The 114,495-nt window shown below is 63.6% G+C and carries 103 protein-coding genes, 1 tRNA gene and 2 pseudogenes (1 of these 106 only partly in view); 62 read left to right on the top strand and 44 right to left on the bottom strand.

Going from position 1 to position 114,495, the window contains the following annotated elements:
- Both KBX17_RS05970 and KBX17_RS05975 read left to right on the top strand, forming a co-directional pair.
- Window positions 1-482: pseudogene (locus KBX17_RS05970) on the top strand (hypothetical protein); the annotation flags it as partial.
- A gap of 296 nt (window positions 483-778) precedes the next feature.
- Complete coding sequence (locus KBX17_RS05975) at window positions 779-2,062, top strand: hypothetical protein (RefSeq protein ID WP_256018917.1); 1,284 nt, start codon at window positions 779-781, stop codon at window positions 2,060-2,062.
- Between the two features lie 196 nt (window positions 2,063-2,258).
- Here KBX17_RS05975 and KBX17_RS05980 read toward each other — a convergent pair whose 3' ends face one another.
- The 4 genes and pseudogenes from KBX17_RS05980 to KBX17_RS05995 form a co-directional block, all read right to left on the bottom strand.
- Window positions 2,259-3,005, bottom strand: coding sequence for a DUF3800 domain-containing protein (locus tag KBX17_RS05980; protein WP_256018918.1), 747 nt, complete (start codon window positions 3,003-3,005; stop codon window positions 2,259-2,261).
- Window positions 3,006-3,124: 119 nt separating this feature from the next.
- A pseudogene (locus KBX17_RS05985) lies at window positions 3,125-3,496 on the bottom strand (pyridine nucleotide-disulfide oxidoreductase); the annotation flags it as partial.
- Window positions 3,497-3,902: 406 nt separating this feature from the next.
- Window positions 3,903-4,229, bottom strand: a complete 327-nt coding sequence (locus KBX17_RS05990; protein ID WP_256018919.1) for a hypothetical protein — start codon at window positions 4,227-4,229, stop codon at window positions 3,903-3,905.
- 109 nt (window positions 4,230-4,338) lie between these two features.
- Window positions 4,339-5,730, bottom strand: a complete 1,392-nt coding sequence (locus KBX17_RS05995) for an FAD-dependent oxidoreductase (RefSeq protein ID WP_256018920.1) — start codon at window positions 5,728-5,730, stop codon at window positions 4,339-4,341.
- 338 nt (window positions 5,731-6,068) lie between these two features.
- Here KBX17_RS05995 and pta point away from each other — a divergent pair, with 338 nt between their 5' ends.
- A complete protein-coding gene (gene pta / locus KBX17_RS06000; RefSeq protein WP_005288366.1) occupies window positions 6,069-7,430 on the top strand; it encodes a phosphate acetyltransferase in 1,362 nt (453 codons plus the stop codon).
- 3 nt (window positions 7,431-7,433) lie between these two features.
- Window positions 7,434-8,633 carry an acetate kinase gene (locus tag KBX17_RS06005; protein ID WP_005288369.1) on the top strand — a complete coding sequence of 400 codons (1,200 nt, stop codon included), beginning with the start codon at window positions 7,434-7,436 and terminating at the stop codon, window positions 8,631-8,633.
- A 271-nt stretch (window positions 8,634-8,904) separates the two neighbouring features.
- Here KBX17_RS06005 and KBX17_RS06010 read toward each other — a convergent pair whose 3' ends face one another.
- Window positions 8,905-9,282 (bottom strand): hypothetical protein, encoded by a 378-nt coding sequence (locus tag KBX17_RS06010; RefSeq protein WP_005288372.1) that lies wholly within the window; start codon window positions 9,280-9,282, stop codon window positions 8,905-8,907.
- Between the two features lie 298 nt (window positions 9,283-9,580).
- On the opposite strand from KBX17_RS06010, the gene KBX17_RS06015 reads away from it, so the two are divergent.
- Together KBX17_RS06015 and KBX17_RS06020 are read left to right on the top strand one after the other, a co-directional pair.
- A complete protein-coding gene (locus KBX17_RS06015) occupies window positions 9,581-10,189 on the top strand; it encodes a hypothetical protein (protein ID WP_156774804.1) in 609 nt (202 codons plus the stop codon).
- Complete coding sequence (locus KBX17_RS06020; protein WP_005288378.1) at window positions 10,186-10,863, top strand: roadblock/LC7 domain-containing protein; 678 nt, start codon at window positions 10,186-10,188, stop codon at window positions 10,861-10,863. Before KBX17_RS06015 ends, KBX17_RS06020 begins: the two co-directional genes overlap by 4 nt.
- A gap of 6 nt (window positions 10,864-10,869) precedes the next feature.
- On the opposite strand, the gene KBX17_RS06025 is transcribed toward KBX17_RS06020, so the two are convergent.
- The 3 genes from KBX17_RS06025 to KBX17_RS06035 are packed head-to-tail and all read right to left on the bottom strand — an operon-like array spanning window position 10,870 to window position 15,999.
- The gene (locus tag KBX17_RS06025) at window positions 10,870-13,473 is read right to left on the bottom strand and encodes a serine/threonine protein kinase (RefSeq protein WP_256018921.1); all 2,604 of its coding nucleotides are present in this window, start codon (window positions 13,471-13,473) and stop codon (window positions 10,870-10,872) included.
- Complete coding sequence (locus KBX17_RS06030; RefSeq protein WP_256004356.1) at window positions 13,466-14,488, bottom strand: glutamate ABC transporter substrate-binding protein; 1,023 nt, start codon at window positions 14,486-14,488, stop codon at window positions 13,466-13,468. The genes KBX17_RS06025 and KBX17_RS06030 overlap by 8 nt, the downstream gene beginning before the upstream one ends.
- On the bottom strand, window positions 14,488-15,999 hold the full coding sequence (locus tag KBX17_RS06035; RefSeq protein WP_256004354.1) for a hypothetical protein: 1,512 nt from the start codon (window positions 15,997-15,999) through the stop codon (window positions 14,488-14,490). The genes KBX17_RS06030 and KBX17_RS06035 overlap by 1 nt, the downstream gene beginning before the upstream one ends.
- Before the next feature lie 72 nt (window positions 16,000-16,071).
- On the opposite strand from KBX17_RS06035, the gene KBX17_RS06040 reads away from it, so the two are divergent.
- The 4 genes from KBX17_RS06040 (at window position 16,072) to KBX17_RS06055 (ending at window position 19,639) form a co-directional block, all read left to right on the top strand.
- Window positions 16,072-16,536 carry an NUDIX domain-containing protein gene (locus KBX17_RS06040; RefSeq protein ID WP_255995634.1) on the top strand — a complete coding sequence of 155 codons (465 nt, stop codon included), beginning with the start codon at window positions 16,072-16,074 and terminating at the stop codon, window positions 16,534-16,536.
- Window positions 16,529-17,563 (top strand): ABC transporter ATP-binding protein, encoded by a 1,035-nt coding sequence (locus KBX17_RS06045; RefSeq protein WP_256018923.1) that lies wholly within the window; start codon window positions 16,529-16,531, stop codon window positions 17,561-17,563. The genes KBX17_RS06040 and KBX17_RS06045 overlap by 8 nt, the downstream gene beginning before the upstream one ends.
- Window positions 17,556-18,314, top strand: coding sequence for an ABC transporter permease (locus tag KBX17_RS06050; protein WP_005288394.1), 759 nt, complete (start codon window positions 17,556-17,558; stop codon window positions 18,312-18,314). Before KBX17_RS06045 ends, KBX17_RS06050 begins: the two co-directional genes overlap by 8 nt.
- 434 nt (window positions 18,315-18,748) lie before the next feature.
- Window positions 18,749-19,639 carry an endonuclease domain-containing protein gene (locus KBX17_RS06055; protein ID WP_256018924.1) on the top strand — a complete coding sequence of 297 codons (891 nt, stop codon included), beginning with the start codon at window positions 18,749-18,751 and terminating at the stop codon, window positions 19,637-19,639.
- Between the two features lie 4 nt (window positions 19,640-19,643).
- On the opposite strand, the gene KBX17_RS06060 is transcribed toward KBX17_RS06055, so the two are convergent.
- The 4 genes from KBX17_RS06060 to KBX17_RS06075 are packed head-to-tail and all read right to left on the bottom strand — an operon-like array spanning window position 19,644 to window position 23,692.
- Window positions 19,644-21,323, bottom strand: coding sequence for a phospholipase D-like domain-containing protein (locus KBX17_RS06060; RefSeq protein WP_256018931.1), 1,680 nt, complete (start codon window positions 21,321-21,323; stop codon window positions 19,644-19,646).
- Window positions 21,320-22,102, bottom strand: coding sequence for an exodeoxyribonuclease III (locus tag KBX17_RS06065; protein ID WP_256018932.1), 783 nt, complete (start codon window positions 22,100-22,102; stop codon window positions 21,320-21,322). Before KBX17_RS06065 ends, KBX17_RS06060 begins: the two co-directional genes overlap by 4 nt.
- A gap of 5 nt (window positions 22,103-22,107) precedes the next feature.
- Complete coding sequence (locus KBX17_RS06070) at window positions 22,108-23,112, bottom strand: GNAT family N-acetyltransferase (RefSeq protein ID WP_256018934.1); 1,005 nt, start codon at window positions 23,110-23,112, stop codon at window positions 22,108-22,110.
- A gap of 10 nt (window positions 23,113-23,122) precedes the next feature.
- Window positions 23,123-23,692 carry a peptide deformylase gene (locus KBX17_RS06075; protein ID WP_256018935.1) on the bottom strand — a complete coding sequence of 190 codons (570 nt, stop codon included), beginning with the start codon at window positions 23,690-23,692 and terminating at the stop codon, window positions 23,123-23,125.
- Window positions 23,693-23,714: 22 nt separating this feature from the next.
- On the opposite strand from KBX17_RS06075, the gene KBX17_RS06080 reads away from it, so the two are divergent.
- The 3 genes from KBX17_RS06080 (at window position 23,715) to KBX17_RS06090 (ending at window position 26,909) form a co-directional block, all read left to right on the top strand.
- Window positions 23,715-23,942, top strand: coding sequence for a DUF3263 domain-containing protein (locus KBX17_RS06080; protein ID WP_005288412.1), 228 nt, complete (start codon window positions 23,715-23,717; stop codon window positions 23,940-23,942).
- A gap of 427 nt (window positions 23,943-24,369) precedes the next feature.
- Window positions 24,370-25,539, top strand: a complete 1,170-nt coding sequence (locus KBX17_RS11545; protein ID WP_256018937.1) for a LytR C-terminal domain-containing protein — start codon at window positions 24,370-24,372, stop codon at window positions 25,537-25,539.
- 248 nt (window positions 25,540-25,787) lie between these two features.
- Window positions 25,788-26,909, top strand: a complete 1,122-nt coding sequence (locus tag KBX17_RS06090) for a glutamate--cysteine ligase (protein ID WP_256019038.1) — start codon at window positions 25,788-25,790, stop codon at window positions 26,907-26,909.
- On the opposite strand, the gene KBX17_RS06095 is transcribed toward KBX17_RS06090, so the two are convergent.
- The 9 genes from KBX17_RS06095 to KBX17_RS06135 all read right to left on the bottom strand — a co-directional run bounded on the left by KBX17_RS06095 (window position 26,906) and on the right by KBX17_RS06135 (window position 37,764).
- On the bottom strand, window positions 26,906-27,271 hold the full coding sequence (locus tag KBX17_RS06095; protein ID WP_005288420.1) for a monovalent cation/H(+) antiporter subunit G: 366 nt from the start codon (window positions 27,269-27,271) through the stop codon (window positions 26,906-26,908). The two genes, KBX17_RS06090 and KBX17_RS06095, sit on opposite strands and share 4 nt — an antisense overlap.
- Window positions 27,271-27,549, bottom strand: a complete 279-nt coding sequence (locus KBX17_RS06100) for a monovalent cation/H+ antiporter complex subunit F (RefSeq protein ID WP_005288422.1) — start codon at window positions 27,547-27,549, stop codon at window positions 27,271-27,273. The genes KBX17_RS06095 and KBX17_RS06100 overlap by 1 nt, the downstream gene beginning before the upstream one ends.
- Window positions 27,550-27,555: 6 nt before the next feature.
- Window positions 27,556-28,074: a Na+/H+ antiporter subunit E gene (locus KBX17_RS06105; protein WP_005288425.1), complete on the bottom strand. Its 519-nt coding sequence runs from the start codon at window positions 28,072-28,074 to the stop codon at window positions 27,556-27,558.
- Entirely contained in the window at window positions 28,071-29,948 is a 1,878-nt protein-coding gene (locus tag KBX17_RS06110; RefSeq protein WP_256018938.1) for a Na+/H+ antiporter subunit D, read from the bottom strand. The genes KBX17_RS06105 and KBX17_RS06110 overlap by 4 nt, the downstream gene beginning before the upstream one ends.
- On the bottom strand, window positions 29,938-30,432 hold the full coding sequence (locus tag KBX17_RS06115) for a Na(+)/H(+) antiporter subunit C (protein ID WP_256018939.1): 495 nt from the start codon (window positions 30,430-30,432) through the stop codon (window positions 29,938-29,940). Before KBX17_RS06115 ends, KBX17_RS06110 begins: the two co-directional genes overlap by 11 nt.
- A complete protein-coding gene (locus KBX17_RS06120) occupies window positions 30,433-33,483 on the bottom strand; it encodes a Na+/H+ antiporter subunit A (RefSeq protein WP_256019039.1) in 3,051 nt (1,016 codons plus the stop codon).
- Between the two features lie 194 nt (window positions 33,484-33,677).
- Window positions 33,678-34,199, bottom strand: a complete 522-nt coding sequence (locus tag KBX17_RS06125; RefSeq protein ID WP_255995620.1) for an acetyl-CoA acetyltransferase — start codon at window positions 34,197-34,199, stop codon at window positions 33,678-33,680.
- 363 nt (window positions 34,200-34,562) lie between these two features.
- Window positions 34,563-35,936 (bottom strand): M20/M25/M40 family metallo-hydrolase, encoded by a 1,374-nt coding sequence (locus KBX17_RS06130; RefSeq protein ID WP_256018940.1) that lies wholly within the window; start codon window positions 35,934-35,936, stop codon window positions 34,563-34,565.
- 160 nt (window positions 35,937-36,096) lie between these two features.
- Window positions 36,097-37,764, bottom strand: coding sequence for an HNH endonuclease (locus tag KBX17_RS06135; RefSeq protein ID WP_256018941.1), 1,668 nt, complete (start codon window positions 37,762-37,764; stop codon window positions 36,097-36,099).
- Window positions 37,765-38,211: 447 nt separating this feature from the next.
- Between KBX17_RS06135 and groL the strand changes: the two genes are divergently transcribed.
- The 5 genes from groL to KBX17_RS06160 all read left to right on the top strand — a co-directional run bounded on the left by groL (window position 38,212) and on the right by KBX17_RS06160 (window position 42,740).
- On the top strand, window positions 38,212-39,846 hold the full coding sequence (gene groL, locus KBX17_RS06140) for a chaperonin GroEL (RefSeq protein ID WP_005288447.1): 1,635 nt from the start codon (window positions 38,212-38,214) through the stop codon (window positions 39,844-39,846).
- Window positions 39,847-40,374: 528 nt separating this feature from the next.
- On the top strand, window positions 40,375-40,569 hold the full coding sequence (locus KBX17_RS06145; protein ID WP_005288449.1) for a hypothetical protein: 195 nt from the start codon (window positions 40,375-40,377) through the stop codon (window positions 40,567-40,569).
- A 39-nt stretch (window positions 40,570-40,608) separates the two neighbouring features.
- The gene (locus KBX17_RS06150) at window positions 40,609-40,740 is read left to right on the top strand and encodes a hypothetical protein (RefSeq protein ID WP_256004291.1); all 132 of its coding nucleotides are present in this window, start codon (window positions 40,609-40,611) and stop codon (window positions 40,738-40,740) included.
- A gap of 284 nt (window positions 40,741-41,024) precedes the next feature.
- A complete protein-coding gene (ppk2, locus tag KBX17_RS06155; RefSeq protein ID WP_040424180.1) occupies window positions 41,025-41,918 on the top strand; it encodes a polyphosphate kinase 2 in 894 nt (297 codons plus the stop codon).
- Between the two features lie 42 nt (window positions 41,919-41,960).
- A complete protein-coding gene (locus KBX17_RS06160; protein ID WP_255998455.1) occupies window positions 41,961-42,740 on the top strand; it encodes an enoyl-CoA hydratase-related protein in 780 nt (259 codons plus the stop codon).
- Between the two features lie 19 nt (window positions 42,741-42,759).
- Here KBX17_RS06160 and KBX17_RS06165 read toward each other — a convergent pair whose 3' ends face one another.
- Together KBX17_RS06165 and KBX17_RS06170 are read right to left on the bottom strand one after the other, a co-directional pair.
- Complete coding sequence (locus KBX17_RS06165) at window positions 42,760-43,236, bottom strand: MarR family winged helix-turn-helix transcriptional regulator (RefSeq protein WP_255998453.1); 477 nt, start codon at window positions 43,234-43,236, stop codon at window positions 42,760-42,762.
- Window positions 43,237-43,406: 170 nt separating this feature from the next.
- Entirely contained in the window at window positions 43,407-43,697 is a 291-nt protein-coding gene (locus tag KBX17_RS06170; RefSeq protein WP_005288488.1) for a rhodanese-like domain-containing protein, read from the bottom strand.
- Between the two features lie 29 nt (window positions 43,698-43,726).
- Here KBX17_RS06170 and KBX17_RS06175 point away from each other — a divergent pair, with 29 nt between their 5' ends.
- Window positions 43,727-44,506: a hypothetical protein gene (locus KBX17_RS06175; protein ID WP_256018943.1), complete on the top strand. Its 780-nt coding sequence runs from the start codon at window positions 43,727-43,729 to the stop codon at window positions 44,504-44,506.
- 63 nt (window positions 44,507-44,569) lie between these two features.
- On the top strand, window positions 44,570-45,100 hold the full coding sequence (locus KBX17_RS06180; RefSeq protein ID WP_256018944.1) for a hypothetical protein: 531 nt from the start codon (window positions 44,570-44,572) through the stop codon (window positions 45,098-45,100).
- A 65-nt stretch (window positions 45,101-45,165) separates the two neighbouring features.
- Here the strand turns inward: KBX17_RS06180 and KBX17_RS06185 are convergent, their stop codons facing one another.
- The gene (locus tag KBX17_RS06185; protein ID WP_040423486.1) at window positions 45,166-45,639 is read right to left on the bottom strand and encodes an inorganic diphosphatase; all 474 of its coding nucleotides are present in this window, start codon (window positions 45,637-45,639) and stop codon (window positions 45,166-45,168) included.
- A 407-nt stretch (window positions 45,640-46,046) separates the two neighbouring features.
- Here KBX17_RS06185 and KBX17_RS06190 point away from each other — a divergent pair, with 407 nt between their 5' ends.
- From KBX17_RS06190 to KBX17_RS06300, 23 genes are all read left to right on the top strand, one after another.
- On the top strand, window positions 46,047-47,675 hold the full coding sequence (locus KBX17_RS06190; RefSeq protein ID WP_255998446.1) for a SpaH/EbpB family LPXTG-anchored major pilin: 1,629 nt from the start codon (window positions 46,047-46,049) through the stop codon (window positions 47,673-47,675).
- Window positions 47,676-47,825: 150 nt separating this feature from the next.
- Entirely contained in the window at window positions 47,826-48,752 is a 927-nt protein-coding gene (locus KBX17_RS06195; RefSeq protein ID WP_005288498.1) for a class C sortase, read from the top strand.
- Window positions 48,742-49,548, top strand: coding sequence for an LPXTG cell wall anchor domain-containing protein (locus KBX17_RS06200; RefSeq protein ID WP_256018946.1), 807 nt, complete (start codon window positions 48,742-48,744; stop codon window positions 49,546-49,548). The genes KBX17_RS06195 and KBX17_RS06200 overlap by 11 nt, the downstream gene beginning before the upstream one ends.
- 23 nt (window positions 49,549-49,571) lie before the next feature.
- A complete protein-coding gene (locus KBX17_RS06205) occupies window positions 49,572-52,733 on the top strand; it encodes a VWA domain-containing protein (protein ID WP_256018947.1) in 3,162 nt (1,053 codons plus the stop codon).
- Between the two features lie 266 nt (window positions 52,734-52,999).
- Complete coding sequence (locus tag KBX17_RS06210) at window positions 53,000-54,031, top strand: hypothetical protein (protein ID WP_256018949.1); 1,032 nt, start codon at window positions 53,000-53,002, stop codon at window positions 54,029-54,031.
- A gap of 34 nt (window positions 54,032-54,065) precedes the next feature.
- The gene (dacB, locus tag KBX17_RS06215; RefSeq protein ID WP_256018950.1) at window positions 54,066-55,331 is read left to right on the top strand and encodes a D-alanyl-D-alanine carboxypeptidase/D-alanyl-D-alanine-endopeptidase; all 1,266 of its coding nucleotides are present in this window, start codon (window positions 54,066-54,068) and stop codon (window positions 55,329-55,331) included.
- Between the two features lie 309 nt (window positions 55,332-55,640).
- Window positions 55,641-56,510 carry a tRNA lysidine(34) synthetase TilS gene (gene tilS, locus KBX17_RS06220; RefSeq protein ID WP_256018952.1) on the top strand — a complete coding sequence of 290 codons (870 nt, stop codon included), beginning with the start codon at window positions 55,641-55,643 and terminating at the stop codon, window positions 56,508-56,510.
- Window positions 56,511-56,573: 63 nt separating this feature from the next.
- Window positions 56,574-57,221 carry a hypoxanthine phosphoribosyltransferase gene (gene hpt / locus KBX17_RS06225; RefSeq protein ID WP_005288515.1) on the top strand — a complete coding sequence of 216 codons (648 nt, stop codon included), beginning with the start codon at window positions 56,574-56,576 and terminating at the stop codon, window positions 57,219-57,221.
- A gap of 120 nt (window positions 57,222-57,341) precedes the next feature.
- Window positions 57,342-59,939, top strand: coding sequence for an ATP-dependent zinc metalloprotease FtsH (gene ftsH / locus KBX17_RS06230; RefSeq protein WP_256018953.1), 2,598 nt, complete (start codon window positions 57,342-57,344; stop codon window positions 59,937-59,939).
- Between the two features lie 86 nt (window positions 59,940-60,025).
- On the top strand, window positions 60,026-60,628 hold the full coding sequence (folE, locus tag KBX17_RS06235; RefSeq protein ID WP_050748861.1) for a GTP cyclohydrolase I FolE: 603 nt from the start codon (window positions 60,026-60,028) through the stop codon (window positions 60,626-60,628).
- Between the two features lie 5 nt (window positions 60,629-60,633).
- The gene (gene folP, locus KBX17_RS06240; protein WP_256018955.1) at window positions 60,634-61,530 is read left to right on the top strand and encodes a dihydropteroate synthase; all 897 of its coding nucleotides are present in this window, start codon (window positions 60,634-60,636) and stop codon (window positions 61,528-61,530) included.
- Complete coding sequence (folB, locus tag KBX17_RS06245) at window positions 61,523-61,954, top strand: dihydroneopterin aldolase (RefSeq protein ID WP_256018956.1); 432 nt, start codon at window positions 61,523-61,525, stop codon at window positions 61,952-61,954. Before folP ends, folB begins: the two co-directional genes overlap by 8 nt.
- Before the next feature lie 5 nt (window positions 61,955-61,959).
- On the top strand, window positions 61,960-62,427 hold the full coding sequence (gene folK, locus KBX17_RS06250; RefSeq protein WP_256019040.1) for a 2-amino-4-hydroxy-6-hydroxymethyldihydropteridine diphosphokinase: 468 nt from the start codon (window positions 61,960-61,962) through the stop codon (window positions 62,425-62,427).
- The gene (locus KBX17_RS06255) at window positions 62,424-62,891 is read left to right on the top strand and encodes a DUF3180 domain-containing protein (protein ID WP_005288526.1); all 468 of its coding nucleotides are present in this window, start codon (window positions 62,424-62,426) and stop codon (window positions 62,889-62,891) included. The genes folK and KBX17_RS06255 overlap by 4 nt, the downstream gene beginning before the upstream one ends.
- Before the next feature lie 10 nt (window positions 62,892-62,901).
- Window positions 62,902-64,113, top strand: coding sequence for a DUF6779 domain-containing protein (locus KBX17_RS06260; RefSeq protein WP_256018958.1), 1,212 nt, complete (start codon window positions 62,902-62,904; stop codon window positions 64,111-64,113).
- The gene (locus KBX17_RS06265; protein WP_256018959.1) at window positions 64,113-64,805 is read left to right on the top strand and encodes a hypothetical protein; all 693 of its coding nucleotides are present in this window, start codon (window positions 64,113-64,115) and stop codon (window positions 64,803-64,805) included. The genes KBX17_RS06260 and KBX17_RS06265 overlap by 1 nt, the downstream gene beginning before the upstream one ends.
- Window positions 64,806-64,839: 34 nt before the next feature.
- Entirely contained in the window at window positions 64,840-65,631 is a 792-nt protein-coding gene (locus tag KBX17_RS06270) for a pantoate--beta-alanine ligase (RefSeq protein ID WP_256018961.1), read from the top strand.
- 22 nt (window positions 65,632-65,653) lie between these two features.
- Window positions 65,654-66,673 carry a hypothetical protein gene (locus KBX17_RS06275; RefSeq protein ID WP_256018962.1) on the top strand — a complete coding sequence of 340 codons (1,020 nt, stop codon included), beginning with the start codon at window positions 65,654-65,656 and terminating at the stop codon, window positions 66,671-66,673.
- A gap of 67 nt (window positions 66,674-66,740) precedes the next feature.
- Window positions 66,741-68,267: a lysine--tRNA ligase gene (gene lysS / locus KBX17_RS06280; RefSeq protein WP_256018964.1), complete on the top strand. Its 1,527-nt coding sequence runs from the start codon at window positions 66,741-66,743 to the stop codon at window positions 68,265-68,267.
- Window positions 68,268-68,330: 63 nt separating this feature from the next.
- On the top strand, window positions 68,331-69,224 hold the full coding sequence (locus KBX17_RS06285; RefSeq protein ID WP_256018965.1) for a hypothetical protein: 894 nt from the start codon (window positions 68,331-68,333) through the stop codon (window positions 69,222-69,224).
- Window positions 69,225-69,309: 85 nt separating this feature from the next.
- Window positions 69,310-69,786 carry a TM2 domain-containing protein gene (locus tag KBX17_RS06290; protein WP_256018967.1) on the top strand — a complete coding sequence of 159 codons (477 nt, stop codon included), beginning with the start codon at window positions 69,310-69,312 and terminating at the stop codon, window positions 69,784-69,786.
- Between the two features lie 127 nt (window positions 69,787-69,913).
- Window positions 69,914-70,867 (top strand): hypothetical protein, encoded by a 954-nt coding sequence (locus KBX17_RS06295; protein WP_256018968.1) that lies wholly within the window; start codon window positions 69,914-69,916, stop codon window positions 70,865-70,867.
- Between the two features lie 23 nt (window positions 70,868-70,890).
- The gene (locus KBX17_RS06300) at window positions 70,891-72,279 is read left to right on the top strand and encodes a hypothetical protein (RefSeq protein ID WP_256018970.1); all 1,389 of its coding nucleotides are present in this window, start codon (window positions 70,891-70,893) and stop codon (window positions 72,277-72,279) included.
- Window positions 72,280-72,294: 15 nt separating this feature from the next.
- Here the strand turns inward: KBX17_RS06300 and KBX17_RS06305 are convergent, their stop codons facing one another.
- The 3 genes from KBX17_RS06305 to KBX17_RS06315 all read right to left on the bottom strand — a co-directional run bounded on the left by KBX17_RS06305 (window position 72,295) and on the right by KBX17_RS06315 (window position 75,733).
- Complete coding sequence (locus KBX17_RS06305) at window positions 72,295-73,695, bottom strand: serine/threonine-protein kinase (RefSeq protein WP_256018971.1); 1,401 nt, start codon at window positions 73,693-73,695, stop codon at window positions 72,295-72,297.
- On the bottom strand, window positions 73,692-74,417 hold the full coding sequence (locus KBX17_RS06310) for a hypothetical protein (protein WP_256018973.1): 726 nt from the start codon (window positions 74,415-74,417) through the stop codon (window positions 73,692-73,694). Before KBX17_RS06310 ends, KBX17_RS06305 begins: the two co-directional genes overlap by 4 nt.
- Before the next feature lie 110 nt (window positions 74,418-74,527).
- Window positions 74,528-75,733, bottom strand: a complete 1,206-nt coding sequence (locus KBX17_RS06315; RefSeq protein WP_256018974.1) for a hypothetical protein — start codon at window positions 75,731-75,733, stop codon at window positions 74,528-74,530.
- Between the two features lie 135 nt (window positions 75,734-75,868).
- Here KBX17_RS06315 and KBX17_RS06320 point away from each other — a divergent pair, with 135 nt between their 5' ends.
- Together KBX17_RS06320 and KBX17_RS06325 are read left to right on the top strand one after the other, a co-directional pair.
- Complete coding sequence (locus KBX17_RS06320; RefSeq protein WP_256018976.1) at window positions 75,869-76,552, top strand: hypothetical protein; 684 nt, start codon at window positions 75,869-75,871, stop codon at window positions 76,550-76,552.
- Window positions 76,553-76,714: 162 nt separating this feature from the next.
- Window positions 76,715-79,618, top strand: a complete 2,904-nt coding sequence (locus KBX17_RS06325; protein ID WP_256018977.1) for an ATP-dependent Clp protease ATP-binding subunit — start codon at window positions 76,715-76,717, stop codon at window positions 79,616-79,618.
- 243 nt (window positions 79,619-79,861) lie between these two features.
- On the opposite strand, the gene KBX17_RS06330 is transcribed toward KBX17_RS06325, so the two are convergent.
- Window positions 79,862-81,220 carry a lipase family protein gene (locus tag KBX17_RS06330; protein ID WP_256018979.1) on the bottom strand — a complete coding sequence of 453 codons (1,359 nt, stop codon included), beginning with the start codon at window positions 81,218-81,220 and terminating at the stop codon, window positions 79,862-79,864.
- 103 nt (window positions 81,221-81,323) lie between these two features.
- Here KBX17_RS06330 and KBX17_RS06335 point away from each other — a divergent pair, with 103 nt between their 5' ends.
- Entirely contained in the window at window positions 81,324-81,497 is a 174-nt protein-coding gene (locus KBX17_RS06335; RefSeq protein ID WP_005288553.1) for a DUF4236 domain-containing protein, read from the top strand.
- Window positions 81,498-81,504: 7 nt separating this feature from the next.
- On the opposite strand, the gene KBX17_RS06340 is transcribed toward KBX17_RS06335, so the two are convergent.
- Complete coding sequence (locus KBX17_RS06340; protein ID WP_256018980.1) at window positions 81,505-84,057, bottom strand: hypothetical protein; 2,553 nt, start codon at window positions 84,055-84,057, stop codon at window positions 81,505-81,507.
- Between the two features lie 49 nt (window positions 84,058-84,106).
- Complete coding sequence (locus tag KBX17_RS06345; RefSeq protein ID WP_256018982.1) at window positions 84,107-84,967, bottom strand: A/G-specific adenine glycosylase; 861 nt, start codon at window positions 84,965-84,967, stop codon at window positions 84,107-84,109.
- An 18-nt stretch (window positions 84,968-84,985) separates the two neighbouring features.
- On the opposite strand from KBX17_RS06345, the gene KBX17_RS06350 reads away from it, so the two are divergent.
- Both KBX17_RS06350 and KBX17_RS06355 read left to right on the top strand, forming a co-directional pair.
- Window positions 84,986-85,600: a carbonic anhydrase gene (locus tag KBX17_RS06350; RefSeq protein ID WP_040423496.1), complete on the top strand. Its 615-nt coding sequence runs from the start codon at window positions 84,986-84,988 to the stop codon at window positions 85,598-85,600.
- A gap of 11 nt (window positions 85,601-85,611) precedes the next feature.
- Window positions 85,612-86,436, top strand: coding sequence for a hypothetical protein (locus tag KBX17_RS06355; protein ID WP_256018983.1), 825 nt, complete (start codon window positions 85,612-85,614; stop codon window positions 86,434-86,436).
- 25 nt (window positions 86,437-86,461) lie between these two features.
- Here KBX17_RS06355 and disA read toward each other — a convergent pair whose 3' ends face one another.
- From disA to KBX17_RS06370, 3 genes are read right to left on the bottom strand one after another with little or no spacing between them, the layout of a single operon-like run.
- On the bottom strand, window positions 86,462-87,502 hold the full coding sequence (disA, locus tag KBX17_RS06360) for a DNA integrity scanning diadenylate cyclase DisA (RefSeq protein ID WP_256018985.1): 1,041 nt from the start codon (window positions 87,500-87,502) through the stop codon (window positions 86,462-86,464).
- A gap of 2 nt (window positions 87,503-87,504) precedes the next feature.
- Entirely contained in the window at window positions 87,505-88,914 is a 1,410-nt protein-coding gene (gene radA, locus KBX17_RS06365; RefSeq protein ID WP_256018986.1) for a DNA repair protein RadA, read from the bottom strand.
- Window positions 88,915-88,921: 7 nt separating this feature from the next.
- Window positions 88,922-89,524, bottom strand: coding sequence for a hypothetical protein (locus KBX17_RS06370; RefSeq protein ID WP_256018988.1), 603 nt, complete (start codon window positions 89,522-89,524; stop codon window positions 88,922-88,924).
- A gap of 283 nt (window positions 89,525-89,807) precedes the next feature.
- On the opposite strand from KBX17_RS06370, the gene KBX17_RS06375 reads away from it, so the two are divergent.
- From KBX17_RS06375 to rlmB, 5 genes are read left to right on the top strand one after another with little or no spacing between them, the layout of a single operon-like run.
- Entirely contained in the window at window positions 89,808-90,401 is a 594-nt protein-coding gene (locus KBX17_RS06375; protein WP_255995472.1) for a CarD family transcriptional regulator, read from the top strand.
- Complete coding sequence (ispD, locus tag KBX17_RS06380; protein WP_256018989.1) at window positions 90,388-91,137, top strand: 2-C-methyl-D-erythritol 4-phosphate cytidylyltransferase; 750 nt, start codon at window positions 90,388-90,390, stop codon at window positions 91,135-91,137. Before KBX17_RS06375 ends, ispD begins: the two co-directional genes overlap by 14 nt.
- A 28-nt stretch (window positions 91,138-91,165) precedes the next feature.
- The gene (ispF, locus tag KBX17_RS06385) at window positions 91,166-91,645 is read left to right on the top strand and encodes a 2-C-methyl-D-erythritol 2,4-cyclodiphosphate synthase (protein ID WP_005288579.1); all 480 of its coding nucleotides are present in this window, start codon (window positions 91,166-91,168) and stop codon (window positions 91,643-91,645) included.
- 55 nt (window positions 91,646-91,700) lie between these two features.
- Window positions 91,701-93,122, top strand: coding sequence for a cysteine--tRNA ligase (cysS, locus tag KBX17_RS06390; RefSeq protein ID WP_255998403.1), 1,422 nt, complete (start codon window positions 91,701-91,703; stop codon window positions 93,120-93,122).
- Window positions 93,115-94,053 carry a 23S rRNA (guanosine(2251)-2'-O)-methyltransferase RlmB gene (gene rlmB, locus KBX17_RS06395; protein ID WP_005288584.1) on the top strand — a complete coding sequence of 313 codons (939 nt, stop codon included), beginning with the start codon at window positions 93,115-93,117 and terminating at the stop codon, window positions 94,051-94,053. Before cysS ends, rlmB begins: the two co-directional genes overlap by 8 nt.
- A 12-nt stretch (window positions 94,054-94,065) precedes the next feature.
- Here rlmB and KBX17_RS06400 read toward each other — a convergent pair whose 3' ends face one another.
- Entirely contained in the window at window positions 94,066-94,938 is an 873-nt protein-coding gene (locus KBX17_RS06400; RefSeq protein WP_256018991.1) for a PHB depolymerase family esterase, read from the bottom strand.
- Window positions 94,939-94,956: 18 nt separating this feature from the next.
- Between KBX17_RS06400 and KBX17_RS06405 the strand changes: the two genes are divergently transcribed.
- A complete protein-coding gene (locus KBX17_RS06405; RefSeq protein ID WP_256004215.1) occupies window positions 94,957-96,066 on the top strand; it encodes a LacI family DNA-binding transcriptional regulator in 1,110 nt (369 codons plus the stop codon).
- Here KBX17_RS06405 and otsB read toward each other — a convergent pair.
- The 6 genes from otsB to KBX17_RS06435 form a co-directional block, all read right to left on the bottom strand.
- The gene (otsB, locus tag KBX17_RS06410) at window positions 96,029-96,856 is read right to left on the bottom strand and encodes a trehalose-phosphatase (protein ID WP_256018993.1); all 828 of its coding nucleotides are present in this window, start codon (window positions 96,854-96,856) and stop codon (window positions 96,029-96,031) included. The genes KBX17_RS06405 and otsB overlap by 38 nt on opposite strands.
- The gene (locus tag KBX17_RS06415) at window positions 96,853-97,305 is read right to left on the bottom strand and encodes a hypothetical protein (protein ID WP_256018994.1); all 453 of its coding nucleotides are present in this window, start codon (window positions 97,303-97,305) and stop codon (window positions 96,853-96,855) included. The genes otsB and KBX17_RS06415 overlap by 4 nt, the downstream gene beginning before the upstream one ends.
- The gene (locus KBX17_RS06420; RefSeq protein WP_256018996.1) at window positions 97,302-98,630 is read right to left on the bottom strand and encodes a trehalose-6-phosphate synthase; all 1,329 of its coding nucleotides are present in this window, start codon (window positions 98,628-98,630) and stop codon (window positions 97,302-97,304) included. The genes KBX17_RS06415 and KBX17_RS06420 overlap by 4 nt, the downstream gene beginning before the upstream one ends.
- A 15-nt stretch (window positions 98,631-98,645) precedes the next feature.
- Window positions 98,646-99,113, bottom strand: coding sequence for a histone (locus KBX17_RS06425; RefSeq protein WP_256018997.1), 468 nt, complete (start codon window positions 99,111-99,113; stop codon window positions 98,646-98,648).
- A 254-nt stretch (window positions 99,114-99,367) separates the two neighbouring features.
- Window positions 99,368-100,596, bottom strand: a protein-coding gene (locus KBX17_RS06430; RefSeq protein ID WP_256018999.1) for an IS3 family transposase whose coding sequence is annotated in 2 segments (ribosomal slippage) — window positions 99,368-100,320 and window positions 100,320-100,596 — 1,230 coding nt in all. Because the reading frame shifts where the segments join, the coding sequence is not laid out codon by codon here.
- A gap of 45 nt (window positions 100,597-100,641) precedes the next feature.
- Window positions 100,642-102,213: a threonine/serine exporter family protein gene (locus tag KBX17_RS06435; RefSeq protein WP_256019041.1), complete on the bottom strand. Its 1,572-nt coding sequence runs from the start codon at window positions 102,211-102,213 to the stop codon at window positions 100,642-100,644.
- 127 nt (window positions 102,214-102,340) lie between these two features.
- Between KBX17_RS06435 and KBX17_RS06440 the strand changes: the two genes are divergently transcribed.
- Window positions 102,341-102,413, top strand: a tRNA-Thr gene (locus KBX17_RS06440).
- Window positions 102,414-102,433: 20 nt separating this feature from the next.
- Here the strand turns inward: KBX17_RS06440 and KBX17_RS06445 are convergent.
- Entirely contained in the window at window positions 102,434-103,552 is a 1,119-nt protein-coding gene (locus KBX17_RS06445) for an HNH endonuclease signature motif containing protein (RefSeq protein WP_256019000.1), read from the bottom strand.
- 396 nt (window positions 103,553-103,948) lie between these two features.
- On the opposite strand from KBX17_RS06445, the gene KBX17_RS06450 reads away from it, so the two are divergent.
- Together KBX17_RS06450 and KBX17_RS06455 are read left to right on the top strand one after the other, a co-directional pair.
- Window positions 103,949-104,668, top strand: a complete 720-nt coding sequence (locus KBX17_RS06450) for a response regulator transcription factor (protein ID WP_005288616.1) — start codon at window positions 103,949-103,951, stop codon at window positions 104,666-104,668.
- 38 nt (window positions 104,669-104,706) lie between these two features.
- On the top strand, window positions 104,707-106,146 hold the full coding sequence (locus KBX17_RS06455; protein ID WP_255998921.1) for a cell wall metabolism sensor histidine kinase WalK: 1,440 nt from the start codon (window positions 104,707-104,709) through the stop codon (window positions 106,144-106,146).
- 6 nt (window positions 106,147-106,152) lie between these two features.
- On the opposite strand, the gene KBX17_RS06460 is transcribed toward KBX17_RS06455, so the two are convergent.
- Entirely contained in the window at window positions 106,153-106,578 is a 426-nt protein-coding gene (locus KBX17_RS06460; protein ID WP_255995487.1) for an HIT family protein, read from the bottom strand.
- A 31-nt stretch (window positions 106,579-106,609) separates the two neighbouring features.
- Between KBX17_RS06460 and purD the strand changes: the two genes are divergently transcribed.
- Complete coding sequence (purD, locus tag KBX17_RS06465; protein ID WP_256019002.1) at window positions 106,610-107,881, top strand: phosphoribosylamine--glycine ligase; 1,272 nt, start codon at window positions 106,610-106,612, stop codon at window positions 107,879-107,881.
- A gap of 59 nt (window positions 107,882-107,940) precedes the next feature.
- A complete protein-coding gene (gene purB / locus KBX17_RS06470; protein ID WP_005288628.1) occupies window positions 107,941-109,380 on the top strand; it encodes an adenylosuccinate lyase in 1,440 nt (479 codons plus the stop codon).
- Window positions 109,381-109,433: 53 nt separating this feature from the next.
- On the opposite strand, the gene KBX17_RS06475 is transcribed toward purB, so the two are convergent.
- Window positions 109,434-110,207: a hypothetical protein gene (locus KBX17_RS06475; RefSeq protein ID WP_005288632.1), complete on the bottom strand. Its 774-nt coding sequence runs from the start codon at window positions 110,205-110,207 to the stop codon at window positions 109,434-109,436.
- 166 nt (window positions 110,208-110,373) lie between these two features.
- On the opposite strand from KBX17_RS06475, the gene KBX17_RS06480 reads away from it, so the two are divergent.
- The 3 genes from KBX17_RS06480 to KBX17_RS06490 are packed head-to-tail and all read left to right on the top strand — an operon-like array spanning window position 110,374 to window position 114,195.
- Window positions 110,374-111,246: a phosphoribosylaminoimidazolesuccinocarboxamide synthase gene (locus KBX17_RS06480; protein ID WP_255995489.1), complete on the top strand. Its 873-nt coding sequence runs from the start codon at window positions 110,374-110,376 to the stop codon at window positions 111,244-111,246.
- A complete protein-coding gene (locus KBX17_RS06485; RefSeq protein WP_256019003.1) occupies window positions 111,247-113,496 on the top strand; it encodes a S9 family peptidase in 2,250 nt (749 codons plus the stop codon).
- A 9-nt stretch (window positions 113,497-113,505) separates the two neighbouring features.
- Window positions 113,506-114,195, top strand: coding sequence for a DUF2334 domain-containing protein (locus KBX17_RS06490; RefSeq protein WP_256004555.1), 690 nt, complete (start codon window positions 113,506-113,508; stop codon window positions 114,193-114,195).
- On the opposite strand, the gene KBX17_RS06495 is transcribed toward KBX17_RS06490, so the two are convergent.
- On the bottom strand, window positions 114,185-114,495 hold the 3' end of the coding sequence (locus tag KBX17_RS06495; protein ID WP_256004556.1) for a metal ABC transporter permease. It continues 523 nt past the right edge of the window; only the last 311 of its 834 coding nucleotides appear in the window; its start codon lies off the right edge, out of view — the gene reads right to left on this strand; its stop codon occupies window positions 114,185-114,187. The two genes, KBX17_RS06490 and KBX17_RS06495, sit on opposite strands and share 11 nt — an antisense overlap.

The following is a 114,495-nucleotide window of genomic DNA, read 5'->3' on the forward strand; positions in this document are numbered from 1 at the left end:
AGCCGACCGAGCCGACCGAGCCGACCGAGCCGACCGAGCCGACCGAGCCGACCGAGCCGACCGAGCCGACCGAGCCGACCGAGCCGGAGACGCCAGGGGAGGACAAGCCTGAAAAGCCGGGTAGCTCCGATGGCGAGAACAAGCTGTGGTGGCTGCTGCTCCTGGTTCCGGTAGTCCCTGCTCTGATCTGGCTGTTCGATAAGACCCCGGGCTCGTCGAACCCGACCCCGCCGGTTCCGGGTCAGCCGGGCGACAAGCCTGAGCCGAACCAGCCCGGTGAGCCGGGCCAGCCGGGTGACAACCCTAAGCCGGGCCAGCCCGGTACACCGGGACAGCCGGGTGACAAGCCTGAGCCGAACCAGCCTGGTTCCCCCGAGCAGCCGGTCAAGCCGGGTGCGCCGGGTGAGGGCCGCCAGCCGATCCAGTCTGTGCCGTCTGGTGCGACTGAGAAGGGCGACGATGTCGCTGACTTCATCGGCTAAGAGCTGAACGCTCATAAACTAAGAGCGGGTTGATGCGATCAAGCATCAGCCCGCTTTTTCATGCGCCGACTTCGGTTTCTAGCCAGACGGCAAAACGTCACGGAAGATCAAGACGCTACGTTCTACCTGTAGGAACAAGATATTATGCAAGGTCAAACTACTTAGTGGACCTAACAGCGAAGAACATATACCATTCCTGAGAGGGATTAAGGTTTCATCCCGAAGGTGGTCACTGCAGGGGGACAGTTCAACCAGTTCTCCTGGGTGCGAAGGTACGACGTGTGAAGAAAGAGAACATGAAAAAGCAGGTAGTTTCCCTGACCGTGGCGGCGGCGCTGATCACGCCGCTGACCGTAACTCCCGCCCAGGCACAGGCGGACGTGCCGCAGCACATTCAGCGCACTGGTGAGCGTTTCAGCACCGACTATGATTTCCCCACGTTTGACTGGAGCGGTTGCGAGTGGGCCGTTCGCCAGACGGAGGGCAAGCTCAACTTCGGTGGCCCGCAGGCGGCGGACCCCTCTGACAACCGTGCGAAGTGGGTCAATGGTGCAACGCCTTTGCCGAACGGCGACCTGAAGATTCGTAATGAGGGCATCCGTGGCGGTGTGGAGATCAACGCTGTGGACTCCACCGGCTACGGCACCTACACGTTTGAGTACTCCGCTGATTTCAACGAGATGGATCCGCACAACGTGCTGGGCATCTTCCCGTATGACATGGCGGAGCTCGAGCTGAACAAGTACGACGAGGTGCACAAGAACTCCCACGGCTCCACTGAGATCGACTTCATCGAGATCAGCCGCTGGGGCGTGGTCAACCGCCCGCTTCCGCACGGTGGCGTGACGTACTACCCGGACACGGCTCAACGCCCGGACCGCATCAAACCTGCTGAGTTCGACATTCCGGCTGGTCACCAGACCCTGCAGACCATTGCTGAGTGGGAGAAGGACTACCTGCGCGTGATCACGAAGACGAAGCAAGGCCAAGTGCTTTCCGACGTCACTTCCACCCACCGCGTCCCCCGCGACACCGGTACCCAGCAGCTGCGCATCAACTTGTGGACCAGCGGCGCCAACAGGAGCGAGCACAAGAACGCGGGTGCCGACGAGATCATCTTCCACGACTACAACTACTCCCCGCACATCGGTGCAGCCGCTCAGCAGCCCACCGACACCGACAAGGGCGCTGTCCCGCCGGCTCCCGAGGCAGACGCACCCGAGGTCGAGGCTGGCACAGTGCCGCCGGCACCGGCCGAAAATGCCCCTGAGGTAGAGGGCGGAGTAGTTCCTCCCGCACCGGAAGCTGATGCCCCCGAGGTGGAGGATGGTGCGGTCCGGCCGGCACCTGCACCGGAGGAAGCGCCGTCGAACGCCCCGGAGGCAGCTCCGTTGGAAAACGGTGCTCCTGAGGTTCAGCCCGAGTCCGAGCTCTTCGACCCTGAGCAGCAGGAGAAGCAGTCCAAGGAGGACAAGGCCGCTGAGAAGAGCAAGAACCGCAGCTCCGAGAGCAGCAGTAGCAGCAGCGAAGGTGCCCTCGCTCGCCTGTGGCGCGGGATCCGCGGCTTCTTCGGGTTCTAGTCTGACACGGGTTCTATGGCACACCGTCGGCTACCACTGGTTGAAGCGCCGGCGGCGTGTCAGTCTTGACTAAAGGCGTCGTCATGTGTAACGTCGCGAGCATGCAGGAGTCGTCCCTGAAAGGGGACGGCTCCGGCCCATTTCGGGGGTATTATTCAAGGTCCTGCAGGCCATAAGCCTTGGACTCGGGCTTTCACTACTGCTTGGGCCACACATATTCATATTCCAGAAGACTGTCCACTTCTGAGCAGATGTGTTCGACTTGAGATCTTGCCCAAGCATTGTTCATGGGGGCAGAGAACCGTCCCTTTTGGTAAAAATATGTACATATGTCGACCGCTTGCAATAGGCGGCTGTGGTCGGATGGGCCAAAATAGGCGGTATCAAAGATGTGGTCCAGGGCGACACTAATTTTACCCTTGAGTGCTTTTCCTCTCGCAGCTCGTAGGTTCGCACGAGAGTCATTAGCTGAGTGGTGCTCGTCTGCGAAAATGAGAGCGCGTTCATCGGAGTAGTTTTTGCGCATCTGTTTCTCTACTTCTTCGAGAATGTAACCCATGGTCTGCTGATGAAGAGGGAATGCCCTAGTTCCATACCGTGCTCCGTAGAGATTCTCGTCAATCGTGCGGGTGACAAAGATAGGCTTCTGCCTTTTGATGACCTGAACAATCTCGGAGAAGAGATCGAAACGATCGGCCATGGCGATTTGTCGCCAATGGCCTTTGCCGTGAAAAATCTCTACTGCGTGAAATTCTGATTGACTTGGAAGAACGGTTGAATAACGGCTGTGCAATTGGTCGCCGAGCTCATTGATCTCTTCCTCAACGTTCACGGCTTGCGCCGGACTGCACATCAGCGCGCCGAAAGTGTAGAAAGAGTCATCTGTAGTCTCTGATTCGTCCAAATAGCACAACCGGACCGAACGGTCTGCGTTTTTCCCCATAGTGCAATGCCACTGGCGAACTGGTTGGCTTTCCTGGTCGTGTCGGACAGAAAAGTCTACTGAAAAAAGGTCCCGGCGAGTTGCCGGGACCTTGCTTTAGATCCTAGTGCACTAGGGACTTAGATCTCGTATTCCGGGTGCGAGGCGGCGACCATGTCGTTCCACTCGACGACCTTCTTGCGCTCGCGGCCTTCGGCTTCGCCGAGGGCGCGCTCGTGGGCGTCGAGGTTGTGCCAGCCTTCCCAGGTGGTCGCGTTGACGTTCTTGGAGGCGAGCAGGTCCAGGATGTCCTGGGGGTCGCGCTTGTCGGTCAGTTCCAGGGAGCCGTTGCGGAAGTCGTCGATAAGCATTGTGGTGGTGTCCTTGGCGTCGGACTTGGTGTTGCCGATCAGCCCGATAGGGCCGCGCTTGATCCAGCCGGTGGCGTAGAGGCCGGGGACGATGTCGCCGCCGGGCTCGGTGAGCACGTGGCCTTCGTCGTTGGGGATGACGGGCTACGAATCCAACGCACTTGGCCCCAGTCGCCGCGGACGGATAGCGTGACTTCACCGCCCGGCCCTGCATCAGTTGGTTTTGTTGCTTGCGTGATCCCGCGTAAGAATCGTTTTTGGCGCAGCTGGCTAGAGACAACCTCTGAGTAGGAACGGTCGAAGCATGCGGTTGGCAGAAAACCACTAACCACTAACTCAGCGTTGATCAACAGCACACCCGGCGCTGATCAAAGGTACTCACCGTGCACGAGACCGATTTGCGAACAAGCGCGAGAAGCGCTTGCGAACCGGTTTCGGATCAGGATTTTGCAATCCCGTACGCTCGTAAAAATCGCTGGGAAGAGGCTCGCCGGTTTGCTGACTCGCCTTAACCGCGAGCTTCGCCCACTCTCGCTGCCGATCAACCTTAGTCATTTTCGAAGTCATCATCGGCCTCCTTGTCGGTGCCCCCATTATCGTTCTTTGACCCGGCAATGGCTAGATCCTGGATGATCTTCTTCTCCGTGCGCGTCGTCAGCGGACTCTCGACCAAGATGTTCAGATGGAACATGCCTAACTGGAACGATTGGTCATCTTTCTCGCGAATCAGATCGGTTGCCCACGTGTAGCGTTTCCACCATTCGGCGCGAGCGTCGCTCACCGTCTTTTGGTGAATTGTCAGAATTAGCCCTAAGAAGCCCAGGAAAGCTACGAGCAGCTGTCCTGCCCGCAGCCAGATATCTATTTGGTCCACGTTTTACCCCCTGTCTCCACTGACTTTAGCTGAGATAGGGTGGGCACTGGACAGACGGAAACGAGGCCACGCTACCGTGACCTCACGTAGAGAGTTTCGGCGCAGACCCCTAAATCTCGTACTCCGGGTGCGACGCGGTGACCATGTCGTTCCATTCGACGACCTTCTTGCGTTCGCGTCCTTCGGCCTCGCCGAGGGCGCGTTCGTGGGCGTCGAGGTTGTGCCAGCCTTCCCAGGTGGTCGCGTTGACGTTCTTGGAGGCGAGGAGGTCCAGGATGTCTTGGGGGTCGCGCTTGTCGGTCAGCTCAAGGGAGCCGTTGCGGAAGTCGTCGATAAGCATCGTGGTGGTGTCCTTGGCGTCGGATTTGGTGTTGCCGATCAGCCCGACGGGGCCGCGCTTGATCCAGCCGGTGGCGTACAGGCCCGGGACGATGTCGCCGCCGGGCTCGGTAAGCACGTGGCCTTCGTCGTTGGGGATGACGGCCTTGTAGTCGTCGAAGGGAACACCGTTGACAGCGTCGGAACGATAGCCGACCGCGCGGTAGACCGCCTGGACATCCCAGGTGGTGGTCTCGCCGGTGGTGGTCACGCCACCGTTGCCGTCAAGCTCCGTACGCTCGGTGATAAAACCGGTGACCTTTCCGTCCTCACCGGTGATCTCCACCGGGGACTCGAAGAAGTGGATGAACAGCTTGTGCGGGGCACCCTTCGGGTCGCGCATCGCGTAACCCTCAAGGGTCTGGCAGATCAGGTCAACGGACTTGGAGTCGCGGCGGGCCTGCTCGGACGCTTCGTCGTAGTCGATGTCCTCCGGGTCCACAATCACCTCAATGGTGGGGGAGTGGTCCAGCTCCTTGAGCTCCAGCGGGCTGAACTTCGCCTGCGCCGGGCCGCGGCGGCCGAAGATGTGAATCTCCTTCGCGGCGGAGCGGCCCAGGTTCTCATAAACATTGTCCGGGATCTCGGTGACGTGCAGCTCATCTGCAGTCTTGGCCAGCACGCGCGCAATATCCAGGGCCACGTTGCCTACGCCGACAATCGCGATCTTCTCAGCCGTCAGGTCCCAGTCGCGGGTGAAGTCCGGGTTACCGTCGTAGAAGCCGACGAACTCGGCGGCGCCGTGGTGGCCGTCAAGCTCCGCGCCCGGGATGTTCAGGTCGCGGTCGGCGACAGCGCCGGTAGCGAAGATGACGGCGTCGTAGTACTCCTGCAGCTCCTCAACAGTGATGTCGGTGCCCACGTCGACGTTGCCCAGCAGGCGGATCTCCGGCTTGTCCATCACGTTGTGCAGGGACTTGACAATGCCCTTGATACGCGGGTGGTCCGGCGCCACACCGTAGCGGATCAGGCCAAAGGGCGCGGGCATGCGCTCGAAGATGTCTACCTTCACGTCTACGCCGGACTGGGCGAGGTCAGACTTGATCAGCAGGTCGGAGGCGTAGATGCCGGCCGGGCCGGAGCCGACGACGGCGACGCGGAGGGAATCCTGGGGAGTGCTCATAGAAACTGCTGTGTCCTTCTCGGGGGTGATAGTGATGGATAGTTATTAGTACCTGCCATTGTAGCGGTTTGGCTAATAATACCTAGACCGCTCGTTCTATTACATTCGTACTGAGTGGTGCGGGGGATGGGACGTCGAAAAGCAACGAGCGGGGGCTCGCGGCGTGCGCACGTGAATTGCTGCTGCGCGATAAGTGTGAATCACGTTTCACCTGCGGACTTTTTCAGGCACGCGCCCATGGCCGTGGCTACACTGGTGACCAATGTCGCGCGCGGCGACGACTGCGCGACGGCTCACAACGCACGTCAAATGTGCACAACCCACGCGAAAGGATCCCCATGGCTAACAGGTCCGTTTTGATCACCACGGTAGGCCGCACCCTCGACGGCATCGACGTAGATGCGCTGGCTCAGGAATCCAACCTGACCGCCGTGCGTCTCAGCGAGCACGAGGCTGATGTTTCCGCCGTCGTGTCCGCAGACCTGCTGTCCGCAGGCGACTCCCTGATCGTCGGTACCGGCGACTACAACTACGACGCTGACGCCGCATCCGCGCTGGGCGTTCCCGTGCTCGTCGTCGCTGCCGCCGAGGAAGTCGCAGAACTGGCGAAGAAACGCATCGATGAGCTCGGTGCCACCGTCGCCGCCGTGGTGGCCGATGTTGACGCTGCTGCCATCAACACCGCACTGACCACCGAGACCGAGCAGGTCATGTCCGCAGCCGTGTTTGAGAACTGGCTGCTCAATCGTGCCAAAGAGAAGCGCTCCCACATCGTCCTGCCGGAGGGCGAGGATGACCGCATTCTCGAGGCCGCTGACCAACTCCTCGCGCAGGACGTTGCCGACATCACCATCCTGGGTGACAGCGACGATATCGCCCGCCGCGCTGACAGCAAGGGCCTGAACCTATCCAAGGCGAACATCATTGACCACCTCAACTCCGAGCTGCTGGAAGAGTTCGCCGCAGACTTCGCCGAGCTGCGCAAGAAGAAGGGCATCTCCATCGAGGAGGCCCGCGAGACCATGAAGGACATCTCCTACTTCGCCACCATGATGGTCCACAAGGGGCTGGCAGACGGCATGGTATCCGGTGCCGCGCACACCACCGCGCACACTATTAAGCCGTCCTTCCAGATCATCAAGACCGCTCCAGGCGCGACCGTGGTGTCCTCGATCTTCCTCATGGTCATGCGCGGCCGCCTCTGGGCCTTCGGCGACTGCGCCGTGAACCCGAACCCGACCGCGGAGCAGATCGGCGAGATCGCTGCCGTCTCCGCGCAGACCGCCGCCCAGTTCGGCATCGACCCGAAGGTCGCCGTGCTGTCCTACTCCACCGGCACCTCCGGCTCCGGCCCGGACGTTGACCGCGCTGTTGAGGCCACCGCGAAGGCGAAGGAGCTCGCTCCGGACGTGGCCATCGACGGCCCGCTGCAGTTCGACGCCGCATGCGACCCGGGCGTGGGCAAGAAGAAGGCGCCGGATTCCCCGGTCGCCGGTGAAGCCAACGTGTTCATCTTCCCGGACCTCGAGGCAGGCAACGCCGGCTACAAGATAGCTCAGCGCACCGCCGGCGCGCTCGCTGTCGGCCCGATTCTGCAGGGCCTGAACAAGCCGGTCAACGACCTGTCCCGTGGCGCGACCGTCCCGGACATTGTCAACACCGTCGCAATCACCGCTATCCAGGCACAAGGAGCACACTAACTCATGGCATACGTACTCGTTCTCAACTCCGGGTCCTCCTCGATCAAATTCCAGATCGTCGACCCGACCGCCTCCGCCGCAGACACCCCGTTCGTCTCCGGCTTGGTTGAGCAGATCGGTGAACCCAGCGGCCACATCAAGATCAAGATCGAGGGTCGTGCGGTAGAGTCCTCCATGCCGATCCGCGACCACCGCGGCGGCTTGCAGCTGGCCATCGCCATGCTGGATGCCAACGGCGCTGGCCCGACCCAGGTGGAGATCATCGCCGTGGGTCACCGCATCGTGCACGGTGGTCAGACCTTCAGCGAGCCAGTGCTTATCGACGACACTGTGGTCGAGCAGATCCGCGACCTCATTCCACTGGCCCCGCTGCACAACCCCGCCAACATTGACGGCATCGAGGTGGCACGCGCACTGCTGCCGAACATTCCGCACATCGGTGTGTTCGACACCGGCTTCTTCAACCACCTGCCGGCCAACGCCGCCACCTACGCCATTGACGCGGAGGTGGCCAAGGAGCAGAAGATCCGCCGCTACGGCTTCCACGGCACCTCCCACGAGTTCATCGCGTCCCAGGTCCCGGACCTGATTGGCAAGCCCCTCGAGGAGACTAACCAGATCGTGCTGCACCTGGGCAACGGTGCGTCCGTCTCCGCTGTGCGTGGCGGCCAGCCGATCGACACCACCATGGGCCTCACCCCGCTCGAAGGCCTGGTCATGGGTACCCGCTCCGGCGACATCGACCCGGGTGTCATCTTCCACCTCTACCGCCAGGCCGGCATGAGCATTGACGAGATCGATAACCTGCTCAACCGCGGCTCCGGCGTGAAGGGCATCGCCGGTGTCAACGACTTCCGCGAGCTGCACACCATGATCGAGGAAGGCTCCGCCGAGGCGAAACTGGCTTACGACGTCTACATTCACCGTCTGCGCCGCTACATCGGTGCCTACATGATCGCCCTGGGCCGTGTTGACGCCATCACCTTCACCGCCGGTGTCGGCGAGAACGACTCTCAGGCTCGTGCCGACGCGCTGGCAAATCTCGAGGGCTTCGGCGTGAAGCTAGATGAGGCGAAGAATGCCGAGCGCGGCGACGCCCGTATCATCTCCACCGACGACTCCGCTACCAAGGTCCTCGTGGTTCCGACGAACGAGGAGCTGGCCATCGCCCAGAAGTCCGCGCAGATCGCGCAAGGGGCTTAAGCGGCTGGGGCGCTTACGCCCCCGGGCAAGACAAAACCCACGGCGGGCAGTTCATGCGAACGGTTCCCAGCCGTGGGTTTTGTGGTGTTCTTCAGGTGTGCGGATCAGTCCCCGCGTCAGCTGCACTGACGGCGAAGAGGAGGTCGCCCTCCACAGGCATGGGCTGGATGGCGCGCAGTTGCGCGAAGTCCATGGATGGGGGCTGAGACGCGATCACGGACCACAAAGGCTGGCCTGCGGACGAGTCTCCTCCGCTATCAGTGCGAGCTCTTCAGGAGAGGCCGTGCTTGTTCAAGCCGGACTTGACCACGTTGCGCATCAGCGCGAGGTTGGTCTGGTCCGAGAACGCAGCCACGTACACGAAGAGGTTGTTGTCCAGCATCTTGATCAGGTGGAACTGGTCGTTCAGGGTAAGCAGCATGTCCTGCAGGTTAGTGCGAGAGATGCTCAAAGCGTCCATTGCCTTGAACTTGGACTTGACCATCTCAGAGTTGTAGGCCGCTGCGACGTCAAGGTCGAAGTTCGGGTAACGGGAGTTGGTGGCCAGGGACATGCCGGTGTCCAGGTCGACGATCGATGCGCCGATGAAGCCGCCGAGGTCGCTGGCGATCTCATTGAGGTAGTTGTTCAGAGTTTCTTGGTGGGACATGTTCTTCCTATCTGTTTGTACTTGCGGGAAATCCAATCGAGAAAGTTAGCACTCAACTTGGAGGAAACCCAATACTGAAAGTAACTCCTGGTTTTCCACATCAAGCAGAAAAGTCACTTTACTTCTCTGTAGGTTACATTATTATCGGCAATCTAGGGAGTGTCGCACAGCGATTTGGAAGAAATAGGGTAAAGCGGCTACCCCTATGATGACGCGACAACAAATGTTAGGTTGAGAAAGCAAGGAGATAAATGCCGTGGAAGAGTACGCAGGCGTTCACCGGCGTCAAACTGGTGACGTGAACCGACCGCGCCGCGCTACCAAAGTAGAGCAGCCGTGGGAGAAGGAAGCCCTGGTCGGATCTTATGTCGACCGTGAGGTCGTTTTCTTAGGGCCCGTGGGAGTAGGAAAGACGACCGCGATCTCTACTCTGTCGACGCTTGCGCCCGTTCAAACGGAGGTGTACGCAGCAGCATCGGATGACTTCTACGTGCACACTAAAACGACGACCACCGTGGGCATCGATTTCGGAATGTGGCACCGTCCCGACGGCCGCACCATCGGCCTCTACGGAACCCCTGGGCAGGAACGCTTCCAGGCCGCCCGCGGGCCGGCGATGAACCCGGAGGCCGGGTTGGTTCTCTGGCTGTTCGGCTACGAGCACCTGCTTGAAGACCAGGTTAGTGAGTGGATCATGGCTATCCACGACATGAAGGCGACGAACCGCGTCGTCGTCGCGGTGAACTTCAAAGAGCCGGGCCAGCCTGATCCGGTGACCGAGTTGCGCCACCTCATCCCGGCATTCGGTTTCCCCGATGTGCCGATCATGTCCGCTGATCCCCGCAAGGCGGGCGACGTAGCGGCTGTTGTGGACGCAGCCTTGAACCGAGTGGGAGCCACAGCATGACGTTCACCCAGCACTACGCACCTTATCCCTTGACCTCCGATGCGAATTCCATGAGCGAACCGAACCCTTACTTGAATAACCGCCGCTTTCCCGGCGACAATAACGTTGTGAACCCCGACGCGAATTTCTACCGAAACGTGGACGCTAATGCCCGAATAGCGGACGCGGACATAGTAGATGCCGAAATCGCAGACGACGATACGGCTGGCGTCGACGAGTGGTCCACCCAGATTGGACGCCACCGTCGCGTGCGCGGCACAGATTTTTCCACCAGCGACTTGGCAAAGGCGTGCTTGCCGATCATGTCGAATCTGCGCAACGAGGTGCCCGGTGTGCACTCGGTGGTCCTCGGCACCGGTGACGGCCTGCATGTGTGCTCCATCGGCTTGAAAGACGGCATCGACGCATCGCGTATCACGGCGCTCAACTCGTCGATGTTCGGTGTGGCCGCCGCCCACGCAAAGGTCATTGACCCGGTCTTGGGTGATGAGCACAGCACCAGCGTCATCGTTGAGCTCCCCGGTGACAACCTCATGGCACTGGTGAGGATCGAGCACGAGCCGATCGGCCACCTGGTCATGGGCATTTTCGCCACCGACACCCAGCTGGGCATGCTGACCCACCACGCGCGCAGCTTCGGTAAGCGGCTCGGTGAGTGGCTGAGGGAGATTTAACCCCGGCTAAAACCAGGTTGCCGGCCGCACCTGGTTCGCCGTGTCCACCAGTGCATACCGGTGGCGGGCAAACGGTGCGCGCCGGGCTTGCTCTCGCAGGGTGATGGCAAGGCCGCGGCGGAGGCCGTGGATGGTGAAGTCATACTCGAACAATTGGTTGCGCGATGCCGCCTCGAGGACGTCCTGCTCAATCAGGTAAGTCAGGCCGGCGCGCAGTACAGCGATCTTGATCTGCAACAGCCGCGGTTCGTTGGTCGGGATCTCCTCCAAGCGCCGGGCCGCGCGGCGAATGCGCGACTCGGTCAGGTCCCCGCTGACCAGGTACAAAATGGTGGTCAATTTGGCCATGCGGTGGTGGCGCGAGGACATCGGCACCTTATCCAGGGCTGCCACGGCCATCTCTACCTCACCCTCGAAGATGAGCTGGCGTGCCAGCCCGAACGCGGACGACACAGTGGTCTGGTTCGCCGCCCACACCAGGGCGTACAGGCGCATTGCATTGAGTCGCAGCGTCTCCGGTTTTTGCGAGATGTGCGACCAGTTCGGCGTGATGTCGCCATCCTTCTCCAGCCGGACAAAGTAGGAGTTCGGCAACTCGCCTAAGTCGGATCGGATGGAGGCGAGGTGGCGGGACAAGGTGGCGTCGATAAGCTGCTGCTGTTGCAGGCCAGCTTCCTGCAATAACAGCTCATCGACGGCTGCGAGCGCGAGTTTGGGCGCGGCCTCGCCCGGCACGATGTCGAGGACTTGCGCGAAATCGCGCTGCGCTGCCACGAAGTCGCCGTGGACGAGTTCAGTGACGCCGCTGTACCAGTGGAAACGCCAGTCTTCGCGGAGCCGCTCGTTGAGTTGGGAGAGCCAGTGGCGCGCTTGCGTGGTCAGGCCCAAGTCGAGCATCGCGCGGACGACACCGAAGGGAATCTCGGCGGAGTGCTCGTACTCCGGGGTCTGCATTGCTTGGCGCAGCGTCTCCAGGGTTTCCTGCGGCTCGGCGTAGGAGGAACCGGTGAGCATGCCCGCACCGACATCGCTGCGGTCAATCAGGGGCGTGGGCAGCGCGGATACGACTTCGGACGGGGTGATTTCGGCGGTGCGGTCGATGCCGTCGATAAGCTGATCGGTCCGGAAGACCAGGTGCTTGGTGCCGAATGTCGTACGTTGCGGCGAGAACAGCGAATGCTGCTGCGGGAAGTAGAGACCGTCGCGCACGGCGAGCACCTCGCGCAACACCCCGAGGAGCTGGACTTGAAGCTCACCCACGCTGGAGAAACGTTGCGCCGGGTCGGGGTCGCAGCAGCGCACGAGCAGTCGGTAGAGCGAAATGTGGCGGCGCAGCGTCGGCGATTGCGTGGGCGTGGGCAGCTCCATCGTGAGCACGCCGTTTTCCTTCGGCAGGTCCAAAATGAGTGCGGTGAGCGTGCGGCCAATGGTGTAAATATCGCTGGTGATGCTCGGGCCCTGGCTCGCGACCTCCGGCGCCTGGTAGCCCTTCGTTCCGTAGATGTAGCCGTACGCGCCGATGCCGCTGACCGCGCCCAGATCGATCAGTTTCACCTGGTCCTCGGCCACAATGATGTTGTCCGGCTTCAGGTCGTTGTACACCACCCCGCGCGCGTGCAGGTACCCCAGCGCGGGGAGCACCTCCAGGATGTACGCGATTGCCAGGTCGATGGGGAGGAGGTGATTGCGCTGCTCATTGCGCCTTTCGCGTAACGACGGCCCACCCACAAACTCCATCACAATGAACCCGCCGGAAACACGCGGATCGTCGATGAAGTTGAAAATCTTCACAATCCCCGGGTGCGTGATGTCCGCCAGGAACTCGCGCTCCGCCGCAGCCGCAGCCGTCTCGTCGACGCTCTTTTCCGCCTGCATGCCCTTGAGCACCACCACGCGGCCGGCGACGTGGTGGTCCTGCGCCAAGTAAATCCAGCCCATGCCGCCGTGGGCGATCACACCCTGGATCTCGTACTGGCCGGCCACGACATCGCCGGGGTGCAGCTGCGGTTCCGGGATGCCCTTGTTCACCACGGCGTTCGTCGGATCCTTGATCGCATCCTTCGGGTCCGTCGGCGGGATCCACGGCAGCTCCACCATGCCGTCGGCCACTGTGCGGCCCTTGCGCTTTGTCGCGCGGCGCTCCATGAACGTCTCCAGCGCTTGCCTGCGCGACCTTTCCGAGGTGCTCTTCTGCAGCTCCTGCAGCTGCGCATCCGTGAGACCGGCCGGGCCGGTGCTGGATGAACCGGTGAAACTCGGACCGGAGGCGGCAGCCGTAGCTGCTGCGGTGGCCGGATCCGTGCCGGGGCCGGTGTTCGGACCCGTCGCCCCGCTGTCGCCGCTGCGCAGCTTGTCCAAGTCCTTGAGAATGCCCTCGAACTCGCCGGTGCCGGAGTAGGGGTCGAAGTCCTCTCCCCACTCGTCATCATCAGCATCGTCGTCGGCGAAGGGGTCGAAGGCGACGGCGCTGGTGCTTTCGGCGTCATCCGGATCGCGGTCTTCTGTGCCCAAGCCGTCAGCGGACGGGTCGAATTTCACCGCGTGGGTTTTGGCGGGGGAAAGCGGCTCGGGGTGCTCGGCGCGCTCGGTCGGCTCGGGTGCGTCAGTCATTCTCAACCTCCGTGTCAGCCGGTGCGTCCGGCTCGGTGGGTTCGTCCGGGCGGTATTGCAGACCGGGGGCGGACCGGCTGGCAATGTGGGGGCCGAGCCAGTCGTCGAAGATGCGGTTCCAGGTACCGTCGTCACGCACGCGCTCTAACGTGGAATTGACCTGGCGGGTCAGCCCGTCGTAGCCCTTGGGGATGCCGATGGCGTACTGCTGCTCCGCCACAGCCTCACCGGTGACCGTGGTCAGCGGGTCTTGGGCGGCGGCGCCGGCGAGGATGGTTTCGTCGCCAAGAATGAACCCGGCCTGGAACTGCTGCATCGCCATGAGGCAGTCGGTCCACGTGCGGGTACGCAGAACCTCCTGTTCGGGAAAGGTGCTGCGCGCCATGTCGACCACGTTGGAACCGTCGGCAACGCACACGCGCTCATCGCCGACATCCTCCACGGACTCGATCCCGGAGGCCGCGGGCACGAGCATGCGTACCGACGAATCCAGGTACGGCACCGAAAAATCCACCTTCTCCGCCCGCTCGCGCGTGATCGACATCGTGCGGATCACCACATCCACCTGCCCGCTTTGCAGAGCTTCGGTACGCATGGTGGATTCCACGAAACGGAAGTCGACCTTGTCCGGGTCACCGAAGATGTCGCGGGCGATCTCGCGGGCCAGGTCGACCTCGAAGCCGCGCAGTTCACCGGTGGCATTGTCGCGGAAACTGAGCAGGTACTGCGACTGGTCCACACCCACGATGAGGCGGCCACGCTTGACGATGTCCGGCACACGCTCCTCCGGTTGCTGGTCATCCGGACGCAGCGAGCCCTCCCACTCGAAGGTCGCCGTCGCCGACTCCGGCTCAAGGCCAGGGATGTCGAGGTCCGCGCCGGGCGGCAGCGGAACGTCATCATGAACCGCGTCGGGCTCCGGCAGCGGCGGCGGCGGTGGAGGGGCAGGGGTGCACGCAGTGAGCGCGCCCAGCGCGGCGAGCACCGAGACACTGAAGACCTTCCGCGCGCCCATCACATGTACTCCTGCATCCGTGGACGGATTCCGAACCACATCGCGATCACAGCCGCGAACACGAGCAGCATCACACCCGGCGCCACGGCGCGCGAGGCAGACAGGCCGTCATTGATGTCCGCGCGGAGATCTTCGCGGGAGGAGGAGATGAGGTCGGTCAGGGAGTCGTCGAGAAGCGAAAAAGCGCTCGCGGCACTGTCCTCATCGCTTGTCGACGCCGCAATGTCCACCGCCCGCTCATAATCACCCGACTGCAGCGCGTTCATCATGCGGGTGTGGGCCCGGCGCCACTCGCTCAGCGCGGTGCGGGCTGTGTCGACCTCGCCGGCGTTGTCCTCATTCTCGATCGCGTCGAGCGCGTCGCGGACCTCTTCGACGGTCGCCGCCATGGGCGAACCCTCCGATGAGCGGCGGGTCAGTAGCGTCAATGTCTCGTTCGTGCGCGTCTCCTGGGCGGAGATGCGTGCGCCGGTGAGTTGCTCGAACGGGCCAGCTGCGGCTTCGAACTCGCGTGTGCCGGCGTGCCACGCGGCGATGTTGGACACGCCCACCCACACGACTGCAATCAGCAGGAATGCCGTGGCGACGAGGAAACCGCGGTTGAGGCGGCGGCGGAACATCCGCCACAGCGCCCACTGCGCAGCCAGCAGGGCCAGCACGGCGATGAGGAGGCCGGACAGCGGGCCGAACTGCAGCGTGGACAAGCGCTTCATCTCGCCGCCGAGCTGCGCGCGGGTGAGCTGCAGAATCTCCTCGGCGCTGACCAGCATCTCCTCGCGCATCATCGTGCTGGCCTGCGTCATGTACGCCACGCCGAGCGGGTTGCCGGTGCGCTGGTTCGCCTGGGCGCGCTCCATCAGGCCGGTGTACTGGGGCAGGAGGCGCTGGATTTCGCGGACGTGGTTTTGGACGTCGGTGCTGTCGTCCACACGCGTTTCCACACTGCCGCGCAGCACGTCGTCCGCCGCGATGACTGCCTCATCGATCGCCGCCATGTATTCGCGGTGCGATTCCGCGTCCTGCAGACCGGGCTGCACGAACGACGTGGTGGCCAGCGTGTCCGCCTGGCTCAGGCTCGTGTACAGGATGTGCGCCGAGTTGCTCATCGGCTCCGTGGCGGTGAGCATCCCGTCCAAGGCGGATTCGCGGTTCGCGCTGGACTGGCTCATCAGATAACCGGTGCCCAGCAGCAGGAGAGTCAGCGCCACCATCATCGCGATCAGCCGGCCCAGCGTGGTGAGTAGGAACCCCCACGCTTCCACGACCCAGCGGCCGGTGCCCCCGAACGAGTCGTAGATCTTGTCCCGGAAGCCGCTGAAACCGGTGCGTGGCGGGGCCTCCTCGAGCGAGTCCAGCCAGGCGTCCTCGTTCTGCTCCGGCAGTACCGGGGCTTTGCGGCTCTTGCGGGGAGTGAAGCGGGGAAGGCGGCGCTTTTCAGCTTTTTCTTGCAGCGCGACGTCAGCGTCGGCAGCGAACTCCGCTGCCTCCTCTGAACGCTCCCGTACCGCCATTGCCCCAGAATAGCGCCCCGCACGCCCCCACGGCGGCAACCACACTGGTGGCATCTGGTTACACTGGCCCACATGGAAGGCGACGGAAACGGATGGGTTGACGGCCCCGGCGGTAAGCCGGTGTGGGGCAAGCACGGCGCGGCGGGCCTGTTCCTCCGCGCCGGGGACGCGGTGCTGCTGCAACACCGTGCGCACTGGGTTGCCGACGGCGGTACGTGGGCCCTGCCCGGCGGCGCCCGCGACTCCCACGAGACCGTCGAAGAGGCAGCGCTGCGCGAAACGGTGGAGGAGTGCGGCGTGGACACCTCGCTCATCGAGGTCGAGCAAGCCATCGTCACCGCCGGCGAAGACCCCGGCTGGACTTACACGACCGTGCTGGCCCACACGACCACCGGCGGACCGATTCCCCTCGAGCCCAACGCGGAATCTATGGAGTTGCGTTGGGTTCCGCTGAATGAAATCCGTCAGTTTCCGCTTCATGCGGGGTTCGAGTCGTCGTTAAGCGTGCTTCTATGGCACGCTAAAGCGCATGATTGAAGTCTCTCACCTGACTAAAGAGTACGGTCAGGTCCGTGCGGTCGACGACCTCACATTCGCAGTCGAACCGGGGGTGGTCACCGGCTTCCTCGGGCCGAACGGAGCAGGTAAATCCACCACAATGCGGATGATCCTCGGCCTGGATGAGCCGACGTCAGGCACCGCGGTTATCGACGGCTCCCCCTACCGCTCCCTCCGCGACCCCCTGCGCAAGGTCGGCGCGTTGCTGGATGCGAAAGCGATCCACCCGAACCGCTCGGCGCGCAACTCGCTGCTGTGGCAGGCGCAGGCGTCCGGGATTCCGGCCTCGCGTGTCGACGAAGTGCTTGATCTTGTCGGTCTGACCAGCGTCGCCGGAAAGAAAGCCGGCGGGTTCTCGCTGGGTATGGGGCAGCGCCTCGGCATCGCGGCGGCGATGCTCGGCGACCCCGAGTACCTCATTCTTGACGAGCCAGTCAACGGCCTCGACCCCGAAGGCATCCGCTGGGTGCGCGAACTGCTGCGCCGCTTCGCCGCCGAAGGACGCACCGTGCTCGTGTCCTCGCACCTGCTGGCCGAGATGGCGCAGACCGCTGACCGGCTCGTGGTGATCGGCAAGGGGCGGCTGGTCGCCTCCGGCTCCGTGAACGACTTCATCAAGGAGAACTCCGCCGTCACCACCGTCATCCGCTCCCCGCACCTGGCCGAGTTCTCCGCCGCCCTAAGCAGCGAGGGCGTCGAGTTCCACCAGGCAGCCGACCCTGATGGCCGCCCCGTGCTGGAGATCCCCGGCCGGTCGTCGGAGGAGATGGGCCAGCTGGCTTTCTCCGTCGGCGTGATGGTCACCGAGCTCACCGAGCGCCGCGCTTCCCTCGAGGACGCCTACATCCGCCGCACCGAAGGAGCAGTGGAGTACCAGGCGGCGCCCGGGGCGGTCGCGCCGCAGGGTGCTGGCGCTGGTGCTGGTGCTGCGCCTGCGCGGCCCTCGCAGCCTGCGCCGGGTGAGCCGCAGGACCGTACCCGTAGAGGAGGTAGCCACCGTGCTTAAGACCATGCTTTCGGAGTGGACAAAGCTCCGCACCACCGCTTCTTTCTGGTGGACCTCTGGTTTGGCGCTGTTGTTCTCGATTGCTTGGGCTGTGCTCATGGCCAGCCTGGACAACCCCGACAGCCCGACATATGGCGGCGCTTCTGCCATCATGGGATTCAATTCCTTCGGCCTGATGACGCTGTTGATCCAGGCCATCATGGTGGTCACCACCGAGTACCGGTTCAAGGTGAACTCGACGAACTACACACTGACGCCGCAGCGGTGGCAGGTCGGCCTGGCGAAGCTACTCGTGTACGGCATTTTCGCAGCGATCTTCTCCGTGGTAACGATCATGCTGTGCTTCATTGTCGGTGACCTCATCGCCGCCAACCCGATTGAGTGGTGGGACAACCCCTTCGTCCGCCGGTCGCTGTGGGTCATCCCGCTCACCACGTTCATGGCGGTCATGCTCGTCCAGGGCATTGGCTGGATCGTCCGCGCCACCGCCGGCGCGCTGGCCATCTACCTTGGTTGGCAGCTCGTGCTGGAGCCGGCGCTGGCCATGATCCCGAGGGTCGGCCGCAACATCCAGACCTACGCCCCATTCATGAACTTGCAGTTCTTCACGGCGAACATGAACAACCCGGGCCCGGACCCGCTCGACACGGCAGGTGCCCTTCCGTTGTGGCAGTCGTTCGTGCTCTTCGCGGTGTGGGCGATTGTCCTTTACGTGATCGGGCTGATCCTGCTGGAGAAGCGCGACGCCTAGTTCTCTCGCTGAAGCGCTGAGCGCTTGTAAGGCCGGTCCCAGACGGGGCCGGTTTTTTCTTTAGGCGCCTGGGGCCTGGCTCACGTCTGTTTTCCGGTTCAATCGGGCCGGTAGCCCCACTTCTACATTTTTAGTATCACCCTTCACCGCGTTCGAAGAAATCCGACCTGCGGAAACGCGGTAGAAATTCACTAGAAGGCGATACTAAAAATGTATTCCGTCGGAGACCCTCGGGATCTCACCGCCGCCACGTCGCCCGCACCCAATAGAACCCGCCACTGTCAACCCCTTCGCTCACCGCAGTGCGCACAACTGGGAACTCCACCCCGAATCTATCCACAGGTCAGTAGTGACACGTCATCAAAAACAGTGGTTCTCCACAGAGCGGGGAGCACGCGATAGACGGCCGGCTGGATTCGGTGCACCGTAGCGGTATGCACGCAGACTTGCCCATGCTCAACCAGCTCCTCATACCCATCGGTCACAAGACCCCGCCCGCACTGCAAGCTCGTTTCGATTCGGGCGATCTCTACCGCCTTGCAAGCCGCCGGGCGGTTCAAACCCAGAAACTGGTGAACCTCAAGGAGCATCAGCGCCGTATTCTTTTCGCTTTGGCTGTGGGACAGTCGGCCCGCTCGTCGTACTTGATTGGCGAGTCCGCTGCCGCCCTCCACGGCATCTGGTTGCTGCAGAACAGCCGAGCGCGGGTGGAGTTGGCGACGCGCAGTGGGGCACTCCCTCCCCGAAAGCAGTGGCCGCGTGGCAGCGTGTTCCGGAAAGTCAAGACCAGCCCGGATGGCATTGTCACGCTTCTGGGCGTCGACCTTCTGGACCCAGTTTCTACCTGGCTCGACATCGCGTGCACTCAGGGTTTTGAGGCCGGCTTGGTCGCAGCAGACTACCTGCTTGCGAATGGTTTCGAAAGCGTCGAGTTGATGGACAAGCTTGTCGACGCTAGCCCCTGCCGCGGCATCTGCATCGCACGGGACAGTCTGGAGCATGCGATCGACAACTCCCAATCCGCTGGCGAGAGTTTCGCCCGCGCCCTTCTCATCCAAGCGGACATCGGCCCGTTGACTCCGCAGGCGCAGGTCCTCGGCCCCTATAGCGTGGATTTACTCATCGGTGAGTGGCTCATTGTCGAGGTGGATGGCGACGTGAAGTACAAAGACGATCCGGTCACAGCAACGGAGCGTGAACGCACTCGCCAGAAGCGCATCGAGCGGCTCGGCTATCGGTTCTTGCGCTATAAGCCATCGGAGATTGAGGAGGATCCCGCCGGTTTCATTGCGGAGGTGCGCCGTGCTCTTGCGCAGGTTGCTTAGGCGTCTATTGCAGCGCGGACGTCAGCTTCATCACGTTGTCGATGTACCTGCGCGACCACGGCCGCTTCTTCCACTCGTCGAGCGTGAGTTGCCGCGACACGGACAGGTACGCCGACGCGAGCTCGCACAGGTCGGTGATCAGCGGCCCTTGCAGGATGAACAGGCTGTTTTCGTAGTTCAGCGAGAACGAGCGCATGTCCATGTTGGACGAGCCCATGATCGCGATCTCATTCAGGTGGGCGGCATCGGGCGCCCGTTGCACATTTCCGCTTGTCGACGCCTCCGACCCAGCACCCCCCTCATGCCCCGCATGGTCGGCCCCACTCGTAGCGGCGTGAGCTTCGACCGATGCGCCGCGCGGCAGGTCAGCCGATTCTGTAGGGGTTTTGGCAACATCCCCCGCCCGGGCAGTGCCTGGCTTTGGCTCGCCTGCGTCCGGATAGGTCAGCGCGACGGGGTCCGCGATGGCGAACTTGGTGTGCAGCACGTAGGGGGCGGGGAACTGCCAGATGTGCACGCCGGCTTCCAGAAGCTGCTGGTAGTAGGCGGACTGAGCGTGGTTGACCATGAACTGGTCGGCTTTCTCGCCGACGAGGAGGTCGACGCGCACGCCGCGGTAGCAGGCGGTCGTGATGGCTTCGAGCATGGAATCGTCGGGCACGAAGTAGGGGGAGCAGAGAATGAGCCGGTGGCGGGCGTGGTGGATCAAGGTGTTGAACATCCGCAGGTTCGGCTCGGTGGTGTAACCGGGGCCGGAGGGGATGAGCTGGAGGACGTTCTGGTCTTCGAGGGTGGCGGGGTCCGGGTCGTGCGGGGCGGAGATCTCGAGGATCTCGCCGGCTTCGGTGTACCAATCGACGGCGAACATGGACTCGAGCGAGGCGACGATCGGCCCGGTGAGCTCCACAAACGCATCGACCCATTGGCGGCCGTGCTTGACGTGGCCGGGCATGAGGTACGTCCGGTCGATGAGGTTGAACGACCCCATGAACGCGACCTCATCATCAATGACCATGAGTTTGCGGTGGTTGCGCAGGTCCGGCCGGCGGAATTTGCCGCGCAGCGGCTGCAACGGCAGCATCATGTGCCACTCGATTCCGGCCTCCGTCATGCGCCGCTTGAACGTGCGGAAGTCGGGGTATTTCCAGGAGCCAATGTGGTCGAACAGAACGCGTACTTTCACGCCGCGCGCGACGGCCCGCTCCATCGCCTCCCACACTTGCCCGGTCGTCTTGTCCCAGGCCATGGCATAAATCTCGACGTGCACGTGTGAGGTCGCCTCATCGATCGCCGAGGCCAGCCGCCGCATCGTCGCCGAATAGTCGGACCAGAGGTGCTTGACGTGGCCGTCCAGCGCCGGAAATCCCGTCAAGGTCCGGTTGAGGTGGGCCATCGTCGCCACCTCGCCGGATACTGATGCGGCGGAGGGGTAGTCGGGGAAGGAGGTGTGGACGTCGTTAAGCATCGCGTTGGCCTCCCGCTGAATGCGGTGACGCCGCCGCGACAGAAATGTCGAGCCGAGGAAGAAATAGATCGGCAACCCGAGGAACGGAATGAGCAGAATGACCAGCAGCCACGCGTTCGCGCTGGACGGTTTGCGGTTTTCCGGGATGACGCCGATGACGGCGAATTTGATGGCGTAGTCAATCACCATCAGCACGAGTTGCCACGTGGCGAGGCTCATCGGACCTCATCCAAATGCAGCCGCGTCAGGTCGTAATCCACGACGACGGGTGCGTGGTCGCTCGCGCCCTTGCCCTCACGCTCATGCGTATCGACGAATCCAGCCCCCTCCAACCCCGACAACTGGAAATCAATGAGCATCCCCTCGCCCTTTTGGAAGCGCATGCCCTTGTAATCCCAGTAGGAGTAGGGCTCGGGGTGGGTGGCCTGGTTCAGGCCGGACTCGAGAAGCGCTTCGAAGGCGGCGCGCTCCGGCTCGGTGACGTGGGTTTTTCCCTCGAAGAAGGCGCGGTCCCAGACGTCTTTGTCGGTCGGGGCGATGTTGTAGTCGCCGCAGAAGACCTGGGGTGTGGAGGGGTCGATCTGCTCGGCGAGGCGCCAGAGGAACTCGAGTTTGTAGTCGTAGTGGCGGTCGCCGATCTCGCGGCCGTTGGGGACGTAGAGGCTCCAGACCTCGACGCCGCCGCAGGTCGCGGCGACGGCGCGGGCCTCGCGGTCCTGCGGGGCGTCGGGGTCCTTGTTGAAGCCTGGCTGGCCGTCGAACCCGTCGCGCACGTTCTCGAGCCCGACGCGGGAGATGATCGCCACACCGTTCCACTGGTGGTAGCCGACGTGCGCGACATCGTACCCCGCGGCCTCAAACGCCGAGTAGGGGAACTTGTCGTCGGAGCATTTCGTTTCCTGCATGGCCAGGACGTCGACATCATTGCGCTCCAGAAAGGCGACGGCCCGGTCGATCCGGGTACGTACCGAGTTGATGTTCCATGTAGCTACTCGCATGCGATCTACCCTAGCCGGGCGTAGCGGTGGCGGTGGTGCTCGGTGAAGCCCAGCTTGTCGTAAAGGCCGATGCCCGCGTCGTTCGTCGCGAGCACTTGGAGGTAGGCCGCGTCCGCACCGCGCTGCGCACCCCACTCCAGCATGCGCCCACCCAGCAGCGTGCCCAGCCCGCGTCTGCGGTACTCCGGCGCGACTTCGACTGCGGAATACCCCAGCCAGGCGCGGCCGTCATCGGACTCGGTGGTCGTGCCGCGGGTGACCGCGACGACGTTGCCCTGCGTGTCGAGGAGGGAGCCGAACCCCATCTCCCCCTCAATCCCGTCACGCAACTCTGCCAGGGCTTCCGGCGGCAACGGCTGGCCGCGGAAGTGGTACATCGACAGCCAGTCGTCGGAGGGCTGGGAGTCGATGCGGAAGGTGAACCCGCTGGCCAGCGCGCCGGGCTCGGTCTCCGCGTCTTCGCCGGCGAGCTCACGCGTCATCGTGATGATCTCCGGCCCGAGCTCCCAGCCCGCACCACCCGCACCCTGCTCGCGTGCGACCAAGTCGGCCGCCGGCTTGCCGATGCGCTCCGGAATCAACAACTGCACCGGCATCCCCCGCTCGGCATAGAACGCAGTGATCTCGGCGAGCGGAACCGGTTGAAAACCAGCCGAATGCCCGATCGGGGTGGCCGAGTTGGAGCGTTCGGCGATGGAGGAACCGGAGCGGGTGAGCCAGCCGTCGATGAGCATGCGCTCTTGGCCGGGGAACGCGCGGGCGTACGCGGTTTCGACGGCGCGGATGTCGGAATTGCGGATGCGGCGCGGGCTGAGGCGGCGGAGGACCAGGATGTCCTCGGCCGGGATGGTCAGCGCTTCCGCCTCGGACGGCAGGCCGCCGACTTTCTGCGGGCGGATGACCAGCGGGTCGAGCGCCTCGATGTGGCCGATGACGTCCGTGGCGTGGTTGCCGAAGCGGCGGCGCACCACCACCCGGTCGCCCGGGGAGAGGGGTTCAGCGCGGAACACTAGTGCTCTTCTAGTGCCCGAACGGGTCCTCGTCGGTGCCCGGCAGCCACGTGTTGCCGGCCTCAGTCCACCCGTTCGCCTTCACCGCGCGCTTCGCCTCGCGCTTGTACCGGCCGGTGAGAACGTCCAGGTACACGTACCCGTCCAGGTGGCCGACCTCATGCTGCAGGCAGCGCGCGAAGAAACCGGTGCCCTCGACCTCGACCGGGTCGCCGTTCTCGTCGAGGCCGGTGACCTTCGCCCACTCGGCGCGCGCCGTCGGGAAGGACTCGCCGGGGACGGAAAGGCAACCTTCGTCGTCTTCGCCGTCATCCTTTGGCATCGTCTTCGGGATATCGCTGGTCTCCAGCACCGGATTGATCACCGTGCCGCTGCGCATCGTATCGCCATCTGGGCAGTGGTACACGAACAAGCGCTTATTCACGCCGATCTGATTCGCGGCCAGCCCCACGCCGTTCGCCGCGTCCATCGTCTCGTGCATGTCGGCGATGAGCTCTTTGAGCTCCGCGACCGGCTCAGTGACAGGCTCGGTCGGCGTGTGCAGGACGGGGTCACCGTGTATGACAATCGGTCGGATCATGGCGACCAGTATAGTTTCGCGCATGGACCCCACCGACCTGACCATCCTCGACTTCGCGGACCGCGCGCCCCGCAGCCTCGGCGCGCGCGAAGAAGCCATCCGGGTTGAGCTGGGCATGTCGCCGTTCAGGTACTACCAAAAGCTCAACACGCTTATCGACGACCCCACCGCCCTCTCCCACAACCCCCAACTCATCCGCAGACTCCAGAGGCTGCGCGACGCCCGCGCCCTCGGCCGCGACGCAGGGTAGGGGTTCGCGGGCCTGGTTGGTGGGCCGGGCTGGTGTGGTGGTCTTGGCTGGCCCGCGCTGGCGAGCTCGCCTGGCCAGCCCTCGCAGTTCGCGCTGCAAAAGTTTACAAACCCGATTTCGGTTTGCTGCCTGAAAATGCTCTTACCTGCAGTGATATTTCCAGAGCGACATCGAGTTCGTCATCTTTTGCACAAGCGCCTACGGGGAACGCGTTCTACACTGTGTCTGAGCTGCGTTCGGGGTTTCAGTGGCAGTGTGTTGCGGAAAAGTTGACGAGCTCGAGGTGCCTGTATGACACCAAAACTCGCTCACCAGCTGTTTCGGTTCTAGGCGAAAATCGGGTTTGTCAACTTTTCTGCAAAGCGCATTGAAAGAGTCGGCGCGTCGCAAACCTTTCGAGACAAAAGAGACAACTAGGGTGACTGCTGTGACTAATGTGAACTCTGGTAAACCTGGCACCTTCGATCGTTCGTCGAACCTTTACTCCGACCGGTACGACGAAATTTCCGACGGCTCCTTCGGCGAAGCCTACGAGGAGTACTACGACACCCCTCTAGAACCGGACGCGCCGGCTACTCCGGCTGAGCGCGCATCTTCGGGCGGTAGGCACCGCCGCCGCGACGAGGACGATTATGACTTCGGCGCCTCGGCTGGAGCAGTATGCGCGGCTGGCGCTGCTGGCACCGTTGGTGTAGCGGGTGCGAGCGCGTACACCAGCGGTGACCTCCACACCCGTGACGCTACTTACGGCGACACCGTTTATAGCGACCGCGGATACGGCAGCCGCGATTACGTCGATGATTACTCCGACGGCGAGTACGCCGAGGCAGAGTACCCGGAGGCAGAGTACGCAGACGGTTACGCTGCTGACGAGTACGTCGACCAGTACGAGGACGCGTATGACGATCGGACGCTGATGGTGCCGGCGGTGCGGGCGTCGAGAAGCGAAAGGGCAGGTAGCTCCGCTGTCGCCGCAGGCAGTGTGCCTAAGCGTGGTCTCGCGATGATCCTGATTGCCGTTGCCGCGCTGCTCGGACTGTGGGGCCTCTACGCGATGATGCAGAAGGATAATTCCGGTGACGTCGCGCAGGAGCAGGCGCCGGAGCAGGTGCAGAACGCGAACGGCCAGAACAGCTCGAACGTGCAGAGCGGCCACGACGGCAACGAGCTGGATCCGGCTGCGCAGAACGACAGCCGGCAGAACGCGAGTAACGACAGCGCCCAGACCAACCAGGCCGACAACCGCACTCCGGAAGGCGCTGCGCCGGCGGCCAGCGGCCAGGCGATGACGGCTGAGAACGAGACGATCAACGTCTACAACAACTCCACCGTCCCAAACCTCGCAGCCGAGGTGTCTGACCAGCTCAAGGGGCAGGGTGTGCAGGTCGGTGAGGTCGGCAACATTGGTGAGCAGCAGGCCGTCCTCGAGCAGAACACCGTCTTCTTCGACCCGGCGACCCCGGGTGCGGAGGAGCGGGCGCGGGTGCTGGCGGACCGGGTTGGGGGCGTCGCTAGGGCGAACGACCCGACCGTGCCGAGCGAAGCGAACAACCCTGGTTCCCTGACGCTGGTTCTGACCGGCCCGGTGAACCTCTAGCCGACAAAGTTCACGAAAACCGGCCTTGTGGCGGCGCCCGACCGCCCGAAAGGCCGGTTTTGTCGCTTTAGTATCGCCTTCTACTGAGTTCGCTAAGATCCGACCTGGGAAAATGCTGCTGAAATCCGCCAGAAGGCGATATTAAAATTGTAAAACCGCCCCGCATGACGTATTCAGAAACAATGCAGCCCAACGCGAACACTGCGAGCACCGCGAACCCCACGCACAACCCCGCCGCCCACTCCGTTATGGACCCGTTCCGCGATTTCAACCGCTCGGAGGGCCCGTCGTTGGGCGTGGAGTGGGAGATTGGTGTGATTGATCCGGCCACCCGCGACCTGGTGGCGCGGGGCCCGGAGGTGATCCAGGCGGTGGACGATCGCTGGCCGGATGTGCACCTGGAGAAGGAGTTTCTGCAGAACACGGTCGAGCTGGTCACCCCGGTGTGCCGCAATACGGCGGAGGCGATCGAGTATCTCCGCGCCACGAAGGACAAGATTCAGGCCGTCACGGACGAGAAGAACTTGCAGTTGTGGGCGAGCGGCGGCCACCCGTTCTCGGATTTCCGCGAGCAGGCGGTGGGAGATAAGCCGACGTACCAGGAGATCATTAACCGCACGCAGTACTGGGGCCAGCAGATGTTGCTGTGGGGTACGCACGTTCACGTGGGCATTCAGCATGAGGAGCGGGTGTGGCCGATCATCAACGCGATCATGACGAAGTACCCGCACCTTTTGGCGATTAGCGCGGCGAGCCCTGCGTGGGAGGGCCTGGACACGGGATACGCGTCGAACCGCACGATGCTGTACCAGCAGCTTCCCACCGCGGGCATGCCGTACCAGTTCCAAAATTGGTCGGAGTGGGTGCAGTTCATGCGCGACCAGACCACCTCGGGCGTCACGTCGCACACCGGCTCAATGCATTTCGACGTCCGCCCGGCGGCGAAGTGGGGCACCATCGAGGTGCGTATTTCGGACGCATCGCCGACCCTCCGCGAGCTCGCGGCGGTTGTGGCGCTCACGCACTGTTTGGTGGTGCACTACGACGCGATGCTTGACGACGGCCGCGACCTGCCCACCCTCCAACCCTGGCACGTCGCAGAAAACAAATGGAGGGGCGCTCGTTATGGCCTGGAGGCCGAGGTGATCACGAGTCGTGCGACGGATGAGCGCCTCGTCACCGATGAGCTGTATGACATGGTCGAGGAGCTCCAGCCGGTGGCGCAGCGTTTGGGGTGCGTTGATGAGCTGAATCTGGTGCCGGGGATCATCGAGCAGGGCGCGGCGTATCAGCGTCAGCGCGCGATCTACGAGCGGACGGGGGACTGGCGCGACGTGGTCGACGCCACGGTTGCTGAGCTGCGCGGCTAGTACTTCGCGGGGTTCTCGTTGACGGCGATCTGGTCGTCGCCGCCGTAGAGGGCTTCGCGTCGGGAGACGCGGCCGAGGCGCTGCGCGGTGACCGGGTTTGTCATGAGGGCGAAGAGGAGTAGGAGGAAGAGCATTCCGATGTCGCCGCGCTGGCCGGGCCCGAAGCTGTCGGAGCCGGTGAGGCGGAAGATGACGCCGATGATCACCAGCACCAGCCCCACGGTCTGAGGTTTGGTGACAGCGTGAATGCGGGCGAGGGTGTTGCCGAAGCGGGCGATGCCGACGGAGGCGAAGAAGACCTGCAGGGCGCCGAAGCTGATGAAGATGAGCGACAGGACGTCGGAGATGAATTCCCAGGTCATTAGAGTGCACCGTCCCTCTTGCGGAAGCGGGCCACCGACAGGGAGCCGATGAAGCCTAGCAGGGCGACGACGAACATCGCATTGACCACGGTGGTGTCGAGGGTCCAGCAGATGTAGGTGGCCAGCGCGCACTGGAGTGAGGCGACAACGCCGTCCATGGCGATGACCCGGTCGAGCGAGTTGGGGCCGACCACGAGGCGCCAGGTGGTGATGAAGAACCCGGCGACAAGGAACGCGGCCGCGACGGCCAGCACGGAGTTGTAAATCATGTCGTCCATGGTGGATCAGTGGGCCTTTCTCTTCTCGAAGATGGCGATCATGGAGGCCTCCAGCTCCTTGACGTCATGGAGGGCCTTGTCGATTGCTTGCTGGGATCCGGCGTTGAGCACGTGGATGGTCCAGATGCGGTTGGCCAGGTCGATATCGGTGACGCAGCCGCCGGGTTGGAGGTTGTAGGCGCATGTGGCGAAGTAGAGTTCCAGCTCGGACCCCAAGCGCATGGGCACCTTGAAAATGCCGCTCTTCGGCGGGTCAGCGGGCCGGATGGCGAGCCACGACACCTGGATGGCGGCGGTGAAGAGCTGGCCGACCCAGCGGATACCGAACTTGCTCAGCTCCCAGAAGTCGATGCTGATGCCGCCGGTGGGCAGCGGCGGCAGGGGCAGCAGCACGGTGATCAGGATGCCTAAAGCGAGGCCGGCGAAGACGTTGCCCCAGCTCAGTTCACCCATGAGCAGGATCCACATGAGGGTCAGCCAGACGATGAACCAGGGGCGGAAGCGGCTGCGGAATCTTTGCATCATGAGTCCTCTGCCTCCCCGACGACGGAAGATTTTTCACGCTCGGGGCGCACCCCGCCGGTGGCCTTCTCCTCTTCGTAGGAGGGGTTGGTGCCGCCGTTATCAGCCCGTGCACCCGTGTCGGCCGGCGAGGGAACAGGCTCGGTGGAGACCCCAGCGTCGGGGGTGCGGATGTCGTGGCGTCGCTGGTCGATGGTGTCGGAGCCGTCGTCAAGCCTGTCTTGGTCAAGGGTGCGTGAGGGGTTCGACCAATCGTCGCCGAGCACAGCGGTGCGGTAGATGGATTGGTCCATCGCGGAGTCGGCGGCGCGGCCGGTGATGGCGGAGATTGGGCCGGCGAGCACCGTGATGCCCACAGATGCGGCGATGAGTGTGGTGGTGGAGGCCATCATGCCAAACGGGACGCGGCCGACGTCGGAACGTTCGGAGGCGTCGACGGTGTCGTGAATGTCAGCCAGCGGGCTCACGCGCACGCTGGTCACGTTGCCTTCGGGGGCGTCGGAGCGGTCGCGCAGGAACGCCTTCGACCAGACGATCATCATGGCGTACAGGGTGAGCAGCGATGTCACCACGGCGCCGACGATGAGCACCCACGACAGCCACGTGCCGTCTTCGGCGCCGGCCTGGAGCAGCATGACTTTCCCCAGGAAGCCGGAAAACGGCGGGATGCCACCCAGGTTCAGCGCCGGGACGAAGTACAAAATCGCGATGAACGGTGCGGTATAGAGCAGCGAGCCGAGGCGGCGCAGCTGCGAGGAGCCGACCTGGCGCTCGATCAGGCTGACCACGAGGAACAGCGAGGTCTGCACCAGAATGTGGTGGACCGCGTAGAAGATCGCGCCGTTGAGACCGTGCTGGGAGCCCAGGGCGACACCGAAGATCATGTAGCCGATGTGGCTGACCAGGGTAAACGACAAGAGACGTTTGATGTCGTTTTGGGCGAGCGCACCCATCACGCCGACGATCATGGTGGCCAGTGCGACCCACATCATCAGGATGTCCAACGACCCGTCGGTGAACATGGTGACGCGCACGCGGATGATGGAGTACACGCCCACCTTGGTCAAAAGGCCGGCGAAGACGGCGGTGACCAGGGACGCGGCGGTGGGGTAGGAGTCGGGCAGCCAGGCGTCGAGGGGGAAGATCGCGGCCTTAATGCCGAATGCGACGAGCAAGGTTGCGAAGATGGCGGCGCGTGTGCCGTCGTTAAGCTCCTCGAGGCGGATGCCTGCTTGAGCCATGTTGATCGTGCCCACAGACGCGTAGACCAGGCCGAGCGCGAACAGGAAGACCATCGATGACGCCATGGACACCATGACGTAACCGATGCCGGCGCGCACGCGCTGCGGGGACGCGCCCATGGTGAGCAGGACGTAGGACGCGACGAGGAAGATTTCGAAGCCGACGTAGAGGTTGAACAGGTCGCCTGCCAGGAACGAGAGGTTCACGCCCATGGACAGCAGCATGTAGATGGGAAGGAAGACTTCCACGGGGTCGTTCTCGTTGCCGTCGCGGATACCCTGCGAGATGGCGAACCACATCACGCAGAACAGCACGATCGCCGAGACGAACAGCATGATGCCGGAAAGACGGTCGGCGACGAACGTGATTCCGATCGGCGCGTCCCACCCGGCTAGCTGCACCGTCTGGATGCCTTCGATGTCAGCCACCAGAATCATCGACGCCGCGATGACGGCGAGCACCAGGAACGTGAAGAACGCGATGTTGCGCTGCAGCACGCGGTGCTTTCCGGCCAAGAGAATCAGCGCCGCGGCCAGCGCCGGAATGAGTACCGGCAGCGGGATGATGTACGGCATGTACGGCATCAGCCAGTCCACATAGGACGTGTACCACGTGTGGTCGACGTTAGCGCCCATCTTCGGCCTCCTTCACGGGTTCCTCGAAGGAGCGGGGGCCGAAGGCGTCGCCGCCGCGAGAGAGGCGGCCAGTTTCGGGGTCATCGGAGGCGTCAGCGTCCGGCGCGGCAGACGGCGTCGCGGGGCGCGCCGCAATCGCCTGGTCCTCGGCGTCGTGCTCAATCACGTCGTCAGTACGGTAGCGGTACTGCCTGTACAGCAGCGCGAGGATGAATGAGGTCATCGCCATCGAAATCACAATCGCGGTGAGAATCATCGCCTGCGCCAACGGATCCGCAATCACGTCGCCGAAAATGAAGGATTCGCGGTCCCGGATCGGCGGCGACCCCGCCTGCCCGCCGGATTGCAGCAGCAGCAGGTTCGCGCCGTTGCCGATGAGCATCACGCCGAGCAGCATGCGCGTCATCGCGCGGTCCAGCATGAGGTACACGCCGCACGCGATCATCACGCCAGACGCCATGAGCAAAAATAGGTTCGCTTCCACCTACAGCTCCTTTCCGCTTATCGACGCGTGGGGCCGGCCCTCGCTTCGCTCCTCGCCGCCCCCACGAGATGTCTCGGCTTTCTTCTGTTTCTCGGCTTCCCGTTCTCGTTCGCGCTGGGCGAGGGTTTCCTCGCGGGCAGCACGCCGCTGTTCGTTCTTGCGCTGCAGGGCGCGGGCACGGTCGCGGGCGCGCTCCTTGCGCTCGTCCTCTTCCAGGTCGAGCTGGCCGCCCAGGGAATGCAGGATGTGCATGGCCAGGCCGATGACAATGGCGTAGACGCCGGCGTCGAAAAGCAGGGCGCTGGGGATGGTGACCGGGCCGATGAGCGGCAGCTCCGGCTCAATATAACCCGAGGTCAGCGGCGGGTAGCCCATGAACATGGGGATGATCGCCGCGGCGCCGGAGAGCAGCAGGCCGGTGCCCAGGATCTTTGCCGGGTCGACCGGCAGGGCCTCTTCGAGTTCCTCGCGGCCGCCGGCGAGGTAGCGCAGCGTGAAGGCGAGGCCAGCGACCAAGCCGCCGGCGAAGCCGCCGCCGGGCGCGTTGTGGCCGGAGAAGAAGAAGTACGCCGACAGCAGGATCATCGACGGGAAGAGGATGCGGGTGACCACGTCCACCATGATCGAGCGGTTCTGCGACTTCTCCGTGTCCACGCCGGAGGCCAGCCAGCGCGGTTGCCGGGAACTCAGCGTCGGGCGGCGCGAGCTGCGCTGGAAGGACTGGGTGCGGTAGATCAGGGAGGCCACGCCGGTCGCGGCGATGACCAGGACGCTGATCTCACCGAGGGTATCGGCGGCGCGCAGGTCCACCAGCAGCACGTTCACGGTGTTGCGGCCGTGGCCGATGTCGTAGGCGAGGTCGGGCATGAACTCGGAGATCGGCGTGGCGGTGCGGGCGGACATGGCCACCATGGCCACGACCACGACGGACAGGCCGGTGCCGACGGACAGCCAGGCGCGCAGGCGGTTGTCCAAGTCCTTGCGGACATCGACGTCGGTGGGCAGCTTGCGCAGGACGAGCATGAACACGACCATGACGATCGTCTCCACAAGCACCTGCGTCAGCGCCAGGTCCGGCGCGCCGTGCAGAGCGAACATGAACGCCAGGGCGTAACCGGTCATGCCCACCAAGATCACGATGGACAAACGGTTCCGAGCGCGGGTCGCGGCGACAGCGCAGATCATCAGGATGATCGCGGCCATGCCCTGCCACGGAGAATCCCACAGGATCATGCGGATGTCGTTGGCGCCGCCGATGATCAGCGCGCCGATGGGCACGACCATGAGCACAGCGAAGATCGTGGCCAGGTTGATGGTCAACGAACCACGCTGCGTCGACGCGGTCAAGCGTAGCGACGCCTGACGCAACGCCTTGAGCATGTTGTCCCACAGAGCATCTGCATCGCCCAGCGCCGGGCGGTCGAACTGGGCGCGGGCGACCAGCTGGCGCTGCAGGAACATGATCGTGCCCACCAGCACAATGACGATCGTGAGCATGAGCGGCACCGTGATGCCGTGCCACAGCTTCAGGTCTTTGCCGGGGTCGCCGGGGAAGCGCACGTCGAGGTGCTGGTTGAACGCGTCCGACAGCAGGCCAGGGAACGGTCCGAAGATAACCGTCAGGACGGTCAGGACCGCAGGAGGCAACCACTGGAGGAATTGGATGGGGTCGCGGTCGCGGACGGCGGGGGTGGAGCCGTCGATAAGCTCTGTGTCTTCGCTGAGCTCGTGCTCTTTTTTGCGGGCGAAGGCGCCCCACAGGAAGTACAGCGAGTACGCCATGGTGAGGATGGAGCCGACCACGAACGCCACGAGCATCATGTTGCGCGGCATGCCGACTAGCAGTTCCTCATGCAGGGTCGCTTCGAGGGCGGCTTCTTTGGCGACGAAGCCCCACAGCGGCGGAATGCCCGCCATCGACGCAGCGGAGATGGTGGCCAGGATGGCGACCAGTGGTTCGCGGCGGCCCAGGCCGGACAGTTCGCGGATGTCGCGGGTGCCGGTGGTGTGGTCGATGGCGCCGACGATCATGAACAGCGCTGCTTTGAATAGCGAGTGGCTGAACACCAAGGTCAGGCCCGCCATGGTGGCGGAGGGGGAACCGATGCCGATGACGGCGATCATGAATCCCAGCTGCGAGACGGTGCCATAGGCGAGGATGAGTTTCAGGTCGACCTGCTTCAGAGCCATCCAGCCGCCGAGGAGCATGGTGAAGATGCCGGCCGGGATGACCACGACGTGCCAGGCCGGGATGGGTGCAAAGTCGGGCGCGAGGCGGGCGATGAGGTAAACGCCAGCCTTCACCATGGCTGCGGAGTGCAAGTAGGCCGAGACCGGTGTCGGGGCGGCCATCGCGCCGGGCAGCCAGAAGTGGAACGGGGCCTGGGCGGACTTGGTCAGGGCGCCAAGGAGCAGCAGCACCACGACGGCGGAAATCCACGGGACGTCCGCCAGCTCGGTGCGGGCGGGGATTTCGGACAGCCGCCAAATGCCGGTCTGGGTGCCGAAGAGGACGATGCCCAGCAGCATGGCCAGGCCGCCGAAGGTGGTGACCAGTAGCGCCTGGTTGGCGGCGCGGCGTGACGACGCGCGCTCACCGTAGTAGGAGACCAGCAGGAACGACAGTACCGACGTGATCTCCCAGAAGATGTACATGACCAGGAAGTTGTCGGAGATGACCAAGCCGTACATCGCCATGGCGAACATAGTCAGCTGGGAGCTGAAGATGCTCAGGCGAATGGGGTTCGTGTCGAAATACCCCCAGCAGTACAGCAGCACCAGGGCGCCCGCGCCGAGGATGATCAGGGAGAACAGGCCCGCGAGGGCATCGAGCCGGAACTCCAGGTTGAGATACAGCCCGGGCATCCACGGATAGCTGGCCAGGATTTCGCCGCCATCTTTGAAGGTGCCGTCGGCGAACTGGTACACCATCCACGCGAAACCGGCCCCGGGAACCAGGGCCAGGATGCCGAAGGCGGGGCGGCCGAACGCGCGAAGCAAAAACGGGGCGGCCGCGGTGGCTGCGACGAGGGCGAAGAGCAGCGTGATCACAGGGCCTCCCAAGATTCGAATCTAGTTTTCGCACGTTTTTCCGGCGCGCTGACAGGACAGAAACACCCAGCTCAACTTGGGAAATAATGAGACCAAATCAAAAAAGGCGCGTCATCGCTGGCGCGGCCAACGGGATTTACTTTACCGGTTTATTGCCGCGGCCGTAATCCGGGGGTTCGACGTGGATTCGGGGGTTATCCGTAGATGCGCTGGGCGCCAGAGGACATGGCGGCGGCGATGGAAGCCTCGGAGGTGGGGCCGAAGCCGATGGCCCACGCGGTGTTGCGCTCGTTGATCTGGTGGGCGACCTTGATGGCGGTGAACGTTGCCTCGTACAGCTCGATCTGGTGGAATTCGAGGATCTCGATGTAGCGGCCTTCGGTCGCCAGCATCGCAGCGAACGCGTGGGCCGGGCCGGAGGCGGTGACCTCGTGGTGGGTCGTCTGCGGCGGGAACGTCTTGGAGGTCTTGGTGACGTCAGCGGAGTAGCTGTTGTAGCACCAGTTCGCCTTATCCGTGTGGATGTCGGAGATCCGCAGCGTCGGGGTCGGCGCGTAAGTGGCGGTGAACAGCGACCAGCTCATGCCCATGGCTTCCTCACGCAGTTCGCGCGGGAGACGGCGGGGGGATTCGAAGCGCAGCTGGAACGGATCGAGTTCCTCGGTGCGGGTCTGCTGGGTCTGAGTCTGGGTGGCAAAGGCGGTCGTGTTCGACATGTCGAGTCCTTCTACATTTCGCGGTGTTGTGTGGGGGAGGAGTACCGACTCGCTTGTACTGGTTGGCTAACGACCACTCACCCGTGCCGCGTGGAGTCGGTTACTCCGCGTCGGGGTCCGTGGCCCGTAGTACCGCTAGTAGAAGAATGCGCTTTTGCATGACAGTCACTTTAAGCGAGCTTCACGTGACCCGCAACACATTTCGTCGATTCATATACGCGCGCCACTCGATTATCGACGCCCCCGCCCGCCGTTCTCCCATCTCAGCCCCTGTATCTGCGGTCTCGGGTTTCGGGTAAAACTCTCGCAAAAAAGGCCCGAGAATGTTCCGTCTTGCGGGATGGGTGGCGTGGTTTGGGCGAGTTAGAGCTGTGAGACCCGCTGGAGGAAGAGTGCCTCCGCCACGGCGACCCGCTCGATTTCGTACGGGTGCACCGATTCGTCGACGGAGTGGATGCCGGCTGCGTTGTCTTCTACGCCGAACATGGCGATGGCGGCGTCGGGGAAGTGCTTCTGCAACGTCGCCGTGAGCGGGATCGATCCGCCGGAGGCGACGACGGCCAGCTCGACGGCGGGGTCGTCCTTGGCGTAGGCCTCGCGGAGACACGCGCCAAGCAGCCCGATGGCCGGACGGTCCGGGTCGGTGGCGAAGCCGTGGTTGATGTCGAAGATCTCCACCTCCACATGCGCGCCCCACGGAGTGTGGTCGATCAGGTGTTGTTTCAGGGCCTCGGCGGCCTCGGCCGGATCCATCGTCGCGGGCACGCGCAGGTTGAGCTGCGCCTGTGCCTGGGGGACGATCGCGTTCACGGCTTGGTCCACCGGGGTGGAGGTGAAGCCAGTGACGCTCACGGCGGGGCGGGCCCATACGAGGTCGGAAGGCTGCTCGCCGGCCTCGGCATCGCCCATCAAGCCCACGCCGTCGAGGACGCCGCCGTCTTTGCGGAAGGTCTCGGCGGTGTATGGTTCACCTTCCCATGTCTGGGTGCAGTCGAGGCTGTCGATGACGGTCCGGCCGTGCTCGTCGCGAAGCGAATCCAACGTCCGGATCAGCGCCGCCACCGGGTCGGGTGCGGCCCCGCCGAAGGTGCCGGAGTGGATCGCGCCCTCCAAAGTCTTCATGGTCACGCGTACCTGGGCGCCGCCGCGCAGGGCGGTTGTCAGGGTGGGCGTGCCGACCGCAACGTTGCCAGAGTCAGCGATCAGGATGACGTCGGCGCGGAACAGGTCCGGCTTCTCATCGATCAGCTTCTCCAGGCCACCGCCGCCGAGTTCTTCCGAGCCTTCGACCACGACAAGCAGGTTCGCGTCGGTGCCGCCGGCGGCCTCGAGCATGCGCAGAGTTTCAAGGTGCATGGCGATGTTGCCTTTGCAGTCGGAAGCGCCGCGCCCGTACCAGCGACCGTCGCGCGCAGTGAGGGTGAACGGGTCCGATGTCCAAGCGGCGGGGTCGCCGGCCGGAACGATGTCGTAGTGGGAGTACAGCAACACGGTCGGCGCACCATCGGTGCCGGCGCGGCGGCCGATAATGACGTCCGCATTATCGACGGTGGGGTGCCGCTCTACCTCGAATCCATGCTCGGCCACAGCGGCGGTGACCCAGTCCGCGGCGGCGGAGTGCTGGTCGGCCAGTTCCGGTGTGGAGTGCGGGGAATTGAACGACACGAGGCCGGACAGGTCCTTGAAGATCCTGTCGCGGTTGGGGTCGAGCTGTGCTGTGGTGTTGTCGGTGTTCATGTTCGCGACCGTACTCGCGGTGCCGACGGTGTGCGGCTTCCGCAATGGTTGCCGAGAAGGAGAAGTAGGTGCAGGCATGCCTGTGTCCACGGTGCGCGTCTGCGCGAACCGCGGCGCTGGAGCATGCGGGTTTGGGCGTGGCATCGGGAGAAGCGCTTCTCTATTCGCGGGCATGGGTATGTGCTCGCGGTCTGGGCTGTTTTCGGGTGCGGGTTGGTGTGTTGTTTGGTGGGAACAGGGGTGGGTCGGGTCTGGTTTTGGGGGTGGGTGTTGTGGGCCCACTGGTGCCACTGCTGGTGCCGGTGTTGGTGGTGGTGTTTCTGCGGCGGATGCGGTTGGCTGCGCAGTGGTGGGCGGGGTCTGTGGTGTTGAACTGCATGTGTGTAGCCCCGGGTGTGACAAGTCCGGCTTGTCCGGTGTCGGGGTCGTAGTCCATATGTCCTTTGCCCCAGGTGCCGTCGCGGTTGTCGTTGTTGCATCTGTGGTGCTGCCGGCATAATCCGGTGAGGTTATCCATCGTGGTCAAACCACCCAGGATCCAGGCGAAGATGTGGTGGGCTTCGCATTCGGTCAGTGGTTTGGTGCATCCGGTCCAGGAGCAGACGCCTTGGACGGCGAGCATCGCGATGCGCTGCCCGATCGAAGCAGTGCGGGTTTTACCCATCGACAGCGGGACTGCGGTGACGGAGTCGAGCTGGAGGATGAAGTTCGCCTGGTCTGAATCAGCGGTGTCCAGGGTGCCCAGGCCGAGGCGGGCCATGTCGATGACATCAATGTCGATACCTGTGTTGGTGGCAAACAGGCCACCGCCGGCGGCGTAGCCGTCAGCATCGGCAAGATCGTCCATTGTCATGGCGATGACGACAGATGCCGCACCACCGCTGAGCTTCTGCTGGCCTGATTCGAAAGCTTTGAGGATGGTGGTGAATTGGTCGTAGTGGCGTTGGGGTGGCGTGCGGTAATCCGCCACACCACCGGTTTCGCCGGCGCCATCGGTGCCGCGCTGAGCATCACCGGTGTTGGTGTTCGGGGCGAGTCCTTTATCCAGGTGCGCTTTGAACAATGCGGTATCACCGGCGGTGGCGGTGATGGTGATCTCGTGGGTGCCGTCAGCTTTGCGGTGCCCGATGTGGACCGCGCGGTTGGCAAAGCCTGCGTTCGGGTTGTTTCGTGGGGCGTGCTTACGGTTGGCGGCGTCGACGTTGCGGCGCACGAACATCCGGAGGTCTTGTACGTCCCGGGTGGCGGCTTCATCCATGGCTTGGGCGTGGATGCGGGTGCGGTCCCCGCGGGCGGGGGCAAGCAGCTTGTCGAGTTCGCGGCGGATGATGTTCTGCTTCTCCGCGGACACGCCAGCTGCTTTGGTGCGTGCTTCTTCCTGGCTGCGGCGGGCTTGCTCTTCAGCCTCACGGCGAGCGTGTTCGGTTTCCTCATTATCCGTACCGAACTCGAGCTCAAACCCTGAACCACCGGAACCGTCGTCGTCACCACTGATGTCAGCCGGTTCAGGATCAGGTGTCACTGGTGGGGCGAAGAGGTCGCGTCCGCGGGCGAGCCGGTCGTAGGCTTCCCCGGCCGAGAGCCCTAGTCGGGTGGTCAGGTAGGCGTTGGGGTGGACTGCCCCGACGAGTCGTCCGGCGTTGTCACGGTCGCACAGGTAGGCGAATGAAGCGTCGATAAGCGCTTTGGCGTTAAGGTGCTCCTCGAGCTTTTCCATCTCGGCGGCCACATCATGCAGCGATAGTAGAGACGGGTCGGCGAACTCGTCGCGAAGCTGCGCTAAAGCATCGCCGATAGTGTCCACAAGCTGTGCGATGCGCCCCGCCATGGTCCCCTCCCCTCGATACTGTGTGCAGCGTATCAACCGATGCCACCATTGTACCCACCCCCAAACCATGAGCGCAAGACTGTTCGAAAATATTCACAAACATATTTCCCCGGCCAGGCCCAACCCGAGCGCAACTCAAGCGGAGCTCGGCAGCAGACGTGAAAAAGTCGGACACCCATGTTCGCTCAAAGCGCACTCCACGCGCGGGCCCCGACGTTGCACTCCCTACCCCTGACTGCTAAAAATGGCTTTAGCACTCCCGCCAAGTGAGTGCTAAGAACGTCAATCCTGACCGGGATGAGGCTGGTCTGCGAGGGCTAAAGACAACGCGCCCGAGCAGCACTCGCCAGCCGTGCCGTCGCGGGCGCCGGGTTGGGACTTTGAGGCGTGAGAGTGGCGTCGTAAAGCAAAAAACAGCCACCTTAAAAAGAGGAGCAACAAACTCACATGGCAAAGATGATCGCATTCGATGAGGAAGCACGTCGCAGCCTCGAGCAGGGTCTGAACACCCTGGCTGACGCTGTGAAGGTGACGCTGGGCCCAAAGGGCCGCAACGTTGTCCTGGAGAAGTCCTGGGGCGCGCCGGCGATTACGAATGACGGCGTGACCATTGCGAAGGACATCGAGCTCGAGGATCCGTACGAGAAGATCGGTGCTGAGCTGGTCAAGGAAGTCGCCAAGAAGACTGATGACGTCGCTGGCGACGGCACCACCACCGCAACCGTGCTGGCTCAGGCACTGGTCCGTGAGGGCCTGCGCAACGTCGCTGCCGGCTCCAACCCGATGGGCATCAAGCGCGGCATCCAGGCTGCGGCCGAGAAGGTCTCCACCGTCCTGCTCGACTCCGCCAAGGAGGTCGAGACCGAGGAGGAGATCGCTAACACCGCCGGCATTTCCGCGTCTGACCCGGAGATCGGCAAGAAGATCGCCCAGGCGATGTACGCCGTCGGCAACGGCTCCGTGAACAAGGAGTCTGTCATCACCGTCGAGGAGTCCAACACGTTCGGCGTGGACCTCGAGGTCACCGAAGGTATGCGCTTTGACAAGGGCTACATCTCCGCCTACTTCGCCACTGACATGGAGCGCGGCGAGGCTGTCCTGGAGGACCCGTACATCCTCCTGGTGTCCGGCAAGATCTCCAACGTCAAGGAGCTTCTGCAGGTTCTGGAGCAGGTCATGCAGTCCGGCAAGCCGCTGCTGATCATCGCTGAGGATGTAGAGGGCGAGGCTCTGTCCACCCTCGTGGTCAACAAGATCCGCGGCACGTTCAAGTCGGTGGCTGTGAAGGCGCCGGGCTTCGGCGACCGTCGTAAAGCAATGCTGCAGGACATCGCCATCCTCACTGGCGGCCAGGTCATCTCCGAGGAGGTTGGCCTGTCGCTGGACACCGCTGACATCTCCCTGCTCGGCCAGGCACGCAAGGTCGTTGTGACCAAGGACGACACCACCATCGTCCAGGGCGCTGGCGACCAGGCTCAGATCGAGGGCCGCGTGAAGCAGATCCGCGCTGAGATCGACAACTCCGACTCCGACTACGACCGCGAGAAGCTCCAGGAGCGCCTGGCTAAGCTCGCCGGCGGTGTCGCTGTGATCAAGGTGGGTGCTGCCACCGAGGTCGAGCTCAAGGAGCGCAAGCTGCGCATCGAGGACGCTGTCCGCAACGCCAAGGCTGCTGTCGAGGAGGGCATCGTCGCTGGCGGTGGCGTGGCCCTGCTGCAGGCATCCAAGGAGCTCGAGGGCGACCTCGGCCTCGAGGGTGACGAGGCTACCGGCGTCAAGATCGTCCGCGAAGCCCTCTCCGCCCCGCTGAAGCAGATCGCGCTCAATGCTGGCCTCGAGCCGGGCGTTGTCGCTGACAAGGTTGCTAACCTCCCCGCTGGTGAGGGCCTGAACGCCGCCACCGGCGAGTACGTCAACATGCTGGCTAACGGTATCGCTGACCCTGCGAAGGTAACCCGTTCCGCGCTGCAGAACGCCGCGTCCATCGCTGGCCTCTTCCTCACCACAGAGGCTGTCGTCGCGCAGATGCCGGAGCCCGCAGCTCCCGCAATGGACCCGGAGGCCATGGGCGGCATGATGTAGGCACGCTTTCTCGCTTATCGACGCACCCTCCCGCGTCCCTTTGAATCCCCACCCCTAGGCGCAAGCCTGGACGGTGGGGATTTTGCGTGCAACCAGCAGGTTTCTTAGGTCTCGTTTCGGCAACGCTGCGCTGTGAGCTCCAGTTCGGCGCCGGGCCAGTGTGGCTGGAGTAAAGCTGTGAGGCACCCCCGGAATAGGGGTGTCCAAACTTTCAGGAAAAGAATTTTCCTGCTGAATTCGGCATATCGAACGCCTTGCAAAACGCGTTACAGACTGAGGGGTTGTTCGCTTAAAAGTAAATTTTTGACCGTCAAAATATGCAGGTAGTTTGACATAACCGCCATCACTTAACCAACCGTTAATGTTTTAAGGCGAGCTTAAGGAATAATGTGCTGGTCATGGCAATGAATTGCATGTGTTGACGGCTGTGAGATCTATGGCAATATTGCTCTTGTGACGCCCGACCGGGGTGTCTGAACACCAGAAACCTCATCCGGCGTCAGCCGGTGAACTCAAGGAGATTTTCACATGGACGTGAAGGAAATCATCACCCACCTGTCCAACTTCCAGGACACCTGGAAGGGCTGGGACAAGGTCATCAGCGGCCTGACCGACTTCTTCGGCGGCAACCCGATTCAGGACATCGCTGACCTCTTCGCTAACGACGCTGAGAAGCTGAAGGGCGCTTTCGAGCCGCTGTCTTCCCTGTCTTCTAACAACTAATTTCACCCACCAGCCCTAACACATCACAGGAGAAAAACAATGGAATTCTTCGCAGGTTCTTCCCAGTTCGCAGATGGTCTCGGCAAGATCTGGGAGCCGATCTTCAAGTTCATGGAGCCGCTCGTCAAGGCTGCTGAGGGTGCTGAGAAGCTCCTCAAGCTGCTCCCGTAGTAGCTTCCTTCCCGCTTGGGCGGGATTCACTAACCCTGTCGCTTCAGCGGCAGGGTTTTTGCATTTCGTACCTAATCGATTCGCGCTATTCATGCAGTCAAACTAATAGACGTATCAACAGACCCTGACCCATGCATGTAAAACTATGGATGCGTCAACAAGCGTACGGTGATAGATCCCCAAGGTTTCCCCAGTGTTTGTGGTTCGGTGGGAATGAGATGGGGGCGTCGATAAGCGAAATGCATGCCGAGCGCTCCTGCCCGTGCGCGACTACACTCGACCGCATGGCAAACGATGATGACATGCCCATGATCGACCTGACGGAGACCGAGGGTTACTACGTCGACGATTCTGACGAAGATGACCCGGTGCTCCTTAAGGCGGACGGTACCCCGATTGAGACCTGGCGTGAGAACTACCCGTACGACGAGCGCATGAGCCGGGACGAGTACGAGAAGGTCAAGCGCGCTCTGCAGATTGAGTTGCTGAAGTGGCAGAACTGGACGAAAGATACCGGCCAGCGTCACATCATCATCTTCGAGGGCCGCGACGCAGCCGGTAAGGGCGGCACCATCAAGCGCTTCAATGAGCACCTCAACCCGCGTGGTGCGCGCACTGTCGCCCTGGAGAAGCCGAGCCCGCGCGAGTCCACCTCTTGGTACTTCCAGCGCTACATCCAGCACTTCCCGGCTGGCGGCGAGATCGTCTTCTTCGACCGCTCCTGGTACAACCGCTCCGGCGTTGAGCGCGTCATGGGCTTCTGCACCGAGTCGCAGCACGCCGAGTTCCTGCGCGAGGTGCCGATGCTGGAGAACATGATCCTCGGCTCCGGCATTTCCCTGACCAAGTTCTGGTTCTCGGTGACGAAGAAGGAGCAGCGCACCCGCTTCGCCATCCGCCAGGTCGATCCGGTGCGCCAGTGGAAGCTGTCGCCGATGGACCTCGCCTCCCTGGATAAGTGGGACGATTACACCCGCGCCAAGGAAGAGCAGTTCCGCTACACGGACACTGACGAGTCCCCCTGGATCACCATCAAGTCCAACGACAAGAAGCGCGCCCGCATCAACGCGATGCGCTACATCCTGTCCAAGTTTGAGTACACGAACAAGGATCACGATGTTGTGGGCGAACCGGACCCGTTGATCGTCAAGCGCGGCCGCGACCAGATCGGGGACTAATTTCCCATTGTGCGGACGGGCCGGGGGCTTTAGTCTCAAGGTGTGACTATTAGCGTCTCCCGCCCGGCACCGCGCGTCGCGCAACTCACCATTGACCGCGACGAAAAACGCAACGCGCTCAATACGGAAGTCTGCACCTTACTCGAGCGCGCGCTGAACGATTCGCTTATCGACGCCCGCGCCATCCTCATCACCGGCGCCGGCTCCGCCTTCTGCTCCGGCGCGGATCTGAGCGGCGGGGATGTTGGCGAGTTCTACCCCCCGATGGAGTCGCTCTTCATGTCGATCCGCCGCGCACCCGTTCCCGTCATCGCCTACGTGAATGGCCCCGCGATCGGGGCGGGGGCGATGCTCGCCGCCGTGTGTGACCTGCGGGTCGTGTCTCCGACCGCGCGGTTCATGGTCCCGGTGGCCGACATGGCGATCGGCGTCAACGACGTCCTGGTGAAGTCCTTTGAACTTCAGATGGGCGGATCATGGGCGCGGGCGATGCTGCTCGCCGGCGCGAGTATGTCCGCCGCCGACGCGGAGGCCACAGGTTTCGCTGTGCGGCCGTCGATGTTCCCGCGGCTTGAGCTCCCGGGCGTGGGGAGCGAGGCCCATGATTCCGCCGAGTTCGCCGTCGCTCTTGCAGAGCTATGCGCGGGCAAGGCGCCGCTGACGTTGCGGAACGTGAAGATGGAGTTCGCGCACGCGTCAGGCGAGCCGTTCAGTGAGGACGAGTTGGAGTCCGCCCGCCAAGCCCCCTGGGATTCGGCAGATATCCGCGAAGCCGCTCAGGCTGTGGCCGAGAAGCGCACCCCTGAGTTCCGAGGCGAGTAGCGGCTTCCTGAGTAGCGGCCTATTCAGTCGTGGCACCTGCTCCAGCGGGCACAGGAGCATCGTGCCCATTGAGAATGGCTTTGGTGAGTTTGCGGAGGTGTTTGAGCTGCTTGTTGGAAGCGTCGTCAAGCGCGCGCTCTTCCGCGGAAGCCACTAGTGATGCGAGATCGGTCTGGATCTTGCGCCCCTTCTTCGTGGGGATGATGATCTGACGGCGACGATCCTTGGCGTCGCGCTCGCGGGCGACCCAACCGTGCGTTTCCAACGAATCGATCAGGCGGACCATGTCGGAAGCGTCGATCGCGAGAAGTTCCGACAGCTGCGTCTGGCTGGCAGCGTGCGTCATCGTGCAGGTGAGAACCCAAAACTCGCGCATGGTCGTGCCGCGCTTGGTCAGCTCGGTCTCCACCGTGTCTTTAGTCGCGCGGCGGATGCGTTCGATTTGGAAAGACGGCGACTGCAGCAGAGCGTCAGGAAGGTCGAGCGATTCGGGCATGTACCCAATCTAGCATCCGTGGGGTACGCCCATCGTTGAAGTGGGGGACTAACGGGGAGCTGCACGCCGGGGCGGCGCTTAGCTAGATGCAAGTGACTAGATTGTTCGTTATTCGGCACAGAAACCGACGTTCTAGTCGTCTGGAACTAGCTAACCGAGGATGGGAGGGGCTACTCGGTGGGCAGGCCAGCGTTGACCCATGCCTGTGTGCCGCCGAGGACGTTGTAGACATCCGCGCCGAAGATCTCCTCGAGGTACTGGGACGCCTCAACGGAACGGCCGCCGGACCGGCAGATTACGTAGACGGGCTCGGTCGTGTCGATCTGCTGCGCCAGCACGGCGAAGTTGGACAGGGGCAGGTTGACGGCGCCGGCGGCGTGGGTGTCGGCGAATTCGTCGGGCTCGCGGACGTCGATAAGCTGTGCGTCGTTGGGGACATCGGTGACCTGAACTGACTGCATGCGCCCAGTGTAGATGTAAAGTTCCCTGTATGACTGGGCAGCGTAACGACGACCGCCGGCGCAAGCCGGTGCAGCCGCGGCCCGCTCCACCCCCGCGCAAGTACCCGCCGAAGCCGATGTGGGTGTACAAAATGCGGCGCTGGGGGGCCGTGCTCATCCTCCTCTTCCTTGTCGTTGCGTTCATCCGCGCTTGCGTGCCGAGCGAGCACGACCGGGAGATGGAAGCGTGGCAAGAGCAGTCGCAAATACCGTCCGTGGTTCAGGAAAACCAGGTCGCGGGTGAGGATATCCCGGTGTCGCGACCTGTTGAGATGACCATTCCCTCCATCGGTTTGAACGCCAATTTTGAGGAAGCCGATTGTCGATTCATGGATGGGGCCATCGATCCTGCATCCCTCACCGAAGCCTGTGCGTTCACTGCGGAGGACAAACCCTACTCGCTGCCGGGCACGAACGCCGATGACATTGTGGTCATCGCCGGACACGCGGCGGCCGGCGTGCCCGCGGTCTTCGACGCACTCTATGACGTGCGAGCCGACCGTCACACCGTCGCTCCCGGCGACGCGCTATATCTGCGTACCGAGGAATCGGGTGACAAATGGTTGAAATACCAGGCGACCGACCTCCACAGCCCGGAGAAAGAAGGGCTGTCTCAAACTGCAGAGATCTGGGGCGACGCGCCAATGCCGGGACGACTGTTGACTATCTCCTGTGTGCAACCAAACAATCCGTTCCAGCAATCAACGCGTAATGCGGTGGTGGGGTGGCAACTTCAAGAGGTTGTGACCGGAGAAAATGTGCGCGCATAGTGCGCACGGGGGCATTAGGGGTTAATGTGGTAGCTGAGAAATTGATTAGAAGCTGGAGGAACTATGCGTCGCACCACCATCCGCTCCGCTATCGCTCCCTTTCTAGTGGCAGGCGCACTGGCACTCGCCGTCGGCCAGGGTGCCGTGGCCGAAGAGTCCCGTTCAGTCACCGATACTCTTGGCCTTCTGCCCCTGACACTCGAGCTCGACGGTGAAGAGTGGCACTTGAACAAGGACGGGTCCACTTACCTTCTCGATGCCAAGCGCGTGAATGAAGAGCCGACATCAGCGGAGCGTAAAGCTTCTGAGCGAGTGCTCAACGCTAATGCCGACGAGGTTCTTGAGCAGGCAAAGCGAGCCCAGGAACACTTCGAAAAAATGGAAGATCCCAATTACCCGGGCGAGGCCACTGACCCGCTGGCTGCGGAAACAGCGGGCGTTCGCGTTGTGGGCGAAGATGACAAGCCCACCACCGACCGCGGTGTCAACGCGCAGACCGGTTCCAATGACGCTGCTCAAGCGATGGTCGCTGTGCTAGTCGCGGTGATGATGGGATCTGCCGGGTTCTACTCCGGGCGTAGAGCTCGCGCCTAGCGCTTGATGAGAAGAGGGGCTCAGCCACTGCGGCTGAGCCCCTTCTCGGCTTTAGGCCCTTAGGTTTAACCCTTGTAGTTGGCGATGGCTGCCTCGAGGATCTTCTCCGCCTCAGCCTTGTCGCCCCAGCCGGAACCGGTGACGTCCTTGTTGGGCTCCAAGTCCTTGTAGTGGACGAAGAAGTGCTCGATCTCGTCCTTCAGGAAGTCGGAAACGTCGTTGATGTCCTGGTAGTTGTCGTAGCGGACGTCGTCAAGCACGCAGAGCAACTTGTCGTCGCCGCCAGCCTCATCGGTCATCTTGAACACGCCGAGCGGGCGAGCCTTGACAATGACACCCGGGAAAACCGGCTCCGGAGTGATTACGAGGGCATCCAACGGGTCACCGTCATCACCCAGGGTGTGGTCGATGAAGCCGTAGTCCAGCGGGTAGCCCATGGACGTGAACAGATACCGGTCAAGGAAGACCTTGCCAGTCTCGTGGTCGACCTCGTACTTATTGCGGGAACCCTTCGGGATCTCGATGGTCACTTCAGCCATGGTTGCTCCTTGGTGGTGCTTGATCGGTTTTACGTCCACCATCGTAGCGCGCCCCATTCGTGTGGCTGTTAAGTGCAGTCGCTGATAGCCACTCTCACCGGCTAACCCCAAAAGAGGGACCCGACTACGTCCAAACGGGTTAGTTGACCCTTCAAAGTTGACGCGTTAAGTAATGGGTTTAATATGTGTGTTTGCTCGGAGAGTCCGGGGAGATAGCTGTCAACTGCATTGTCTCTCAAAAGTATTCTTCACAGGAGCACATGCCCGCAAGGGCGCTAGGAACCATCCCACATTTGGGTCTGGCCGGGACCTTTTCTCGACTAAGCCCAATGAAACTCCTGGCACCGCCTGCCGCCGGCAAGCCTGCTGGGCGGCACACAACTAACGTCTCTGAAAGGCAGACACACATGGCAAACACCTTCACCAAGAAGACCGCCGCGATCGCCCTTGCGGCAGGCTTGGCATTCTCCGGCTCGGCCGGGGCAGTTTTTGCGCCGGTCGCGCAGGCGCAGCAGCTGTCCGATCTTAAGGATGAGAACGGTCAGCCGAAGACAGACAATACGATCATCGTCCACAAGCGTGCCGGTACCGAAACCGGTACCCCGAATGCAGACGGTTCTGCTTCCAATGCCCCGGGCGATCCGCTTGATGGTGCTGAATTCAAGATCGAGCGTGTCAAGATCGACATGACCACTGATGAGGGCTTCGCTAACGCTGTTAAGCTGCAGACCACTAAGGACGGCGTGAATCGTACCGAGCTGAACAAATACGGCACCGAGCCTGTTGATGGCTACCAAAATGCAGTGGCGACTCAGGGCGGTAACGTGGCTTTCGAGAATCTTCCTGCAGGTGCGTACCTGATCACCGAGACGAAGACTCCGGCTGGTTACATCAACTCGGCTCCGTTCATCGTTTTCGCCCCGATGCCGGATGCAACCAATAAGACGTGGAACAAGACTGTCCACGCCTACCCAAAGAACACCACCACGAAGACCGAGAAGACGGTTGTCGATGCGAACCAGCACCCGGTTGACGGCGACCACGCGGTGACCTACACCATTAACGCGACCGCACCGACCCCTCCGGCAGGGCGTGAGGTGACCTCCTTCAGCGTGCGTGACTACCACAAGGCCGATGAGTTCGACTCGCTCGACGTCACCGAGGTGCGTGTTGACGGCACGCCGCTGAATGGCGGCTGGTCCGCAGCTGCTGCGCCTATGACTGACGCAGAGAAGGCCCGCATCAACGCTGCTGATGAACAGGGTAATACTCCGGACGCCGACACCAAGATCGTTGTCAACTTCACCGGAGAAGGCCTGGCTACGATCAAGAACAACCCGGGCGCGAAGGTTGAGGTTGTGCTCAGCGGTAAGATCTCCAAGACCGCGGCACAGAACGCAGACGGCAAGGGCTTGAAGGACGGCGAGGTCATCAACAGCGCCGACACTGGCGGTACTACGAGGCCGACGGGTGGCAGCGAGAACGAGGACGAGCCGTTCGACACTCCGCCGTCCAAGACCAAGAGCTACTTCGGCGCAGTTCAGATCGTCAAGACCGGTGAGAACCAGGAGAAGCTCGAGGGCGCCAAGTTCGAGCTGCACAAGCTCTCTGGCGAGAACGCCACATGCGCGGCCGCTGACCTTAACGACGGCAACAAGGTGAACACTGGTGAATTGGTCACCGATGCTCAGGGCAAGTTCGTGATCAATTCTCTGCACGTCACCGATCTGCAGAACAACACTGAGACCATCACCGACACCTACTGCCTGAAGGAGACTGAGGCTCCGTCCGGTTACACCAAGTTGGTGAAGCCGATTGAGCTCAAACTCGCTGTTTCTGAGGTTAAGGGTGCCGCAACGAGTGAGACTGACGGCGGAACCACGTACGTCTTCAACAAGTCGGCGACTGTTGAGAACGTCAAGCGTGGCATCCCGCAGCTGCCGAGCACCGGTGGCATGGGTGTCATCGCCCTGATCCTGGCTGGTCTGGCACTTCTGGGTGGCGGTGCTTACGCCGCACGCCGCAAGACTGCCTAAGTGCTAGGTAATTCAACCCCAACAGGGATCACTGAGAAACCTGTTGCCCCCGCCGGACTTTGAGCGGTCGGGCGGGGGTGGGCGCACCCACGTGGGGAGGCGTCGATAAGCGAAAACAAAGTATCCCCACCCATTTTTCAAGGAGAGTCGATGTCAACGCTGGTGCCAGTCGATAAGGGCCAGGAAGGCGCAGCCAAGCCGGCTGGATCACGCCGTGTTCTCATGCCGCTGCTGATCATGTTGCTGGGGCTTGCCGTGCTTGTATACCCGGTGTTCGCCACGCAATGGAACAACTGGCTGCAGCAGCGCGCCGTCGATGAGTACCAAAGCGACATTCAGGACGGTGAACAGGAGGACCCGGGTGCCATGGAGCGCGCCCTCGAATCCGCCCGCTACTACAATGAGACGCACACCGACGGGCCAATCCTCGACCCGTGGCTCGCGCGCATTTCCAAAGACAACGTCGAGTACCAGGACTATCTGAAGGAACTCAGCGGTTACCCGGCCATGTCCCAGGTCGCTATCCCGGCGATTGACTCTAACCTGCCGGTGTATCACGGCAGTTCTGAAGAGGTGCTGCAAAAGGGCATCGGCCACCTTTTCGGCTCCGCGCTTCCAATCGGCGGGGAAGGCAACCACACCGTGCTGACGGGCCACACCGGCCTGACCAACGCGACGCTCTGGGACAACCTCATCGACGTCAAGGAAGGCGACGCGATCTACATCAACACCTTCGGACGCGCGATGAAGTATGAGGTCCACGACATCGAAGTTGTTCTGCCGGACGAAACCGACAGTTTGAAAGCGCGCGACGGGGAGGATCTGGTGACGCTGATCACCTGTACCCCGTACGGCGTCAACACGCACCGGCTGCTCGTGCATGCACACCGAGTACCGATGGATCCGTCGGAAGAGAATGTGTTCGACAAGTCGACCAAGCTCATGCAGTGGTGGATGTGGCTCATCCTCGCGATCGCGGCCGCAGCACTGATCGGAATCATCTGGTGGCTGCGTAAGCAAAAGCAGGCTGCAAATGCTGAAACTGACGTCGAAGGTGAGTCGGACGATGAAGTCTAGAGGGGTGGCGCTCGGCGCCGCCGTGATGATCGTGCTGGGCGCGATGTCCAGCGGGGTCGCGGAGGCGCAGATTCGACCTGTGACGGGCAACGATCGGACTCTGAACGGATCGCAGGTCAGCGCCGATGAACGGATGACGCTTGAAGTGCGCAAGAAAGGGTTCAACCCTTTCGATGATCCAATCCCCGGAGCACTCCCTCCAGGCGATCTCTCTGGCATCACATTCGTGCTGTATTTGGCGCCTGACTTTGACGTGACCACGGATGAGGGGCGCAAAGAAGCCAGCCGCGTCCGCTCCCAAGAAGAATGGGATGCGATCAACCGTTACGAGGTCGCGAGGGAGAAAACGAACGCTCATCGCGTCGCGACGTTCACGGACCTCAAACCCGGCCTGTACCTCCTCGAAGAGATCCGGCCGGATACCGAGCACAACTATCTCACCTCGTCGCCGCGCTGGGTCGTGCTCCCGGTGGCCGACGCTATGGGGGAGGAGTTCGAGCACGAGAACATTGTCGTCGTGAAGCCGGCGCCCATCTCGACTCCTCCTCCAGTGGTGCCGCCAACAACGACCACACCGCCAACAACCACCACGGGTGCACCGCCGCCGAACAAGACCCCCACAACTTCATCGAGCCCAGCCCCGGGACAGCCGCCTGAGGAACCATTTGAAGACGGACCGCGCTTACCGCGAGGCGTAGGGGCATCGACCGGCGCGAATGTTGTGCTCAGCATCATTGCGGGCCTGATCCTCCTCGGTCTCGGAGTGTTCATGTCAAAGAGGAAGAAGCGCAGTTGAAGAACCTTTGCCGAAAGACGGCGGTGAAGCTGTCAGTTGTCGTCGCTACCGCTGCCTTTGTCATGCCTCTGGCTCCGGTGCAAGCCCAGGACCGGGCGGTTGAGCAGGATGCCGTGCCCGCCCCAGTTTCCGGTGAGACGAATGCTGATGCTCAACCACATCCCGACGACGAAGCCGAGCTGTCACCCAGCCCGCTCGACACTCCGTGGTTACAGGAGCGGGCCGACGGGAGGATTGCTCAAGTTCAAGGTGCGCGCACGCTTAACGACGCATCCTCCCTAAGCGCCGACACCACGTTCAAACACGTCGGAGCCAGTGAGGCTGGCACCCGGAAGTTCGAGTTGCGCTCGGAGATTGAAGTCACCGGCCTTCCGGGCCCCGACCAGACTGTTTCCCTGGACAGCCTTTCGTTTGTCCGTAACCAGTACGATGTTCCCACTCAGTGGGTTGAGGACATCACCGTGAACGGGGTGCCTTTCACTGACGACAAGGCTGAGGTCTTCGAGTTCCCGGACCTGGATTCCTATGCGGAAGCCGGCATTGATTACGAGGTCGACATTCCCAGTGATGTCACTGGTGACCTGATCACTGTCGACACCCACGGGATTGACCTGCCCCAATCGTTCACAGTCTCATTGATGGTGCACCTGCCGGAAGAAACTCCTGCAGGTGGAAGGTATACGTGGGAGCTCTACACAGGTACTGCTGATGCTTTCACCCTCAACAGTGCCGCTTTTGCCGTTGATTCGGGAGCGCGTCTGGCGCCGGAGTACGGGGCTGTCCCGGCAGGCCACGCGCGAGTCGTCGTGCAGGTTGGTGGGGACCAGATCTACGGACCCTCCGGCCGAAACGCAGCATACTGGGAGCAGAACGGCAACGGTGCCACGCGTGTGCCAGGACGACTTCCGAGTACCTACGGCTTCACTGCCGGCGAGGGGGCGCAGCTGCAGCTCTACGAACCTCTTGACCCAGAGAAGTTCGGAAACTCGGAAGCACACTCTAAGATGACTAGTAGTGATCGTCTCGTTCCGGTTAACGAAACGTGGGCAATGTGCACAGCTGATCCGAACGGGGAATGTGTTTTCGACATTCCTACTACAGGTAGGGATGTTCGGCCTTACTACTGGATTGGCATGTCTAAAGCTTCGCCGGGTTACACGGCGCAACCACTAGTGAGAATCGGTGGCTCGGGTAACTCTTTCACGAGCACCGGGCAGGCTATGCATTACATCTACGCCACCCCAAACTTAACGCCAGGGTCCACGTTCTACTCAGGGGTCAACGTCACCCGCTCGCGCAACACTGGCTACGGTGCAGACTGGCAGGGCATAGGCAACTCAGCAGCATTCATGTACGAGGTCCAAGGCAACGGATCAAACCACCGAAGCTCCCTCGGCGTTATCCAGCAGGTGCGCGATAATCCGGCTATGCCCGAACGCTGCGGGTTGAATGTAGCGCTAGTCGTTGACCTTTCCGGAAGTATGGGATCGCAAGGTCTTAAAACGATTAAGGGTGTAGTCAACTCCGTGGCCTCTCGTTTGCAGGGCACTGATACGAATCTCGGGTTGTTCAACTTCGCTGAGAACTCACCCGCTAAACGAAATGGATCCAACCTCAGTTCTCCGGTCAGTGTGAGCACGCAAAGCGGTCAAGCCGCGATTAAGAAATGGGTAGATGGGCTTGCTATTCCCACCGAACGTGAGGGACAGGCCACTAACTGGCAGGAAGCTCTATATCAGGTAGCGCAATATAACGAGCAGAATCCCAGTAACCAATACGACGTCGTGTACATGATCACCGACGGCAATCCAACTGTTCGAAAGGATGACGCGTTCGGCAATGCCGATGCCGGAGAAGGTTTTCTGACGCCGGATGGTGCTGCAACAGAGTTTCGAGATGTTGAGGGTGCAATCGGTGCAGCCAACATGGTGAAAGCTCAAGGCACGCGCATCGTGGCTGTTGGTATTCCGTCCAACTGGAGAGGCGTGATCACCAGCCGGGATGATCAGCTCGCTGTTTCCGACGAAAACTTGAAGGCAATTTCTGGTGGAAGTGGACACCAGGGTGGTAAAGACAATCTTCGCGCTGCCGACTTCGCCCAGTTTGAGGACAGCGAGGTCATGCAGACAGCGATCATCAACTCCCTCAACTCCTGCGCAATCACAGTCGAGCGCCGGTTCTACGGAGGAGAGGACCCGAATGCGCTTCCCACGCCGGAAAACACTCGAGGGACGAATGAGGAGACGGTGTCTGGCCAATGGTCGTTCCACTCTGAGGAGACGCCCCCAAGTGGTCGTGTAACGACCGAAGACAAGATTCCCAATGCCTGGAACAGGCGCAGGGACAACTATATGTCCGAGTTTGCCCTTGAGAAGCAAACTACGTATCCGAAGGTCGTAATCCGCGAGGACCCCTCGAAGATTCCAGAAGGCTGGGTCCGCATGGATGCTGAGGGCGGTAAGCGCGCCCAGTGCTTCGACCCTAGGGGTGCCCCGGTGGAGGTTAATAACCTCCCCGCTGGGGGAAACCCCGCCCAGCACCCGAAGAACACGACGGACGATGGTCTGACGAATGACTTCTCACTGACCAATGTTCCAGTTTCGGGAGTCCACTGCATCGTGTACTACCAAGCCAAGCCGGCCGATCAACCGTTCAAGTTCAAGCTCAATAAGGTTGATTCCATGGACAACACCATCAGCCTTGACGGTGCCCAGTTCGCACTTACTGGCCTGGACAAGGACAACGCAGGTGAAAAGAAACCGATCACGGTTCCGGGTGCCGTCAAGGGTGAGTTCCATTGGGACAAGCTCGCTACCGGACGCTACGAGCTACGGGAAACGAAACCAGCCGACCATGGTTATGTCATGCTGAGCGAACCGGTGTACTTCCGCGTCGCTACGGCGAAAGAGGGAAATAAGGAGGTAACGAAGCTCTACCTCCTTGCTGGGAAGGATGATCGCACGGGCAGAGAAGTGGCTGACCCGGACAAGATCGAGACGTTCCCGGTGACCCACTTCGGTCAGACCAAGGTTGGCAACGAGGTCCAGGTGACCATGAAGGTCGCCAACACGAAGGGAGGCACCCTTCCGAAGACCGGTGGACACGGTGTCTACGCGCAGATGCTGTTTGGGCTGGTGCTCCTGCTGACCGGAGCGTTCACGGCGCGTCGACGTAGCGCGGCGTAGAAGCACGGAGAAGAGGGCTCCCCACTAGGAGTACTGAGAGATCAGTTCGCCTAACGGGAGTTTTCGCTCGTGCATGGGTCGGAGGTAGCGTCCGTCATTTCTTCCTTTACTACTGTCCGAACGCGGGTTGGGGGTGGTTGCCGGGGGCCCGTTTCCGGAGAAAGCGCTGAAAATCCACTGGAAGTTATGGTCTCGTTATGGCAAAGTTGCGAAGCGTTAATACTATAGGTGTGTCCTCTAACCCTGGATTAAGGAATCACGTGGCTATGAAACGTCTGACCGCTGTCATCTCTGCGACCGCTCTCACGCTATCGGCCCTGGTAGCGCCAACTGCTGCTGCAAACGACATCCAGTACTACACCGCACGAAACGGGGTGACCATCCCCGTTTTTAAAACAGCCGACGACAATGAGGGAACACTCGTGTTCTTGAACGGTGACGGCACCCGTCGCTACACCACGCCGGATGGTCACTTCATCCAGAAAATTACCGAGGAAGTCAAGAACGAAAACGTCGACAGCCTGTTCCTGCTCCCGCCGAACAACCAGGACTCCTGGTGGCGGACCCGCGATGTCGATTCCTGGTGCGACGCCGTGCGCGAGTACCTGAACACGCTGCAGACCCCGGCTATCGAGGTCGCCGGATACTCCGGTGGCGCCGAGTTCATCGGCCGTCACCTGATGCTCGACGACACCACCTGGGTGCCCGACAACACCTCTTTCACCATGATCGGTGGCGGCAGCATCGGCGGTTACTCCGTTAACCCGCCGGCGCCCGGTAAGGAAGGCACGAAACTGGATTGGGTTGTCGGCCACAACGACACCTGGCTGCGGGAGCAGCCCACCTTCTCTGCCCGCCACGCAGCGGAGCGTTCTGAAACCGAGTACAAGCGGACCGGCTTCGACAACACCACGCTGGAGCTGGTGAGCGGTGATCACTACAACTACGACTTCCCGCAGATCCTCGGGAGCAGCGTCCGCGAGATGAAGAGCTCCGCAGCTCCGGCACCGCAGCCTGTCGCTCCGCCGGCACCGCCCGCTCCGGCGCCGGAAGCGCCCGCGCCGGCACCGGTACCGGTTGACCCGGGTGCTCCTGTGCCTCCTCCGGCAGAGAAGCCGGCACCGGCTCCAGAGCAGAAGCCGGCACCAGCGCCTGCACCTGAGCAGAAGCCTGCCCCGGACAAGCCGAACAAGAGCTCGGACAACGGTGACGCGAGCAAGGATGAGGCCGCGCTGGCTTGGGGCCGTGTGTGGGCCTTTCTCAGCAGCCTCCTGGTCCTGTACAAGGGCTCTAAGTAGTAAATAGCCTCTGTCGCGATACCATCAGTTTCTGATGGGCAGCGACAAGAAGCACAAGAAGTGGCCGTGGGCCGTCGGCGCGGCAGCGCTGGTGGCCGTCGCCGGCGTGGTCGGCACCGGCGTGTGGGTGCAGCACGAGCTGGGGGAACTCACCCATGCGCCGGCCTACAGCATGACGCAGCCTGCCCCGCTCGCGGTGCAGGAGGCGTCGCCGGAGGGGGTTGATGGGGCGGAGCTCGTCGATAAGCTCGCGGCGCAAGCCGCGAATCCTGCGCTGGGGACGCTGCATGTGCGCATCAGCGACGGCCTGACGGGGAAGACCGTTTTCGAGCAGCGCGCGGGCGAGCCGCTGCAGCCCGCGAGCGCGACGAAGCTGCTCACCGCGGCCGCTGCGCTGTACACGCTGGAGCCTGACGCGACTGTGAGCACGCAGGTGCTGCGCAAAGGCGATGCCGTGACGGTAAAGGCCGCGGGCGACGTGTGGCTCACGCCGAGCGACGTAGATGAACTCGCGGCGAAGGTCGGCTCCGCATCTGCCGTGTACGTGGACAAGAGCATTTGGCCCGAGGAGACGTTCATGCCGGGCTGGGACCCGGAGGACATCGACGGCGGTTACATCGCGCCGATGGAGCCGATCATGGTGCACGGCGGGCGTCTCGGTGAGCCGGTTGGTGACGTGCCGCGCACGCATACGCCGGCGCTCGACGTCGCGCAAAGCATCGCCGACCGCGTGGGGGCGGAGACTGTCGGTTTCGGTCCCGCGCCAGCCGACGGCGAAGTCGTGGCCACGGTCGAGTCGCCGCCGCTGACCGAGCGTCTGCGCGACATGATGAAGGACTCCGACAATGTCATGGCGGAAGCGATCGGCCGCGAGATCGCCCGCGCACGCGGAGGTACATCGCCGCAGGCCACGCTCAATGCGCTCACAGAGCACGGCTTCAACATCAATGGAGTCACGCTCGCGGACTCGTCGGGACTGTCGCGCTTCGACCTCATCCCTCCGCGCTTGCTTGACGACGTCATGGTGCGCGCCACCTCCACCAACGAACTGCGCGACCTGCTAACCACCTTGGCTGTCGCCGGCGGTGACGGCACGCTTATCGACAGGTACGGCGACCTCTCCGGTCGCGGCTGGGTCCACGCCAAAACCGGAACGCTGACAGGGACGTCCGCGCTGGTGGGCACCGTCACCTCCAAAGCGGGCAACGTGTACACCTTCGCGATGATCAGTAACGACTCCGAAGTCCTGGCTGCCCGCGCCGCCCTCGACCAGTTCGCTTCCACCCTGCGGGAGTACTAGCCGGGCGCCGCAGGGCCGGGGCGGCGCGGGGCGCGCGGGGGCGGCGGTGCGGGCCGCGCTGGGGCGGGCCTTCGGCTACGTGCCGTTCCGCGCCCCTCAAAATCCCGGTTAGCTAGAAACAGGTGACTAGAATGCCGGAAATATGAGCCCAAAAGGAACATTCCAGTCGTTTGTTTCTAGTCAATCGGGTTCGGGGGCGGCCTGATGCCACCGGTTGAACCGTTTTGGCCGCGGGTCTCACCGCACTTCCTCGCGTGCCGGCGCGCTGTGCGAGCTCATGCCGACGCCGTGCGAGCTCATACCGGCGCCGTGCGATCCAACACCGATACTGCGCGCTCGGCCGTCATCGGCCTCTCTGGCGGGCCGGACTCCTTGGCGTTGGTCGCTGCTGCGGCGGCGGAAGGCTGTGACATGCGGGCGGTGGTGGTGGATCACGGGTTGCAGGAGGGGTCGGCAAGCGTGGCGGAGCAGGCTCGAGCGGCGGCGGAAACCCTCGGGGTCACGGCCACAATTGTGCGGGTCGAGGTGGAGACCGCGCCGGGGGAAAGCGTCGAAGCGGCTGCGCGCGAGGCTCGTTACCAGGCGTTATTCGCTGAGGCAGAAGCGGACGGCAGCGACGTGTGGGTTGCCCACACCCTCGACGACCAGGCCGAAACCCTGCTCCTCGGTGCTCTGCGCGGAAACCCGGCGGGGATGTCGCCGGTGACAGAAACCGCCAGCGGCCGTCTCGTGCGACCGTTCCTCCAGGTCAGACGAGCGGAGACCGTCGGCGCGTGCGAGGAACTGGGCCTGCAGCCGTGGCACGACCCGATGAACGACGACACCGCTTATCGACGAGTCGCCGTCCGGAAGTCCATCATCCCCGCCCTCGGTGACCTCATCGGCGGGGACGCCGCCGCACCGCTGGCGAAAACGGCAGAGCGGATCGCTGCTGACAACGCGCTCATCGACGAAGCGTATGACCTCAGCCCGACGAACGACTGTGCTGAACTCGCCGCCGACCCCGCGCCGATTCGGCAGCGCCGCATCAGGGCGTGGTTACGGACTTACGGGGTTGAGTTGGGTGGGGGGCAGGTAGGAAGCGTCGATAAGCTGTGCGTTGAGTGGCGTGGGCAAGGGCCTGTCGATGTCGCTGGCGCGCGGGTGGGGCGGGCGAACGGGCGGCTGTACGTTGAGTAGCTAGCCAACTTTCTCCCACCTAATAGTGGGTCGTTCGCGCAGAGTTTTGGCACAATAGCGCACATGGCTGACTTGCACGACAAGAAGGACTTCAACGTCCCGGACCACCGTTACGGCAACGACGTGGAGGCAGTGCTCATCCCGGAAGAGGAGCTGCAGCACCGCATCCAGGAAATGGCGGACAAAGTTTCGGAGCTGTACCGCGACGCCGACGATGACCTCATCCTCGTGTGCGTGCTCAAAGGTGCGGTCTACTTCCTCACCGACTTCGCCCGCGCGCTGTCGATTCCGGCGCAGGTGGAGTTCATGGCCGTGTCCTCCTACGGCAATTCGACCACCAGTTCCGGCGTGGTCCGCATTATGAAGGATCTGGACAAGGAGATCTCCGGCCGCGACGTGCTGGTCGTGGAGGACATCATCGACTCCGGCCTGACCCTGTCGTGGCTGATGAAGAACTTGAAGGGCCGCCAGCCGAAGAGCTTGAGGGTGGTCACGCTGCTGCGCAAGCCTGAGGTGCAGAGTGCGCAGGTGGAGCTTTTCGACGTCGGGTTCGACATCCCCAATGAATTCGTCATCGGTTACGGCTTGGACTATGCGGAGCGCTACCGCGATTTGCCGTACATCGGCACGTTGCACCCGCGGGTCTATTCGGATGTGGGCGAAGAACCGGTTCCTGCGCGTGAAGAAGGCCCGGAATCTGTCGAGATCTGACCGGTCGTTCACGGCGACGCTGTGAGCGAACGTTCCGCCCGGGAATTTAATGTCCAGCCCGTGAGTAGGGTGTAATAGCTAGAAACCATTCACCCCCTCCCCACCAAGCAAAAGGGCTAGATGAATAACAAACTGGTCGTGCGTTACGGCATCATCGGTGCCGTCCTGCTGATTCTGCTGTACCTGACCACCTTGATCGGTGATCAGTCGGGCAACTACGTCGAGGTAGATACCTCTATTGCGCTGCAACAGTTGGCGGACAATAACGTCGAAGAAGCTCAGATCGATGACCGTGAGCAGCGTGTTCGCCTGGACCTGCGCGAACCCATCACCGTCGAGGAGCGCGAAGGCATTGAGTCTGTGCAGGCGCAGTACCCGGCGCGCACGACTCCGGACATTTTCAACGCGGTACGCGAGTCGGAGACGGAGACCTACACCACCAACGTGACGCAGGATTCCTTCTTGCTGTCGATGTTGGGCTTCATGTTGCCGATGCTGCTCATCTTCGGCCTGATCATGTTCTTCATGTACCGCATGCAAGCGGGCGGCGGCATGTTCGGCATCGGTGGCTCGCGTGCCAAGCAGCTGACCAAGGACATGCCGACGAACACGTTCGCCGATGTGGCCGGTGCGGATGAGGCTGTCGACGAGCTGCAGGAGATCAAGGACTTCCTCCAGGACCCGGAGATCTACGAGAAGCTGGGCGCGAAGATACCCCGCGGTGTGCTGCTCTACGGCCCGCCCGGTACCGGTAAGACGCTGCTGGCCCGCGCGGTCGCAGGTGAGGCTGGGGTGCCGTTCTACTCCATCTCCGGTTCGGACTTCGTGGAGATGTTCGTCGGTGTCGGTGCTTCCCGTGTGCGCGACTTGTTCAAACAGGCCCGCGAGAACTCGCCGTGCATCATCTTCGTCGATGAGATTGATGCCGTCGGCCGCCAGCGCGGCTCCGGCACCGGCGGCGGCCACGACGAGCGCGAGCAGACTCTCAACCAGCTGCTCGTGGAGATGGACGGCTTCGGTGACCGCGAAGGCGTCATCCTCATTGCCGCGACGAACCGGCCCGACATTCTCGACCCGGCGCTGCTGCGCCCGGGCCGTTTCGACCGCCAAATCCCGGTGACCAACCCGGATTTGGCTGGCCGCAAGAAGATCCTCGAAGTTCATGCGAAGAACAAGCCGCTCGGCCCCGATGTCGACTTGGGTTCCCTGGCGAAGCGCACCGCCGGCATGTCCGGTGCGGACCTGTCCAACGTCCTCAACGAGGCTGCGCTGCTGACCGCCCGCATCGGCGGCAACGTGATCACTGCCGACGCACTCGAAGAAGCGTCCGACCGTGTCGTCGGAGGCCCCCGCCGCTCGTCGAAGATCATCTCCGAGAAGGAGAAGAAGGTCACTGCCTACCACGAGGGTGGCCACACGCTCGCCGCGTGGGCGCTTAAGGACATCGAACGCGTGTACAAGGTGACCATCCTGGCCCGCGGCCGCACCGGCGGTCACGCCATGACGGCCGCCGAGGACGACAAGGGCATGTACAACCGCGACGAGCTCTATGCTCGCCTCGTCTTCGCCATGGGCGGCCGCGCCGCCGAGGAGCTCGTCTTCGGCGAGCCCACTACCGGCGCGTCGGCCGACATTGAGCAGGCCACGAAGATCGCCCGCGCGATGGTCATGGAGTACGGCATGAGCTCCACTCTCGGCACCGTGAAGTACGGCGACGAGGACGGAGATCCGTTCGCCCGCGCGATGGGCGGTGGCTCGCTGGACTATTCGCCGGCAGTTGCGGAGTCCATTGACCGCGAGGTGCGTGAGCTTATCGACGTCGCACACGCCCGCGCCTACTCCATCCTCGCGGACCACCGCGACTACTTGGATACGCTGGCCTCGAAGCTGCTGGAGAAGGAAACCCTGCGCCGCGGCGACTTGGAAGCAACTTTCGACGGGATCGACCCGCAGGATGCGGACCTGCCCATCGTGGATTCGCGCTTTACCCGCCAGGCCGGTTATGAACCGGTGAAGACCCCGGTGGAGCTGGCCAAGGAACGCGGCGAGGAACCGCCGAAGAAGTTCTCCTTGCTCGAGGCTTCCCAGCAGGCACGCGAACGCCGACAGGCGCAGCGCAAGGCTGAGTTGGACCAGGACTACAATAAGCGTTACACCCAGGGTGGATCCTCGCGCTGGCGCCGCGGCCAGAACCAGGACGGCCAGAACGGGGCAGGCCCGACCGGTTCCGCACCGTACCCCGGCGGCGAGGGACCCCGCCCGCGTTACGACGGTCCCCAGCCCCCGGCTGACTGGTCCTACGCCGGCGACGGACGCACCAGCCAGCAGGGCCAGCCTGGTCAGCCGGTTCCACCTGTGCAGCCGGCACCTCAGCCACAGCCCCAGCCCATGCCGAACCAGCCGACTGAACAGTTCGGTGCTACGCAGCCTGCACCGCAGGGTCAGCCGCAGCCGCAGCACCCGGGAACGAACGCTTACCCCGCGCACCCGCAGGGCCAGCCGCCGCAGCAGGAGCTGATCGGTTTCCGTCTGCCGGAGAATGAGCAGCCGGACCACCAGTGGAACGACAAGAAGGACGCGCCGGGTGAAGAATCGGCGCCGAGCCAGGACGCTTCTGGGGTGGCTGAGCCGACGTCGGAGGATTCTGATCCGACCCAGCAGTTGCCACGTCCAGACGCTGACCCGGGTAACTCCCGCCCCCTGAAGCCGGAGGAGTGACTGTGACCAAGCCTGAAGACAACATCGACAACATCGACGACATCGTCAATCCTGGCCTGTTGGCCGGCGATGAAGAAGTGGAACCGATCGTCGAGCCCGGCACCGGGGATGGCAGCGGGCGCCCCGCGTTCGACCGCGAGCGCGCCGAAGCCGCTGTGCGCGAACTGCTGCTCGCGGTGGGGGAGGACCCGGACCGGGAAGGTCTCGTGGACACCCCGGCTCGTGTCGCCCGCGCCTACGAAGAGGTCTTTGCTGGGCTGCACGTCGACCCGACGGAGGTCCTGGACAAGACGTTCGCGGAGAACCACGAGGAGCTCGTCCTGGTGCGGGATGTGCCGATCTACTCCACCTGCGAGCACCACCTGGTGCCGTTCTACGGCGTGGCGCACATCGGCTACATCCCCGGCAGTGACGGTCATGTCACCGGTTTGTCCAAGCTAGCGCGGCTGGCGGATATGTACGCGAAGCGTCCGCAGGTGCAGGAGAGGTTGACGAGTCAGATTGCGGATGCACTCGTCGATAAGCTGCAGGCGCAATCCGTGATTGTCGTGATTGAATGCGAGCACCTGTGCATGGCCATGCGTGGTATCCGCAAGCCGGGCGCAACGACGACGACCTCGGCTGTGCGCGGCGGTTTCAAGCGCAACGCCGCATCGCGGGCCGAAGTGTTGAGCCTGATCAGGGGGTAAAAAGCATGACCACGGTGAAGGAGCTGACCACCCCGGGCCGGACGATGGTCATGGGAATCCTCAACGTCACCAAGGACAGCTTTTCGGACGGCGGCAAGTGGCTCGACCGCGACGCCGCCATCGCGCACGCGAAGGACCTGGTGGCACAGGGGGCGGACATGATCGATGTCGGCGCCGAATCGACCCGCCCGGGTGCCACCCGCGTGGAGGCAGACCTCGAAGCCGAGCGCGTGAAGCCGGTCATCGCGGCGCTGCACGCGGAGGGAATCCGAACGTCGGTGGACACGATGCGCGCGTCGACAGCGCTTGCCGCAGCCGAAGCCGGTGTGGACATGATCAACGATGTCTCCGGCGGCCTAGCCGACCGTGATATGCACCGCGTTATGGCGGAGACCGGTTTGCCGGTGTGCCTCATGCACTGGCGGACTCTGAATGGCGGTGAGTTCGGCAACGCGGCCGGTGCGGCTGACCACGGCGGAGACGTGGTGGCCGACGTGCGCGACACCCTGAAGCGCCTGACCGACAACGCGGTCGAGGCGGGTGTGGACCGCTCCCAGATCGTGCTCGATCCGGGCCTCGGCTTCGCGAAAACCGCCGCCGACAACTGGGCTCTGCTCCAGGCGTTGCCGGAACTCATCGCAGGGGACCTGCCGATCCTCGTCGGCGCCTCCCGCAAGCGCTTCCTCATGGAGGTCCGGGCCAACCGCGGCTTGGAAGCGAACCCGGGCTTGGCGGATCCCGCGACGAGCGCGGTGACGGCGATCAGCGCGCACCTCGGCGCATGGGGCGTCCGGGTGCACGAAGTCGATGTGTCGCGTGACGCGGTCGATGTCGCCGCCGCATGGCGTCTCGGTGCGGACTACGCCAGCACGCAGAACACCCCAGGAGGAAGCAATGGCTGACCGCATTCAACTGACCGGCATCCAGGTCCACGCGAACCACGGCGTCTTGCCGCATGAGACGGAGTTCGGCCAGCCGTTCACCGTCGACATCACCTGCTGGCTCGACTTCGCGGCCGCCGCTGCCGGGGATGATCTGACGCAGACCGTGAACTATGCCGCGCTGGCGCAACTGGTTGTGGACATCGCGGGTGGTACTGCGCGCCAGCTCATCGAGACCGTCGCCACCGAGATCGCCGACGCTGCGCTTGCCGAGTTCACCCAGCTCCACGCCATCGAGGTCACTGTGCACAAGCCGCATGCGCCCGTGGGCGTTGCGCTTGAGGACGTCGCCGTCACCTCCCGCCGCTCCCGCAAGACCGCCGCGTCCATGCCGACGATGGTGCGCCCCGGCACGCCTGGCCGCGCAGGCACCGAGGAGGCCTGACCGTGATGCGCGCTGTCATTTCCACCGGGTCCAACATGGGGAATTCGCGCGCGCACCTGGCCAAGGTGGCCGAGGACTTCGCCGCTGAACTCGTGGAGGCCTCGAGCCTCTACCGCACCCCGCCGTGGGGTGGGGTGGAGCAGCAGGACTTCCTCAACCAAGTGCTCATCGTTGAGGTCGAGGAGTCGCCCGAAGAGCTGCTCGCCCGCTGCCAGCGCCTCGAACGCAAAGCGGGCCGCGTGCGCGACGTCCGCTGGGGTCCGCGCACGCTCGACGTGGACATCATTGCGCTTTTCGACGACACCGGCGCCCCGATCACCCGCGCCACCGAGAAACTGACCGTGCCGCATCCCCGCGCCTTCGAGAGAGCCTTTGTGCTGGTGCCGTGGGGGGAGGTCGGCGGGGACGTCGATAAGCATTTGGCTGCGCTCGCCCCCGCGGAAGTCGCCGAGGTGCGGAAGGTGGAGCCGTGAAACGCACCGACATCGCAGCTCTCATCGGAACCGCGGGGTTCTTCGCCGCGGCCGCGCTGATCCTGGTGCGTCGCTTCTACGGCTCATGGCAGACAGTGTCCATCGTGTGGGCGTTGCCGTTGTGGGCGGTCGGCGCGCTCTGCGTCTTCCTGGCGGTGATGGTGCGCCGCCGGCGTGATGAGGGCCGCGTGGGTCTGGACCGCTCCCAACTCAACCCGATGATGGTGGCTAACTTCCTGGTGATCGGGAAGTCCGGCGCCTGGGCAGGGGCGGTACTGGGCGGTTGGTTTTTGGGCCTCACATTGTGGGTGGTGCCGCGGATAAATATGCTTGCCGCGGCAGAGGCAGACGCGCCCGGGGTGCTCGCGGGACTCGCAGGCGCAGTTTTCTTAAGCGTTGCTGGTGTTATTCTTGAGCGTTCCTGCGAAGTGTCGCCACCTAATGAGGGTGAAGGTGCGGGTTAAGGTAAGGGGCATGACTGAACAGGCAGGACGGACCCGATCGCGCGACGGGGGCAATCTGTGGATGATGCTCCTGATCGCTCTGGCATTGATTGCAACTGTGATCATGCTGATCAGCGATTCTTCCGTCTGGCTCCAGGTCGCCCTGCTCGCCGCCCTATGGGCCGCAATTCTTGGTTTCATGCTGGTCACCCGCACGCGACATGACCGCGATGCCGCCCAAGCGCTTCTCGACGCCGAGCGTCGCGAGCACGCCGCCGAAATCGATGCCCTCAACGCCCGCAATGAAGCCGCCCGTGCCGCCGAAGGCCTCCCGCCTACCACCGCTGATGCGGAGATCCTGCGCGAGATCCGCGAAGAGTTGGCAAACCTGCGCGCCCAGCTCGAGGACCTCTCCGGCCGCGAATTCGGTTACGAGCCGGCGGCCCTCCAAGCCGAAGCGCGGCGGGTCCGCGAGATCGAGTCACGCACCAGTCACGTTGTCCGCTCCGACGCGCAGCAGCAACCGCCGCGGGCTCAAGCACAACAACAACGCCCGACGCAGCAGCATCCGCAATCAGCACAGCAAATGCCGTCCCGCCGCTGGCGGGGCCCGGGTGCAGAGGACGAGACCTCCCGCATCGAGCCGGTCCGCGTCCAGGAGCAACCTGAACCGCCGCGCGCGACCGCGCGCCAGACTGGCCCAGGCTCATCCTCACTGTCGGGCGCGCCGTCCACGGATGCTGTCGCCGGCCGCGTCGGATCGCACCGCGCTCCTGAGGGCCGCAACCCGCTGACCGACCTGATCCGCGAGCGCCAGGAAGAGATCGACCGCGAGCAGGCTGCGCGCGAGGCGCAGGAAAAGGCTGAGGCCGAGCGCCGCGAGCGCGCCGCCCGCGAGCAGCGCCAGCGGGAAGAAGAGCAGCGCCGCCAGTTCGAAGAAGCACAGCGTCAACACGAGGCGGAGCAGCGCCGCCAGCTCGAGGAGGCCCAGCGCCGCCAGCGGGAAGAAGAGCAGCGTCGCCACCGCGAGGAGCTGGAGCGCCGCCAGCGCGAGGAAGCGGCGCGGGCGCAGGAGGCGCAGCGGGCTGAGATGGAGGCTCGTAAACGTCGAGAAGCCGAAGAGCGTGCCGCCGCAGAGACCCGCAGCGAACGAGATGAACCCCGCGGACGCCGCCGCGCAGACGAGCGCGGCGATGGATCGCTGACCGTCGCTGAGCTGCTCGCGCGCAGCAGGGGCCAGTAATGCCAGCACCACGCCTGCACGTCGGGTATATGGGCAAGACCGACCTGGCTGATGAGTTGGCTCGTGTCGGGCACCGGACCACCCCGATTACCGGTGGGGAGTCGCTGGAGCCGTTCGACCTCATCGTCATCGAGCAAGTCTGGTGGGCCATTCCGGTGCTTGCGGAGGGGATGTCGCAGCGGATCCGCAAAGGCCAGATGGTGCTGCACACCGCGGTGGAGACCGGGGTGCAGGCGCTCGACCCGTTCGAGGTCAACGGTGCGATTGTCATGGCGGCGCACCGGGTGTGGAAGAACTACTGGGTGACCTCGGCGGCGGATGAAGTCGGCGAATCCGTGGTCAACCTGCTCATTAGCGAAACCGGCGGCAACGTGACACTGATTGAGGACCGCCAGCGCCCGGCGATCAAGGCCGCCGAGCGGATGCGGGCGCTGTCCTACGAGGTGAACATGGATGCCTACAACATCCTGCGCCGCAACATTCGCGCGATCGAGCCGGACGCGGTCGAGTTCTGGGGCCCAGAGGATGAGCCCATGGCAGACACGATCGACGTCGAAGAGCTCGAGTCGATTTACGGCGCGATTGAAAGCACGGATATTGCGACCTTGTACGCCGCGTTAGAGCGCCGCTACGCCTCGCGCAACAAGCTTGCGGACCAAGAGTTGTGGGCGCTGGGCAAACGCCCGATGTAGGCCGGACACTCGCTGGCCCGTACGCTTGGGACTCATGACGTTCACGCCGGGCACAGCCACTGTTGTCACCGATCCAGCGCAGCTGGCCACCTACGGCCGCGCGTTCCGCAAGACGGGTAAGCGCGTCACGCTCGTCCCGCTCGGGGAGGGCATTCACGCCGGCCACATTTCCCTGATTCGCGCCGCGAAGTCGCTGCTGGGCAGCATGGTCATAGTCACCTACTCCGGCGCGGAGGTTCCCGCGGACTTCGCCCGTGAGGGGGTGGACGTGGTCTTTCACGGCAGCTTCGATCCGGCGGTGCGCATCACGCCGCAACTGGACCACCTCGAGGACCCGGACGCGATCGCTGATGCCGTCACGCGCACTGTCGCTGCGATGAACGCCACGCACGCGACGGATGTGGTGGTCGGGGAGAAGGACTTCGAGGAGCTCGTCGCGCTCCAGCACGCAGTCACCGCGCTGCGCATGGAGGTGCAGCTGCACCGCTTGCCGACGGTTCGTGCCAGCGGTGGCATCGCCATGTCACTGCGCAACGAGCATGTCGCACCGGAATCCCAGGACGCGGCCCTTGCCATTGGCGCTGCGTTGACCGCCGGCGCGCATGTCGCCGAAGACGGGCCGGAGCGGATTCTGCAGACGGTGTCGGGAGTGCTCGAGGCTGGCGGTGTGACCCCGGAATATGTGGAGCTGCGGTCGCTCGCGTTCGGCCCAGCGCCTAGTGTCGGGGACGCCCGCCTGCTCGTTGCTGCGACCGTGGGCGGAGTGCGCTTGATCGACAACGTCGGTGTGCCGGTCGGAGTGGGTTTTAGAAACCTTGACGCGTAAAACGCCGGGGTATGTTTAATGCATGCCCCACCATGATTTCTATTCATCGCTCGGGTTGGACCGCGACCGCGATGCTGCGAGTCTCGCCGCGACGATCGACTGGCGGCTTGCGGACAGTAACATCAGCCCCTCCCAGCGTGATGAGCTGCAGGTAGCCCAGAAAATCCTGGGTGACGAACGCCGCCGAGCGTTGTACGACGCCCGTCTGGACGACCCGACCGCGCCGACCATCGACGTTGCCTCCCTGCGCGAACTGGCCGATATCGATTTCGGCCCGGCCGAGGCTGGCGAGGCGGCGGACGAGACTGCAACCACCAGCATCCCCGTCGCACCGGCCCCGGCGGCGGAGCCTGACGCGCCGCAGGCCTCAGCCGGTGAGGAGCCTAAGGCGGAGGTCAAGCCCAAGCCGAAGCAGTACTACCCGGACACAGACCCGAATGCTGAGGCAGTCAGCCCTGTGCAGCAGTACCCGGTCCAGTCATATCCGGCACAGTATCCGGGCCCGCCGCCGGGGTATTACCCGCCGCAGGTGCAGGGCGCTGACAAGCCCCGCCGCGGAAAAACGGTGCCGGTGATCCTGGGCGTTCTCCTGTTGCTCGGCGCGCTGGGTGCCGGCGGTTGGTGGTTCTGGAACAACCAGAGTGAGCCCTGGGAGCCGGAGGACCAGGTCATCGCGGATGCGTTCCCGCGCATCATCGGGGAGGAGAACGGTCAGCGCGGCTGGTTGGGGATGCGGTGCACGTCCAAGGAACCGGAGGAGGGCCAGGACGCCCGGATCCGCTGCGCCGACAAGCAGCTCGGTGTGAGCGTCATGGACTACGGCACGGTGGAGGCTCGCGACGGGATGCTTCCGGATGAGGATCCGGTCGTTCTCACCCAGGGTGAGTGCGAAGTGCACTCGTACGAACGCGCGGGTCAAAGCCCGCCGGCTTATGTGCTCGCGCCGCAGGGGCAGGATGGCCAGTTTCTCCTCGTGGTCAACGGTGAGGACGCAGAGAACAAGCGCCTCCACCTCAATATGTGCGATAAGACCCGCGAGTGACTGAGCGCTAGTTCTGGACGTTGCCTGACTACTACTCACTTCGCAGAACCGACTACGGTAGGAGAGCGTGACTACCCAGGACCTTTCAGAGCAGCAACAGATCCGCCGCGCGAAGCGTGAGAAGCTCCTTGCAGAGGGGCATGAGCCGTACCCGGTCGTTGTCGACCGCACGACGTCGCTGAAGGATCTGCGTGCGAAGTACTCCACCGCTGAGGGGGAGCTCGCGCTGGAGCCGGGTGAGGAGACACAGGATGAGGTTGCGGTCGCAGGCCGCATCATGTTCCAGCGCAACACGGGCAAGCTGTGCTTTGCGACGTTGCAGGAAGGCGACGGCACCCAACTCCAGGTCATGCTCTCCCTGGCGGAGGTCGGCGAAGAGTCGCTGGCGAACTGGAAGGCCGATACCGACCTGGGCGATATTGTCTCCGTGCGGGGCCGGGTCATTGCGTCGAAACGCGGTGAGCTGTCTGTGATGGCGAGCAGCTGGCACATGGCGTCGAAGGCACTGCGCCCGCTGCCGGTCGCTTTCGCTGACATGAATGAAGAGCAGCGCGTGCGTTACCGCTACACCGATCTGATCATGCGTGACGATGCGCGCAAGAACGCGCTGACCCGCATCAAGGTGATCGCTGCGCTGCGTAAGTACCTCACGGGCCTGGACTTCGTTGAGGTGGAGACCCCGATGCTGCAGACCCTGCACGGTGGGGCCGCGGCGCGTCCGTTTGAGACGCACTCCAACGCCCTGGACATCGACCTGTACCTGCGCATCGCGCCGGAGTTGTACCTGAAGCGCTGTGTGGTCGGCGGCATTGATCGCGTCTTCGAGATCAACCGCAACTTCCGCAACGAGGGCGTCGATAGCTCGCACTCGCCGGAGTTCACCATGATGGAGACCTACCAAGCGTGGGGCACCTACAAAGATGGAGCAGAGACCATCAAGGGCGCCGTGCAGTTCTGCGCGCAGGAAGTCTTCGGCTCAACGACGGTGACGCTTGCCGACGGCACCTCCTACGACCTCGGCGGCGACTGGAGAGTCTTGGAGATGTACCCGTCCCTGAATGAGGCGCTGGCGCGGAAGTTCCCGGGTCAGCCGGAGGTGACGATCGACTCCACCGTCGATGAGCTCAAGGGCATCGCAGCCGTAATCGGCCTGAAGGTTCCGGAGAACGCAGGCTGGGGCCACGGCAAGCTCGTCGAGGAGATTTGGGAGGAGCTGTGCTCCGACCAGCTGTATGAGCCGACCTTTGTGATCAACTTCCCGGTCGAGACCTCCCCGCTGACCCGCGACCACCGCGAGAAACCGCGCGTGACCGAGAAGTGGGACCTCTACGTCCGCGGCTTCGAGCTGGCCACTGGCTATTCCGAGCTGGTCGACCCCGTGATCCAGCGCGAGCGTTTCGAGGACCAGGCCCGCCTGGCCGCCGACGGTGACGACGAAGCCATGGTGCTCGACGAGGACTTCCTCGCCGCCATGGAGCAGGGCATGCCGCCGACCGCCGGCACCGGCATGGGTATCGACCGTCTCCTCATGGCCCTGACCGGTTTGGGCATCCGTGAGACCGTCCTGTTCCCGATGGTGCGCCCCGAGGCTTAACCCACCCCGCGGCTCGCGCCGAAAAGCACCTCTTTGCAGGGAGAACCGGGTTAGTCTGAGCCCATGCGCTCATTGACCCGCTCCGTGGCCGCCGTGTGCGGTGCCCTTCTGCTCGCCGTCACTGTTGTCGGCTGCTCTAGTGACGGCGTTGAGGAGCCGGGATTCTCTACCGTGTCACCCTCCACCACTGAGCAGGCCGCGGAAGAGGAAGACATTTCCGCTACCCAAGAGAATTCCAAAGAGTCTGCACCGGAGTGTACTGAGGCCGCGCTCGAGCGAGATCTCGGTGAAGGAAACGCGCTGGGGTGGACAATCCTCGAGTGCGAGGGCGACTTTGCGTTTGTTGCCCACAAGTCCAGCGACTACCTGGTCCCGATCATCTGGGAGAACGGGGGATGGAAGGTGATCCCGGAAGACGGTCAGCTTCAGAATGCGTTGTTGTCGGGTTGCTACGACCAGTCAACTGTGGACAGGCTGGGCATCGGTCCGAAGGTTCGGTCCCACATGGACAACTGCGCCACCGGCACCACGTTCGATAACGACGCTGTCCCCGCCGACCATGCCGAGTACATCACAGTGGTCGGTCTCGGGGAAGCTATCTTCCACGCCTCTTATCCGAAGTGCGATGGTCGCTACATCCTGATCCTGGATTCGATCGTCGACGATCCGTCGCTCGGCGACACTCGCCAGCGGCTGACCGAAGCTGTCGCTTTCGTCGGGCCCGACGGTGAGGAGGGCAAGGAGTTCACCGTGCCCGGCCAGTGCGATTCCTTGCGCAAGCAGGTTGACGGCCATGACATTTATCCCGTCTACCTGGATTTCGGGAAAGACAAGTCCGCGGCGTGCTCAGCGAAGTCACGGTACGGCGGTAACGTCCGCCCGCTTATCGACGGCGACTTCGCCTCGGGCAACAACCAATCGGTCGACGAAGCCCGTCTTGCTCTCGATCCCTGCTAGAGCGTGCCGGTGGGCGTTCCCGAGATGGGATATTGTCGCAAGTAGTCACTTTCAAACGGTCAGCGATTCAAGAAAGGTTCTCCCCATGAGCTCCATGTGGAACGGCTACCCCTATGGCCAGCAGTATGATCGTGATGGCCTGCCTGTCACGGGCGCTCACCCGGGTTACGAGAGCTACGGTTACGGTCAATCCCCGCAATATTTCTCCGAACCGTATGCGCAGGAGCATTACGTCCAGCCGGCGTATCATCCGCCGGCACCGTACATGGCTCAGCCGTATCCGTACGCCGTTAAGCCGAAGAACAAGGTCATCGCTGCTCTGTTGTTCTTCTTTCTCGGGGAGTTCGGGATCGGAAACTTCTACATGGGGCAGACGGGCCGAGGAGTAGCAAAACTGGTCCTTCTTGCCGCGACCTTCTTCTTCGCGATCACGATCATCGGGCTCGTCGTAGCTATCCCTATGGGCATTGCGTTAGCGATCTGGCCATTGGTGGAAATGATCTTGGTCCTCACTGGCGCGGCGGGCTACGACCGCGACGGTAATGGTGTGCCCTTGGAGTAGGGGGCATGTCGGCAGGGTCACACTTACCGAAGTGTGGGGAGTGATCCCCTCCTTCGGCTGAGCATGGAGTCGGCATTGAATACGATGAGAACTGTTGATCCCGTGACCGAGAAAGGTGATTGCTGTCATGCCCCACTACAACCTGTACAACGCGCTCGGTTCTGACCGCTCGAAGGACGCTGCGTCCTTGGCTGCTGAGTTGGATCAGCGCATCGCATCCGGCGTCGCAACTAACCCTGGCGGCATCGAGGAACTGAAGATCGCACGCAGCATTCTCGGCGACCCGCAGCGTCGCGCTATGTACGATCAGCGTCTCGACGACCCGACCGCGCCGGACATCGACGTTGCTGCACTCCGCGAACTCGCGGCTCTCGACACGACCGGTGGTGCTGGACAGGCGGGACAGGCCGCTCCGACTGCACAGCCGGGGCAGCCGCAGTACGGGGCAGGCCAACCCGGGCAGCCGGGTCAGCCGGAGCAAGGCAAGTTCGCCAATGTGTCGGCCGCGAAGCAGAACTTCTCCGAGAAGTTCAATCCGGTTGTGACGCGGACGCGGTCGGAGTTCAACCGGTCGTCGAAAAGCATTGTTGCCGCAACCGCGCTGCTGACGGTGCTTACGATGCTGCTGGTGTGGGGCCTGATTGCCCTGGGCTCGTGGGGTTTCTCTGAAGAGCGGAAGGTGCGCTCGAAAGCGAACGAGTTCCTCAACATGCGCACCGATGCTGAGACCGAGCAGTGGCTGGTGGAGAACGCGGCGCCGGATTACCGTTCCGACATGAAGGATTCCCTCGAGATTGGCGACGACTACTCAGGCGTGGATAACGAGTTCGACGCACGCGATCCCCGTGCAGGGCGAGTGACACCGGGCACCGAGTTCGCGGAGATCTTGTCCTACTACGACGAAGACGCCTACAGGGCAGAACTTGAACGCGAAGGCATGAGCGAAATGTACTTTGTCGCTGTCGACAACAAGGACGGGACCGCCACGGGTGGCATCCTGCTGTTCGGCATCATCGACGGAAAGCCGAAGCTGCTCGGGATCGATCACACGGATATCGGCGACTACTACCTGGACTTCTAAGTCCTACCCGGTCGAGGTGACACATGACTGACCAGTCTTTCGAGCAACTGTTGAAGGAACGGTACGCGCTCGCGCCCGTGGGTGATCCGATCGAAATCGGCGGTGCGGAGATCTACCGGGTGCAGAACTCGTGGGGGACGAATCGTGCCGAGGTTGAGGTATCTCAAGAGGAGGTACCGGAGTTCCAACGCGAGGACGTTGCAGACCTTGCTGCGTTTGCACAGTGGAACTCCCACCAAGCGGTGGTGACGCTGCGCGACATCGGGCTGACGAGCGACAACAAGCTCTACGTCGTCCGCGATGTCGCCGAGGGCACGCCGATGCCGCAGGTGGTGGCCAACCGGATGCAGTGGGGCAACCCCTACAGCCGCGAAGAAGTCGCAGCACTTCTCGGTCCCGTGGCCGACGCGGTGGACACCTTCAACTCTTCCGGTAAAGCATCGTGGGTGTCCCGGGCGCTGGATCCTGACAACATGCTCCAGCAGAGCGACGGCCAGATCAAGCTCGCGCAGGTCGGCCCGGTGGTCGATGACGGTGACGTGAGTGCAAAAGAGAACCGCGAGAAGCTCGCCGTCTTCGTCGGTGAATTGATGGGTGCGCCGGTGGACCGCACGCTGCTCGCTGAAAGCGAGAGTGCTGCCGACTACCTCAACCGTCATCTCTTCCCAGAGTGGCAGGCAACTGCGCAGTCTGAACCGACCCCTGACGCAGCCGAGGGAGACAACTGGGGCCGTGATGCCGCGCAAACTGAAGTTCCCACAACGTCGTGGGCGGCTGTGCCCAATGAGTCCACGACTGCACCCGAAGTGCAGAAGGGCGGCGGCAGCACTCTCGCGTACACCAGCTCCGACTGGGAATCCGACTCTGACTACGACGCTACATACGAGCCTCAATACGAGGCAGAGGAGCAGCAGCCGAAGAAAAATGGCCCCGGCAAAGGCATTGCGCTCGCGCTTGCCGGCCTGTTGCTTCTCGCCGCAGCTGGTGCCGGTGGCTACTGGTGGTGGACCAACAACGGCAAAGGTGAGCCGTGGTCCGGCCCCGAGGCCGAGATCGCCGAGGCGTACCCGGACATCGTCTCCGAGAAGGATGGCGGAAAGGGCTGGCGCGGTCTGACCTGCCAGTCGGTCGAACCAGAGGGCGACCAGAAGGCGCGGATCCGCTGCGCCGACAGCGAGCTCGGGGTGTCGCTCATCCAGTACGACTCCCCAGAGGACCGCGACGCCGCGCTCCCGGACTCCGACTTTGATGTGCTCGAACGCGACGGCTCCTGCCAGATCCACTCCCACCAGATGCCCGATGAGGAACCGCCCGCCTACTACCAGGCGCCGCAGGGCGACAAGGCGTCCTTCCTCGGCGTCATCTACGGCGAGTCGGCGAAGGAAGATCGCGCATACCTGAACCTCTGCTAGCGCAGGGTTGCAGGATTAGCGGCAGATAGGGATGTGGAAGCGGGCGTCATCGGCGTCCGCTCCATTGAGCACGACCGCTGCGAAGTCGCGAGGTGCCGACGGCACCACCACGAATGTGCCGTCGCTGCCCGTCAAACTGCCGGTGCGCATCCGGCAAGAGCCAGCTTCGAACGCTCCCATGTCGTCGGACGGGGTGAACCGCTCGCGGTTTTCCGACGTGCCAAAGTCCGCGATGACATACACCAAGTCGTCGCCTCGGCAGACGATCTTGGCTTGCTGGCCCTCATCGGGCTGCGCGCTAGCGCACTTGGTGCCGCGCCATCCTGCCGCATTGTTGTGGCTGGGCAAAAGGCCGGGGAAGGCGTCGACAAGCACGCGGTCCGCACTACTCCAGGAGCGCTGGGTCTGGAACCACACAGCCGTACCGGCCCCTCCGACAACCAGCACCAGCGCTAGCGCCGCAATGGCGCGCGCCACGCGGTTTGTGCGCTTGGGTGGATCGTAAGCAGCGCGCTCCGCCGCCGTTTGCATGGTTTTGGTCAAGCCACGGCCGCCCGATTTCGCTAGCGCGCGGAGGAATTCTGACGCGGAATCGTATCGCTCACCAGGGTTGTTTGACAGGGCACGGGCGAAAACGTCGGCGGCCGGCACGTCGCGCAGCGCCCCCAGATCGCGGGACCCGCGCCACGCCTGTCCGGACATGGTTGAGCGCAGGGTGACCCCGGAAATCATTTCCAGCGCGATGAGCGCGAAGGCGTAGTTATCACTCGCCGGGGTCGGCTGCGGCGCCGACCCGTTGCGGAACGCGCCCGCGGAGAACAGTTCCGGCGCGAGGTACGCGTCAGTCCCGATAATCGTGCCTTCCTGCGTCAACCGCGTGTCATCGGCGATGTAGGAAATCCCGAAGTCCGTCAGCACCGCCCCATCCGGAGACATCATGATGTTGGCGGGTTTCACATCGCGGTGGACGATGGGCTTGCGCTCAGAGTGCAGAAAGTCCAGCGCACGAGCAATCGGCGCAAGCTTATCGACGGTCGCCGCCACCCCGAACCCACGGCCCCGTCGAGAAGCGAGCGCCTTGTCCAGCGACTGCCCCTCGATGAACTCCATCACGAAGAACGGAATGCCGGACGCGGTGATCGCGCCGTACTCGACACGCACGATAGCGGGGTGCTTCAAGGCGGCCATGGTGCGCATCTCTGAATCGAAACGCGTCCTGGCAGTGGGATCGGCGATGAGGTCGCGCGACATGGCCTTGACTGCCACAGTGCGGTCCAAGTGGCGCTGGCGAGCGCGGAAGACCGTGCCCATGCCGCCGCGGCCGATCATGCTCTCGATCTCGTAACCGAGGCCTGCGAGTTCGACGACGAACTTGTTGTACTCCGCGGAGTTCAGCGGGTATTCGGCTGCGGTCACCGGCGCACGTCTTTCCGGCTAACGTTATGCGCGTCGGGCTGGGTGAAGTGCTCGGAGGCGTACTGCGCCAGTTGGATGCGGCGCGGAACCTGTGTGGGGCCGCGGCGGAACTCGGGCACCCCGGCGCGCTCAAGAGCCTCGACGATGCGCTGCATGCGCTGGTTGGTCTGCTTTGGGGTCCACCCCAACTCCGCGGCGAGCTCCTCGTTGCTGGGCACGACTAGGTGCGGTTCCACAGAAGGGTCCTTCCACAGCGGTTCAGCCAGGGCAAAAAGGAGGCGCTGCTGCTCATAGGACGGCTCGAACTGCTCGGCTGTGAACGGTGCGTCAGGAACCGGGCCAAGGTCCGGGCTGCGACCAGCAGCAGCGTTGACCAGAGCGATCTCATAGGCCATGTTCTTCGTGTCGAACGTCAACGACACCTCACCCGGCGGCAGCGGCAATGTCGCCCCAGGTGCCAAGCGTTGGGGACTGAACCGGTTGCTGCCGCGCGCAATGATCCGGGCGGTGATGAAAGAGCCGGTGTTCTTGATCATCCACGCACCACCGGTGTTCCAGATGTGCAGGAAACGGCGGTGCATAGCGGGGTCATCCTCACCGACGGGGAATGCCGCGGCCCGGCCGAGTGTGAGTTCGCGGTCGGGGGAGAGGGAAATGGCGTGGCCGACAAGGTCGTCCATAAGCAAATGCCCCTTCGGCAGCACGAGCCAGACTCCTTTCACGCGATAACGGACACCTTATCTGGTGACTGTATCGCGCGCGCCTGGAGCAAGCGTTCGTTAGACGACCTTGATTGGCGCCTCATCGTAACCGGCGGGCTAGTGAGGAACAGCTATTTCTCGATCTTCAACGAGGCGTAGCTCAGCGCATCGACCGAGATGATCAACACCTCGGAGTCGAGCATTTCCGGTTGAAACGTGCCACAGAATTTCTCGTCGATCGAGTCACCTTCCGCCAAGCGGACATAGCCTGAATCCTGGTTCTGCAGCACGACCAGTTGGCCGTTGGGAAACAGTGCCACGGGTTCCATGGGCATGGCGAACTCTGTCGCGGTGCTGTCAAGTTGCTCATGCAAGTGGAAAGTGCTTTCAACGCAGATCTCTCCCTCGTCTTCGGAGAGCTCCACTGTGGCATCCGTGATGCGGTAGGAGCTGTCGAATTGATCGTCGTCGACCGGCAGTTCCTCACCGAACTCACTGAGTTCCGAGTCCTCCTCTGCATACAGCGCCGCCCGCACCGTTGGCGTGGCGGGTTCGACATCGAGGAACTCCGGGCTGGAGAAATCGAACAGTCCGCGGTCTTCCCGCGCTGCGTCGAACTGAGTCTGCAAGTTCTGGAACTGCCGCGCCATCGGGTACAGCGCCTCGCATGGGCCAGCGACGGACAGCTCCAAAGACTTGAGCATGCTACTGCTCGTAGTCATGGTGCACCGCATTCCGGACTGGGTGTAGCTGGCCAAAGAGAAGACATCCTCAGCAAGCGCCGCTTCCGGGTCGGCAGTTTCCTCCCAGCTCATAAGGGCTTCATCGGACGGTGCGGTGGTATCCCCCGACGGATAATCGGTCGTTCCGATCTCCGCTTTCACCCTGCTGCCGTCCGCTGTCGTGATGAACCCGGTGCACCGACCCGCATCCCGCGTGACGTCATGGACACCCACCGAGTCGTAGAAATCCTGCCCCACGGCGCAGTCGGTGATGATGCCGCTATTGAGCTTGGACATCAGTGTCTCGTTGCTCCACCCCAGCGGGCCGATGGGCTCCGAGCGGGTGGACTGGAAAATCCACAACCCCGCCAACGCCACTGCAATGGCTGCCAGTACAGCGAGGAGCCCCTTCGCAATCGGGGATATTCCGGTGCGCTTGGAGGCGGGGCCTCCATCCGGCGCCGGTTGTGGCTGAGACGGCCAGGCTTGTTGGGGTTGCCAGGCTTGTTGGGGTTGCTGGACTTGCTGGGTTTGTTGAGGCTGCTGAGGAAGTTGCCAGTTGTAGCTGCCGCCCGAGTTTGGAGTCGGCTGCCAATCACCGTGAGGGCCAGTCATGTGAAAATCCTGTCTGTCGTGCTCAATTCAGCGTACATCCAGACTTTAAGCTTGCTGGCAGTTCACTCACAGCAAAACTGGGGACTGGTCCACGCCTCACCCACACTGCTCGATTGCGGGAATAAGGTATGAGCCATGATGACCTCTATGCGTTCCCGTCAGAATGTGCCCGCTACCCGTGGAGTTCGCACTGTCCGCGCTGCTGCGGCGTGCGGGATTCTCGCGCTGGCTACCGGTCTGGCCGGATGCTCTGGCGATGTCTCAACTGAAGACGAAGTGGCATTCACAACAGTGGCGCCCACGCAGACTGAGTCCGCGAACGAAGAGAAGAAGGAAGCTACCGAGAAGAAAGACCGTGGAAGTGAAACCGAAGAGACAGAGGAGGAGACGGAAACGAAGTCCCCATCGTCCAGCACTTCTGCGGCCGACAAGCCGAGCGATGACGGTGGGAACTACATCACCACGGCTGGTGGAACGCGCGCGTCCCAGCCGAACTGCGACGGCCGGTACATTCTCATCATCGACTCGATCATTGCGGATCCGTCATTAGGCGACCCCAGCCAGCGTCTCGCCGACGCGCTCGCGTCCGCGCCGAGCGGGGCGGAATTCACCACGCCGGGCCACTGTGCGTCGTTACGCCCGCGCGTCCACGGGCACGACATCTATCCCGTCTACCTCGATTACGGCGCCAACAAATCCGGGGTGTGCGACGCGAAGTCGCGGTACGGCGGGAACGCGCGGCCGCTTGTCAACGGAAACTTCCCCGCCAACGCCTATGTTGACGTCGATGAAGACCGTCTCGCCCTGGATCCCTGCTAAAACGCGATCGAGGGCTGTTCGCTACTGGCGAACACTACTGTGAGCTGGACTTTTGTGTCTCCGTGGCGGAATGAGACTGCAAGCAGGGAAGGGGTTTCGCACCTGCGCGTTATGGTGGGTGGAACAAAAATTAGCTGTCTTTAGCCATAAAGGGGTTGCCACATGTTCGAGCGGTTTACAGACCGTGCACGGCGCGTGATCGTGCTGGCCCAGCAGGAAGCACGCGACCTGAACCACAACTACATCGGTACTGAGCACATCCTGCTCGGCCTGATCCAGGAGGGCGAGGGCGTTGCCGCCAAGGCCCTTGAATCCATGGGCATCAACCTTGACGACGTCCGACGTGAGGTCGAAGAGATCATCGGCCGCGGCTCCCAGCCACACACCGGCCACGTGCCGTTCACTCCGCGCGCCAAGAAGGTACTGGAGCTCTCCCTGCGTGAGGGACTGCAGATGGGGCACAAGTACATCGGCACGGAGTTCCTGCTCCTCGGCCTCATCCGCGAGGGTGAAGGCGTAGCTGCACAGGTGCTGATCAAGCTCGGTGCAGACTTGCCGCGCGTGCGTCAGCAGGTCATTCAGCTGCTGTCTGGTTATGAGGGCGGCGAGGGCCAGAACCCTGAAATCGCCGAAGGCCAGCAGGGCGGCCCGGGTCTGACCGGTGCCGGTGCTGGCTCCGGCAGCATGGGCGGCATGGGCTCCGGTCGAGGAGGCAACCAGGGCGAGCGCTCCAACTCGCTCGTGCTGGACCAGTTCGGACGCAACCTCACTGCCGCTGCCAAGGAAGGCAAGCTCGATCCTGTCGTCGGACGCGACAAGGAGATCGAGCGCATCATGCAGGTGCTGTCGCGCCGCACTAAGAACAACCCGGTGCTCATCGGTGAGCCGGGTGTGGGTAAGACCGCCGTCGTGGAGGGCCTCGCCCTGGACATCGCCAACGGCAAGGTTCCGGAGACTCTGAAGGACAAGCAGGTCTACTCGCTCGACTTGGGCTCCCTCGTGGCTGGTTCCCGCTACCGCGGTGACTTCGAGGAGCGCCTGAAGAAGGTGCTCAAGGAGATCAACCAGCGCGGCGATATCATCCTGTTCATCGACGAGATTCACACCCTCGTCGGTGCGGGTGCTGCAGAAGGCGCCATCGATGCTGCATCGCTGCTGAAGCCGAAGCTGGCCCGCGGTGAGCTGCAGACCATCGGTGCCACCACGCTCGACGAGTACCGCAAGCACATTGAGAAGGACGCCGCCTTGGAGCGTCGTTTCCAGCCGGTGCAGGTCGACGAACCGTCGGTGGAGAACACCATCCAGATCCTCAAGGGTCTGCGTGACCGTTATGAGGCGCACCACCGCGTCTCCTACACCGACGACGCTCTCGCGGCAGCTGCGAACCTGTCGGACCGCTACATCAACGACCGTTTCCTGCCGGACAAGGCTGTCGACCTCCTCGACGAGGCTGGCGCACGCATGCGCATCAAGCGCATGACCGCCCCGAAGGGTCTGCGCGATGTCGACGACCGCATCACCGAGGTGCGCCGCGAGAAGGAAGCGGCTATCGACGCCCAGGACTTCGAGAAGGCTGCCGGCCTGCGCGACACCGAGCGCAAGCTGGGTGAAGAGCGTGCTGAGAAGGAAAAGCAGTGGCGCGCCGGTGAGCTCGAGGACATCGCTGAGGTCGGCGAGGAGCAGATCGCGGACGTGCTGGCCAACTGGACCGGCATCCCCGTGTTCAAGCTCACCGAGTCCGAGTCCTCCCGCCTCCTGCACATGGAGGACGAGCTGCACCAGCGCATCATCGGCCAGGACGACGCCGTCAAGGCAGTCTCCCGCGCTATCCGGCGCACGCGCGCTGGCCTCAAGGACCCGAAGCGTCCGTCCGGTTCCTTCATCTTCGCCGGTCCGTCCGGTGTGGGTAAGACGGAGCTGTCCAAGGCGCTCGCTGAGTTCCTCTTCGGCGACGAGGACTCCCTGATCCAGGTGGACATGGGTGAGTTCCACGACCGCTTCACCGCGTCGCGCCTGTTCGGTGCGCCTCCCGGATACGTCGGTTACGAAGAGGGTGGCCAGCTCACGGAGAAGGTCCGCCGTAAGCCGTTCAGCGTCGTGCTTTTCGACGAAATCGAGAAAGCCCACAAGGAGATTTACAACACCCTCCTGCAGGTGCTCGAAGAAGGCCACGTCACCGACGGCCAGGGCCGCAACGTGGACTTCAAGAACACGGTGCTGATCTTCACCTCCAACTTGGGTACGTCTGACATCTCCAAGGCTGTCGGACTGGGCTTCAGTGGCGCCAGCGCCACCGACTCGGATGCCCAGTACGAGCGCATGAAGCAGAAGGTTCATGACGAGCTGAAGAAGCACTTCCGCCCCGAGTTCCTCAACCGTATCGACGAGATCGTGGTCTTCCACCAGCTCACCCAGGAGCAGATCGTCGAGATGGTGGAGCTGCTCGCCGGACGCTTGGCGAAGAACCTCGAGACCCAGGACATGGGTATCGAGTTGTCCGAGGACGCCAAGAACCTTCTGGCAGCCCGCGGTTTCGATCCCGTGCTCGGTGCGCGCCCGCTGCGCCGCACCATCCAGCGCGAGATCGAGGATGTCCTGTCGGAGAAGATCCTCTTCGGCGAGATCGGTGCCGGTGAGATCATCGAGGTCGGTGTGACCAACTGGGACGGCAAGACCGACTCGCCGCGCGACTACGAGAACGCCGAGTTCACCTTCACCCCGAAGCCGAAGCCGCTGCCGGAGGACACCTTCGGTGAGCTTGAGGATGATGATGTCCGCGACATCGCTCCGAAGGACGGCCAGGAGGACTACCAGGTCCGCGCTACCACGCCGGTTGACCCGGATGAGACCGACGAGCCCGGCCCGGACTCGGACCCTGCGGCTGACGCTGACGCCGATGCTGACTCTGAGAGCAACTTCGGCGAGGACGGCGCCCCCGGAACCGCCCTGCTCGACCGGCCGCGCGACGGTCGCGACAGTGATGACGGTGACAACACGGACGGCCCCGACAACACTGACGGCCCGGACCCGGACGATCTGTCCGACGGTGACGGCGAGAAGGCCTAACCCTTAAGCCGTCGGGCCGTCAGCCCGAGCCCAAGAACCCGCGCATCCCCTCACACCACGAGAGGGGAAGCGCGGGTTTCGCCGTTTCACGCCGCGCGCAAGATATAGATTGCATCCTTACTGTGGCAAGAGAAAATGACCTGGTGTTTTAGGCACCGTGCGACGGCCACATGCAATCTATATCTGGGCCTCGGCCGCACGCTGTGCCAGGACTCACCCAGCCCTCAGGACGATCCGGGAAATCTAGAATGTGCCGCAATTCGTTCCGGCTGGCAGACCGTTGAAGCGGTCCATGAGCCAGGTCATGGACGGGGGAGCTTGGCTGAAAATTCCCACGGCGTGGTTGGCGCCGAGTTTCACGCCCCGGGTGAGTGGGGGTAGGGCGTCGTCAAGCAAGGTGACCTGCGCGCCGAGGCTGCAGTGGTCGCGCGCCATCTGCACTACCTGGCCGCTGGGCACGAGGTCGTCGTTGCCGGGCGTGGACACCATGATCGGGGATGCGGGTTTGCGGCGGCCGAGCTTCTGCGCTTCGAGCTCGCGGCGGATCTCCGGTTCCGAGGTGACGATGTCGCCCAAGCTGCGCCCTGAGGTGGTCATCGTGCGCGAATCCTGCAGGCCCCAGCGCACCGCGCCGTCCGGCATGCACGAGTCGCGGGTGGTGGCGATGAACTCGCGGCCGCGCGCATTGACATGCTTATCGACGACCGCCCCAAACTCCGGATACCTCTCCGTCCACCCATGCAACGCGTAGCCGATAACGGCGCCGATGGAGGAGTTGTCGACTCCGCGGATGGACTCGATCAGGTCCGCCGGCGGCGCGCCAGAGTAGGCGCCTTTGACGTTGAGATCCGGCGCGTAGGTGCTGGCCATCTCCGCCGCGGCCGCCGAGGCACCGCCGCCTTGGGAGTAACCCCAGAACCCGACCGGAGCCCCGGGCGTGGTCGTGGCGCGGGCGGCATCGAGCATGGCGTGGCCCTCTTCGTCGTGGAGGACGTAGGTGTGCGCGCCGGGTGTGCCCAGGCCGATGTAGTCGGTGACCACCACGCGCATGCCCAGCAGGGATGCGGCGTGGTAGTGGGCGATCTCGTAGTTCGTCGCCACAGCCGGCAGGTTGGGGTCGACTTGGCCGAGCATCCATGGCCCACGGCTCGGCGCGCAGGTGTCGCCGGCGCCGCGGGTGCCGGGGCCGAACACGACTGTCGGGGTGGGGCCGCCGCCCTGCCACGGATTAGCCGGTTCGATGACCACGCCGCTGACCGGCACGATCCGGCCGTCGACAGTCGTGGAGGTGTAGAGGATCCGCTCGGCGTAACCGGGGAACTCCGGGCCGAGGATGTTCAGCAGGTGCGGCGCCGGCTGGGTGCGCAGGATCTTGCCGGGCCGGTCGAGCTGGTCGGCGGGCACCGGGTCGTCGTAAAACGGGTCATACGCGTTGGTCGGGTTGCCGGCCGGAGTGGTCGCCGCGTGCTGCAGACCGCGATGCGCTTGGTCGACCGCGTCATGAGCACCCGCCACCGGCACACCCGTCGCCGCAAGCGCCACCGCCGTAGCAGCATTTGCAACCGCCGCCTTGAAACTTAGCCGAGGGAAAACATGTGCCATACTCCAGGATCCTAGCCAGGCCCCTTACGCGCCCGCTGGAAAATCAAGAAAGAGTGCGGGTTGACGGGCGCGGTGGCCGCCACGTCTCGTACGATCATGACCCATGGGAATCACGTACCGTGGCAAGAAGAAGCTGAACAAGAACACCTGGGTGAACACGTCGGGCTCGGGTGCCTCGCTGTCTAAGAAGTTCGGACCTGTCACCGTGAACTCGCGCGGCGGCGTCTGGGTCAACCTGCCCGGCGGGCTGACCTACCGCGGCCGCTGGAAGAAATAACGCGGCTTTAACCGCCGTAGCTGCCTTCGCTGCGCAGGCGGGCAAGCAGGTTGCCGTAGGCGGGTGCGCCGGTGCGGTCGCTGAACTCGTCAAGGTGGAGTTCCACCCAGAGCATCATGTCGGAGCGGTCGATGTCGCGGGCGCGCTCCCAAACGTTCTCGAAGACCAGCGCTGCTTCGTCGTGGTGGCCGGCGCTGCCGAGGGCGAAGGCGTTGCGGCCGCGAATGAGTGTGGACACCATGGGGTTTCCCACCTCCGTGATCACGGGGATTGCCCAGGTGGTCAGCGCGATGGACTCTGCATGGCGGCCGGTGCTGCTGAGCAGTTCGACCAGGTCGGAGATCCAATCGTAGTTTTTCACCAGGAGCTGCGGGGCGTCCTCGTCGTGGCGTAAGACCTGCTCGGTGAGGGATTGGAAGCGCTGACTGGTGGCAGGCCATTCTTGGGCGAAGAAGTCGTCGCCGGTGCGTGTGATGAAGCGTGCCATTGCTGCCGCAGCTTCGAGCCGGGCCCACGGTTCCGCTGTGTCTGCGGTGGTGTTGAGGAGATGTTCGGCGGTGCCGGCGAGGTTTTCGGCGGCGGAGGCGAGTTGGGCGTCGATAAGCAGGTTGAGCGCGGTGCCGATGAGCACGACGTGCTGTGTGATGTCGCCTGTGCGTTCGGCGAGGAAGGCGGCGCTGAGGATTTCCTGCGCACCGCGTAGCTCACTGCCAAGGCGTCCGAGCCGAATGCCCTTGAGTGGACGCAGCATGACTTCGGCAGCCTCCGGGTCGTCGATAACGTCCGGGTGGACGCGCTGTTCAGTCAGTGTCTTGTCGATCATCGCGATGGCATCCATTTGGCGCCCTGTTTGAATCGTGCCGGACGTCAGGTCGCGCAGCAGCGGGTAGGAAATCTTCTCTGCGGCGGCGAGTGAAACAGCGAAATCGAGGAGCTCATGGGCACGGCCGGAGTCCTCCTCGTCGAGCTCGATGAGTCGTGCGAGCAGGCCACAGGTTTTCTCGATAGCCGTGTCTGGATCGAACGAGGCCACGAACGGCAGCGCGTGCTTGCCGACGTCCCCGAGGTACTCCTCCGGGAACAGCCCCTCCAAGAGGAAATTGATCTCGATGGTGCTGCGCAACTGCGGGTCAACGGTGGGGTCCTGCGCGAGAGCCATCATGTCCCGGAACATCTGGGTGATGTCGTCCATGGATTGCGGCTCGCGGCTGCGGATCTCCGACATTCGCGGGTCGGCGTCGGCGCGGGTGGGGTATTGGGATCCGTCGTAGCTTCCGTCGATGCGGGCTTTGGCGTAGGTGATCAGCTCTGGGTCGTAATCGGCGTCGACGGGGTGGAAGCAGATGTCGCGCGGGGAGTCGTCTTCAAGCTTTGAGATAGCAGTGTCTTCAAAGTGATCCGCGTCAAGGGCGGGTACGCGGTGGCGCTCGTTGTAGTAACGGGCCCAGAAGTCGTTGCCGTTGCGCGCGTCGCCTTCTGCGGCGTCGCGCAGGGCCACCCGGCCGAAGTCATCGGTGAGTGCGGCCACTGTCGGGTTCGGGCCAACACCTACGTACCGCTGCCACCGCGGTGAGGTGTAGCGCACCATGGCGCGTTCGCCGTGGCCGTTCTCCGCGGCGGCGCGGAAGAAGATGAACAGCGCTCCAGCGACGCCTGCGGTGTCGTCGATGAACGGCTCCGTGGCGCTGACGAGCGCGAACGCTTCGTCAGCGAGGCCGCCTTGAAGCAGGAATGTCGCGATTTGGATGACCGCCTCGTTCAGGTCCGGGTCTGCGACGGCGAGCTGGAGAGCGATCTGCGCGCGCCGGACAGACTTCTCGTAGTCGATGTGGGCGGCCAGCGGGCTCAGCGATTCGGCGATCATCGCTGCCGGCTGGTTTGTGCTGACGTGTCCGGAGTCCACCATGATGTCGACGATCTCGTCGCATTTGTCCAGCATGCCTTGCTCGAGGTAGGCCATGGCTGCAATGTCGTGGCGTCGCAGCCACTCGACGGCCCCCAGCTTATCGACGTCCCCTGCACCCGGAATGTACCCGTCCAACAAGGGAATAACCCGGTCGCTTTCGTTGCGGTTTTGGTGGTGGGCGATTCTCAGGTTGAGGATGTCATCCGGGTCGTCGAAGACTTCTTCAGCGAAAGCGAGTGCTTCCTCCGACTTCTCCACGGTTCCGTCCTCACGGCCGGGGATGCGCGCGATGATGAAGTCCAGAAAGATCCGGAACAGATTCGGCATGGGGGTGCCGTCTTCGTTGAGAGGTTGCGTAGGGTCCGTGGTTGCGGAGGACGCGTAGTGGTGCGCGCGGAAGCGGTCCGGTTCGCGTTGGTGCATCGCATACAGGTCTTTGAGCTCGTCTATTGAACCGACCGGATCGTGCGCTGCCCGTGCGTACATCGCGTCGAGGCGGGTGCGGTAGGCCAGCTCCTCGCCCTCCGGTGTGCCACTTTGAGCCATCAGGGCGATGAGGGGATCGATCTCGGCGAGGTACTCGTCATGCGGCATGCCGGCCGCAGACTTCTCGCCGAGGTCTAGGGCTTCGTAGTTGAGCTCGTAGAGGTCCATGCGGACAATGCTAAACGTTTCCTGAGAACGCGGCAGGCAGCTCAGGCGGCTACGGCAGGCGGAAACGGCCGTCGGCATCCTGCACGGCCAACCCGTCCTCAAGCAGCGAGTACAGAGCGCGGGAGCGTTGCGGCGCGTCCGGCCAGACCACGTCGATCACGCCCTGCTCGACGGGAGCATCGGAATCGCGCAGGACCTTCATGATCTTCCCGCGTACCTGCCGGTCGGTGCCGACGAACTTCTGCACTTTCTTGCCCGCCAGTTCCTCCTCGGTGGGGGCGGGGGAGCCGGCGGCGACCCAAGCGCAGTCGCTGATAAGCGGGCACGACTCGCACGCGGGGCTCGTCGCAGTGCAGACAAGCGCGCCGAGCTCCATCAGGCCCGCGGAGAACACATCCGCGTCCGTGCCCGGGAGCAGCTCCGCGACCCATTCCAGCTCGGCCTTCTGCGGTTTCGCCACCGGCCGTCCCAGCTCGGCGCGAGCGTAAACTCGGCGCACATTCGTGTCCACCACGGGCACTGCCTGCCCGAACGCGAAGCACGCGACCGCCCGCGCGGTGTAGTCGCCGATCCCCGGTAGCGCCAGCAGCTTATCGACGGCGCTGGGCACCTGCCCGTTGTGAACGTCGACAAGCGAGGCGGCGCATTCCTGGAGCCGCAACGCGCGACGCGGATACCCCAGCGTGCCCCACGCCCGCAGTACCTCAGACGTGGGCGCGGCGGCGAGATCCGCGGGCGTGGGCCAGCGCCGCATCCACTCACGCCACTGGGGGGCGACGCGAGCGACGGGAGTCTGCTGGCTCATGACCTCGCTGAGCAGCACGCCCCACGGCGACGTGCCCGGCTCGCGCCACGGCAGATCGCGGGCGTTCGCGCGGAACCACTCGGTCACTTTCGCGGGATCAATCACAGTGCCATAATAGTGGCCATGGCATTCCGAAAAATACCGCGAGAGACCTGGCAGCACCTACTCGAAGGAAATGAGCGTTTCGCCACTGAAACTTCTGAGCGTCCAAACAACAACAGCGCCCGCCTCCAAGAACTGCGCGCCGGCCAAGAACCGTACGCGGCAGTGCTGGCGTGTTCCGATTCGCGGGTGCCTGTCGAGATGCTTTTCGACGCCGGCCTCGGCGAACTCTTCGTCGTCCGCACCGCCGGAGGGTGCGTGGACGCCGCCGTGACCGGATCCCTGGAATTCGCGGTGAAGAATCTCGGGGTGTCCCTGATCGTCGTGCTCAGCCACGAAAGCTGCGGAGCGATCGGTGCTGCCGCCACCTCCTTCGAGGAAGGGGAGATGCCCACCGACCTCACCCGCGTGTTCGTGGAAAAGATCGCGCCGAGTGTCATCGAAGCCAAGAAGCTTGAGCACGCCGACCGCGCTGTCATCGAAGAGACCCATGCGACGGTCACCGCCGAGCACTTGCGGCACCGCATCCCGGACGTGGAGGATCGCATTGCTGACGGCTCGTTGGGCATTGTCGCCGCGCGATACCGGCTTGAGGATGGCCGCGTCACACCCGTCGGAGAGCACTTCGGCCGATAAGATCTACAGGCGTGAGCCACCAACCGCCCCGACGAGACAGTTACACCCCGCGCCAGCCGCGGCGCCCGGAGCGCGGTGACGCGCGTGACTCTGCACGAGGCACGGACATTCGCCCCGTGCGGTCCCCGCAGCGCCTCCCGCAGGAGGTCTACGTCCGCCGCAGGGTCGCTGCGCTGGTCATCCTCCTCGCGGTTGCTGCCCTGGTGGTGTGGGGTTTAACGGCGTTCGCGCGCTCCGGTTCCGACGAGCCGGAACAGCCCACCACAACCGCGCCGGAGACAATGGTGACCACCCCGACCGAACCGGACCCGGGCGCATCCGCCACGGAGACAGAGACAGAAACCGAGACCAAGTCCACGGACGAAGATTCCACGGAGCCGTCCGAAAGCGAATCCGACAAGCCCGACGAGGCTGCCCTGGCTTCCAAGAAGACCTGCGAGCTCGAGGACTTGCAGCTGACCGTGAAGGTGAACAAGACCGCCTTCGACAGCTCGGATCCGGAGGATCAGCCGGACATCACCGTCGAGGTGAAAAACCCCACCGGCGCCGACTGCGATATCGACGCCACCGAGGACAAGCTGCGCTTCGAGGTCTACGCCATCGGCCGCGAAGGCTTCCAGCCCGTCTGGGGCGACACCGACTGCTACGACCCGGTGATCAACGGTGAGCAAACCTTCCCCGCCGGCGAGTCCCGCCACTTCAGCGCAACCTGGTCGCGCCTGGGGTCCTCGCCGGGCCAGTGCTCGGCACGTGAGCCGGTCGCGCCGGGCGCCTACGTCGCTTCGGTCTCGCTCGGGGACAACGCCTCTGAGGGCGTCACCTTCAACATCAACTAGGAGCTAGACGAGCCACCTCCTAGAGTCAGCTAAGTCGGCGCAGACCCTCCGTAATGTGGCGTGCCCACAGCGGCGAGACATGTTCCGCCACCGCGAGCTGCTCCGGTTCGGCTGCGCGGATGGCGTCCAGGTCGCCGAACTCTTCCACGATGTGGTCAATGAGGAACTTCTGCACCCGCGGGATGCGCGACAGGACGCGGTAGCCGCGCGGGGTGACCGACTCGACCAAATTCTCTTCCGTTGCGGGCAAGCCGAGCAGGCGCGCCAGTGCCGCCGAGGTGAGTAGGTCGGAGTCGGGGAGGTTCTCGAGGTCGCGCAAGGCGCCGTCGATAAGCTCGGCGTGCGGAACGCCGTCGGTGACGATGTAGTCGCACACGAGCATCTCAATGTCATCGTCGATTGTGCCGCGCAGTTCGCTGAGCTGGAGGCGCAGCTGGCGGGCGTCGGTGCCCAGCTCAATGATCTGGTCGTCGATATCGCGGGCGGCGCGCTGCAGCAGCAGCTGGCGTTGCAGCAGATGCAGCACGTCTTCGACAGCGGCGTAGCGGTTCATCTCGGCCACCGCGAGGCGCTGGTTCGCCTTATCGACGCGCGAACGGTACTGCTCCACTGTCGCAATCGCCTGCCGCGCACGCGTCATCATCACACCGGGCTCCTCGATGACGTGGCGTTTCCCGGCGGCGTAAACGGTGACAATATTCATCGACGCCGACACCGACACCACCGGCGTGCCCGTGTGCAGCGCAGTGCGTTCAGCGGCGCGGTGGCGCGTGCCGGTCTCGGATGTTGGGAACGTCGGCGACGGCACAAGCTGCACGTTCGCCCGCGTGATGCGGGTGCCGTCCTCGGACAGAAGGACCGCGCCGTCCATCTTGGACAGCTCGCGCAGCAGCGTCGGAGAGAACGGCACGTCGAATTCGATGCCGCCGTCGCAGATGGGGGTGACGTCGGGGCCGTCGCCAAGCACGATGAGCGCGCCCGTGTGGCCGCGCTTGATGCGCTCAAGCCCGTCGCGCAGCTCAGTGCCCGGGGCGAGACGCAGGAGAGTTTCGCGCATGCTGGTCATAATCACTCGAGCATACGCTTATCGACGACACCAATCGCCTCCTTCAGCGACCCCACCTCCGCCACACGCATCCCGTGCTGGTTCGCTGCACCCTTGGAGCCGCCGGGGACGATCGCGTTCTCGTAACCGAGACGAGAGGCCTCCGCCAGGCGGCGGTCCAGGGAAGGTACGCGGCGCAGCTCGCCAGCCAAGCCCACCTCGCCGATGACGACGGTGCGCGGCGGCAGCGGCGTGTTGTGCAAACTCGACCAGGTGGCCAGCGCGACAGCGAGGTCAGTGGCCGTCTCCGTGATGCGCACGCCGCCGACCGTGGCGACGTAGGCGTCCTTGTCATTGGTGCGCTCCCCGCAGCGCGCTTGGAGGACCGCGAGCACCATGGGGACGCGGTTGTAGTCCAAGCCGGTGACCACGCGGCGCGGCGACTTGTTCACCGGGTCGACGGTGAGCGCCTGGACCTCAGCGAGGATCGGACGCACGCCGTCGATCGCCACCGTGACCGCAGAACCGTCGGGGGTCTGGCCGCGGTGGGAGAGGAACAATCCAGACGGGTCAGGAACCTCGCGGATACCGTCGGCGGTCTGCTCGAAACAGCCGACTTCATCGGTCGCGCCGAAGCGGTTCTTCAGCCCGCGCAGCATGCGCAGGCTCGTCTGGCGGTCACCCTCGAAGTTGAGCACCACGTCGACCAAGTGCTCCAGCACGCGCGGGCCAGCGACGTTGCCGTCCTTAGTGACGTGGCCGACCAGCAGGATCGGCAGGTTCGTCGACTTCGCCAGGCTCGTCAGAGCTGCCGTCACCGCACGCGACTGAGCGACACCGCCAGCGACGCCTTCCACGCCCGGCGCCTGCATCGTCTGCACCGAGTCCACGATCAGCAGATCGGGTTTGACCTGGTCGACATGGCCGAACAGGACATCCAGGTTCGATTCCGCCGCCAGGAACAGGCGGTCTTGCAGAGCTCCGGTGCGTTCAGCGCGGCCGCGGACCTGGGAAGCGGACTCTTCTGCGGTCACGTACAGCGCGGTGCGCGGTTCACCGTCGGCGCCGTCGGCACCGGCGGAAGCCCATTTCGACGCGACTTCCAGCAGCAGCGTCGACTTTCCCACGCCCGGCTCGCCAGAGAGCAGCACCACCGATCCGGGGACGATGCCGCGGCCGAGGACGCGGTCGAGCTCGCCAATGCTCGTCGATAAGCGATGCGCCGCGGTGGCGTTGACTTTGGTGATGGGTTGCGCCGCTGACGACGGCGTCAACACTTGCGGGCGCGTTGAACCTGCGCCGGCGGCCGCGGCAACAGGAGCGGCGGATTCCGCGAGGGTGCCCCACGCGCCGCATTCCGGGCAGCGGCCGAGCCACTTCGGGGAGGAATAGCCGCACTCAGAGCAGGTGTAGACGGTGCGCTTCTTGGCCAAAGGCTAGTTACTGAGCTTCTTTGGCGCTGCCGTGGCCGGACTCTTGCAGCTCCGGCTGGCGGACGGAGTCGCCGGACTCGAGTGTCGGCGCAGCCACGGTAGCGGTGATATCGATGGTGCCGGAGTCGAACGTGAACGTCACCGGGATGTTGCCGCCGTAGGCGAAGTCCTTGTTGTCCAGTGCGGTCTCAACATACTCGACGCACGCGGTCGTGTCGGTCGACTGCGGCATCTGCTCCAGGCCGTCGGCGGAATCACCGACGATGTTGCAGTTGTAGCCCATCGGCTCCGTCGAATCCATCTGCACAGACTGTCCGTCGACCTCGATGGACTGCAGCTTGTGCTCGTGCATCTGGTAGTCCTGGTTCGACGCCGTGAACTTCAGGGCCGCTTCGCCGTTCTCGTCGAGGAGGACCGTGACGTCCTGGACGGTGACGGAGCCGTCCTCAGTCTGGGCGCTGGCACCGTTGACGGCCGCAACCTGAGAAGAGGTCTGGGTGATCTGGCCTGCCGAGCACGCTGCGAGCAGCAGCGCGGAAACAGCTGCAACAGAAACTGCGCCGCCGCGGCGGGCGACAGACTTCAGGGACTTCACGTCGATGTCCTCCATTACGAACAATCACGAATTACGGGGAATTCTGGGCGTATCACCGGTTTACCTTAGTCTTTCCTGGCCCCTAATTCACAGTTTTGCGCTGCCCCGGAGATCTTCCCCACGCCAGAACAGGGGTCAACCGGGGGTAACCGGGTGTGGTGCGCGCGCGGTGCACGCCGGCTTTCCGGGGTGGCAGTGCGCCGCGGTCAAGCACACTGCGCAATCGCCGACGGGGTAGCGATGTTAGAATCGTGGAGTTATTGGTCAGTGTGCCCGAGCTGTCTGCAAGGAGTTGCCAGTGGATTTCAAGGTCGGAGAAGTGGTGGTCTACCCGCACCACGGTGCTGCGCGGATCGCGGACATCGAGCAGCGGGAGATGGGCGGGGAGACCCTCGACTTCCTCGTGCTGAACATCCTGCAGTCCGACTTGTCCGTGCGTGTCCCGGTGAAGAACGCGGAGCTGGTCGGTGTGCGCGAGGTGGTCAACGAGGATGGCCTGCGCAAAGTCTTCTCCGTGCTGCGCGAGACCGACGTTGAGGAAGCTGGCAACTGGTCCCGCCGCTACAAGGCGAACCAGGAGCGTCTGGCATCGGGCGACATCAACAAGGTCGCCGAGGTTGTGCGCGACCTGTGGCGCCGCGACCAGGGCCGTGGCCTGTCCGCCGGCGAGAAGCGCATGCTGGGTAAGGCCCGCCAGATCCTCGTCGGCGAGCTCGCGCTTGCGGAGCCGATCGATGAGGCGAAGGCCGACGACATGGAAAAGGAAATCCAGTCGATTATCGCCCGCCACGTCGAGCAGGGGCTTGTGGCTAAGCCGAGCGACGACATCGACCCGGACGATGATGTCGACCTCGACGACCTGAGCTTCGACGACCCGGATGAGGACGACTAAACGCCGCGTCGTCGCCCTTGTCGCCGCAGCCGGCCGCGGCACGCGCCTCGGCGCCGACATCCCGAAAGCGTACGTTCCACTGCGGGGGCGCACGCTGCTGGAACGCTCCGTTGCAGCGATGGAGACGTCCGAAATCGTCGACCACATTGGCGTCATCGTCAGCCCCGACATGGAACCGCTGGCGCGCCGTTTGCTGCACGGGCACGACGTCCAGTTCATCCACGGCGCCGGCGAGCGCGCAGACTCCGTGTGGGAGGGCATCAAAGCAATTTCGCTTATCGACGAGCTTGCCACCTCCGCCGTCCTCATCCACGACGCCGCTCGCGCCCTGACCCCGCCGGGCATGATCGCCCGCGTGGCCATGGAGGTCCTTGCTGGCGCGCCCGCAGTGATTCCCGTCCTCCCCGTCGCTGACACCATCAAACGTGTCGACGTCGCTGGCACCGTCGTGGACACCCCCGACCGCTCTAGCCTGCGCGCCGTGCAGACGCCGCAAGGGTTCGACCTGGAGACGCTGCGCGCCGCGAACGAGGCTTACTTCGGTAAGGGCGCTGCTGGTGCTACGGGCTTTGTGCCGACGGATGACGCGAGTCTCATGGAATGGTTCGGCGTCCCCGTCGCCACCGTGCAGGGCGACCCGATGGCGTTCAAGATCACCACGCCGATCGACCTAGTCTTAGCCAAGCGCATCACGGACGAGGCAGAGCCGACCGTCTTCACCGTCCCCGGCAGCTAACCGCAAGCTGTAGCTAGGATCGGAGCGCATGAGTACTTCGCGCCTGCGTGTCGGCACAGCTTTCGACGCCCACCAGATCCAGTCCGGTAAACCCTGCTGGATCGCGGGACTTAACTTCGAGGGGGTTGACGGCTGCGAAGGGCATTCCGACGGTGACGTCGTCTCGCACGCGATCGTGGACGCGGTGCTGTCGGCGACGGGGCTTGGGGACTTGGGCAGCTTCGTCGGCGTCGGACGCCCCGAGTACGCGGGCGTGACGGGTGTGCAGCTGCTCACCGAGCTGCGTGGGCTTGTGGAGTCGACCGGTTACACCGTGGTCAACGTGTCCGCCCAGCTGATCGCGCAGACCCCGAAGATGGGGCCCGTGCGCGAAGAGGCGGAGCGCACCCTGTCCGAGGCGCTCGGTGCCCCCGTCTCCGTGAGCGCGACGACGACTGACCACATGGGATTCACCGGCTCGGGCGAAGGCCGGGCGGCCATTGCGACGGCGTTGGTGGAGCAGCCTTGAGGGGCGGCGGCGTCGATAAGCGGGCCTGAGAGCGCGCATCTGGCAGACTAGGTACGTGACTCAGCAGATTTTCGACACCGCCACCCGCACGCTCCGCGCCTTCGAGCCGCTCCGAGAGGGACACGTGTCCATCTACCTGTGCGGCGCAACCCCGCAGTCGTCACCGCACATCGGGCACTTGCGTTCCGGCGTCGCGTTCGACGTCGTGCGCCGCTGGTTCGCTGCGAACGGCAACGATGTGGCATTCGTGCGCAATGTCACTGACATCGACGACAAGATCCTCACTAAAGCGGCGGAACACGACCGCCCCTGGTGGGAGTGGGTGTCCACGTATGAGCGCGAATTCAGCCGCGCCTATGAGACGCTGGGCGTGCTCCCGCCGAGTGTTGAACCGCGCGCGACGGGCCACGTCACGCAGATGGTTGATTACATGCAGCGTCTCATGGACAACGGCTACGCGTACGCGGCGGACGGTTCCGTCTACTTCGACGTTGCGGCGTGGGGCGCAGCAGGCGGCGACTACGGGTCGCTGTCCGGCAACCGCGTCGAGGACATGGAGCAAGGCGAGACCGACAACCGCGGCAAGCGTGGCGCGCACGACTTCGCGCTGTGGAAAGCGGCGAAACCCGGTGAGCCCAGCTGGCCGACGCCGTGGGGCGACGGCCGCCCGGGCTGGCACCTGGAGTGCTCCGCGATGTCGACGTGGTACCTGGGCGAGTCCTTCGACATTCACGGCGGCGGCCTTGACCTGCAGTTCCCGCACCATGAGAATGAGCAGGCCCAGTCGCACGCCGCCGGCGACGGCTTCGCCCGCTACTGGATGCATAACCACTGGGTCACCATGGCCGGCGAGAAAATGTCGAAGTCGCTGGGCAACGTGCTGTCCATCGACCGCATGCTTGAGGCGGTGCGCCCGGTCGAGCTGCGCTACTACCTGGGTTCCGCGCATTACCGCAGCGTGCTCGAGTATTCGCCGGAAGCGCTGCAAGAAGCGGCAGTTGCTTATCGACGCATCGAGGACCTCATCACGCGCGCCAGCGCCCTCGCCCCCGTTGAACCGGGCCAGTGGACTGACGCCTTTGCACACGCGATGAACGAGGACTTCAGCGTCCCGCGCGCCCTGGCCGAGATTCACAACACGGTCCGCGCCGCGAACAAGGCGCTCGCCGCCGGCGACACCGACGAAGCGACGCGTCTCGCCGGGGCAGTCCGCGCTATGGCAGGCGTGCTGGGTGTTGATCCGGTCGAGTGGGCAGGCCGTGCCGGCGCCGGCTCTGATTCCGCTGACACCGCCCGAGTAACTGAGGCGTTGGACGTGCTTGTCCGCGCCGAGCTGGACCGCCGCGCTGAGGCGCGTGCCGCAAAGGACTGGGCAACTGCCGACGCTGTGCGCGACCGCCTCACCGAAGCCGGCATTGAGGTCACAGACACTGCCGACGGCGCACAATGGTCCCTGAAGGAGAACAACAATGGCTAAACCGTACGACCGGCCCGACAAGCAGAAGAAGAACAAGAAGGGCGCGACTAAGGGGTCCGGTGGTCAGCGCCGCCGCGGCCTCGCCGGCAAGGGCCCGACCCCGAAAGCGGAGGACCGCGTCTATCACGCCGCGCACAAGCGCAAGCTGGAGCGGCAGCGCCGCGACTCCGGACGGCACGAGCGCGAGGAGGCCGACTTGGTCGTCGGCCGCAACCCCGTGGTGGAGTGCCTGCATGCGAAGGTGCCGTCGGAAGCTTTGCTCATCGCACAGGGCACCGGCCACGACGACCGGCTGAGCGAGGCCGTCCAGATGGCCAACACCCGCGGCATCCCTGTCCACGAGGTGCCTCGCCGCGACCTGGACAACATGACCGGCAACACCTTGCACCAGGGGATCGGCCTGAAGATCCAGCCGTACAAGTACGCCGACGTTTTCGACCTGATCGGGGGTGTGCGCGACCGTGGCGAGACCGGCATGTTCGTCGTCCTGGACAACATCACCGACCCCCGCAACCTGGGTGCCGTCATTCGTTCGGCGGCGGCGTTCGGTGGTCACGGCGTCATCATTCCGGAGCGTCGTTCTGCCCAGGTAACGGGCGTTGCGTGGCGAACCTCCGCCGGAACCGCGGCCCGCCTCCCCGTCGCCCGCGCCACCAACCTCACCCGCACCATCAAGGAGTTCAAGGACAACGGCTACATGGTCGTCGGGCTCGATGCCGGCGGCGAGCACACCCTGGACACGTTCGACGGCGCCACCGACCCGGTGGTCATCGTCGTTGGTTCTGAAGGCAAGGGAATCTCGCGGCTGGTTCGCGAGAACTGCGACGTCATCATGTCGATCCCCACCGCCGACTGGGTCGAGTCTCTGAACGCATCCGTTGCCGCGGGCGTGGTGCTCAGCGAGTTCGCCCGCCAGCGCCGCGTGCAGTAGTTCGGGCTGGCGCTACAGCCCGAAGAAGTTCGCAACGATCTCCGCGCCGACCACCTTGTCAGTGCCGGGGCCGAGCTTGTCGCTCATCTGCTTCGGGTTGGGGACGAGGTGGCCCATGCCTTCGATGGTCCACAGCTCGACGGGTGCCGCACCGCTGGCAGCATCGACTGCGGGGGAGCCGGGTGCGCCGGGGCCGAAACGGTCCACGCGCACGCCGCTGACGGGCTGCGCGGAGACGGGCTCGGCATCCTCGCCCAGCCCGTTGAGAGCGGCGAAGAAACGCGCCGAATCGAGCGCCGCACGAGCCTGACCGCGGTTCGCGTCACCGATCCCGGACATGCCGCCGTCGTAGGGGACGAGCGGGTCGGCGGTGCCTTGGAGGGACAGGACGGGGGTGGGGGACCAGGCGTCGTAAAACGGGCGCAGCTCGGGCAGAACGTTGTCCGCGGTCGGCCACGGCGAGCCGAAGCACGCGATGCCGCTGAGCACTCCTGGGCGCTCGAGCGCGAAACGCTGCACCATCTGGCCGCCGTTGGAAAAGCCGCAGCCAATCACCCGGTCGGTTTCGTAGTGGGAGATCAGGGTGGTGAGGAAGGCGGTGTCGTCGACAAGCTCGCGGCGCGCGCGTTCCTGGAATTCGACGCGATGGTCGTTGAAGTGCCGCCCCACGCCGTCGGGATACAGCACCACGCAGCCGCGGTCGGCGAACTCGTCGAACGTGTTGCCCGTGAAGTTGCGCGCGACGCTGCCGGATTGCAGCGAACCGTGCAGAAACAGAACCACGGGCGCGCCGGGGCGCGGCGAGTCCGGCAGCACCTCCGTGTAGCGGCGCTCGGTTCCGTTGCTGGTAAGGGTACGGCGGTTCACAATCACCCTGTTCACCATAGACAGTACGGTAGTCGCATGATGCAGAAGAAGGGCACGCTCGCATCCATCGCTGCTGAGTTGGGGGTCTCGCGCACGACAGTGTCGAACGCGTACAACCGGCCCGACCAGTTGTCAGATGTGCTGCGGGAGCGCATTTTCGCTGCGGCGGCTGCGCGCGGGTACACCGGTCCGGACCCGATGGCGCGGTCGTTGCGCACGCGCCGCGTCGGGGCGATCGGGGTGATTCTCACCGAGCACATGTCGTTCGCGTTCGAGGATCTGGCGTCGATCGACTTTCTCGCGGGGCTCGGTGAGAGTTCGATGGGCACGCACAACGCGCTCACGCTCATCCCGCTTGGTCCGGATGGAGGCGAGTCACCGCTGGTCGCCAGTGCGCTTGTCGACGGCTTCGTCGTCTACTCCGTTCCGTCTGCCGAAACCCACCTGGATGCCGTGCGTGCCCGCGGCGTGCCGGTGGTGGTGTGTGACCAGCCGTACGACACTAGCGACGCGTTCGTCGGCATCGACGACCGGGCCGCGATCCGTGCGACCGCCGAAGCGCTTGTGGGGGCCGGGCACCAGCGGATCGGCATTGCCGCGAAACGCCTGTTCTCGGACGAGTCACGCGAAGGCGCCGTCACCGCGGCGGACGTCGCGGAGGCGGACATGCACGTGCAGCGTGAGCGCATCCTCGGTGCGCTCGATGTGTTCGCAGGCGCAGAGATTTCCGGGGCGCCGATCGTGACCAGGCATTTCAATGACCATGCGACTACAGTCGATGCCGCTCGCGAGCTTTTCGACGCATCCCCCGACCTCACCGCGATCCTCTGCACCACCGACTCCATGGCGCTGGGCGTGCTGGATTATTGCGCTACCCAAGGATGGGACGTGCCCGGGGATGTCTCTGTCACGGGGTTTGACGGAGTCGCGCCGGCGCTCACGCGCGGCCTCACCACCGTCATTCAGCCGAACAAGCGCAAAGGGGCGACGGTGGGCAAAGTGCTGGCCAAGCTTATCGACGCCCACCTCGACGACACCGCCACTCCATCCGGGGCGCTCAGTGCGAGCCCGGACGCGGACATCCCGCGCGTCATCCTGCCGACCCGGTTCAGCCCAGGGCGGACCGTCGCGCCGCCGCGAGAGTGACCAGGTAGTCGGCCATCTCGGCGACACCGCCGAGCCGGAACTGCGCCGCGGTATCTACTGTGGCGCTATCGACAGTTGCAGCATCGGCAGCGGTACCTCTGGCTGCACTGCGGACGATCTTGATCCCCACATCGCCGGCCGCGGGGTCGAGAACGGTCAGGGCGGTTTCGTCAGTCACGTCGTCACCGGCGAACAGGGTCGCGGTGTGTTTTTGTTTCTCGGCGCCGAGCCAGGTGCCCTTTGTCGTGTCGACGACGGAGAACTCGACGACATTGTGCCCGGGCGAGCCGGCGTTGCCGTGGAGGGTGTCGGGGGAGAGGGCGAGGGCTGCGTCGATAAGCGATTGGGCGCGCGCGGGATCGGATTCCGCGAGCTTCGCGACGTGTAGAACGCGCTGGTACGGCTTATTTTCCACGAACGCTGGGGCGCTGCCGGCGACGATCTCGCTCAGCTGTGCACTGACGCGGTCAAGGTACGCGCGTTGCGCCCCATCGAGCTGCGGCCCACCCTCCGTCGGCTCCGCACCGTGTGAGCCGACGAGAATCACCGGCGCGTCAAGCGGACACACGATCCGCAGCCCATCGAGGTGGCGCCCGGATAGCACTGCGACCGTCGTATCGCGCATGAGCGACAAATCCTCCAGCGCGGCGATCGCGTCCGGGGTGGGCGTGACGGCGTAGGCATCGGTGTGCAGCTCGCAGATCGTGCCGTCGAAATCAACGCAGACCAGCAGCTTCTTGGTGCGCGCAAGAGAGTCGAGTGCGGGGCGTGGGTCGAACGCGTCCGTCATTGTGCGACCAGCCTTATCGTCGGGGGATTGAGGTCGATCCCGTGACCGCGGCGGGCGGTCAGGGTGATTTCGTCCTCGCCGTACCGCCGCAGGTCGAACTCCGCGTCGGGGACGAGGATCTCAGAAAGCTGGGTGTGCAGGCGGCGGGATCCGCCGGCGCAGTCGCTGTCGAGCTTGCCGGTGGTGACGCCGCGCAGCTGCACGTCGCTATCGCTTATCGACGCCCCCGCCTGCAACGGCGCGCACCCCGTCCGAGCCGTGAGCGACTCGCGGCCGAACACGATGACCGCGCGGCCAGCGGCGTCGAGCGGCACGTCGCCCGGGAAGTCGGGGTCGGTGTAGACGGCGACGATCTCCCAGGTCGTGCCCGCCAGCGGGTGGGTCGGTGCGGAACAGCCGGCGAGCGCGGCGGCGGCAGCGACGGCGATGGCAGCAGCTCCGCGCTTCATGCGCGGGCCAACTCGTCGAGGAAAGACTCCGCCCATGCAGCGACATCGTGAGTAGTCACGTGCTCATTCATCGCACGCATCGCGTCGCGCGCTTCGGTCGAGCCTTGCTTATCGACGGCCTCCACAATCGCCCCCTTCACCGACTCAATATCGAACGGATTGCACAGGTGAGCCTGGTCCAGCTCGACGGCCGCTCCGGCGAACTCCGAGAGCACGAGCGCCCCGGAACCGTCCGGGTGGCAGGCGACGTACTCTTTCGCGACGAGGTTCATCCCGTCCTTGAACGGTGTCACCAGCATGATGTCGGCGGCGGAGTAGTAGCTGCGCAGCTGAGACTTCGGAACCGAGTGGTGCTCGTAGTGGACGACCGGGCGGCCGAGCTTGCCGTAGCGGCCGTTAATGCGGCCGACTGCTTCCTCAACACCTGCGCGGGTGGTCTTGTAGCTGGCGATGCGCTCGCGCGAGGGGGTAGCCACCTGAATCATTGCGATGGAATCGAGCCGGCCCTCCTGCAGCAACTCTTCAATCGCGGTGAGACGCTGGAGGATGCCTTTGGTGTAATCGAGCCGGTCGACGCCGAGCATGAGCGTGCGCGGGTTCGCCAGGGAGCCGCGGACCTGCGAGATATCCTTCTCATCCGCCGGGCTGAAACCACCGTCACCGGTCTCGATCGAGATGGGAAACGTGCCGGTGCGCGGCGTTGTGGCGTGCGGGTCCTGGGCAGCGAGGTCCGTGAAGTTCATCTCGTCGCGCTTGCGTTGGAACCCGATGAGGTCTGCGCCCTCCAGGCCGCGGAGCACGTCGCGGCGCCACGGCAGCTGGCGGAACAAGTCTGGGTTGGGGAAGGGGATGTGCAGAAAGAATCCGATTGTCAGGTCTGGGCGCAGCTCTTTAAGCATGCCGGGAACCAGCTGCAGCTGGTAGTCCTGCACCCACACCGTCGCGCCTTTGCCGGCAGTGCTTGCTGCTGCTTGCGCGAACTTCTCGTTCACAGCTTTGTAGCGCTGCCACCACGAACGGTCGTAGGTCGGCTTCACGATGAGGTCGTGGTACAGCGGCCACAACGTCGAGTTGGAAAAGCCCTCGTAGAACTCCTCGAAATCATCCTGGTCCAACTCGACCGGGTGGAGGGTGATGCCGTCATTTTCAAACGGCTCGAAGCTGGCGTCAGGTTCGCCCGGCCATCCGACCCAGCAGCCGCTGTTGCGCTTGAGCACCGGGGCGAGCGCCGCAACGAGCCCGCCTGGCGACGCCACCCACTGGCCGTCCACCCGGTCGACCGGGAGGCGGTTTGCCACCACCACAAACTGGTTGTCGCCGCTCATGAGACTGCCAGTCCCTTAACTGTCGCTGCCGGAAGAGTTTGCGGTTTTCTTCGCCGCCTTCTTAGTGGTCTTCTTCGCAGACTTTTTCGCGGCCTTCTTTGTCGTCTTCTTGGCAGTCTTGGCCGTCTTCGTCGCCTTCTTGGTGGTCTTCTTCGAGGCCTTCTTGGTGGACTTCTTTGCCGCCTTCTTGGCGGCTTTCTTCGCAGACTTCTTCGTTGCCTTCTTGGCTGCGGTGCCGTCACCGTCGTCACTGTCGTCCGCGGATGCAGAACCGGACTGCTCCAGTTCTGCCTCGTAATCCTCAGCGAACTGCTTGTACACCAAGCCCTCGGGTTCGATGCCGAGCATGCACATCAGGGTCACGCCGTCAACAAGATTCTCCGAGTAGGTGGCCACGACCTTGCGAGCCCCAGAAGCAGTTTGCTCCTCAACCGTGTGGACGGCGTCCGGGTTCGGGCGGCTATCGGTGATCTTGGGTGGCACGTGAAAACCTCCTGGTTTCTGGCCGGGCAACTGCGGCGGGTAGAGACCTGTCTATTCTACGCTATCCCGTTAGGCGCTGGGACCTGCGCCGGGGCGTTGGATCCAAGGTGGTTAGTGTCTAATCAGTCGGCCGGACGTCAGGCTGCGCTTTGGGCTCCGTCTTGGGCGCCGTCTTGGGTTCAGACTTAGATTTGAACTGAACTCCGGTATGCGTCTTGGTTTGCCCCTTTGAAGCGTCCTGGTTTTCGTTCCGCTTATTGAACGCCCAACGGGTGGGCGTGTGATTGTTGATAGTAGGCGTCTTCCATCTCTTGTGGAGTGATGTATCCCAATGACTCGTGCACGCGGTGGTTGTTCCACCAGTACACCCAGCGAAGGGTCGCGATCTCGAGTTCCCCAACCGACGCCCACGGCCGGTGGGGATAGATCAGCTCTGTTTTGTATAGACCGTTGACCGTTTCCGCCAACGCGTTGTCGTAGGAATCGCCGACGGTGCCAACGGACGGATCGATCCCAGCTTGAGCAAGTGCCTCACTGTTACGAATGGACACGTACTGCGAGCCGCGATCGCTGTGGTGGACAAGTCCTTCAGCACGGAGATCACCTGCGTGATAAAGAGCGTGCTCAAAAGCCTCAAGAGGCAGCTCATCGGTGCGCATGCTCGCCCTGGTGGCAACCCCGACAATCTTGCGGGAGTACGCATCGGTGATGAACGCGGTGTAGGCAAACCCGGACAGGGTACGCACGTAGGTGATGTCAGCGACCCACAGCCGGTGCGGTGCTGACGCGGTGAAGTCACGATTGACCAGATCAGGACGACAATCCGGGACATCAGCCCGAAGCGTTGTGATCGGAGTGCGGCCCCTTCTGCGGCCTTGGATGCCGGCGAGTTTCATCAACCGGGCGGTCTGATCACGACCGATGTCCCAGCCGGCGCGCTGCATGGCCTTCCACATCTTGCGTACCCCGTACACGCTGAAGTTGTCCTCGAAGACTTTCACCAATTCGGGGATAAGCAGCGCGTCTGACAAGCTCCTGGCTGACGGGGCTCGTGTTTTCGCTGCTCGGTAGCCGCGAGAGGTGATAAACCCACATTCTGTCTGCCTTAACGTGCGACAGATGGCCTCGACCCCGAAGCGATCGCGATACGTGTCGATGTATTCGATCATCTTCTGGTGGGACGGTCGAGTTCCGCTGCGAAAAAAGCTGACGCGGTCTTTAAGATCTCGTTTGACCTGCGCAGCTCTTTGTTCTCCTGCCGCAGACGCTTCAGTTCCTCGTCAACCGACTCGCCAGTGCTCCGCTGAACGTCGGGGGACGCTTTGACAGGTTTCAACCAGTTGTTGAGCGTGTGCGCCGAGACGCCGAGCTTCTCGCCGATCTCCTCCGCCGCCGCCCACTTCGAGCACCCCTCAAGCTCAACGAGCTCCTCGGCTAACCGCACCGCCTTGTCCTTGAACTCGTCACTGAACTTCCTAGGCATGATCCAATCCTCCTCTAGAAACGATCGGAACTAAACCCAGGCACTTCACTTCGACTGATTCTTTGATTGGGTCTTGGCCTGAATCTTGGCTTGGTTCTTGGCTTGGTTCTTGGCTTGGTTCTTGGCTTGGTTCTTGGCCAGGTTGCGGGCGGCCTGCTCGCTGAGTCGTCGAGAAGCGGCTTGCTCGGCGCGACGAATCTGCTGGAACGTCACGCGCCCAGCGGCGCGGAAGGCGCGGTACGGGTTGAACAGCTGCGGGCGGCGGAGGCGGCGGGCGAACCACTCGCCGAGGACCACGCCACCGGCCAGCGCCAGACACGTGCCGATGGCCAGGAAGAGGTTATTCAAACCAAGAACGGTTTGTTCGTTGAGCAGTGCGTACATGCTGCGGTAGACACCTGAACCCGGCAGGAACGGGGTCACGCCGGCGACTGCGGTGATCAGGGGGGCGATCAGGAAGCGGCGGGCGAGCAAACCACCGGCTAAGCCGACCATGACCGCACAAATCGCGGTGGCGAACAACCGGCCGGAGCCGAAGGGAATGAGCACGGCGTAGTACGCGAAGCCACCGATGAAAGCGGTCACAGCGGTGACCACGATGGCGCGTCGTTCGGCGTAAACAGCAAGCGCGAAACCGGCGGCGGCGGCTGTGCCACCGAAGATGCGCACGGCGGCGGAACTGTACGTCGGAGTTGGCGGTTGCGTCTCGATCGGCGGCAAACCGGCACCGAATAGGTCCGCGACTTGAATGCCTATGGCTACGCCCGCGACGATCGCGCCGGTGTTGAGAAGCGCTGCGAAGAAACGCCCCGACGCTGTCACTGGTGATCCCGTGACACCGTCTTGAAGTGATTGCACCAGTGTCAAACCGGCGAGCAAGACCACGATGCCTGTTGCGATGACCTGGCTGGGCACAATGGTTGTGCCAGCCCGGGCGGCCAGGGTGTAGAACAAGGCGGCGGGCACCGTGGCTACGAAACCGCCGAGGACGCAATGATAGAAGTACGGCAGCTCTTTCTTCCCCAGCCACGCGTTGATCGAGGTGATCAGGGCGGCGGTGAACGCACCCAGCACCGACATGAACCAGTCGCCGCCGAGCAAGATCGAGATGGCCGCGCCCATAATCGACCATCCGGCGATGGAGACCCACAGCGGGTAGGGCGGTTTGGCGTTGTACAGGTCGTCGAGAATCTTCTCCGCCATCTCCGGCGGCGTCGCACCGGCGCGGATCGAGCGGATCAGACGGTCGACTTCCTGGAGTTTGGAGTAGTTCTCCGACATGTCGGACACGACGCGGAACACGCCCACCGGCTGCTTGCGGGCGGTGCCGATCAGCGAGTTGACGGTAATGGTGTTCAGCGTGATGTCCACGTGGCAGTAGTGCAGGCCGTACGACGATGTGACGGCGTGGATCTGCGCTTTCGCGTCCGAACTGGTTGTGCCGTTGGCGATGAGAATCTCGCCGACGCGCGCGCCGATGGTCATCACCGCGGCGACCTGTGCCGGGTCGGTCAGGTCGACGGGCGCGAGCACCGACGGCGGTGGCGATGTGCGGGCTTGGTCAATGGTCGCCACTGGGCCGGAGGAGCGCAACGCCTCCCGCAAGTTCTTCAACACCGTTGTCACACCGACACACTAACTGCCGCGGCAGGTTTCTGTGTGAAAGAACCCGTCTTTTGTCCCCCGGGGTCAGCCCCTTGTATGATTTCGGGTCAGCGCCTGCCGTTTTTGTGCGGGTGCGGTTGCTGGAGTGGCGCAATCGGTAGCGCAACGGTCTTGTAAACCGTAGGTTGCGAGTTCAAGTCTCGTCTCCAGCTCGTTTCTTGCTCATCGACGCCTACGCCGCCGTCGCCCCCACCGTCTCCGCGCCAGCGCGGGGCGGGCCGAACAGTGAACGCATCGCGCCGTACGGGTGTCGGTTATTGGGGCGTTCGTAACCCCTGGGGGAGACCCATACTGGGGTGCCGCCGCGCATTTCGATGCGGCCGCGGGTGGCGCGCTGCGGGTCATCGTCGTTGACGCGGTTGTGGTAGCGGCACAACGGTGCGAGGTTGCCGATGTTGGTTTCCCCGCCGTCTTTCCACGGCGTGATGTGGTGGATTTCGCAGTGGTCGGCGGCGTGCCGGCAGTCGGGGCTGGTGCAGACGGGCTGCGTCGCGGCGGCGAGGTCGCGCTGTTTCTGGTTGGCGAAGCGCTCGTCGCGGTAGAGGTTCACTGCGCCTTCCGTGGGGTGGAATAGGGCGGCCTCGAGACCGTACTCAGGTTTCGCGTGGTAGCGGGCAAGGTACTCGGTGCCGGTGATGGTGGTGCCGTTGGTCAGTCCGAGGGTGACGTCGTCGCCGTGGCCGCTGAGGATCTTCGTCCATTCGGGCAGCGGGATGAGCAACAGTGGTCTGGGCACGGCGTACGGGACTCCGCCGCCGTTGCGTATCAGGTCGAGGAAGTGTTCGAGCAGTTGCCCGGCGACGGGCCGTGTGGCGTCGAGGGCCTTGTTCATCAACGCTGCTTCGAGGTCGGCGATGTCGTGCTCGTCTGCGGTGATGATCATGGTGCGCCGCCCGTGGCGCGAGCCGGAGATGGTGATCCGCTTCTGCGGCGGCGTGTCGGCCCCGGGGAGGAGCTTCTTTACCAGCGCGTTGAGTGCCCGGTAGTCGCCCGCGGATTCGAGCAGCCGCACGCGCAGCTTGTTGCGTGCTTTGGGGCTTTTGATCTTCGCGATCTGGCGCTCAATGAGCGCAAGCTTATCGACGCTCAACCCCCGCCTCCTCGCCACTTCCCCCGCCGTTCTCTGCTTAGCGGGGGAGGTGGTGGGACCGTAGTACGCCTCGTGGACGCGTTTCCAGTTGCGGATGGTTGCTTCGGAGAACCCTGCGCTGAGAAGCTTCTGGCGGTCGAAGTCTTTCAAGTGGTCAAGAGCGTTGGTGGTCAGTGCTGAGATGAGGTTGTCGAGTCCCATGGCGCACACGCCAGACCCCTCAAAACTCCAGGTAAAGGGGCTAAAAAAGCGCGAAAAATCTTCACCTCCGAGGGAACCGGCACTTCCACGGGCGCTGTTGAAGCGACAATGCGCTGCTCGGCGAGCGTGCGTGACGCGGGCACCAAGTGCGAAAGGGGACGGGCGGGGGCAGAGCTGCGAAAACGAAATTGTGGATAACTTTTTTCTATCCACAGGCCCCAGGGTCACTTTTGGCCGCGAGGGAACCGGTTTCGCTGGTGACATGCCCCGGATTGAACACGGACTGAATGCGGATTAGGTGTACAGTGGACGTACAGCAAACGTTCAGCAAGACGTTGTTTACTTGCTCTGGAAACGCGCGTGCTTGTCGCGCGAACGGAAAGAGAGGAACCACCCATGGCTGATACGCCTACCCCGCAGAACGTCAAGGTGCTCGTTGTCGACGACGAGCCGAACATCGTCGAGTTGCTCACCGTTTCCCTGAAGTTCCAGGGTTTTGAGGTCGAGTCGGCCGAGTCTGGCCAGCAGGCTCTCGAGATGGCGCGGGAGCTCAAGCCGGAGGCTTACATCCTCGACGTGATGATGCCGGGCATGGATGGTTTCGAGCTGTTGGGCAAGCTGCGTGCCGAGGGCCTCGATGCGCCTGTGCTGTTCCTCACCGCGAAGGACGCTGTCGAGGACCGCATCCACGGCCTGACCATCGGTGCGGATGACTATGTGACCAAGCCGTTCTCGCTGGAAGAAGTCATCACTCGCCTGCGCGTGATTTTGCGCCGCGGCAACGTGACCGAGACCGAGACCGGGGACTCCACGATCCGTTACGCCGACTTGACGCTGAACGACGACACCCACGAAGTCACCAAGGCCGGCGAGATCGTGGAGCTGTCCCCCACGGAGTTCAACCTGCTGCGCTACCTCATGCTCAACGCGGAAGTGGTGCTGTCGAAGGCGAAGATCCTGGACAACGTGTGGCACTACGACTTCGGCGGCGACGGCAACGTGGTGGAGTCCTACATTTCCTACCTGCGCCGCAAGGTTGATCAGGGCGAGCCGCAGCTGATCAACACGGTCCGTGGTGTGGGTTACGTGCTTCGCACGCCGCGCCAGCAGAGCTAGCCGGCCGGGGTTAGCGGAAGGTCTCACAGGGTTAGTCGTTGGAGCGAAGCACCACTTTCACCCGGATCGCGACGGGCCGGGTCTCTCACCTGCGCCTGCGTACCCGCCTGCTGATCATTCTCATGGTGATCTCGGGTCTGGGTCTCGCTGGCATGTCAGTCGCAGTGTGGGGGTTGACCCGCAACCAGATCTACGAGCGTGTCGACACTGACCTGTACCGCGGCCTCGACAGCTGGGGCCTAAGCCGCGGAATGGGCCCGGATGTGACCACCGCATCCAATCTGCCGACGGAGTTCATGCTGATCTATTTCAGCCCCGCCGGAGGGTACAGGATGATGAACACTTCCGACCGCATCCCTGACCTGCCCAATGTCGAGCGCGACCGGATGCCGCACACCGTGCGCGCTCTTCCTGTCGACCCGTCGGACCCGCAGGAACCCAACCCGCCCATGTTCCGCATCATCGCGATCGAGGCGCCTGACGGGACGATCACCGCGGTAGCCAAACGCCTTGATGGGGAGAGGAGGATGTTGGAGGGGTTGGCGGTGATTTTGGCGTCGATAAGCGTCATTGTGCTGGCGATGATGGGTGCCGCAGGAACGATTTACGTGCGCCGCGCGCTGCTGCCGCTCAAAGAGCTGGAGAATACCGCGATCGCGATTGGCGACGGCGACATCAACCGCCGCGCACCCGCCTGGCCGCGCGACACTGAATACGGCCGGCTGAGCTTCGCAATGAACACCATGGTCAGCCAACTGCAGGAGACCCTCGACGAGTCGCGGCAGAAAGAGGAACAGATGCGCCGCTTCGTTGGCGACGCCTCCCACGAGCTGCGCACCCCACTGACCAGCGTGCGCGGTTACACCGAGCTGTACCGCGCCGGGGCGACCGATGACGCCGACATGGTCCTGTCCAAGATCGACGAAGAGTCCGGCCGCATGAAGCTGCTCGTCGAGGATTTGCTCGCGCTCACACGCGCGGAGGGGGCGCGGCTGAACATGCGCGACGTGGACATGCTCGAACTCGTCTGCTCCGTCGCGGACTCTGCGCGCGCGGCGTTCAGCGGCCGCAACCTGGCCGTGACGCACGAATCCAGCGACATTCCGCTCGTCTCAGGCGACCCAGACCGCTTGCACCAAGTGGTGCTCAACTTGATCAGCAACGCGTTCAAGCACGCGGGCGACGATGCCAACGTCACCGTGACGGTGCGCGACTACCTCGACCGTGTGTACGTCGACGTCGCTGACGATGGCATCGGCATGAGCAAAGAGGACGCCGCGCACATCTTCGAGCGCTTCTACCGCGCCGACACTTCCCGCAACCGCTCCAAGAGCGGCGGCGGGTCAGGGCTGGGGCTGGCGATCACCAAATCGATCGTTGAGCAGCACGGCGGCGCGATCAGTGTGGCTTCGGAGCAGGGCGTGGGCACGAAGTTCACGATCAGCCTGCCAAAGGCGGGCGCGCACACCGACGCCTAGACGGGTTTAGACGCGGCGGCCGTCCTCGCCTGTGCCCAGGTGCTCGCGGAGTTTCGCAGCGGCGTCGTCCATCTTCGCGTCGTCGGTCTCGTCGGCGCGCATGATGTTCTGCAGGCTGTAGCCGGACATGTCGTTGGCGGGGAAGACGTGAATGTGGGCGTGCGGGACCTCGAAACCGGCGATGAGGTAGCCGGCGCGTTCGGACCCGAACGCGTTGATCACGGCTTGGCCGACTTCCTGGGCGATATCGTTGGCGTGCGCCCACGTATCGCGGTCGAGGTCGGTCCACTTGTCCACTTCTTTCACCGGGACGATCAGCGTGTGGCCGTACGCGACCGGCTCGATGGTGAGGAAGGCGGCGACGTGGTCGTCGCGGTAGACAAAGCGGCCGGGCAGTTCTCCGTCGATGATCTTGGTAAATACTGTGCTCATACCCGCCCAGGGTAGCGATAGAATTGGGCGCATGCGCATCCTTGTTATCGGCTCGGGCGGCCGCGAACACGCCCTTGTACATGCCCTGTCTGGCCACGAGGTTCATGTGGCGCCCGGCAACCCCGGCATGCAGGCGGAGAGACATGAGGTGCTTGTCGACGATCGCAGTGCCGTCGTCACGCTTGCCCGCGACATCGATGCTGACCTGGTGGTCATTGGCCCTGAGCAACCGCTCGTTGCCGGTGTCGCGGACGCGCTGCGGGAGGCTGGCATTCCTGTGTTCGGACCGTCGCAGGAGGCAGCGCGGCTGGAGGGGTCGAAGGTCTTCGCCAAGGAGGTCATGGCGACTGCGGGCGTGCGTACGGCGCGGTCGAAGCGCGTGACCGATCCGGACCAGGTGAAGGTCGAGCTGAAGAACTTCGGCCCCAACTTCGTGGTGAAGGATGACGGGCTCGCCGGCGGCAAGGGCGTCGTGGTCACTGATGATGTCCGCGAGGCTGTCGCGCACGCTAAGGCCGTTATCGCCGACGGTAACCCAGTGCTGCTGGAGACGTTCCTGTCTGGGCCGGAGGTGTCGCTGTTTTGCCTTGTCGACGGCGAGACTGTCGTCCCCTTGCTGCCCGCTCAGGACAACAAGCGTGCCTACGACAACGACGAAGGCCCCAACACTGGCGGCATGGGCGCGTACGCTCCGTTGCCGTGGCTGCCGGAGGACGGTGTGCAGCGCATCGTCACGGAGGTCGTCGAGCCGGTCGCGCGCGAGATGGTGCGCCGCGGCACCCCGTACTCGGGACTGCTGTACGCCGGGTTGGCGTGGGGTGCCGATGGCCCGTCGGTGGTGGAGTTCAACGCGCGCTTCGGTGACCCGGAGACCCAGGCCGTGCTCGCCCTGCTGGACACCCCGCTCGCGGATGTCCTGTACGCCACCGCCACCGGCGCCCTCGCCGACCTTCCGCCGCTGAAGTGGAAGGACGGCTACGCCGCGACCGTCGTGCTGGCCGCGGAGGGCTACCCGGAGTCGCCGCGCAAGGGCGACCCGATCACCACATCCGACCCCACGCTTCTCGACGATCCTTCCCGCGTCCTCCACGCCGGCGTCGCCGCACCCGCTACCTCTACCGACGATGCTGCGGCGCGATACGTCTCTGCGGGCGGTCGCGTGCTCAACGTCGTCGGCACCGGCGCCACTCTTGCCGACGCTACCGCAGACGCCTACCGCACCATCGAGCAGATCGAGCTGCCCGGCTCCTTCTACCGGAAGGACATTGCCTGCAAGGCAGTCGACGGCGAGATCTCGGTCTAGCTCTCCGCTTCGCCTGCTTTTGGCCGGTGGGGCGGCGGACCGGGTCTAAACTGGCAGGCGTGACTACCCCGAATAGCAAGCCAAAGAACGCCAACGTCCTGTCCAACCGATACGCTTCGCCGGAGATGGCGCAGCTGTGGAGCGCCGAGCACAAGATCGTCCTCGAGCGTCAGCTGTGGATCGCAGTCATGCGTGCCCAGCGCGACCTGGGCATCGATGTGCCGGAGGATGCCATCGCGGCGTACGAGGCTGTGGTGGACCGTGTCGATCTGGACTCCATTGCGGAGCGGGAGCGCGTGACGCGCCATGACGTCAAGGCACGCATCGAGGAGTTCAACGCTCTCGCTGGCCACGAGCACATCCACAAGGGCATGACCAGCCGTGACTTGACGGAAAACGTTGAGCAGCTGCAGATCTACCGCTCGTTGGAGCTGGTGCGCGGCCGTGCGATCGCGGTGCTCAACGCGATCGGCAACCGGGCGGCGGAGTACCGCTCGCTTGTCATGGCGGGCCGGTCTCACAACGTCGCGGCGCAGGCAACGACGTTGGGCAAGCGTTTCGCTTCAGCTGCCGACGAGATCCTCGTCGCCCTAGACCGTATCGAGGACCTGTTGGGCCGATACCCGCTGCGCGGCATCAAGGGGCCGATGGGCACGGCGCAGGACATGCTCGATCTCGTCGGCGGGGATGAAGCGAAGCTCAACCAGCTCGAGGGCGCCGTCGCTGAGCATCTCGGTTTTGAGCGCGTCTTTGATTCTGTGGGCCAGATCTATCCGCGTTCGCTGGATTTCGACGCGGTATCTGCGCTGGTGCAGCTCGGCGCCGGCCCGTCCAGCCTGGCTACGACGATCCGTCTCATGGCCGGCAACGAGACGGTCACTGAGGGGTTCAAGGAGGGGCAGGTCGGTTCGTCGGCCATGCCACACAAGATGAACGCCCGTTCCTGCGAGCGCGTCGGAGGGTTCCAGGTAATTCTGCGTGGCTACCTCACCATGGTCGGTGATTTGGCGGGCCAGCAGTGGAACGAGGGCGATGTGTTCTGCTCGGTCGTGCGCCGCGTTGCGCTTCCGGACGCTTTCTTCGCCATCGACGGCATGATGGAGACTTTCCTGACCGTCCTCGCGGAGTTCGGCGCTTTCCCGGCGATGATCACTCGCGAGCTTGACCGCTACTTGCCGTTCTTGGCCACGACGAGGATTCTCATGGCGTCAGTACGCGCTGGCATCGGCCGCGAAACAGCGCACGAAGTGATCAAGGAGCACGCTGTCGCGATGGCGCTGGACATGCGTGAAAATGGTGCGGAGCAGAACCTCATTGAGAGGCTTGCTAGCGACGACCGTCTCCCCCTGACCCACCACGACCTCGAAGCAGCCCTGGCTGACCGCCACGCCTTCATCGGCGCAGCCGAGTCGCAAGTGGACAACGTGCTCGACCGCATCCAGGTCTGGGCACAGAAATACCCCGAGGCGGCGGGTTACGCCCCGGGGGACATTCTGTAGCAGCTGCGGGTGCTGCAATGACCGGTGCTGCGTCGGCGCAGCACCGGCGGGATTTACTCGAAGTAGACCTTGCCGTTGGGGAAGGTGGAGTCGGACTTGCCGAAGTTCATCTCAACGCCGGTGGCTTCGAGACCGGCGCCGCTGGACTCGGTGAAGGTGATGGTGGCACGCTTGTACTCCTTGCCTTCCTGCATGTCCTTGGTACTGGAGGGCATGCGGTCGGACTCGTGAATACCGCAGAGGGTCTCGTTGTCGCCGGAGATGTAGTTGGCTTGGCGGCCCTGCGGGCCGGTCGGGCTGAATCTCGGCGGGGTGAAGATCTCGGAGTCCTTGGCGGCGTCGCTCTCGCCGGCGCCGAGGTACTTGATGGTGGCGATGAAGCACTTGAAGCCGGTGTAGTCCTGACCGGTCAGGCCGCCGCCGGCGTTGGTCTGGACCTCGTCGACGGTCATCTCCTTAGCGGGGTCGACGGTGACCTCGAAGAACAGCGGGGTCTCGGACTCGTAGCCGGGCAGGACGATGTCGACGGGCTCGCCCAGCTTGGCCTTGTCGCCGTCGTTGGCGGGGCTGAAGCCGGCGGGTGCGCCGGGGTATTCGGAGTTGGAGGATCCGGAGGTCCCCTCCGTGCTGGGCTCTTCGCTCTCAGCGGAGGCGGGGCCTTCTTCGGCACCTTCGTCGGTGGTGTTGTCTTCACCTTCGGTGGACTCCTCGTTGCCCGATGGGCCGAACGGAAGCTCCATCATGGAGCAGCCGCTCAGCGTCAGTGCGGAGGCAGTGAGGACGGACAGCAGTGCAGGGCGAACGGTTTTGTGTGTGATCTGGGTCATGGCGGTAATTATAAACAGTTTTAGTTGCGTCGCTGACTAACTGAATTTTTCCCACTCATTTTAAATAGTGGAGGCTAAGTTTTTCCCGGGCGTGCACACGACGCACGCCCTTCCATGAAGGCCGGTGGTGGGACGTGGGAAAGTGAACCGGCGTAGAGTCGCCAGCATGCGTCCTGAGCTTTCTGACTACAAGCATTTGTCTGCCGGCAAGGTCCGCGAGATCTACGAGATCGACACGGACACCTTGCTGATGGTGGCCACTGACCGGATCTCAGCTTTCGATTATTCTCTCGACCCGGAGATTCCCGACAAGGGCAAAATCCTTACACTGACCAGTGCGTTCTTCTTTGACCTGCTCGCGGAGTTCCCGAATCACCTCGCCGGCCCGTTGGATGACGGGAGGATTCCGGAGGATGTGCTGGGGGGTGCTTTCGTCGTGAAGCGATTGGACATGGTGCCGTTCGAATGCGTGGCGCGCGGGTACCTGACTGGCTCGGGCAAGAAGGAATATGACGCGACGGGCTCGGTGTGCGGCGTTGAGTTGCCCGACGGCTTGGTGGAGGCGTCGAAATTGCCGGAGCCGATTTTCACGCCGGCGACGAAGGCGGAACAGGGCGACCACGATGTCAACGTCAGCTACGACTACATGGCGCGCGAACTCGGCGAGGACTTGGCGTCGCGGCTGCGCGAGACAACGCTGGCGATTTACACGAAGGCGGCGCAGTACGCGGAGTCGCGCGGGATCATTCTCGCGGACACGAAGTTCGAGTTCGGGCTCGATGACAACGGCACGCTCGTGCTTGCCGACGAAGTTCTCACCCCGGACTCCTCCCGCTACTGGCCCGCGGATTCCTATAAGGAAGGGGAGGCGCAGCCGAGCTTCGACAAACAGTACGTGCGCAATTGGCTGAGCCAGAAGTCCGGCTGGGATGCGGATAGCGGCACACCGCCGCCGGAGCTGCCGGGCTCGGTGGTGGAGGCCACCCGCGAGCGCTACATCGAGGCCTACGAGCGTCTGAGCGGAAAGAAGTTCATCTAGATGCAGCAACCTAAAGCAGCGAAGCACCCCGTCACCCGCAGTTTCCACGGTCGCGATTTCGTCGACGACTACGAATGGATGCGCGACAAGGACAATCCGGAGACCATCGCGTACCTGGAGGCGGAAAACGCGTACACGCAGGAGCAAACGGCGCACCTGACCGAGCTCACCGACGCGATTTACGGCGAGATCAAGTCGCGCGTCAAAGAGACCGACATGTCCGTGCCGCAGCGCCAGGGCGACTGGTGGTACTACGGCCGCACGGAGGAAAGCAAGGATTACGGCATCAGCTGCCGCGTGCGTGTCGACGATTCCACCGACCCCTGGACCGCCCCCACCCTTCCCGCTGACGGCTCCGGTCTGCCGGGCGAGCAGACCATCCTCGATGGCAACGCTCTCGCCGAGGGCCACGACTTTTTCTCCATGGGCGCCTCTAGTGTGACTACGTCGGGCCGCTACTTGGCGTACTCGGTGGACACGGCTGGTGACGAGCGCTTCGACCTGCGCATCAAAGACCTCGAGACGGGCGAACTGCTCGTCGACGTCATTCCCGGCGTCTTCTACGGCGCGACGTGGGCGGGGGAGGACTACCTCTTCTACACGCGTGTCGACGACGCGTGGCGCCCCCACCAAATCTGGCGCCACCGTCGCGGCACCGACGCCTCCGACGACGTGCTGGTCTACCAAGAAGATGACGAGAAGTTCGGTGTCGGCATCGCCGCCGACCGTTCCGAGCGCTACCTGTTCCTCATTGCTTCTTCAACACTGACGTCGGAGAACCGAGTGCTGCCGATGTCGGAGCCCGAGGGCGAGTTCGAGCTGCTGTGGCCGCGCGAGTCCGGCGTGGAGTATTTCGTCGACCTCGCCGTCCTTGGTGGCGCAGGCGATGGTGGGGACGCGGGTGCAAGCGGAGGGCGCGAGCACTGGGTGATCACGCATAACGCGCACGGCCCGAACTTCGCCGTCGGCACGTGCCGGGTGCCGGACGCGTCGGGCGCGGTGTCAAGCGCAGCAGCTGGTGCGCTGCCGCCGCTCCGAGAGCTCGATGAGCTCATCGCGCATGACGACGAGCGCCGCATCGAAGGCACCGACGTCTACCGCGACTTCATGTTCCTCGCTTATCGACGCGGCGGCATCGGCCGCCTCGCCGTCGCCGACCTCACCGGCGACGCAACCGGCGACGCAACCGGTGCCGCAGACGGTGGGTTCGGGGAGTTCAGGGAGCTGAAGTTCTCCGAGGAGCTCTACACTGCCGGGCTCGGCGGCCACCCGGAATGGGACACCCCCGTGGTGCGCGTGACCTATGGGTCTTACACACAGCCGTCGCAGGTGCTGGATTACCGCGTCTCTACGGGCGAGTTCACGTTGCTCAAAGAGCAAGAGGTCGAAGGCGGCTACGACCCCTCCGACTACATCGCGCAGCGCATGTGGGCCACGGCCGCCGACGGGACGAAGGTTCCGATGTCGGTGGTGAGGAGGCGGGATGTCGAGGTGGGCGTCGACAAGCACAAGCCGTGCTTGCTCTATGGGTACGGTTCCTATGAAGCATCGATGGACCCGGGCTTTTCCGTTGCACGCCTGAGCCTGCTCGACCGCGGCATGGTGTGGGTGTGCGCCCACGTGCGCGGCGGCGGCGAAATGGGCCGGCTGTGGTACGACCACGGCAAAGGCCTAGAAAAGATGAACACGTTCACCGACTTCATCGCCTGCGCCGACACCCTCGTGGAGGCGGGAGTGACCAGCTACGACCAGCTCGTCGCCGAAGGCGGTTCCGCCGGAGGCATGCTCATGGGTGCAGTGGCGAACCTTGCGCCGGAAAAATTCGCCGGCATCCAGGCGATCGTGCCGTTCGTCGACCCGCTGACCTCGATCCTCATGCCGGAACTGCCGCTCACCGTCGGCGAATGGGAAGAATGGGGCGACCCGTACCACGACCCAGAGGTCTACGACTACATGGCGGCCTACGCCCCATACGAGAACATCGAGCCCAAAGACTACCCGGACATCCTCGCCGTGACCAGCATTAACGACACGCGCGTGCTGTATGTGGAGCCGGCGAAATGGATCGCGAAACTACGCGACACCGCCACCGGCGGACACTTCCTGCTCAAGACCGAAATGGCGGCCGGGCACGGCGGCGTATCGGGCCGGTACGCGAAGTGGAAACAGACCGCGTTCGAGTACGCGTGGACGCTCGCGACCGCAGGCGCGGTGGAAACCTCGGACGCGGCCGAGACCGCTGTGGAATAATAAGTGCCTATGCCCGGCTACCTGCTTGTCTCCGTCTCGTCGATTTTTGACGAGACACGCAAAGACGTCCAGAAGCTCGTAGCCGACCTGGATGCGCGGCACATTCCGGTGTCGCTGCTGGTGGCGCCGCACATCGATAAGAAGTGGCACTTGGCGAAGGACAAATCGACCCGCAGCTGGCTGCACGACCAGATGGGGGCCGGACGGGGCTTGATTCTCAACGGATTCGACCAGCCGGTGCAGGGCCGCCGCGCGGAATTCGCCGCGCTAGAAGAGCACGAAGCACGGCTGCGTCTCAAAGGCGCGACCCGGCAGATGGCGAAACTCGGCTTCGAACTGGACACTTTCGCGCCGCCGCGCTGGCGGATGTCGGAAGGCACGCTCGTCGCGCTGCAGCACTTCGACTTCCGGCTCGCCGCGTCCGAGCGCGGGATTCACTTCCTGCGCAGCGGCGACATCGAATACGCCCGCAACCTGTCCGTCGGCGAAGGCTTCGGTGCGGCGGGCTGGTGGCGCCGTAACGTCATCAACGCGGCGGTGCGCAGCGCCAAGCGCGGCAACACGGTGCGTTTGTCGGTGTCAGGGCGCAACTTGGACTCGAAAAAGGTCCGCAACGACTTCGTCCAAGCCGCCGTCGAAGCCGCGGGCGAAGGACTGAAACCGGTGAACTACCGGGACTTGAAGAAGCCTAAGCGGTGATCCGGCGCCGCTGCGCGCCCCCGATGACGCGGCAGAGAAGGTAAATGCCGAACGAAATGAACGCGACGAACACGCTCACCGACACACCCGGGGCCAGCGACAAGATCATTCCGCCGACAGCGGCTGTCTCGGCGAAGAGGACCGACCACCACACCGCGTGAACAGGGTTCGCCGTGATGTGGGAGGCGGCCGCGCCGGGTGTGATTAGCAGCGACATGACCAGCAGCGCGCCGACGATCTGCACCGACTGCGCCGACGCGATGCCGACGAGCACCGCGAACGTGACCGACATCGCCCGCA

Origin of the sequence: Corynebacterium sp. CCUG 65737 (genome assembly GCF_024454115.1) — a bacterium.
In the GTDB taxonomy this organism is placed as follows: domain Bacteria; phylum Actinomycetota; class Actinomycetes; order Mycobacteriales; family Mycobacteriaceae; genus Corynebacterium; species Corynebacterium genitalium.

What these genes read in the sequence shown, in the direction of transcription:
- KBX17_RS06020 (WP_005288378.1), top strand. Translation starts at nt 10,186, where the DNA reads ATGACGTTCACCCAGCACTACGCACCTTATCCCTTGACCTCCGATGCG.
- KBX17_RS06315 (WP_256018974.1), bottom strand. Translation starts at nt 75,733, where the DNA reads ATGACTGGCCCTCACGGTGATTGGCAGCCGACTCCAAACTCGGGCGGC.
- KBX17_RS06045 (WP_256018923.1), top strand. Translation starts at nt 16,529, where the DNA reads ATGATTGAAGTCTCTCACCTGACTAAAGAGTACGGTCAGGTCCGTGCG.
- KBX17_RS06065 (WP_256018932.1), bottom strand. Translation starts at nt 22,102, where the DNA reads ATGCGAGTAGCTACATGGAACATCAACTCGGTACGTACCCGGATCGAC.
- ppk2 (WP_040424180.1), top strand. Translation starts at nt 41,025, where the DNA reads ATGGCAAACGATGATGACATGCCCATGATCGACCTGACGGAGACCGAG.
- KBX17_RS06100 (WP_005288422.1), bottom strand. Translation starts at nt 27,549, where the DNA reads ATGGACGACATGATTTACAACTCCGTGCTGGCCGTCGCGGCCGCGTTC.
- KBX17_RS06285 (WP_256018965.1), top strand. Translation starts at nt 68,331, where the DNA reads ATGCGCTCATTGACCCGCTCCGTGGCCGCCGTGTGCGGTGCCCTTCTG.
- KBX17_RS06275 (WP_256018962.1), top strand. Translation starts at nt 65,654, where the DNA reads ATGCCCCACCATGATTTCTATTCATCGCTCGGGTTGGACCGCGACCGC.
- KBX17_RS06170 (WP_005288488.1), bottom strand. Translation starts at nt 43,697, where the DNA reads ATGCAGTCAGTTCAGGTCACCGATGTCCCCAACGACGCACAGCTTATC.
- KBX17_RS06335 (WP_005288553.1), top strand. Translation starts at nt 81,324, where the DNA reads ATGGGAATCACGTACCGTGGCAAGAAGAAGCTGAACAAGAACACCTGG.
- KBX17_RS06030 (WP_256004356.1), bottom strand. Translation starts at nt 14,488, where the DNA reads ATGGGCGCGCGGAAGGTCTTCAGTGTCTCGGTGCTCGCCGCGCTGGGC.
- KBX17_RS06270 (WP_256018961.1), top strand. Translation starts at nt 64,840, where the DNA reads ATGACGTTCACGCCGGGCACAGCCACTGTTGTCACCGATCCAGCGCAG.
- KBX17_RS06480 (WP_255995489.1), top strand. Translation starts at nt 110,374, where the DNA reads ATGCGTCCTGAGCTTTCTGACTACAAGCATTTGTCTGCCGGCAAGGTC.
- KBX17_RS06075 (WP_256018935.1), bottom strand. Translation starts at nt 23,692, where the DNA reads ATGATCCGACCGATTGTCATACACGGTGACCCCGTCCTGCACACGCCG.
- KBX17_RS06330 (WP_256018979.1), bottom strand. Translation starts at nt 81,220, where the DNA reads ATGGCACATGTTTTCCCTCGGCTAAGTTTCAAGGCGGCGGTTGCAAAT.
- KBX17_RS06190 (WP_255998446.1), top strand. Translation starts at nt 46,047, where the DNA reads ATGGCAAACACCTTCACCAAGAAGACCGCCGCGATCGCCCTTGCGGCA.
- KBX17_RS05995 (WP_256018920.1), bottom strand. Translation starts at nt 5,730, where the DNA reads ATGAGCACTCCCCAGGATTCCCTCCGCGTCGCCGTCGTCGGCTCCGGC.
- KBX17_RS06450 (WP_005288616.1), top strand. Translation starts at nt 103,949, where the DNA reads ATGGCTGATACGCCTACCCCGCAGAACGTCAAGGTGCTCGTTGTCGAC.
- KBX17_RS06405 (WP_256004215.1), top strand. Translation starts at nt 94,957, where the DNA reads ATGATGCAGAAGAAGGGCACGCTCGCATCCATCGCTGCTGAGTTGGGG.
- KBX17_RS06135 (WP_256018941.1), bottom strand. Translation starts at nt 37,764, where the DNA reads ATGGCGGGGCGCATCGCACAGCTTGTGGACACTATCGGCGATGCTTTA.
- KBX17_RS06400 (WP_256018991.1), bottom strand. Translation starts at nt 94,938, where the DNA reads ATGGTGAACAGGGTGATTGTGAACCGCCGTACCCTTACCAGCAACGGA.
- KBX17_RS05975 (WP_256018917.1), top strand. Translation starts at nt 779, where the DNA reads ATGAAAAAGCAGGTAGTTTCCCTGACCGTGGCGGCGGCGCTGATCACG.
- KBX17_RS06445 (WP_256019000.1), bottom strand. Translation starts at nt 103,552, where the DNA reads ATGGGACTCGACAACCTCATCTCAGCACTGACCACCAACGCTCTTGAC.
- KBX17_RS06320 (WP_256018976.1), top strand. Translation starts at nt 75,869, where the DNA reads ATGATGACCTCTATGCGTTCCCGTCAGAATGTGCCCGCTACCCGTGGA.
- groL (WP_005288447.1), top strand. Translation starts at nt 38,212, where the DNA reads ATGGCAAAGATGATCGCATTCGATGAGGAAGCACGTCGCAGCCTCGAG.
- KBX17_RS06195 (WP_005288498.1), top strand. Translation starts at nt 47,826, where the DNA reads ATGTCAACGCTGGTGCCAGTCGATAAGGGCCAGGAAGGCGCAGCCAAG.
- KBX17_RS06145 (WP_005288449.1), top strand. Translation starts at nt 40,375, where the DNA reads ATGGACGTGAAGGAAATCATCACCCACCTGTCCAACTTCCAGGACACC.
- ispD (WP_256018989.1), top strand. Translation starts at nt 90,388, where the DNA reads ATGAGGACGACTAAACGCCGCGTCGTCGCCCTTGTCGCCGCAGCCGGC.
- KBX17_RS06130 (WP_256018940.1), bottom strand. Translation starts at nt 35,936, where the DNA reads ATGAACACCGACAACACCACAGCACAGCTCGACCCCAACCGCGACAGG.
- KBX17_RS06180 (WP_256018944.1), top strand. Translation starts at nt 44,570, where the DNA reads ATGCGTCGCACCACCATCCGCTCCGCTATCGCTCCCTTTCTAGTGGCA.
- KBX17_RS06415 (WP_256018994.1), bottom strand. Translation starts at nt 97,305, where the DNA reads ATGAAGCGCGGAGCTGCTGCCATCGCCGTCGCTGCCGCCGCCGCGCTC.
- KBX17_RS06125 (WP_255995620.1), bottom strand. Translation starts at nt 34,199, where the DNA reads ATGTCGAACACGACCGCCTTTGCCACCCAGACTCAGACCCAGCAGACC.
- KBX17_RS06185 (WP_040423486.1), bottom strand. Translation starts at nt 45,639, where the DNA reads ATGGCTGAAGTGACCATCGAGATCCCGAAGGGTTCCCGCAATAAGTAC.
- KBX17_RS05980 (WP_256018918.1), bottom strand. Translation starts at nt 3,005, where the DNA reads ATGGGGAAAAACGCAGACCGTTCGGTCCGGTTGTGCTATTTGGACGAA.
- KBX17_RS06090 (WP_256019038.1), top strand. Translation starts at nt 25,788, where the DNA reads ATGGACCCGTTCCGCGATTTCAACCGCTCGGAGGGCCCGTCGTTGGGC.
- KBX17_RS06490 (WP_256004555.1), top strand. Translation starts at nt 113,506, where the DNA reads ATGCCCGGCTACCTGCTTGTCTCCGTCTCGTCGATTTTTGACGAGACA.
- KBX17_RS06200 (WP_256018946.1), top strand. Translation starts at nt 48,742, where the DNA reads ATGAAGTCTAGAGGGGTGGCGCTCGGCGCCGCCGTGATGATCGTGCTG.
- KBX17_RS06165 (WP_255998453.1), bottom strand. Translation starts at nt 43,236, where the DNA reads ATGCCCGAATCGCTCGACCTTCCTGACGCTCTGCTGCAGTCGCCGTCT.
- ispF (WP_005288579.1), top strand. Translation starts at nt 91,166, where the DNA reads ATGAGTACTTCGCGCCTGCGTGTCGGCACAGCTTTCGACGCCCACCAG.
- KBX17_RS06300 (WP_256018970.1), top strand. Translation starts at nt 70,891, where the DNA reads ATGACTGACCAGTCTTTCGAGCAACTGTTGAAGGAACGGTACGCGCTC.
- ftsH (WP_256018953.1), top strand. Translation starts at nt 57,342, where the DNA reads ATGAATAACAAACTGGTCGTGCGTTACGGCATCATCGGTGCCGTCCTG.
- KBX17_RS06175 (WP_256018943.1), top strand. Translation starts at nt 43,727, where the DNA reads ATGACTGGGCAGCGTAACGACGACCGCCGGCGCAAGCCGGTGCAGCCG.
- folK (WP_256019040.1), top strand. Translation starts at nt 61,960, where the DNA reads ATGCGCGCTGTCATTTCCACCGGGTCCAACATGGGGAATTCGCGCGCG.
- KBX17_RS06080 (WP_005288412.1), top strand. Translation starts at nt 23,715, where the DNA reads ATGGACCCCACCGACCTGACCATCCTCGACTTCGCGGACCGCGCGCCC.
- KBX17_RS06110 (WP_256018938.1), bottom strand. Translation starts at nt 29,948, where the DNA reads ATGGGCGCTAACGTCGACCACACGTGGTACACGTCCTATGTGGACTGG.
- pta (WP_005288366.1), top strand. Translation starts at nt 6,069, where the DNA reads ATGGCTAACAGGTCCGTTTTGATCACCACGGTAGGCCGCACCCTCGAC.
- KBX17_RS06370 (WP_256018988.1), bottom strand. Translation starts at nt 89,524, where the DNA reads ATGGAGGACATCGACGTGAAGTCCCTGAAGTCTGTCGCCCGCCGCGGC.
- KBX17_RS06025 (WP_256018921.1), bottom strand. Translation starts at nt 13,473, where the DNA reads ATGACTGACGCACCCGAGCCGACCGAGCGCGCCGAGCACCCCGAGCCG.
- KBX17_RS06265 (WP_256018959.1), top strand. Translation starts at nt 64,113, where the DNA reads ATGCCAGCACCACGCCTGCACGTCGGGTATATGGGCAAGACCGACCTG.
- KBX17_RS06420 (WP_256018996.1), bottom strand. Translation starts at nt 98,630, where the DNA reads ATGAGCGGCGACAACCAGTTTGTGGTGGTGGCAAACCGCCTCCCGGTC.
- KBX17_RS06295 (WP_256018968.1), top strand. Translation starts at nt 69,914, where the DNA reads ATGCCCCACTACAACCTGTACAACGCGCTCGGTTCTGACCGCTCGAAG.
- purD (WP_256019002.1), top strand. Translation starts at nt 106,610, where the DNA reads ATGCGCATCCTTGTTATCGGCTCGGGCGGCCGCGAACACGCCCTTGTA.
- KBX17_RS06055 (WP_256018924.1), top strand. Translation starts at nt 18,749, where the DNA reads ATGCACGCAGACTTGCCCATGCTCAACCAGCTCCTCATACCCATCGGT.
- KBX17_RS06260 (WP_256018958.1), top strand. Translation starts at nt 62,902, where the DNA reads ATGACTGAACAGGCAGGACGGACCCGATCGCGCGACGGGGGCAATCTG.
- KBX17_RS06485 (WP_256019003.1), top strand. Translation starts at nt 111,247, where the DNA reads ATGCAGCAACCTAAAGCAGCGAAGCACCCCGTCACCCGCAGTTTCCAC.
- KBX17_RS06005 (WP_005288369.1), top strand. Translation starts at nt 7,434, where the DNA reads ATGGCATACGTACTCGTTCTCAACTCCGGGTCCTCCTCGATCAAATTC.
- KBX17_RS06475 (WP_005288632.1), bottom strand. Translation starts at nt 110,207, where the DNA reads ATGACCCAGATCACACACAAAACCGTTCGCCCTGCACTGCTGTCCGTC.
- KBX17_RS06060 (WP_256018931.1), bottom strand. Translation starts at nt 21,323, where the DNA reads ATGAGCCTCGCCACGTGGCAACTCGTGCTGATGGTGATTGACTACGCC.
- KBX17_RS06035 (WP_256004354.1), bottom strand. Translation starts at nt 15,999, where the DNA reads ATGGCGGTACGGGAGCGTTCAGAGGAGGCAGCGGAGTTCGCTGCCGAC.
- KBX17_RS06290 (WP_256018967.1), top strand. Translation starts at nt 69,310, where the DNA reads ATGAGCTCCATGTGGAACGGCTACCCCTATGGCCAGCAGTATGATCGT.
- hpt (WP_005288515.1), top strand. Translation starts at nt 56,574, where the DNA reads ATGGCTGACTTGCACGACAAGAAGGACTTCAACGTCCCGGACCACCGT.
- dacB (WP_256018950.1), top strand. Translation starts at nt 54,066, where the DNA reads ATGGGCAGCGACAAGAAGCACAAGAAGTGGCCGTGGGCCGTCGGCGCG.
- KBX17_RS06105 (WP_005288425.1), bottom strand. Translation starts at nt 28,074, where the DNA reads ATGATGCAAAGATTCCGCAGCCGCTTCCGCCCCTGGTTCATCGTCTGG.
- rlmB (WP_005288584.1), top strand. Translation starts at nt 93,115, where the DNA reads ATGGCTAAACCGTACGACCGGCCCGACAAGCAGAAGAAGAACAAGAAG.
- KBX17_RS06010 (WP_005288372.1), bottom strand. Translation starts at nt 9,282, where the DNA reads ATGTCCCACCAAGAAACTCTGAACAACTACCTCAATGAGATCGCCAGC.
- KBX17_RS06350 (WP_040423496.1), top strand. Translation starts at nt 84,986, where the DNA reads ATGGCATTCCGAAAAATACCGCGAGAGACCTGGCAGCACCTACTCGAA.
- KBX17_RS06095 (WP_005288420.1), bottom strand. Translation starts at nt 27,271, where the DNA reads ATGACCTGGGAATTCATCTCCGACGTCCTGTCGCTCATCTTCATCAGC.
- KBX17_RS06210 (WP_256018949.1), top strand. Translation starts at nt 53,000, where the DNA reads ATGAAACGTCTGACCGCTGTCATCTCTGCGACCGCTCTCACGCTATCG.
- folP (WP_256018955.1), top strand. Translation starts at nt 60,634, where the DNA reads ATGACCACGGTGAAGGAGCTGACCACCCCGGGCCGGACGATGGTCATG.
- KBX17_RS06325 (WP_256018977.1), top strand. Translation starts at nt 76,715, where the DNA reads ATGTTCGAGCGGTTTACAGACCGTGCACGGCGCGTGATCGTGCTGGCC.
- KBX17_RS06340 (WP_256018980.1), bottom strand. Translation starts at nt 84,057, where the DNA reads ATGGACCTCTACGAGCTCAACTACGAAGCCCTAGACCTCGGCGAGAAG.
- folB (WP_256018956.1), top strand. Translation starts at nt 61,523, where the DNA reads ATGGCTGACCGCATTCAACTGACCGGCATCCAGGTCCACGCGAACCAC.
- otsB (WP_256018993.1), bottom strand. Translation starts at nt 96,856, where the DNA reads ATGACGGACGCGTTCGACCCACGCCCCGCACTCGACTCTCTTGCGCGC.
- disA (WP_256018985.1), bottom strand. Translation starts at nt 87,502, where the DNA reads ATGACCAGCATGCGCGAAACTCTCCTGCGTCTCGCCCCGGGCACTGAG.
- KBX17_RS06040 (WP_255995634.1), top strand. Translation starts at nt 16,072, where the DNA reads ATGGAAGGCGACGGAAACGGATGGGTTGACGGCCCCGGCGGTAAGCCG.
- KBX17_RS06460 (WP_255995487.1), bottom strand. Translation starts at nt 106,578, where the DNA reads ATGAGCACAGTATTTACCAAGATCATCGACGGAGAACTGCCCGGCCGC.
- KBX17_RS06150 (WP_256004291.1), top strand. Translation starts at nt 40,609, where the DNA reads ATGGAATTCTTCGCAGGTTCTTCCCAGTTCGCAGATGGTCTCGGCAAG.